The organism is Vibrio sp. SCP2, from assembly GCF_059295395.1.
This window is the reverse complement of the sequence record NZ_JCAFVV010000001.1, coordinates 1-115343: the sequence shown is the minus strand read 5'-3', so window position 1 is coordinate 115343 and position 115343 is coordinate 1. Positions and strand designations below refer to the sequence as shown.

The 115343-nt window shown below is 42.9% G+C and carries 122 protein-coding genes, 1 other RNA gene and 1 pseudogene (1 of these 124 running past the window's edge); 40 read left to right on the top strand and 84 right to left on the bottom strand.

Going from position 1 to position 115343, the window contains the following annotated elements:
* Both AC5O63_RS00620 and dcuC read left to right on the top strand, forming a co-directional pair.
* Positions 1–624, top strand: partial view of an EAL domain-containing protein gene (locus AC5O63_RS00620; protein ID WP_494503515.1) — the 3' portion only. It extends 222 nt beyond the left edge of the window; only the last 624 of its 846 coding nucleotides appear in the window; the start codon falls outside the window, past its left edge; the stop codon is at positions 622–624.
* Positions 625–879: 255 nt separating this feature from the next.
* Positions 880–2247 (top strand): anaerobic C4-dicarboxylate transporter DcuC, encoded by a 1368-nt coding sequence (gene dcuC, locus AC5O63_RS00615; protein ID WP_004748089.1) that lies wholly within the window; start codon positions 880–882, stop codon positions 2245–2247.
* 64 nt (positions 2248–2311) lie between these two features.
* Here the strand turns inward: dcuC and AC5O63_RS00610 are convergent, their stop codons facing one another.
* Entirely contained in the window at positions 2312–2944 is a 633-nt protein-coding gene (locus AC5O63_RS00610; RefSeq protein WP_239854625.1) for a response regulator, read from the bottom strand.
* Complete coding sequence (gene narQ, locus AC5O63_RS00605) at positions 2931–4664, bottom strand: nitrate/nitrite two-component system sensor histidine kinase NarQ (RefSeq protein ID WP_494503514.1); 1734 nt, start codon at positions 4662–4664, stop codon at positions 2931–2933. Before narQ ends, AC5O63_RS00610 begins: the two co-directional genes overlap by 14 nt.
* Before the next feature lie 242 nt (positions 4665–4906).
* Between narQ and napF the strand changes: the two genes are divergently transcribed.
* The 6 genes from napF to AC5O63_RS00575 all read left to right on the top strand — a co-directional run bounded on the left by napF (position 4907) and on the right by AC5O63_RS00575 (position 9484).
* Positions 4907–5389 carry a ferredoxin-type protein NapF gene (napF, locus tag AC5O63_RS00600; RefSeq protein ID WP_171323483.1) on the top strand — a complete coding sequence of 161 codons (483 nt, stop codon included), beginning with the start codon at positions 4907–4909 and terminating at the stop codon, positions 5387–5389.
* Positions 5390–5403: 14 nt separating this feature from the next.
* A complete protein-coding gene (locus AC5O63_RS00595) occupies positions 5404–5715 on the top strand; it encodes a chaperone NapD (protein WP_239854627.1) in 312 nt (103 codons plus the stop codon).
* Positions 5712–8201 carry a periplasmic nitrate reductase subunit alpha gene (gene napA, locus AC5O63_RS00590; RefSeq protein WP_004748080.1) on the top strand — a complete coding sequence of 830 codons (2490 nt, stop codon included), beginning with the start codon at positions 5712–5714 and terminating at the stop codon, positions 8199–8201. Before AC5O63_RS00595 ends, napA begins: the two co-directional genes overlap by 4 nt.
* A 72-nt stretch (positions 8202–8273) precedes the next feature.
* Positions 8274–8729: a nitrate reductase cytochrome c-type subunit gene (locus AC5O63_RS00585; protein ID WP_004748078.1), complete on the top strand. Its 456-nt coding sequence runs from the start codon at positions 8274–8276 to the stop codon at positions 8727–8729.
* 26 nt (positions 8730–8755) lie between these two features.
* Positions 8756–9334: a NapC/NirT family cytochrome c gene (locus AC5O63_RS00580; RefSeq protein WP_004748077.1), complete on the top strand. Its 579-nt coding sequence runs from the start codon at positions 8756–8758 to the stop codon at positions 9332–9334.
* A gap of 12 nt (positions 9335–9346) precedes the next feature.
* Positions 9347–9484, top strand: coding sequence for a TIGR02808 family protein (locus tag AC5O63_RS00575; RefSeq protein WP_004748074.1), 138 nt, complete (start codon positions 9347–9349; stop codon positions 9482–9484).
* A 122-nt stretch (positions 9485–9606) separates the two neighbouring features.
* Here the strand turns inward: AC5O63_RS00575 and galE are convergent, their stop codons facing one another.
* Together galE and AC5O63_RS00565 are read right to left on the bottom strand one after the other, a co-directional pair.
* Positions 9607–10620 carry a UDP-glucose 4-epimerase GalE gene (gene galE / locus AC5O63_RS00570; protein WP_171323468.1) on the bottom strand — a complete coding sequence of 338 codons (1014 nt, stop codon included), beginning with the start codon at positions 10618–10620 and terminating at the stop codon, positions 9607–9609.
* A gap of 61 nt (positions 10621–10681) precedes the next feature.
* Positions 10682–12577 (bottom strand): diguanylate cyclase domain-containing protein, encoded by a 1896-nt coding sequence (locus AC5O63_RS00565; RefSeq protein WP_494503513.1) that lies wholly within the window; start codon positions 12575–12577, stop codon positions 10682–10684.
* Between the two features lie 318 nt (positions 12578–12895).
* Between AC5O63_RS00565 and AC5O63_RS00560 the strand changes: the two genes are divergently transcribed.
* The 3 genes from AC5O63_RS00560 to AC5O63_RS00550 are packed head-to-tail and all read left to right on the top strand — an operon-like array spanning position 12896 to position 15284.
* Positions 12896–13651, top strand: coding sequence for a 5-oxoprolinase subunit PxpA (locus tag AC5O63_RS00560; RefSeq protein ID WP_486796617.1), 756 nt, complete (start codon positions 12896–12898; stop codon positions 13649–13651).
* Positions 13648–14355 carry a 5-oxoprolinase subunit B family protein gene (locus AC5O63_RS00555; RefSeq protein WP_494503512.1) on the top strand — a complete coding sequence of 236 codons (708 nt, stop codon included), beginning with the start codon at positions 13648–13650 and terminating at the stop codon, positions 14353–14355. Before AC5O63_RS00560 ends, AC5O63_RS00555 begins: the two co-directional genes overlap by 4 nt.
* Positions 14352–15284, top strand: coding sequence for a 5-oxoprolinase subunit C family protein (locus AC5O63_RS00550; RefSeq protein ID WP_494503511.1), 933 nt, complete (start codon positions 14352–14354; stop codon positions 15282–15284). Before AC5O63_RS00555 ends, AC5O63_RS00550 begins: the two co-directional genes overlap by 4 nt.
* Before the next feature lie 20 nt (positions 15285–15304).
* On the opposite strand, the gene AC5O63_RS00545 is transcribed toward AC5O63_RS00550, so the two are convergent.
* From AC5O63_RS00545 to AC5O63_RS00535, 3 genes are all read right to left on the bottom strand, one after another.
* On the bottom strand, positions 15305–16750 hold the full coding sequence (locus AC5O63_RS00545) for an FAD-dependent oxidoreductase (protein ID WP_494503510.1): 1446 nt from the start codon (positions 16748–16750) through the stop codon (positions 15305–15307).
* A gap of 288 nt (positions 16751–17038) precedes the next feature.
* Positions 17039–19480, bottom strand: coding sequence for an ABC transporter permease (locus AC5O63_RS00540; RefSeq protein WP_494503509.1), 2442 nt, complete (start codon positions 19478–19480; stop codon positions 17039–17041).
* 2 nt (positions 19481–19482) lie between these two features.
* Positions 19483–20154, bottom strand: coding sequence for an ABC transporter ATP-binding protein (locus tag AC5O63_RS00535; protein ID WP_494503508.1), 672 nt, complete (start codon positions 20152–20154; stop codon positions 19483–19485).
* Here AC5O63_RS00535 and tesA point away from each other — a divergent pair.
* From tesA to AC5O63_RS00495, 8 genes are all read left to right on the top strand, one after another.
* On the top strand, positions 20153–20752 hold the full coding sequence (gene tesA, locus AC5O63_RS00530; protein ID WP_004749657.1) for a multifunctional acyl-CoA thioesterase I/protease I/lysophospholipase L1: 600 nt from the start codon (positions 20153–20155) through the stop codon (positions 20750–20752). The two genes, AC5O63_RS00535 and tesA, sit on opposite strands and share 2 nt — an antisense overlap.
* 77 nt (positions 20753–20829) lie before the next feature.
* Entirely contained in the window at positions 20830–22020 is a 1191-nt protein-coding gene (gene fabV, locus AC5O63_RS00525; RefSeq protein WP_494503507.1) for an enoyl-ACP reductase FabV, read from the top strand.
* Positions 22021–22236: 216 nt separating this feature from the next.
* Positions 22237–24159, top strand: a complete 1923-nt coding sequence (locus AC5O63_RS00520) for a bifunctional diguanylate cyclase/phosphodiesterase (protein WP_494503506.1) — start codon at positions 22237–22239, stop codon at positions 24157–24159.
* Positions 24160–24237: 78 nt separating this feature from the next.
* On the top strand, positions 24238–25893 hold the full coding sequence (locus tag AC5O63_RS00515) for a P-loop domain-containing protein (RefSeq protein WP_494503505.1): 1656 nt from the start codon (positions 24238–24240) through the stop codon (positions 25891–25893).
* A gap of 64 nt (positions 25894–25957) precedes the next feature.
* Positions 25958–26479: a GNAT family N-acetyltransferase gene (locus tag AC5O63_RS00510; RefSeq protein ID WP_494503504.1), complete on the top strand. Its 522-nt coding sequence runs from the start codon at positions 25958–25960 to the stop codon at positions 26477–26479.
* A gap of 152 nt (positions 26480–26631) precedes the next feature.
* Positions 26632–27393: an ABC transporter permease gene (locus tag AC5O63_RS00505; protein WP_494503503.1), complete on the top strand. Its 762-nt coding sequence runs from the start codon at positions 26632–26634 to the stop codon at positions 27391–27393.
* Positions 27377–28078, top strand: a complete 702-nt coding sequence (locus tag AC5O63_RS00500) for an ABC transporter ATP-binding protein (protein WP_494503502.1) — start codon at positions 27377–27379, stop codon at positions 28076–28078. Before AC5O63_RS00505 ends, AC5O63_RS00500 begins: the two co-directional genes overlap by 17 nt.
* Before the next feature lie 9 nt (positions 28079–28087).
* A complete protein-coding gene (locus AC5O63_RS00495; RefSeq protein ID WP_494503501.1) occupies positions 28088–29035 on the top strand; it encodes an ABC transporter substrate-binding protein in 948 nt (315 codons plus the stop codon).
* Positions 29036–29093: 58 nt separating this feature from the next.
* Here AC5O63_RS00495 and AC5O63_RS00490 read toward each other — a convergent pair whose 3' ends face one another.
* Together AC5O63_RS00490 and AC5O63_RS00485 are read right to left on the bottom strand one after the other, a co-directional pair.
* Positions 29094–29711 (bottom strand): DNA-J related domain-containing protein, encoded by a 618-nt coding sequence (locus AC5O63_RS00490; protein ID WP_004743709.1) that lies wholly within the window; start codon positions 29709–29711, stop codon positions 29094–29096.
* A gap of 131 nt (positions 29712–29842) precedes the next feature.
* Complete coding sequence (locus AC5O63_RS00485) at positions 29843–30682, bottom strand: isopenicillin N synthase family dioxygenase (protein WP_004743710.1); 840 nt, start codon at positions 30680–30682, stop codon at positions 29843–29845.
* A gap of 231 nt (positions 30683–30913) precedes the next feature.
* On the opposite strand from AC5O63_RS00485, the gene AC5O63_RS00480 reads away from it, so the two are divergent.
* Positions 30914–31525: a DUF2238 domain-containing protein gene (locus AC5O63_RS00480; RefSeq protein ID WP_494503500.1), complete on the top strand. Its 612-nt coding sequence runs from the start codon at positions 30914–30916 to the stop codon at positions 31523–31525.
* On the opposite strand, the gene cutA is transcribed toward AC5O63_RS00480, so the two are convergent.
* Positions 31489–31809 carry a divalent-cation tolerance protein CutA gene (cutA, locus tag AC5O63_RS00475; protein WP_004743712.1) on the bottom strand — a complete coding sequence of 107 codons (321 nt, stop codon included), beginning with the start codon at positions 31807–31809 and terminating at the stop codon, positions 31489–31491. The genes AC5O63_RS00480 and cutA overlap by 37 nt on opposite strands.
* Before the next feature lie 9 nt (positions 31810–31818).
* On the bottom strand, positions 31819–33879 hold the full coding sequence (gene helD, locus AC5O63_RS00470) for a DNA helicase IV (RefSeq protein ID WP_494503499.1): 2061 nt from the start codon (positions 33877–33879) through the stop codon (positions 31819–31821).
* A 244-nt stretch (positions 33880–34123) separates the two neighbouring features.
* Between helD and yccS the strand changes: the two genes are divergently transcribed.
* From yccS to AC5O63_RS00455, 3 genes are all read left to right on the top strand, one after another.
* Positions 34124–36292 (top strand): YccS family putative transporter, encoded by a 2169-nt coding sequence (yccS, locus tag AC5O63_RS00465; protein WP_494503498.1) that lies wholly within the window; start codon positions 34124–34126, stop codon positions 36290–36292.
* Between the two features lie 417 nt (positions 36293–36709).
* Positions 36710–36991 (top strand): hypothetical protein, encoded by a 282-nt coding sequence (locus tag AC5O63_RS00460; protein WP_004743717.1) that lies wholly within the window; start codon positions 36710–36712, stop codon positions 36989–36991.
* An 88-nt stretch (positions 36992–37079) separates the two neighbouring features.
* Positions 37080–38339 carry a hydroxymethylglutaryl-CoA reductase gene (locus AC5O63_RS00455; protein WP_004743718.1) on the top strand — a complete coding sequence of 420 codons (1260 nt, stop codon included), beginning with the start codon at positions 37080–37082 and terminating at the stop codon, positions 38337–38339.
* Positions 38340–38386: 47 nt separating this feature from the next.
* Here the strand turns inward: AC5O63_RS00455 and luxQ are convergent, their stop codons facing one another.
* From luxQ to AC5O63_RS00425, 6 genes are all read right to left on the bottom strand, one after another.
* Complete coding sequence (gene luxQ / locus AC5O63_RS00450) at positions 38387–40933, bottom strand: quorum-sensing autoinducer 2 sensor kinase/phosphatase LuxQ (RefSeq protein WP_494503497.1); 2547 nt, start codon at positions 40931–40933, stop codon at positions 38387–38389.
* Positions 40933–42030 carry an autoinducer 2-binding periplasmic protein LuxP gene (locus tag AC5O63_RS00445; protein WP_494503496.1) on the bottom strand — a complete coding sequence of 366 codons (1098 nt, stop codon included), beginning with the start codon at positions 42028–42030 and terminating at the stop codon, positions 40933–40935. The genes luxQ and AC5O63_RS00445 overlap by 1 nt, the downstream gene beginning before the upstream one ends.
* Before the next feature lie 147 nt (positions 42031–42177).
* Entirely contained in the window at positions 42178–43335 is a 1158-nt protein-coding gene (locus AC5O63_RS00440; RefSeq protein WP_494503495.1) for a conjugal transfer protein TraF, read from the bottom strand.
* A gap of 85 nt (positions 43336–43420) precedes the next feature.
* Complete coding sequence (locus AC5O63_RS00435) at positions 43421–43723, bottom strand: GIY-YIG nuclease family protein (protein WP_494503494.1); 303 nt, start codon at positions 43721–43723, stop codon at positions 43421–43423.
* On the bottom strand, positions 43723–44376 hold the full coding sequence (locus tag AC5O63_RS00430) for a YceH family protein (protein WP_494503493.1): 654 nt from the start codon (positions 44374–44376) through the stop codon (positions 43723–43725). Before AC5O63_RS00430 ends, AC5O63_RS00435 begins: the two co-directional genes overlap by 1 nt.
* 34 nt (positions 44377–44410) lie before the next feature.
* A complete protein-coding gene (locus AC5O63_RS00425) occupies positions 44411–44605 on the bottom strand; it encodes a hypothetical protein (RefSeq protein WP_004743725.1) in 195 nt (64 codons plus the stop codon).
* 184 nt (positions 44606–44789) lie between these two features.
* On the opposite strand from AC5O63_RS00425, the gene AC5O63_RS00420 reads away from it, so the two are divergent.
* Both AC5O63_RS00420 and AC5O63_RS00415 read left to right on the top strand, forming a co-directional pair.
* Positions 44790–45107 (top strand): DUF496 family protein, encoded by a 318-nt coding sequence (locus AC5O63_RS00420; protein ID WP_004743727.1) that lies wholly within the window; start codon positions 44790–44792, stop codon positions 45105–45107.
* Between the two features lie 301 nt (positions 45108–45408).
* On the top strand, positions 45409–45654 hold the full coding sequence (locus tag AC5O63_RS00415) for a YgjV family protein (RefSeq protein ID WP_004749658.1): 246 nt from the start codon (positions 45409–45411) through the stop codon (positions 45652–45654).
* A gap of 67 nt (positions 45655–45721) precedes the next feature.
* Here AC5O63_RS00415 and AC5O63_RS00410 read toward each other — a convergent pair whose 3' ends face one another.
* Together AC5O63_RS00410 and AC5O63_RS00405 are read right to left on the bottom strand one after the other, a co-directional pair.
* Complete coding sequence (locus AC5O63_RS00410) at positions 45722–46873, bottom strand: HD-GYP domain-containing protein (protein WP_494503492.1); 1152 nt, start codon at positions 46871–46873, stop codon at positions 45722–45724.
* A 266-nt stretch (positions 46874–47139) separates the two neighbouring features.
* Positions 47140–47757, bottom strand: coding sequence for an OmpA family protein (locus tag AC5O63_RS00405; RefSeq protein ID WP_004743731.1), 618 nt, complete (start codon positions 47755–47757; stop codon positions 47140–47142).
* A 278-nt stretch (positions 47758–48035) separates the two neighbouring features.
* Between AC5O63_RS00405 and AC5O63_RS00400 the strand changes: the two genes are divergently transcribed.
* On the top strand, positions 48036–48656 hold the full coding sequence (locus tag AC5O63_RS00400; RefSeq protein WP_494503491.1) for a thiol:disulfide interchange protein DsbA/DsbL: 621 nt from the start codon (positions 48036–48038) through the stop codon (positions 48654–48656).
* Between the two features lie 17 nt (positions 48657–48673).
* Positions 48674–49147 (top strand): BamJ family beta-barrel-assembly machinery protein, encoded by a 474-nt coding sequence (bamJ, locus tag AC5O63_RS00395; RefSeq protein ID WP_494503490.1) that lies wholly within the window; start codon positions 48674–48676, stop codon positions 49145–49147.
* An 85-nt stretch (positions 49148–49232) separates the two neighbouring features.
* On the opposite strand, the gene AC5O63_RS00390 is transcribed toward bamJ, so the two are convergent.
* The 5 genes from AC5O63_RS00390 to nrdD form a co-directional block, all read right to left on the bottom strand.
* Complete coding sequence (locus AC5O63_RS00390) at positions 49233–49625, bottom strand: NUDIX hydrolase (protein ID WP_494503489.1); 393 nt, start codon at positions 49623–49625, stop codon at positions 49233–49235.
* Positions 49626–49837: 212 nt separating this feature from the next.
* Positions 49838–50494, bottom strand: coding sequence for an ATP-dependent zinc protease family protein (locus AC5O63_RS00385; RefSeq protein WP_494503488.1), 657 nt, complete (start codon positions 50492–50494; stop codon positions 49838–49840).
* Positions 50495–50556: 62 nt separating this feature from the next.
* On the bottom strand, positions 50557–51738 hold the full coding sequence (locus tag AC5O63_RS00380; protein WP_239855670.1) for an amino acid aminotransferase: 1182 nt from the start codon (positions 51736–51738) through the stop codon (positions 50557–50559).
* Positions 51739–51911: 173 nt separating this feature from the next.
* Complete coding sequence (gene nrdG / locus AC5O63_RS00375) at positions 51912–52379, bottom strand: anaerobic ribonucleoside-triphosphate reductase-activating protein (protein WP_494503487.1); 468 nt, start codon at positions 52377–52379, stop codon at positions 51912–51914.
* A 66-nt stretch (positions 52380–52445) separates the two neighbouring features.
* A complete protein-coding gene (gene nrdD / locus AC5O63_RS00370) occupies positions 52446–54566 on the bottom strand; it encodes an anaerobic ribonucleoside-triphosphate reductase (RefSeq protein WP_494503486.1) in 2121 nt (706 codons plus the stop codon).
* A gap of 293 nt (positions 54567–54859) precedes the next feature.
* Between nrdD and AC5O63_RS00365 the strand changes: the two genes are divergently transcribed.
* Positions 54860–55747, top strand: a complete 888-nt coding sequence (locus AC5O63_RS00365) for an endonuclease/exonuclease/phosphatase family protein (RefSeq protein WP_494503485.1) — start codon at positions 54860–54862, stop codon at positions 55745–55747.
* A 20-nt stretch (positions 55748–55767) separates the two neighbouring features.
* Here AC5O63_RS00365 and AC5O63_RS00360 read toward each other — a convergent pair whose 3' ends face one another.
* The 5 genes from AC5O63_RS00360 to AC5O63_RS00340 are packed head-to-tail and all read right to left on the bottom strand — an operon-like array spanning position 55768 to position 61379.
* On the bottom strand, positions 55768–56814 hold the full coding sequence (locus AC5O63_RS00360) for an efflux RND transporter periplasmic adaptor subunit (protein WP_494503484.1): 1047 nt from the start codon (positions 56812–56814) through the stop codon (positions 55768–55770).
* Positions 56807–60148 (bottom strand): efflux RND transporter permease subunit, encoded by a 3342-nt coding sequence (locus AC5O63_RS00355; protein ID WP_494503483.1) that lies wholly within the window; start codon positions 60146–60148, stop codon positions 56807–56809. The genes AC5O63_RS00360 and AC5O63_RS00355 overlap by 8 nt, the downstream gene beginning before the upstream one ends.
* A gap of 17 nt (positions 60149–60165) precedes the next feature.
* On the bottom strand, positions 60166–60624 hold the full coding sequence (locus tag AC5O63_RS00350) for a DUF6691 family protein (protein WP_494503482.1): 459 nt from the start codon (positions 60622–60624) through the stop codon (positions 60166–60168).
* 7 nt (positions 60625–60631) lie between these two features.
* Positions 60632–61048 carry a YeeE/YedE family protein gene (locus AC5O63_RS00345; protein ID WP_494503481.1) on the bottom strand — a complete coding sequence of 139 codons (417 nt, stop codon included), beginning with the start codon at positions 61046–61048 and terminating at the stop codon, positions 60632–60634.
* Positions 61049–61067: 19 nt separating this feature from the next.
* Positions 61068–61379, bottom strand: a complete 312-nt coding sequence (locus tag AC5O63_RS00340) for an ArsR/SmtB family transcription factor (protein WP_171323384.1) — start codon at positions 61377–61379, stop codon at positions 61068–61070.
* A 164-nt stretch (positions 61380–61543) separates the two neighbouring features.
* Between AC5O63_RS00340 and AC5O63_RS00335 the strand changes: the two genes are divergently transcribed.
* From AC5O63_RS00335 to AC5O63_RS00325, 3 genes are all read left to right on the top strand, one after another.
* On the top strand, positions 61544–61729 hold the full coding sequence (locus AC5O63_RS00335; RefSeq protein ID WP_004743759.1) for a YgaP family membrane protein: 186 nt from the start codon (positions 61544–61546) through the stop codon (positions 61727–61729).
* 11 nt (positions 61730–61740) lie between these two features.
* The gene (locus AC5O63_RS00330; protein WP_494503480.1) at positions 61741–63444 is read left to right on the top strand and encodes an FAD-dependent oxidoreductase; all 1704 of its coding nucleotides are present in this window, start codon (positions 61741–61743) and stop codon (positions 63442–63444) included.
* 187 nt (positions 63445–63631) lie between these two features.
* Positions 63632–63814, top strand: a complete 183-nt coding sequence (locus AC5O63_RS00325) for a hypothetical protein (protein ID WP_004743762.1) — start codon at positions 63632–63634, stop codon at positions 63812–63814.
* A gap of 120 nt (positions 63815–63934) precedes the next feature.
* Here the strand turns inward: AC5O63_RS00325 and AC5O63_RS00320 are convergent, their stop codons facing one another.
* Complete coding sequence (locus AC5O63_RS00320) at positions 63935–64414, bottom strand: aminoacyl-tRNA deacylase (protein WP_004743765.1); 480 nt, start codon at positions 64412–64414, stop codon at positions 63935–63937.
* A gap of 458 nt (positions 64415–64872) precedes the next feature.
* On the opposite strand from AC5O63_RS00320, the gene AC5O63_RS00315 reads away from it, so the two are divergent.
* Both AC5O63_RS00315 and AC5O63_RS00310 read left to right on the top strand, forming a co-directional pair.
* Positions 64873–65118 (top strand): hypothetical protein, encoded by a 246-nt coding sequence (locus AC5O63_RS00315; RefSeq protein WP_171323375.1) that lies wholly within the window; start codon positions 64873–64875, stop codon positions 65116–65118.
* Positions 65119–65239: 121 nt separating this feature from the next.
* Entirely contained in the window at positions 65240–67996 is a 2757-nt protein-coding gene (locus AC5O63_RS00310; protein ID WP_494503479.1) for an immune inhibitor A domain-containing protein, read from the top strand.
* Positions 67997–68071: 75 nt separating this feature from the next.
* Here the strand turns inward: AC5O63_RS00310 and AC5O63_RS00305 are convergent, their stop codons facing one another.
* Positions 68072–69511, bottom strand: coding sequence for an aerolysin family beta-barrel pore-forming toxin (locus AC5O63_RS00305; RefSeq protein WP_494503478.1), 1440 nt, complete (start codon positions 69509–69511; stop codon positions 68072–68074).
* 421 nt (positions 69512–69932) lie between these two features.
* On the opposite strand from AC5O63_RS00305, the gene AC5O63_RS00300 reads away from it, so the two are divergent.
* The gene (locus AC5O63_RS00300; RefSeq protein ID WP_494503477.1) at positions 69933–71174 is read left to right on the top strand and encodes an SGNH/GDSL hydrolase family protein; all 1242 of its coding nucleotides are present in this window, start codon (positions 69933–69935) and stop codon (positions 71172–71174) included.
* 49 nt (positions 71175–71223) lie between these two features.
* Here AC5O63_RS00300 and AC5O63_RS00295 read toward each other — a convergent pair whose 3' ends face one another.
* The 9 genes from AC5O63_RS00295 to AC5O63_RS00255 form a co-directional block, all read right to left on the bottom strand.
* Positions 71224–72393 (bottom strand): MFS transporter, encoded by a 1170-nt coding sequence (locus AC5O63_RS00295; RefSeq protein WP_494503476.1) that lies wholly within the window; start codon positions 72391–72393, stop codon positions 71224–71226.
* Complete coding sequence (locus tag AC5O63_RS00290; RefSeq protein WP_494503475.1) at positions 72390–73082, bottom strand: aspartate/glutamate racemase family protein; 693 nt, start codon at positions 73080–73082, stop codon at positions 72390–72392. Before AC5O63_RS00290 ends, AC5O63_RS00295 begins: the two co-directional genes overlap by 4 nt.
* Before the next feature lie 175 nt (positions 73083–73257).
* Positions 73258–75036 carry a class I poly(R)-hydroxyalkanoic acid synthase gene (gene phaC / locus AC5O63_RS00285; protein ID WP_494503474.1) on the bottom strand — a complete coding sequence of 593 codons (1779 nt, stop codon included), beginning with the start codon at positions 75034–75036 and terminating at the stop codon, positions 73258–73260.
* A 55-nt stretch (positions 75037–75091) separates the two neighbouring features.
* The gene (locus tag AC5O63_RS00280; protein ID WP_004743779.1) at positions 75092–75439 is read right to left on the bottom strand and encodes a phasin family protein; all 348 of its coding nucleotides are present in this window, start codon (positions 75437–75439) and stop codon (positions 75092–75094) included.
* Positions 75440–75474: 35 nt separating this feature from the next.
* The gene (locus tag AC5O63_RS00275; protein WP_171323362.1) at positions 75475–76683 is read right to left on the bottom strand and encodes an acetyl-CoA C-acetyltransferase; all 1209 of its coding nucleotides are present in this window, start codon (positions 76681–76683) and stop codon (positions 75475–75477) included.
* 12 nt (positions 76684–76695) lie between these two features.
* Complete coding sequence (locus tag AC5O63_RS00270; protein WP_004743782.1) at positions 76696–77436, bottom strand: SDR family oxidoreductase; 741 nt, start codon at positions 77434–77436, stop codon at positions 76696–76698.
* A 659-nt stretch (positions 77437–78095) separates the two neighbouring features.
* On the bottom strand, positions 78096–81158 hold the full coding sequence (locus AC5O63_RS00265) for an efflux RND transporter permease subunit (RefSeq protein WP_494503473.1): 3063 nt from the start codon (positions 81156–81158) through the stop codon (positions 78096–78098).
* Positions 81155–82210 (bottom strand): efflux RND transporter periplasmic adaptor subunit, encoded by a 1056-nt coding sequence (locus AC5O63_RS00260; protein ID WP_494503472.1) that lies wholly within the window; start codon positions 82208–82210, stop codon positions 81155–81157. Before AC5O63_RS00260 ends, AC5O63_RS00265 begins: the two co-directional genes overlap by 4 nt.
* 1 nt (position 82211) lies before the next feature.
* Positions 82212–83288, bottom strand: a complete 1077-nt coding sequence (locus AC5O63_RS00255) for an efflux RND transporter periplasmic adaptor subunit (protein WP_494503471.1) — start codon at positions 83286–83288, stop codon at positions 82212–82214.
* Between the two features lie 181 nt (positions 83289–83469).
* On the opposite strand from AC5O63_RS00255, the gene AC5O63_RS00250 reads away from it, so the two are divergent.
* Positions 83470–84201: a TetR/AcrR family transcriptional regulator gene (locus tag AC5O63_RS00250; protein WP_171382901.1), complete on the top strand. Its 732-nt coding sequence runs from the start codon at positions 83470–83472 to the stop codon at positions 84199–84201.
* 190 nt (positions 84202–84391) lie between these two features.
* A complete protein-coding gene (locus tag AC5O63_RS00245; RefSeq protein ID WP_239824556.1) occupies positions 84392–84646 on the top strand; it encodes a hypothetical protein in 255 nt (84 codons plus the stop codon).
* Between the two features lie 50 nt (positions 84647–84696).
* Here the strand turns inward: AC5O63_RS00245 and AC5O63_RS00240 are convergent, their stop codons facing one another.
* From AC5O63_RS00240 to AC5O63_RS00170, 15 genes are all read right to left on the bottom strand, one after another.
* Positions 84697–85032: a nucleotide pyrophosphohydrolase gene (locus tag AC5O63_RS00240; protein ID WP_494503470.1), complete on the bottom strand. Its 336-nt coding sequence runs from the start codon at positions 85030–85032 to the stop codon at positions 84697–84699.
* Positions 85033–85103: 71 nt separating this feature from the next.
* Positions 85104–85583 (bottom strand): GNAT family N-acetyltransferase, encoded by a 480-nt coding sequence (locus AC5O63_RS00235; protein ID WP_494503469.1) that lies wholly within the window; start codon positions 85581–85583, stop codon positions 85104–85106.
* A gap of 156 nt (positions 85584–85739) precedes the next feature.
* Positions 85740–85889: a hypothetical protein gene (locus AC5O63_RS00230; protein WP_367939038.1), complete on the bottom strand. Its 150-nt coding sequence runs from the start codon at positions 85887–85889 to the stop codon at positions 85740–85742.
* A 120-nt stretch (positions 85890–86009) separates the two neighbouring features.
* Positions 86010–86231 (bottom strand): VF530 family protein, encoded by a 222-nt coding sequence (locus AC5O63_RS00225; RefSeq protein ID WP_004743799.1) that lies wholly within the window; start codon positions 86229–86231, stop codon positions 86010–86012.
* 120 nt (positions 86232–86351) lie between these two features.
* A complete protein-coding gene (locus AC5O63_RS00220; RefSeq protein WP_494503468.1) occupies positions 86352–86699 on the bottom strand; it encodes an SH3 domain-containing protein in 348 nt (115 codons plus the stop codon).
* Positions 86700–86765: 66 nt separating this feature from the next.
* The gene (locus tag AC5O63_RS00215; protein WP_494503467.1) at positions 86766–87176 is read right to left on the bottom strand and encodes a GNAT family N-acetyltransferase; all 411 of its coding nucleotides are present in this window, start codon (positions 87174–87176) and stop codon (positions 86766–86768) included.
* An 87-nt stretch (positions 87177–87263) separates the two neighbouring features.
* A complete protein-coding gene (locus tag AC5O63_RS00210; RefSeq protein WP_494503466.1) occupies positions 87264–87731 on the bottom strand; it encodes a GNAT family N-acetyltransferase in 468 nt (155 codons plus the stop codon).
* Positions 87732–87743: 12 nt separating this feature from the next.
* Positions 87744–88082 (bottom strand): hypothetical protein, encoded by a 339-nt coding sequence (locus AC5O63_RS00205; RefSeq protein ID WP_494503465.1) that lies wholly within the window; start codon positions 88080–88082, stop codon positions 87744–87746.
* Positions 88083–88096: 14 nt separating this feature from the next.
* Entirely contained in the window at positions 88097–88741 is a 645-nt protein-coding gene (locus tag AC5O63_RS00200; RefSeq protein ID WP_494503464.1) for a glutathione S-transferase family protein, read from the bottom strand.
* Positions 88742–88931: 190 nt separating this feature from the next.
* Positions 88932–89528: a DJ-1/PfpI family protein gene (locus tag AC5O63_RS00195; protein ID WP_494503463.1), complete on the bottom strand. Its 597-nt coding sequence runs from the start codon at positions 89526–89528 to the stop codon at positions 88932–88934.
* Between the two features lie 24 nt (positions 89529–89552).
* On the bottom strand, positions 89553–89960 hold the full coding sequence (locus tag AC5O63_RS00190) for a GFA family protein (protein ID WP_272278959.1): 408 nt from the start codon (positions 89958–89960) through the stop codon (positions 89553–89555).
* Positions 89961–90162: 202 nt separating this feature from the next.
* Positions 90163–90672, bottom strand: a complete 510-nt coding sequence (locus tag AC5O63_RS00185) for an RDD family protein (protein WP_004743814.1) — start codon at positions 90670–90672, stop codon at positions 90163–90165.
* A gap of 253 nt (positions 90673–90925) precedes the next feature.
* Entirely contained in the window at positions 90926–91372 is a 447-nt protein-coding gene (locus tag AC5O63_RS00180; RefSeq protein ID WP_494503462.1) for a GNAT family N-acetyltransferase, read from the bottom strand.
* Positions 91373–91450: 78 nt separating this feature from the next.
* Positions 91451–91876, bottom strand: a complete 426-nt coding sequence (locus tag AC5O63_RS00175) for a hypothetical protein (protein WP_494503461.1) — start codon at positions 91874–91876, stop codon at positions 91451–91453.
* A 64-nt stretch (positions 91877–91940) separates the two neighbouring features.
* Entirely contained in the window at positions 91941–92414 is a 474-nt protein-coding gene (locus AC5O63_RS00170; RefSeq protein ID WP_494503460.1) for a hypothetical protein, read from the bottom strand.
* Positions 92415–92602: 188 nt separating this feature from the next.
* On the opposite strand from AC5O63_RS00170, the gene AC5O63_RS00165 reads away from it, so the two are divergent.
* Positions 92603–93013, top strand: coding sequence for a hypothetical protein (locus AC5O63_RS00165; protein WP_494503459.1), 411 nt, complete (start codon positions 92603–92605; stop codon positions 93011–93013).
* 80 nt (positions 93014–93093) lie between these two features.
* Here the strand turns inward: AC5O63_RS00165 and AC5O63_RS00160 are convergent, their stop codons facing one another.
* The 22 genes from AC5O63_RS00160 to AC5O63_RS00055 all read right to left on the bottom strand — a co-directional run bounded on the left by AC5O63_RS00160 (position 93094) and on the right by AC5O63_RS00055 (position 107359).
* Positions 93094–93381, bottom strand: coding sequence for a hypothetical protein (locus AC5O63_RS00160; protein ID WP_494503458.1), 288 nt, complete (start codon positions 93379–93381; stop codon positions 93094–93096).
* Positions 93382–93605: 224 nt separating this feature from the next.
* On the bottom strand, positions 93606–94136 hold the full coding sequence (locus tag AC5O63_RS00155; RefSeq protein WP_494503457.1) for a GNAT family N-acetyltransferase: 531 nt from the start codon (positions 94134–94136) through the stop codon (positions 93606–93608).
* A 161-nt stretch (positions 94137–94297) separates the two neighbouring features.
* Positions 94298–94702 carry a DUF1801 domain-containing protein gene (locus tag AC5O63_RS00150; protein ID WP_494503456.1) on the bottom strand — a complete coding sequence of 135 codons (405 nt, stop codon included), beginning with the start codon at positions 94700–94702 and terminating at the stop codon, positions 94298–94300.
* A 148-nt stretch (positions 94703–94850) separates the two neighbouring features.
* Entirely contained in the window at positions 94851–95390 is a 540-nt protein-coding gene (locus tag AC5O63_RS00145) for an isochorismatase family protein (RefSeq protein ID WP_494503455.1), read from the bottom strand.
* A gap of 142 nt (positions 95391–95532) precedes the next feature.
* Entirely contained in the window at positions 95533–96048 is a 516-nt protein-coding gene (locus tag AC5O63_RS00140) for a GNAT family N-acetyltransferase (RefSeq protein ID WP_494503454.1), read from the bottom strand.
* A 143-nt stretch (positions 96049–96191) separates the two neighbouring features.
* Positions 96192–96608 carry a GNAT family N-acetyltransferase gene (locus tag AC5O63_RS00135; RefSeq protein ID WP_494503453.1) on the bottom strand — a complete coding sequence of 139 codons (417 nt, stop codon included), beginning with the start codon at positions 96606–96608 and terminating at the stop codon, positions 96192–96194.
* 131 nt (positions 96609–96739) lie between these two features.
* Entirely contained in the window at positions 96740–97213 is a 474-nt protein-coding gene (locus AC5O63_RS00130; RefSeq protein ID WP_486796681.1) for a GrpB family protein, read from the bottom strand.
* 134 nt (positions 97214–97347) lie between these two features.
* Positions 97348–97707: a DUF805 domain-containing protein gene (locus AC5O63_RS00125; RefSeq protein ID WP_239824577.1), complete on the bottom strand. Its 360-nt coding sequence runs from the start codon at positions 97705–97707 to the stop codon at positions 97348–97350.
* Positions 97708–97747: 40 nt separating this feature from the next.
* Positions 97748–98068, bottom strand: coding sequence for a hypothetical protein (locus AC5O63_RS00120; RefSeq protein ID WP_494503435.1), 321 nt, complete (start codon positions 98066–98068; stop codon positions 97748–97750).
* 142 nt (positions 98069–98210) lie between these two features.
* Entirely contained in the window at positions 98211–98927 is a 717-nt protein-coding gene (locus tag AC5O63_RS00115; protein ID WP_494503452.1) for a hypothetical protein, read from the bottom strand.
* A gap of 139 nt (positions 98928–99066) precedes the next feature.
* Positions 99067–99459, bottom strand: coding sequence for a hypothetical protein (locus AC5O63_RS00110; RefSeq protein WP_494503451.1), 393 nt, complete (start codon positions 99457–99459; stop codon positions 99067–99069).
* 140 nt (positions 99460–99599) lie between these two features.
* The gene (locus AC5O63_RS00105) at positions 99600–100649 is read right to left on the bottom strand and encodes a hypothetical protein (RefSeq protein ID WP_494503450.1); all 1050 of its coding nucleotides are present in this window, start codon (positions 100647–100649) and stop codon (positions 99600–99602) included.
* A gap of 222 nt (positions 100650–100871) precedes the next feature.
* Positions 100872–101348, bottom strand: coding sequence for a hypothetical protein (locus tag AC5O63_RS00100; RefSeq protein WP_494503449.1), 477 nt, complete (start codon positions 101346–101348; stop codon positions 100872–100874).
* Positions 101349–101493: 145 nt separating this feature from the next.
* Complete coding sequence (locus AC5O63_RS00095) at positions 101494–101988, bottom strand: hypothetical protein (RefSeq protein WP_171748338.1); 495 nt, start codon at positions 101986–101988, stop codon at positions 101494–101496.
* A 140-nt stretch (positions 101989–102128) separates the two neighbouring features.
* On the bottom strand, positions 102129–102557 hold the full coding sequence (locus AC5O63_RS00090) for an ester cyclase (RefSeq protein WP_494503448.1): 429 nt from the start codon (positions 102555–102557) through the stop codon (positions 102129–102131).
* 12 nt (positions 102558–102569) lie between these two features.
* Positions 102570–102788, bottom strand: a complete 219-nt coding sequence (locus AC5O63_RS00085; RefSeq protein ID WP_494503447.1) for a hypothetical protein — start codon at positions 102786–102788, stop codon at positions 102570–102572.
* A 395-nt stretch (positions 102789–103183) separates the two neighbouring features.
* Entirely contained in the window at positions 103184–103798 is a 615-nt protein-coding gene (locus tag AC5O63_RS00080) for a hypothetical protein (RefSeq protein ID WP_494503446.1), read from the bottom strand.
* A 169-nt stretch (positions 103799–103967) separates the two neighbouring features.
* The gene (locus tag AC5O63_RS00075) at positions 103968–104849 is read right to left on the bottom strand and encodes a hypothetical protein (protein ID WP_494503445.1); all 882 of its coding nucleotides are present in this window, start codon (positions 104847–104849) and stop codon (positions 103968–103970) included.
* Positions 104850–104869: 20 nt separating this feature from the next.
* Positions 104870–105031 carry a hypothetical protein gene (locus AC5O63_RS00070; protein ID WP_494503444.1) on the bottom strand — a complete coding sequence of 54 codons (162 nt, stop codon included), beginning with the start codon at positions 105029–105031 and terminating at the stop codon, positions 104870–104872.
* A gap of 957 nt (positions 105032–105988) precedes the next feature.
* Positions 105989–106342: a hypothetical protein gene (locus AC5O63_RS00065; RefSeq protein ID WP_494503443.1), complete on the bottom strand. Its 354-nt coding sequence runs from the start codon at positions 106340–106342 to the stop codon at positions 105989–105991.
* 417 nt (positions 106343–106759) lie between these two features.
* Positions 106760–106820: hammerhead ribozyme type II (locus AC5O63_RS00060), an RNA gene on the bottom strand.
* Between the two features lie 173 nt (positions 106821–106993).
* Entirely contained in the window at positions 106994–107359 is a 366-nt protein-coding gene (locus AC5O63_RS00055) for a 4-fold beta flower protein (protein WP_494503442.1), read from the bottom strand.
* Positions 107360–107642: 283 nt separating this feature from the next.
* Between AC5O63_RS00055 and AC5O63_RS00050 the strand changes: the two genes are divergently transcribed.
* Positions 107643–108245 (top strand): hypothetical protein, encoded by a 603-nt coding sequence (locus AC5O63_RS00050; RefSeq protein ID WP_494503441.1) that lies wholly within the window; start codon positions 107643–107645, stop codon positions 108243–108245.
* 698 nt (positions 108246–108943) lie between these two features.
* Here AC5O63_RS00050 and AC5O63_RS00045 read toward each other — a convergent pair.
* The 3 genes from AC5O63_RS00045 to AC5O63_RS00035 all read right to left on the bottom strand — a co-directional run bounded on the left by AC5O63_RS00045 (position 108944) and on the right by AC5O63_RS00035 (position 111696).
* On the bottom strand, positions 108944–109438 hold the full coding sequence (locus AC5O63_RS00045; RefSeq protein ID WP_494503440.1) for a GNAT family N-acetyltransferase: 495 nt from the start codon (positions 109436–109438) through the stop codon (positions 108944–108946).
* A gap of 1308 nt (positions 109439–110746) precedes the next feature.
* Positions 110747–111082, bottom strand: coding sequence for a hypothetical protein (locus AC5O63_RS00040; protein WP_494503439.1), 336 nt, complete (start codon positions 111080–111082; stop codon positions 110747–110749).
* A gap of 143 nt (positions 111083–111225) precedes the next feature.
* Positions 111226–111696: a hypothetical protein gene (locus AC5O63_RS00035; protein WP_494503438.1), complete on the bottom strand. Its 471-nt coding sequence runs from the start codon at positions 111694–111696 to the stop codon at positions 111226–111228.
* Positions 111697–111932: 236 nt separating this feature from the next.
* On the opposite strand from AC5O63_RS00035, the pseudogene AC5O63_RS00030 reads away from it, so the two are divergent.
* Positions 111933–112172: pseudogene (locus tag AC5O63_RS00030) on the top strand (DUF1289 domain-containing protein); the annotation flags it as partial.
* Positions 112173–112370: 198 nt separating this feature from the next.
* Entirely contained in the window at positions 112371–112688 is a 318-nt protein-coding gene (locus AC5O63_RS00025; protein WP_494504549.1) for an SH3 domain-containing protein, read from the top strand.
* Between the two features lie 136 nt (positions 112689–112824).
* Here the strand turns inward: AC5O63_RS00025 and AC5O63_RS00020 are convergent, their stop codons facing one another.
* The 4 genes from AC5O63_RS00020 to AC5O63_RS00005 all read right to left on the bottom strand — a co-directional run bounded on the left by AC5O63_RS00020 (position 112825) and on the right by AC5O63_RS00005 (position 115208).
* Entirely contained in the window at positions 112825–113190 is a 366-nt protein-coding gene (locus AC5O63_RS00020) for a hypothetical protein (protein ID WP_494503437.1), read from the bottom strand.
* 147 nt (positions 113191–113337) lie between these two features.
* Positions 113338–113757: a hypothetical protein gene (locus AC5O63_RS00015; RefSeq protein ID WP_494503436.1), complete on the bottom strand. Its 420-nt coding sequence runs from the start codon at positions 113755–113757 to the stop codon at positions 113338–113340.
* A 730-nt stretch (positions 113758–114487) separates the two neighbouring features.
* Positions 114488–114847 (bottom strand): DUF805 domain-containing protein, encoded by a 360-nt coding sequence (locus tag AC5O63_RS00010; protein WP_239824577.1) that lies wholly within the window; start codon positions 114845–114847, stop codon positions 114488–114490.
* Positions 114848–114887: 40 nt separating this feature from the next.
* Positions 114888–115208, bottom strand: coding sequence for a hypothetical protein (locus AC5O63_RS00005; protein ID WP_494503435.1), 321 nt, complete (start codon positions 115206–115208; stop codon positions 114888–114890).
* Positions 115209–115343 lie beyond the last annotated feature (135 nt).

The window sequence follows — 115343 nt, the reverse complement described above, 5'->3', positions numbered from 1 at the left end:
GATGACAAGATTAATGTTGAGCGCCTGAGTAGAGTGATACATATCCGAAACTTTGCGCGATCCCAGTATCGCCACCTCAACTTGTTCCTAAACGTTTTGCCGTCTGCTGGTGAGTATTTCGCCTTAGAAAATATCGATTCAAGTTTACTTTCTCAACGTTTAAAAGCCTTAAATCTCGAGAACTCACAGCTAATTATGGAAGTCGTTGAGCTTGATGCTTCAAACGAAGATAACCTAAAGTTGGCAATGAAAAAGTTATCCGAGTGTGATTTCAATATTGCCGTCGATGACTTTGGCGTTAATGCGTCAAACCGCCAGCGTGTCGAGCGGTTAAAACCAGACATCGTTAAGCTAGATCGTTCTATGCTTATTTCGTACATGACAGGCGATCAATTCCCGTTATTGTCTGCTGTTAAGCTTGCCAAGAATCTTGGTGCGAAAGTCGTCGTTGAAGGCATTGAAACTCAGCAACACCTTGATGCTATGCGAAGCTTAGAAATCGATCTATATCAAGGATATTTTCTCGCTCTTCCAGAGCCACTACCCGCTGTATATGACGATGAGACTAACAATTTTAGTTCACTTGGTGACCCAAGCATCGTCTACCGCCAATCTTATCAATAAATCACCCACAAAAGCATTCCCCTTACCTATATATGATCTAGTTAATAGTTCCAAACGCTCACCCACCATAGATATTTACATCTTAAAAACGAATTAACTACACGATCTTGTACGACTATTAATACTATTATTGATTTTTTGTTCTAGATCATCAGATGCTTAACTATCGCTCGTGCCACAGCATAGAATTCTGTACATTCCTTTACATAGTTTGAAACAGTTTGTTTATATTTTTAATATCTTAAGGAGATTTCTATGCTGGAGCTCTTAATTGGCTTAGTCGTCACTGTTGCAGTGGGCTATTTCATTGTTAAAGGCTACAAACCCGCTGGCGTACTTTTGACCGCAGGTGTGTTACTACTCATCCTTACTGGCTTAATCGGACACACTGTGCTTCCTGCGAAGGTCGCTTCAACAGGTAACATGTTCACTGATGCGCTAGAGTACGTTAAATACATGCTTCAGTACCGCGGTGGCGGCCTAGGTATGCAAATCATGCTACTTTGTGGCTTTGCTTCTTACATGACACATATTGGCGCTAACAATGTTGTAGTAAAACAGTTTTCTAAGCCACTATCCTTCATCAAATCTCCTTACGTTTTGCTCGTAGCTGCCTACATCGTAGCTTGCTTGATGTCTCTTGCAGTAAGTTCAGCAACAGGTCTGGGCGTTCTTTTGATGGCAACGCTATTCCCTATGATGACGGCAATGGGTATTTCGCGCCCTGCTGCTGTTGCCGTCTGTGCTTCACCAGCTGCCATTATCCTTTCACCTACATCTGGTGATGTGGTTATCGCCGCTGAGAAATCAGGCCTAGCGCTAGACGTATTTGCTGTTCAAACCGTACTTCCTGTATCGATCTGCGCAATTATTGTTATGTCGGCAGCTGCTTTCTTTTGGAACAAATATCTTGATAAGAAAGACAACTCTCCGATGGAACGCGTAGACGTTTCAGAGATTGAAGTGAATGCGCCAGCGTTCTATGCGGTACTGCCGTTTCTACCAATCATCGGTGTTTTCTTGTTTAACGGTCGCACCATCCCTGGTCTATCTTTAGACATCTACACCATCGTTGTTCTTTCAATCTTTATTGGCGCCTTGGTTAACTTTGTAGTTAAGCGTTTTGACGGACAAAAAACCCTCGAAGATCTAGAATCTTGCTACCAAGGTATGGCGGATGCTTTCAAAGGCGTTGTAATGCTCTTGGTTGCGGCAGGCGTATTTGCGCAGGGTTTGATGTCTATTGGTGCTATCGATAACCTACTTCACCTTGCTGAGACAGCAGGCGCAGGCGGTATTGCACTAATGCTTATCCTTACAGGCTTAACTGTTGCAGCAGCTATCGCGACAGGTTCAGGTAATGCACCTTTCTATGCATTCGTTGAGCTAGCGCCTTCTCTTGCGGCTAAAATGGGTCTGAATCCAGCATTCTTGATTATCCCAATGCTGCAAGCGTCTAACCTAGGCCGTACAATTTCACCAGTATCAGGTGTTATTGTTGCGACGTCCGGTATGGCGAAAATCAGCCCATTTGAAGTAGTAAAACGTACCTCTGTTCCAGTGCTTTGCGGTTTAGCAACCGTTATTATTGGCACGCTAGTACTAGTACCAATGTCAGCATAAATTCCGAAATCTATATACGACAAGGGCGCTCATCTGAGCGCCCTTTTTTGTAATGTGTATGATGCTATTTAATTTCACCGTATCGCTCAAGGTAGAGCACGGTTGCCGCTGTACGTGAAGGAACCTGTAGCTTTTTGAGTAGACTCTTCATATGTACCTTAACGGTAGATTCAGAGATAAACAGTGTGTCAGCAATTTGCTTGTTTCTAAGCCCTTTCGCGACTTCTTTGAGGATCTGCATCTCACGGTCAGTGAGTTCGTCAAACACGGTTGTACTGTTTTCTCGGTCTGCTAAGTATTTGGCCACTTCTTTGCTGTAAGATTTGTTACCTTGTAACGAAGATTTTAATAACTCAATTAGCTCATCCGGCTCAGTATCTTTCAATAAATAACCGTCTGCACCCGCCTGAACAATCGCTTCGATATCCGCTGGGCTATCTGAGACGGTCAAAATAACAATCGTCGCATCACAGTCATCGGCACGCAGTGCGTTTAAAGTATCTAAACCTGACATCCCTTTCATGTTTAAATCGAGTAAGATCAAGTCTGGCTTGTGCTCATGATTTTGAGCCACTGCCTCGGCCCCATTACTGGCTTCAGCGACTACGTTAAATTCATCCTCAAAACTCAATAATTGGTTGATACCGCGGCGCATCAATGGATGGTCGTCGACCAATAAAACTCTAAACTCTGTCAATGTTTGAATCCTTTATCTTTGGATACTCTAAATATACTTCACACCCTTGTTGAGGGTTAGTGGAGATACTCAACTCACCATTCAGCCGAGAGGCGCGCTCTTGCATGATGCTTAAACCGTAATGATTGGCTTTTTCTGTGGTTGAGTCAAAGCCAACGCCGTCATCACGAACCGCGACTTTGATATGGGTATCACTTTCGTTGCACTCTATTGTTATTGTCTTGGCATCTGCATGCTTGATCGCATTGGTTGTTGCCTCACGGATCAATTGCAGCAAATGTACTTGCTGATTCGTATCGAGCTCGATTGAAGAAAGCTCATTTGTTAATTTAATTTCAGCGTCTGTTTGATCAGATAGCTGTTCTGTCATTGTATGTAGCGCCGAGCCAAAACTGCCTTCTTTTATAGACAGTCTAAATGTTGTCAGTAGCTCTCTTAGCTGTGTGTATGCAGCAGACAAACCTGTATCAAGCTCGGCAAGAACAGGTGTCGTTTTGGCTAGCTCTGGCGTTTCAGGAAGCTTTTTCATACCTCGTTTTAAGATAGAAACTTGTATTTTCAAATACGAAAGAGCCTGAGCGAGAGAATCATGCAGCTCACGAGCGATTGTGGCACGTTCTTCCATCACTAATAATTGCTCAGCTTGCCTTTGCGCCTGATTGTAATATACCGCACGGGATAATATCTGTACAAAGTTGTCAATCAATGCTTGATCTGGGCACGGTAATGAGACTTTCCAATACAAAGTACCGAGCTCTATGCCATCCAAAGAAAGAGTCTGACTCTGACATTGCTTGGTGCATTTCTTACATCCATTACCTTCAGTCAATAAGATCGGCCTTTCACCGGGCTCATTGATTTCCAAGCGTACTGATTTGATCCCTTCTAGGCTAACAATATGCTTAAGAATTGCTGAGAAATTATCTTGTGTGATTCGTGAAACCGTAAGTTCTTGGGAAGATTGATAAAGAACGCGCAACGAATCATTAGCGTGTTGTAGCTTTTGGGTTTTCTCGTTAACGGCCTGCTCTAGGCCTCGATAAAGACTTCCGAGATCTCTTGCCATTTTGTTAAAGGCTTTGGACAAGATACCCATTTCATTTTCACTGTCTATATTCAACTCGATATTGAAAGATCGCGATTGAATCTGTTCGCTTGCAATGACCAGCGAGTTTAGCGGCTTAACGATATGCTTACGCGTGTAGTGGACAATGAAGATACTGATCAACAGCACTCCGCCCAGTCCTAAACCGCCGACCCAAGCTAAAGAAATAAGTTTCTTCTCGGAATAGTCTTGGAGCTTAAAAACAAAGGAATCGATCTGATTTACAAAGCCAGCTACTAGGACCAAGTATCGGTCTCTTTCATTGCCTTTCAGTACATGCTTTAGCTCGTGCCAACGTACGATCAACCGATAATAGTCGTGGGTAATGTCTTCGGGTACCGCCCAGTTTTGAAGAGCTTTCATCGAATCGGAGTAAATCGAGCGTTCAAACTGAATAATATGTGTCGAATAGTCGACCGATTCCGACTGGATATCATGCGCAAGTCGGTAACTTTGCATCCGCATTGAACCCGCTACGTTCACTGCTTCCGCATCGTTCAAACTTGAAGCTAGAGTAAAAATTGCGAACCCAGTCGTAGTTACAGACAAAAGCAAAATTAGCACCATTGCTTTAGCAACCGTGGTGGTTACAGAGCTTTTCACATTTTTTAACACTCGAACATTCAAACCTTAAATAGAAAACCTGCGATTAAATACTAAGCTTATTAGTAATTGTCGCGACAATATGTGATCACTTACGCGTAAGTTTGTTGATCTAAAACAATTTTAGTCGGCATTACCCCCAAGGGGGTATTTATACAAATATGTCAAAACCTACAATCCATGTAAGGATAAATTACAACTTATGAACAGTTATTTAGCCATAAAAACAACATCTAACAAACTTGGGTAAGATAGTGGTAGACCTTACTAAAAGACGGCTATTTTCAAAACGTCTCGTTGACGATAACACTATTCGTCTACCTTGGCTTGTGAACAGTGCCGAATTTACTGACTTGTGCACACGTTGTGGTAAGTGCAGTGAAGTCTGTGAAACGAACATCATTATTAAAGGTGACGGTGGTTATCCTCAAATCGATTTTTCTCGTGGCGAGTGCACATTTTGTTATCAGTGCGCGGATGTATGCCCAGAACCATTATTTGCTGATGAACAATCTTTACCTTGGAATGCTAAAGCCTTAATCAATGAGGCATGTTTAGCGAAGCAAAATGTCGAATGCCGAAGCTGTGGCGATATGTGTGACACCATGGCAATTAAGTTCAAACTAGAAATAGGCAAAGTCGCACAACCCAATTTAGAACTTGATGAATGTACAGGATGTGGTGCTTGCGTAGCAGTTTGCCCTACTTCATCCATCAATGTGAGCAATTTAGTTTAATACGGAAGAAGTTTATGTCACTGAACGAAGTGCATATTTCGAGCTTAGTCGTGCATTGTTCGCCAGAACATCTCGGTGAAGTGAAATCTCAAATTGAGCAGTATGACAATGCTGAGATCTACGGAGACAGCCCTGAGGGCAAAATCGTAGTGGTATTGGAAACTGAGAACCAAGGTTTTATAACCGACACGATCGAAACCATTAATAATCTCCCAAATGTGTTGAGTACGGCTTTGGTTTACCACCAAATCGAAACCGATCTCGACGACGAATCACAAAATAACAACACTGGAACTCAATATTCCCAAACCGAGGGTGAAGTATGAAGATGACAAGACGAGCGTTTGTTAAGGCAAACGCAGCAGCATCAGCGGCAGCAGTTGCGGGCATCACCTTGCCAGCATCTGCTACGAATCTGATCGCTAGCTCAGACCAAACTAAAATCACATGGGACAAAGCACCTTGTCGTTTCTGTGGTACTGGCTGTTCAGTTCTTGTAGGTACGCAAAACGGCAAAGTTGTTGCGACACAAGGTGACCCTGAAGCACCTGTAAACAAAGGACTAAACTGTATCAAGGGCTACTTCCTGTCTAAAATCATGTACGGTCAAGACCGCTTGACTCAGCCACTACTTCGTATGAAAGATGGCAAGTACGATAAAGACGGTGACTTCACTCCAGTTTCTTGGGATGTTGCTTTTGACACTATGGCAGATAAGTGGAAAGAAGCACTTAAGAAGCAAGGTCCTTCTGGTGTTGGTATGTTTGGTTCAGGCCAATGGACGGTAATGGAAGGTTATGCTGCTGCTAAAATGATGAAAGCGGGCTTCCGTTCAAACAACATCGACCCTAACGCACGTCACTGTATGGCATCTGCGGTAGGTGCTTTCATGCGTACATTTGGTATCGATGAACCTATGGGTTGTTATGATGACTTCGAAAATGCGGATTCGTTCGTACTTTGGGGTTCTAACATGGCAGAAATGCACCCGGTACTTTGGACTCGTATTACCGACCGCCGTTTAAGCCACCCTCACGTTAAGGTAAATGTACTTTCTACGTACTACCACCGCTCTTTTGAATTGGCAGACGAAGGCTACATCTTTGAACCACAAACTGACCTCGTGATTGCTAACTATATTGCAAATTACATTATCGAAAATGATGCGGTTAACTGGGACTTCGTTAACAAGCACACTAACTTCAAACAAACAGCAACCGACATCGGTTATGGCCTACGTGACGATGACCCACTACAAAAAGCAGCGGCGAACCCGAACTCAGGTAAGATGTCTTCTATCTCGTTTGAGGAGTACAAGAAATCAGTTGCTCCTTACACGCTAGAGAAGTCTGCAGAGATGTCTGGTGTTTCTCAAGAAAAGCTACTAAGTCTTGCGAAGCAGTACGCTGATCCAGATACCAAAGTAATGTCTCTTTGGACTATGGGCACTAACCAACACACCCGTGGGGTTTGGGTTAACAGCTTAATCTACAACCTGCACCTACTAACAGGTAAGATTTCAACTCCAGGTAACAGCCCATTCTCGTTAACTGGTCAGCCTTCGGCTTGTGGTACTGCTCGTGAAGTAGGTACGTTTGCACACCGCCTTCCTGCTGATATGGTGGTGGCTAACCCTAAACACCGTAAAGTAGCAGAGAAGATTTGGAACATCCCTGATGGTGTTATTCCACCTAAACCTGGCTACCACGCAGTTCTGCAAGACCGTATGTTAAAAGACGGCAAGCTTAATGCTTACTGGGTAATGTGTAACAACAACATGCAAGCGGGTCCAAATATCAATGGTGAACGTTTGCCGGGTTACCGTAACCCAGAAAACTTTATCGTTTGTTCTGACCCATACCCAACAGCGACAGCACAAGCTGCTGACTTAGTCCTTCCAACCGCAATGTGGATTGAAAAAGAAGGTGCTTATGGTAACGCTGAGCGTCGTACTCAAGCTTGGTATCAACAAGTAGGTACTGTCGGCGAGGCGAAGTCAGACTTATGGCAGGTAATGGAGTTCTCTAAACGCTTCAAGATGGAAGAAGTTTGGACTGAAGAACAACTTGCAAACGCGCCTCAGTACCGCGGTAAAACTATGTACGATATGCTGTTCGCGAATGGTGTTATCAATAAGTACCCAGTAGAAGAAGCTCGTGAACTCAACGATGACGCTCACCATTTCGGTTATTACGTACAGAAAGGCCTATTCGAAGAGTACGCAACCTTCGGTCGCGGTAAAGCGCACGACCTAGCACCATATGATGTTTACCACCAAGTACGCGGTCTACGTTGGCCTGTAGTCGATGGTAAAGAAACCCTATGGCGCTACAAAGAAGGTTCAGATCCGTATGCGAAAGCGGGTTCTGGTTGGGACTTCTACGGCAAGCCAGATGGCAAAGCGTGGATCATTTCAGCACCGTATGAAGCGCCACCTGAGGTTCCAGATTCTGAATATGATATGTGGCTATGTACTGGCCGTGTACTTGAACACTGGCATACAGGTACAATGACTCGCCGCGTACCAGAGCTATACAAAGCGGTACCAGATGCTGTGGTTTACATGCACCCTGCAGATGCGAAAGCTCGCGGCGTTCGTCGTGGAGAAGAAGTTCTCATAGAAAACAAACGTGGTGAAGTTCGTGTTCGAGTAGAAACTCGCGGCCGTAACCGTCCACCTGAAGGCTTGGTATTCGTACCATTCTTTGACGCACGTATTCTGATTAACAAGCTGATTCTTGATGCGACTGACCCTCTGTCTAAGCAGACAGACTTTAAGAAGTGTCCAGTTAAGATCACTAAGATCGCTTAATTATGAATGCTCTGGCTGCCCTATTTAGGGCGGTCAGAATCAAGAATTTAGCCATTAGGCGGAGAATGAATAATGAAGAAATTTCTAATTGCACTGTTATCGGTAGGTGCTCTAGTAAGTGGCGCTGCAGTAGCTGAACTTGAAAACCCAGGTGGTATTGGCGGTCTAGAATCACTACGTGGAGCAAGTGAACTTGAAGCAACACGCTCAGCTGATGACTTTAAAAAGTACCCTCGTGAGCAGGTTTTAGAGAGTAGTTTTGTTTACCAACCACCTCTAATTCCACACAATATTCGTAGCTACGAAGTGTCGTTAAACGCGAACAAATGTCTATCGTGTCACAGTTGGAAAAACGCGAAAGAGATGGGTGCGACGAAAATCAGTGTAACCCACTACGTTAACCGTGAAGACGCAGTTCTCGCTGATATGTCTCCTCGTCGTTACTTCTGTCTGCAGTGTCACGTTCCTCAAGCAAACGCGAAACCTTTAATCGAGAACGATTTCAAGAGTGTGGACGCACTTAAGTAATCACGTGAGTAAATAAGAGGTTATCTATGAAATTATTGAAAGCGTTTTGGAAGCGGTTAGCAAGCCCGAGTAAAGCAGCAGTAGGTGTGGTTTTATTCATGGGTTTCGCTGGCGGTCTTCTATTCTGGGGCGCGTTTAACACCGGTATGGAAGCGACCAACTCTGAAGAATTTTGTTCAGGATGTCACGCTCCTATCGTTGCGGAAATTCAAGAGACGGTGCACTACTCTAACCGTTCGGGCGTACGTGCTATTTGTTCAGACTGTCACGTACCGCATGAATGGACAGATAAAATCGTTCGTAAAGTTCAAGCATCTAAAGAGCTGTTTGCACACTTTGTTACTAAGACGATTGATACGCCAGAGAAATTCCAAGAACGTCGAGCTCACCTTGCAGAACGCGAGTGGGCGCGCTTGAAGAAAAATGACTCTCTAGAATGTCGAAACTGTCACCAGTTCGAATACATGGACTTCTCCGAGCAAGGCTCTAGAAGTGCTAAGCAGCACTCTACTGCGTTGGCTTCTGGTGAGAAAACCTGTGTTGACTGTCACAAAGGTATCGCCCATAAACTTCCTGATATGCATGGCATTGAAGGCTGGCAATAGGAGCACTGAATAATGAGTACTTTAGAATCTGTTATTTGGCATGTTCTTGGCTATAGCGCTATGCCTGTCATCATCTTGTCTGGCTTTGCCGTCGTTGCAGGCGTTTCGGTGTGGTTACTGTCGCTAGGAAAAGATAAAGAGGCTGAGTAGCCTGACAATTTAGGGGGAGTGACCTCCCCTTATAAGTTTCGGTTCAATTTTGCCTATTTTGTATCGAACATAAAAAAAGCCACCTTAGTTTCGCTAAGGTGGCTTTCTTCTTTTAGTTGAGATTACTCTGGGTAACCATTCGGGTTATTTGATTGCCAACGCCAAGTATCTTCTGTCATTTGCTCTAAACTGCGTACTGCTTGCCAGTTTAGGTCTTGTTTCGCTTTGGCAGGATCTGCCCAACATTCCGCAATGTCGCCCGGTCTGCGTTCAACCACTTTATAAGCAACGGTTTTGCCTGAAGCTTTTTCAAATGCTTTAACCATATCCAGAACACTAGATCCGTTGCCTGTTCCGAGGTTATAGATGTGCAGACCTGATTTATGCCCTACTTTGTTTAACGCGGCAATATGCCCATCCGATAGATCCATAACATGGATGTAATCACGTACGCCAGTGCCGTCAGGTGTCGGATAGTCATCTCCAAAGACAGATAAACACTCTCTACGTCCTACCGCTACTTGAGAAACAAATGGCATTAAGTTGTTTGGAATACCCTGAGGATCTTCACCCAACTCGCCAGATGGGTGCGAACCAACAGGATTAAAGTAGCGCAGTAAGGTGATGCTCCAATCTGGATTAGCCTTTTGGAAATCGGTCAAGCATTCTTCCACCATAAGCTTACTGCGACCATAAGGATTGGTTGCGCTTGTCGGGAAGTCTTCACGAATAGGGACTGAAGCAGGGTCGCCGTATACCGTTGCAGAAGACGAAAAGACCAATGTTTTGACATTTGCTTCACGCATTGCGCTAACAAGCACTAGGGTTCCGTTGACATTGTTGTCGTAATACTCAAGAGGCAACTCAACGGATTCACCTACTGCTTTTAAACCGGCGAAATGGATGACAGCACCTATACCATGATCTTGCAATACATCGACAAGGGGTTGCTTGTTGCGAATATCGCCTTCGATAAACTCAGGTCTAATTCCTGTGACTTTCTCGATTCGGTCTAATACCGATTGCTTACTATTGTAGAGATTGTCGAAAATAACAGGAGTCATTCCCGCTGCAATCATCTGAATACAAGTGTGGCTGCCTATGTAACCCATTCCACCAGTTACTAAAACTTTCATGTCGCTAACCTTTTAAAAACATGCTCTTATGCTAATTCAAAACAAGTCTCAACCATAGAGGCTAAGTGACTTTTGTTTCGTTTTTCTCAAGATGGATAACATATTGACCCTTTCCACTTGTTTTTGCATGATACATAGCGGTGTCTGCCGCTTTCAATAATTTATCGGTATCAACATCTTGGTACTCGGTGTATTGAACGCCGACGCTCGCGCCTACCTTTAATACTTCGCCTTTGTAATCAATTGGCTTCTCTAAGCACTCAATGATCATACATGCTATCGAGTCTATCGATTTGGGATTGATGCAATTTGTTACTACAACGAACTCATCACCAGAAAGTCGAGCCACGACATCATTATCATCATTCATCGAAACAAGTCGTTTAGCGACCTGCTTCAACACTTCATCACCAGCATCGTGGCCGTAAGTGTCATTTACTGATTTGAATCCATCGAGATCAATATAGAACAGCGCCAATCCACAGCAGCTTCGCCGCTCAGATCTAAGCATGGTTTCAAGTACTCGATAGAGCTCCGTTCTATTCGCCAAGCCAGTGAGAGAGTCATGATGTGCCAGGTAATCGAGCCTTTCCATTTCTTTATCGCTTGAAAGATCGCTCAGCAAATAAACATAATCATACTCATCTTGATTCTCACTGCTCGCAATTCGCGAGACTTTGACAAATAGGGGGACTTTTTTATGCCCTAGCTTATGACTCTCCCAAACTTCACCTTGCCATTGACCATGTTCATTGACCGATTGCTTAATCGTAGGCATCAGAGATTTAAACTGTTGCCAATCGAATATCTCATCCGGCCGTTTTCCTAATAGAGCCTGTTGAGAGTGACCGAGAAGCCTCGATACCGCAGGGTTTACCATAGTAATCGTATCGCATGGATTAGTGACGATGAGTCCGTCCTGGCTGTTCTCAAATACCCCCGCAGCGAGTCTCTGCCTCCGCTGTGCGGCTTCCACCTCCGTCACATCTTGAATGGCGAACAGCACTTGTCCTTCCTTGCTCAGTCGAGTGGCTGTAATACTTAGCAGTTGGTGATTACCAAACACATCTTTGACCCACAACTGCCGTTCAATTATCTCAGCATCCTTGGTCATGGCTTCCGCTATGATGAACTGACCACTGACCCCGAGTACCTCAACAAGTAATGTACCTTTCAAATACCCTGGCGTTCGTCGAAAGATAGCACAGGTTGCCGCATTAAAATGGACCACTTCACCGTTGGAATTCAGCACCACCAACGCGTGCTTAACGGTCTCTACCACTTCATTGGCGAATGCCTTTTCTTGTTCTAGTTTCGTCAGTGTATTTGTGACTTGCTTATCTCGCTCTTTCAGCCTTTCTAGCATGGTGTTGAACGCTTGTATCAACCCGCCTATCTCATCATCTGCCGCATGTTTAATGTTAAGTGTTTCGCGCTTATTCTCTATGTATGACCATATTCCAGAGCTCAGCCGATAAACAGGTTTGATAATGTACATCTCTACCATCAGGTAAAGTACAAGTGCTGACACAGCGAGTAACAATAGATAATTGATACTATTGGACATTGCATCCACATAAATAGCGTTAAGTGATTGTTTAGAGAGCGTAATACGCAAATGAGCAATCACATCTGAATCACTTTTAATGGGAACCAATAAGAAGATGTGCTCGTCACTTATGGCATAGCGACTGTGGCGGATCTCCTCACGCTGCTTTTCTGTTGGAACAGGTGCGATTGCACCCTGCTTTTCATACATCGCGAACAGTTGGCCATTGGTCATGTAGAGCTTCACACGGACGACGTCTTCATCGGCTGAAAATGCAACCAGTATTCTTTCAGCCGTCTTTTTATCACCAGCAAGAATGACGGTCTGAAGGCTGTGCGCGACACCCGTTGCTAAAACATCAGCTCGATTTAGCAGGTTGTCTTTTTGAGTGAGATAGGACTGAAGCAAGGAGTAACCTTGAGAAAAAACAAAAACAATCCCAGTAAAAACAACTATTGGTACAAATAGCTTACTCTTTAGAGATAAATGACTAAATGGTATCAATCTCACTCCTGTACTCACTGACGATTAGAAAACGGCTTGGCTCCATTGCTATATGTATCTAGTAGCAACACTCTCTACAAACGATAGACACTTAGTTCATGGATAGCGCCCCGAATTGAACTGTTTTTATTAATTATTCACCAAATAATGAGTTTGATCACTGTTTAGCTAAAGTAATTGAAACATCTTAGTAAATGATTTAATTAAGGAAATTTTTCTTCAATGGAAAAACGTTCGATCTGTCTTAATTGTGATATGGGTGAAAGCTTCGGTGCATGGAAAATGGGCAACGATGAGTCTGTGATGCCTCATATCCACATGGCGAATATCGCTTGCGGGTTTCACGCCTCCGATCCGCAAGTAATGAATGAAACGATAAAACTAGCGATCAAACACGATGTTCAAATTGGCGCGCATCCTAGCTACCCTGATCTACAAGGCTTTGGTCGGCGCAGTATGGTTTTGTCTCCTGATGAAATCACCAACATGTTGATTTATCAGATCGGCGCCATCAAAGGGCTCGCGGATAGCCACAACAAAGACCTTAGCTATGTTAAACCTCATGGCGCTCTCTACAATGATATGCTGAAAGACCTTTCTATTTTTGAATCAGTGGTAGACGCCGTTTCAAGCTTTGGTTTACCGCTAATGACACTGGCCGTTGCTGATACCCAACCCTACCTTGATATCGCCGATCGCTACGACGTCCCCCTACTTTTCGAAGCGTTTGCAGACCGCAGCTATCTAGCCAATGGATTCTTAGCTCCGCGTGGACAAGACAAAGCGGTATTAACCAACCATGAAGATATTTTGAATCAGGTATTACAAATAGCACGATATGGCAAAGTCCGAACTATTGATGGATTTTCAATTGCGCTTGAGGCCGATACCATATGCGTTCACGGTGATAATCAAGAAGGCGTCGCCATGATCAAACAGATTCGTTCGCTGCTTGATAAGGAGAGTCAAAGTACATGATTATAGATACCTCTATCGACCCTGTTGCCGAGTGCTCGATTTTGATTCGCTTTCACAGCGCCCCCAATGATCACCTTTCTTGGGTGATTGGCGAGATTAGTCATTATCTCACCAATCAGCTCGGAACCTGGGTAATGAATGTTACCCCTTCGTTTGATTCGATACTTGTTGATTACCTTCCACACCGTATATCTATTTTCGAGTTTGTCCCCTACTTAGAAAAATTAGTTACTCAAGCCCTACTTAACATGCCAGAAGCGCACGTTTCTGAAGTCATTGAATTACCAGTTTATTACGATCTTTCCGTCGGCCCTGACCTAGAATATTACGTAGAATTAGGTCAATCCATAGAGTCCGTCATCAAAACGCACTCACAAACCGAATACACCGTTGGCGCAATTGGATTTACTGCGGGATTTGCCTTTCTTTCTGAAGTTGATGAAGCTATAAGGCGACCAAGAAAGCCAACGCCAAGGGTAAAAGTCCCTAAAGGCAGCGTTGCCATCGCCAACAATCAAACTGCAGTGTATCCAAGTGAAACTCCGGGCGGCTGGAATATCATAGGCAATTGCCCTATTGAGCTTTATCACCCAACAAGCTCAAAAATTCTTCCCTTCACTATTGGCACCAAAATTAAGTTCACAGCGATAAGTAAGAAAGAGTTTTTGGCGCTTGGCGGTCAAATCAATGAGGGTTGGCAATGACAATTGAAAACTACATAGAAGTCGTGAAACCTGGTCAGCAAACTCTTATTCAAGATTTTGGCCGCTTTGGTTTAGCCCATTTTGGTATTGCGCAAGGTGGACCTGTTGATGATTACGCCTATAGCTGGGCAAACCACCTTTTGGGTAATACCATTAACATGCCCACGCTTGAGATCACCTTGGGCCAAGCTGAGTTTTTGATACACCACTCTTGCGAACTCGCCATCGCCGGTGGTGACCTAAATGCCAAGTTAGACGGCATAAGTGTCGATAATTGGTCGACATTTCGCGCTTTAAAAGGACAAACTTTAACCTTCGCTCTTCCTCGTAACGGATTGCGTGCCTACCTAGCAATTAAAGGCGGATTTAATATACCAAGGCAGCTAGGCAGTGCTTCGACCGTAGAACGAGACCAATTGGGCGGCTTAACACATGGGACGCCGTTACAAAGTGGCGACGTTTTACCGTTCGACCAACATGCCATATCATCTAGCAGTGTACAGATGACATTCAGATACAAGCCTGACTATAACTTGCCATTGGAGCTACGCGTTATTGAGGGCTACCAAGTCAATGACTTCTCGCGTGACGCCGTCAATTCGCTCTATACACAAGAGTTTGAAGTGAGTCAGCTCGTCAATCGGATGGGATATCGACTTTCCGGTTCAAAGGTCAACGCTCCCAATAAGGAATATTTGAGTGAAGGGATTGCACTTGGCTCAATACAAGTAACACCAAGTGGTGAGCCTATCGTTTTGTTAAATGACAGGCAAACCATTGGTGGCTATCCGAAAATAGGCTGTGTTGCTCGAATAGATTTGCCAAGGTTAGCACAAGCAAAACCAGGACAAAAAGTGAGATTCGTTCGTGGGGATTTGTTGGGTTTACAAGACGTTTGGGGCCAATGGGCTCGATTTTTTGGCTATTAGGGCGACAAAGTCGCCCATCTTTAACTTAAACAACCGTAGTATTTAGCAAGTTGCTCAGGGTAAGCTCTCTCTATTGCGAGTTGTCGTGCTTTTGCTTCTATATTCTCAGCCGATAGGCTCATCGTCACCGGATGAAGCGATTCAATATTGTTATCTTGGTAATCGTGTAATCGCCACTCCTTCACCAGTTTAATTGCCGCTTCATAGGCAGACGATCCTTTTACCACTTCAACCCTAGCATAATGCTCACCTTCAAATGTAACATCAGCAGCTCTTAACGTATCGTCTCTACCCGGTATCTGCTGCGCACCAAACAGTGGTGTGCCGTACTCATTGGCTTGCTGGTAATCGGGAATATAGCGAGCCATATGATCAATCGCCTTTCGACTTCTTTCCACAATCACATCTTCATCCCAGCCTATTTGTATTTTACGCTTCAATCGCAAAGGCAAGTGGGGCTGTGATGTCGATTGATTAGACGCCACCAAGCCATCATCGAATAAAGTGATATCTTTAGTCATGCCATGTAACTGAAACACCCCATCAGGATAAGGCGTTAGCTGCGCCATTCCATTTGGCGTTCCTCGCGGTCCGTGGAATATGACTTCAGGCCAAAGTTCATTGCACTCATTCCACTTGGTCACATAGGCCGCTTTAAACTCTACTAGCCTTTCACGCGGTTTATTTGCTAAGTCGTCGATTGAGCCAGTCTCATAGCCGCAGGCATTGACAAGAAAATCGAATTCTAAAATCTGCGGTTCATTGTCCTGACTGACACACTCAATCATCCAGCTATCGGCACGCTCTTCTACCCCAATGACCTGCGTATTGGTCATTAAGGTGCAGTTAGGAATCGCTTCTAATGCCAACGTCGCAGATGCAGCAATACGGAACACACTCCACCCATGCTCCTCAACTGCAACAACTGGGAACTTAAGTGCGTCTAAATCAGTATGCTTGGAGAAAGGAATCATCCACTCATCGATAGATTTGGGTTGAGTTGGCTGTTGCTGCTCTATCAATTCTTCTAAATCTTCTCGACTGTAGAATTTGTAATAGTCACAAGGCTCACCCAACACTTTGTTCGCTGAGTCTTCTGCGACTAGCTCAGCATAACAAGATTGAATGGTAATCAGCCTTTCATACAACTCTTCAGGACTACCACCATCAGAATAAGGCACAGCAATGACAGTTGGCCTACGGTTAATCGTCTGTGGATAAAGGCGTGCGGTATCTATAGATTGCTTAAGTAACTCTATACACTGCTCAGTAGAGATCTCTCTGTACAAATTTCCACCAGCATGAAGATGACATATTGGCGGACCACTGATCAGCCCATTACCTTTTTCTATAAGGTGGACATCTAAACCTAATTCGGCCATGTGAACTGCAGCAGTAGCTCCAGCGATACCACCGCCAATAATTGCGATTTTTGGTGAACTCTTCGTTTGGGTTTTAGATAGCATTTATATGGCTAATTCATTCATTCTCAGTGCATTTTACTGGTAATACTAAATGAATAAAATCACAAATTTTTCATGGAGAAATTATGACGTTTTTTCGAAAAAAAAATGAAAAAAACTGCTTGACTCAAAAATGCAGAAGGAACAAATAATCACTTTTGTGAATAACAAATCTTTGCCGAGCTACGCCTACTCGGGGCTGCGAGAAATCTGAAGTTATCTACAGGCCAAGTTATCCCAAACTTTATCCACTGTTTTTGTGGATAACTGAATAACTTGACCTGTGTATTATCAGCTAAACGCTTTATTGATAGGGGTTAAGAGGCGTTTAATCAAACTGTTCACAACTAGAGCAAGTGTGAAAAAAGTACCAATAGGTAGCAGTATCCATAGCATCCAATGTATCTGTGGTTGCAGTTCAAACCCAAATATCATAATCGCGCCTACAACGATTTCTGAACCAATAATCGCTATTACACCTGCGACAAGTGCCATTAACCCATATTCGGCCCAGATGGTTTGTTCAACCCTCTTTTTACTGGCTCCCAAAGTACGATAGAGTTGAATCTCTTCTTGGCGTTGACCCAAACTCAAACGCAACAGAGTAAATATAAGTAGAAGACCAGATAGAACGCCTATCCCTGCTAGCAGAGTAATTGACCAGACGATCTGCCCTAACAGTTCTTGAATCTTCGCTCCCATCACTCTTATATCCATCAGGCTCACTGTTGGATGTTGGCGAGATAATTGATTTAAAAGCGCGTCATGCTCGTCTTCAACCTTAAAGCTCACCAAATAAGTCGCTGGAATATTCTCTAGAACATCAGGTGTAAAGATGAAATAAAAGTTTGGCTTCATATCGCGCCACTCTACGTGCCTGATAGAGTTAACTTTTGCCTTAATTTGAATACTATTGATAACAAATTCGAGTTCATCACCAATCTTTAAGCCTAAATCGTTAGCTACATCGGCTTCCACCGAGACACCATTGCTTGGCGTCCATTCTCCTGACAACAGCTCATTGTGCTCTGGAATACCCGTTGCAAACGTAAAGTTAATTTCACGTCTTAACGCATCGCTGCCCTCTTCTCCCTTGGCTTTGCTTTTCGCATCGACCCCGTTGATGTTCACAACACGACCGCGAATAATTGGGTAGTCTTCTGAGCGTAAAATACCCGCATCATCAAGAACCTTTAGATAGGCATCTTTCTCATAAGGGGCGATATTCAAAGCAAAGGCATTGGGAGCATCTTTCGGTAGCGTACGTTGCCAATCTGTCAGTAAGTCTGTTCTAACAAGCCACATAGTAGACAGCAACATTAAAGAGAGCGCTAATGCTCCAAACTGAATGCCTGTCGCGATTGTTGAGCGGTTGATCCTACTTAACGCCAGTTTGAGCGCTGCGCTAAGCGGAACTTTACCTAGAGCGCGAGTTGCCAATACACTCACAAACGCCAGTATTGCGAACAACGAGACAATACCGCCTAGAACGATCCATACGAGTAGGTTGTCATAATAGGCTAACAGCATCGGAATTATGGGTACTAAAACCAGCCAGTATCTGCTCTTTGAGCCATTAGTTTCGGCTTGTGGCTGCATCACATTTACAGCACTCACATTGGTTAGCCCGACCAGTGGAATTCCAAGTGCTGGAACTGCAATAAGAATACTGGTCATGACAGAAATAACGATGGGTTTTAAGCCATAGCTAGGTAATGGATTGGGCAATAATTCGACCAATGGGATGCGCAGTAGGTATTCAAGTACTACGCCCAACGAAACACCCAGTACGACTGCGGCGACAAGTAGAATTGAAACTTGAGTCAACAACCAACGCACGATCCATTTTTTACTCGCACCTAAGCTCTTGAGCATTGCGATCGTTTTGCGTCGGGTCGTGACATAGTGCTGACAGGTTAACACTAAGGTTGTCGCCGCCATGATCACCACAATGGCTACAGTCAGTGAAAGATATTGCTCGGTACGTTGGAAGACCTCGTTGGTCCGACTTGCGCTATTTTGATCTCGCCAACGATCACTTGGCGTTAACTCGATATTTGACTTTAAGCGTTCAATATTCGCTTCGTCGCCATTAATGAACTTACTGTAGCGAACGCGACTACCTAACTGAACAGCTCCAGTTCGGTCAATATCATCACTGTGAATAAAAGCGGAAGGCATTTGTTGAAACGGATTGAAACTCAGTCCCGGCTCTTCAATTATACGTCCGGTTACAATGAAATCGGCATCACCTAACGTGACCGCGTCACCTACAGAGACATTGAGCTGCGAAAATAGACGTTCATCAAGCCAAAGTTCGCCTTGCTTAACGTGACTGTAGTTTTGCTTGTCATCGGACAGTACCATCTCACCTTGTAGCGGATAAAGACTATCGACCGCTTTAACCGTGATGAGTTTCATGCCGTTATCACTAAACGCCATGGTTCCAAATCGCGTTTGAGACGATGTCGTCAGCTCGTTTTCCGCAGCTAACGTCTCAAATGATTCACTAATTGGGTTCGATGATATGAACACCGTATCCGCGGTTAACGCCTGTTTCCCTTGCTTAACAACCACCTGCTCCATACGCTCTGCAAGGGCTGTTAAAGCAAAAATACAAGCAATTATTAGGATTAAAGCGATAGTGACAGGCCAAAGTTGCCCTTGTCTGATCTCACTTGTACTCCATTTTACCAACCGCCTGTTCAAAGAAGCCGAAGCTGAATTAGACATGGTTAATCCTCCAACTTACCGGCTTTCATTTTGAAGGTTCGGTCACAGCGCTCAGCCAATTTTGAGTCATGCGTAACCAAAACGAGTGTCGTGCCATGCTCTTTGTTCAATGAAAATAACAGCTCCACCACGGTTGATGCGGTTTGTTGATCTAAGTTACCCGTCGGCTCATCAGCAAAGAGAATTTTTGGTTGAATCATAAAGGCACGAGCTAAAGCGACACGTTGCTGCTCACCACCCGATAGTTGGGAGGGCGAATGGTGAATACGACTCCCTAGCCCAACCGACTCCAACAAACTAATGGCTCGAGTCTTGTCTTCAGGCTCTCCTTTTAATAGACAAGGTAAAGTAACATTATCTAATGCAGACAGACTTGGGATGAGAAGAAAGCTTTGAAAAACAAAACCAACAGATTCACTGCGGATAGCCGCACGCTCTTCATCAGTCAGACTGTGAAGAGGTTTACCTAGCAAGTCGACTTCCCCTTGAGTCGGTGTATCTAATCCCGCCAGTAGAGTCATCAATGTCGATTTCCCAGCGCCAGATGTCCCGACGATAGCCACACTCTCACCTTCTTTGATGTCTAGATTTACATCATCAAGGATTGTTAATTGTTCTTGTTTGGTAGAGACTACTTTAGACAATGATTGTGCTTTGATTACGGATGTTTGCATGTTTCGACTACTTTCCCTTGTTCTTCTACTTTTGTCTGTAAATCCTGCTTACAGCAAAACCCTTATGATTTTAGGTGATAGCTTAAGCGCTGGTTATCAAATGCCTATCGAACAGGCTTGGCCTTCTCTTCTTACGGATGATCTCGCTAAAAGCGGTCAACAAGTCTCGGTCATCAACGCCAGCATCTCTGGTGATACGACAGGCAATGGTCTGGCACGACTTCCTCAGTTACTCCAACAACATAACCCAGAATACGTCCTCATTGAGCTAGGTGCTAACGATGGGTTACGAGGTTTTCCAACAGGAATAGTGCAAAAGAACCTGTCAGACATGATTACTATGATTCGAGATTCAGACGCAACGCCACTACTTATGCAGATTCACATTCTGCCAAACTATGGAAAACGCTACACTGAAGCATTCGCCTCTGTCTACCCGAAAGTGTCACAAAACCTTGATGTCCCTCTGCTGCCCTTTTTCCTTGAAGGCGTCATCATAAAACCAGAATGGATGATGTCCGACGGTTTGCATCCAAAGCCTGAAGCTCAACCTTGGATTTCTAATTTTGTTGCAGATGAGTTAATAAATCACTTCTAATTGCTTTAGCTCAATAAACTTTACAAAGCTTTACGCTAGCTTGGATAAGTTGCCAATTGTTGGCTAAAGGAGACTGTATGATCATTGAGCCCATCATCGATGGTGTTGTCGCACGAAGTGCCCATCCACTCGGCTGCGAACAATCTGTATCTAATCAAATTGCGTATGTAAAGTCTGCCAATCCCATTAAGCAAGGACCTAAGAGAGTGCTCATTATCGGCGGATCTTCAGGTCTAGGTCTGTCGGCAAGAATCGCTCTGACTTTCGGTGGGGCTAACGCGGACACCATTAGCGTCTCATTGGAAAAATCACCGACTGAACAAAGAACAGGATCTGCCGGGTTCTATAACAACTACTACTTTAAAAAGGCTGCTGAGCAAGAAAATAGAATCGCCATCAACATTCACGGCGATGCTTTCTCGAAGCAGCTCAAAGAAGAGGTAATTGAAGCGATAGAGACCTATTTCGAAGGTGAAGTTGACCTCGTTATTTACAGTCTAGCCAGTGGTGTCAGGCCAAATCCAAACACCGGCGAACTATGGCGTTCTGCCATAAAACCAATTGGAGAGCCTGTCACCGGAGCCACTCTAATGTTAGAGACTGATGAATGGCATCAAACCACATTACCGCCAGCAACAATACAGGAAGAAGAATCAACACTTAAGGTGATGGGGGGGGAAGATTGGGAAGATTGGATCAACGCCTTAATCAACTCAGAGTCAATCGCTCATGGTTGTAAAACCATTGCTTTTTCATATGTCGGGCCAGAGTGCACTCACCCTATCTATCTCGATGGCACGCTTGGAAGAGCTAAAATCGATTTGCACCAAACTAGCCATTCGTTGAACCTCAAACTAGCGAACTATGGCGGTGGCGCTTACGCCACAGTATGTAAAGCTTTAGTGACCAAAGCGAGCGTATTTATTCCTGCACTTAGCCCTTATATCATTGCTCTTTACAAAGTTATGAAAGAGCAAGGAACGCATGAAGGCTGCATTGAGCAAATGCAACGTCTGTTTGCGACCAAACTTTATCAACCTCAGCACCCCCCAGTGGATTGTGAACGCCTGATCCGGATGGATGACTGGGAACTCAATCGAACGACTCAACAACGCGTCAGTGAAATTCTTGAACAACTCAATGAATCTAACTTTAAACAGCTTGGTGACTATGCAGGGTTTAAGCAAGAGTTTCTCAATCTGAACGGATTTGGTTACGAAAACATTAACTATTTAACTGATATTGCTATTGATAATTACATCAAATAAACCTATTGTTTAAAAACGTCATCTCATTTTTGAGACATGCATATAGACAGAGCCTTAAACCATCGTTTAGGGCTTTTATTTACCGGATCCATGATGCATGCTAACTCTCAAGTTTGCGTCAATTACTTAATCTTTGTTTCAATGACTGTTTCTACGACTATTATTAAAGAGAGCACGGAATGCTCGGATTGGTACATTAGCCCACAGGGATCAAATATGTCTAAGTTGAATACAGGGACGATTACTATTCCTGAAGACATGAGTGACAATTGGCAAACAATCGTCAATCTACTCGCAGAGATAGTTAACGTTCCTGCAGCATTGATAATGAGAATACATAAAGAGCATATTGAAGTATTCTCTGCCAACAATAACCGTACGCACCCTTACCATATCAGTGATAGTGAAACTCTCGGACAGGGTTTGTACTGTGAAACTGTCGTGAATGAAAATAGACAGCTTGTTGTGCCAAACGCTAGTGCGGATGAGAAATGGTGCAATAACCCAGATATGAAATTTGGACTGCTGGCTTATTGCGGCTTACCTGTACGTTGGCCAAATGGCGATATGTTTGGCACAATTTGCGTACTCGACGATCGAGAGAATCCGTTTGGTGATACCTACCAGCAACTGCTTATTTCATTTAGAGACTCTGTAGAGGCTCAGCTTAAAACCCTTTATCAAAATCACTATTTGCAGCAACTTAACCTAGAGCTTGAATCAAGAGTCAGTACTCGTACTCAAGATCTGGTTGATCTCAATTATTCTCTCAACTTAGAAATCGATAAACGCCGCGCTGCTGAGCGTAAAATCCGTTATCAACAACTGCATGATCTCGGGACAGGTTTTTTAAACCGAAACGCTTTGGAATCAGAAACACAGCAACTTCTCGATATCTTGCCTTTAGAAGCCCATCTAGACGACCATTTTAAAATTGGCCTTTTACACATAGGCTTTACAAATGGAAGAAGAATTCAAGCCAAGTACGGTTATGGCGCTTGGGAAGATGTCCTTAAGGAATTCCGTCAACGTCTCACTCAACACACGCAGTTAAACGTCGTCACAGCCCGACCATCATCAACAGATTTAGCATTTGTTTTCAAAACGCACCAATACGAAAATGATATCAACACCTTATGCCGCGAACTTGTTGACGTTAGCCAGACTGAATTTGTAGTCGAAGGCGAACATCTGCACCTCCATAGCTATATTGGTGTCGCGAGTTCAGATGATACCCAGTCAGCAAAATCGTTACTTAAGTATGCAGCAGAAGCGATGCAGTCATGTAAAGACTCCGGGCATAAGTTCAGCTTCTATTCTCAAGACATTTCAGACACGCAAAAAAACATCAGCCAACTAGAGAGCTACTTACTTCAAGCTGTGCGTAATGAAGACTTATTGCTCTACTTCCAACCCAAAGTATCTCCACTTACCCATCGTTGGATTGGTGCAGAAGCCCTACTCCGTTGGCGTCATCCGATACTTGGCGATATTTCTAATGAAACACTGATCCACCTAGCTGAACAGAACGGATTAATTTTCGAGGTCGGAAGCTTCGTCCTTCGATCGGCAATACAGAAAGCGGCTGAATGGGCAACACATGTCAGCGATTTTGTTATCAGTGTTAATGTCTCGGCAGTACAACTTCAGAGCCCCCAGTTCGTCAATCAGGTAAAAGATTTGTTGGTTGCCTATCAACTGCCAGCCCAATACTTAGAATTAGAAGTGACCGAAAGCGGATTAATTGCCAATGAGGTGGTTGCGCGTAATACACTGATTTCTCTCAGTGAACTTGGCGTGACATTGTCACTAGACGACTTTGGTACAGGTTATGCTTCGTTTAACTATTTGAAAAAGTTTCCATTTGATGCCATCAAGGTAGACAAAAGTTTCGTTCATCAGTTATCTCACAGTGATGAAGACAAGGAAATTGTCCGCTCTATTATTTCAATTGCCAAAAAGCTTAACCTTAAAGTTACCGTTGAAGGTATCGAAAACAACGAGCATGAGTCCTTTATACTGGCTGAAGGCTGTGACATTGGTCAGGGCTTCCTCTACGGTAAACCCATGCCATATGATGAGTTTGAATTGCATCTGTTAAACCAGAACAACTTATCTCCTAAGTACTCATATTCTTAGTTAATCCACAATTGCTTTACTCCGAGACGAGCGATTTCTATAATCCTCGTCTTTCTTGTTCCCACAATAGAGATCAATATGGATCAACTCTCCGCTACACTCAAAAAAATAGAAAAGCAAAACTACCACGCCTACCAACAACTTAAAGGCGAGTACGATTTTGGCGACTATACATTCCATATTGATTATGTTCAGGGTGACCCATGCGCCTCTGCTTCACGCGTTCGTGCCATTCGTCCTTGGTCAGTTACAGGATTAGCTTGGCTGCGCGAAACTTCCCCTTCTTATCAAATTGCAGCTCGTGATTTTATTGCGCGAAGCTTTGCTCAGTTTGCCAAGCAAGAAGCGAGCGTCAGCATTGCACTGACAGGCCAAACTGTGTTGGATAACACTGCTGTGCTATTCACCGAACAAGGAATAGAGTTACGATTTAGAATCAATTTACCTGCTGAAGGTCGTTCAGTTCTTGGTAAGAAAGCAGACAACATACTTACCTTCCATCTGCCTAAATTTATTCGCAAAGCGACACTGGAGCGCGAACTCGATCAGCAAGCGCTGATCAAGCACTGCCAAGTGATTGAAGATCAGACGGCGCTACGTAGCCAACTAGAAAGCAAAGGGCTACTTGCGTTTGTCGGTAACGGTTCTGTCTTACCTCGAATTTCAGGAAACTGCGACTTGCCGATGAAAGAGGCCGTTGAGTTTGTCGCTCCTCAAGCGCTTGAAGTGACTTTAACCACCCCGAATAGTGGAGAAGTTAAAGGTTTAGGTATTCCTAAAGGAATCACGTTAATCGTCGGTGGTGGCTTTCACGGCAAATCAACCTTGCTCAACGCCATTGAGCGTTCAATTTACGATCACATCCCGGGCGATGGTCGTGAGCGTATCGTCACAAATACGCTTGCTATGAAGATAAAAGCGGAAGATGGCCGTTGCGTACATTCGCTTAACCTATCGAATTACATCAACCATCTACCAATGGGTAAGGATACTTCAGATTTTTCTACTCAAGACGCTTCGGGTTCTACATCACAAGCCGCTTGGCTACAGGAGTCCATTGAGTCCGGCGCAAAGGCCATTTTGATTGATGAAGATACTTCAGCAACGAACTTTATGATTCGAGATGAACGCATGCAGGCACTAGTGAGTAAGGGTGATGAGCCAATCACGCCTTTGGTAGATCGAATTGCACAGCTTAATGAACAACTCGATGTTTCAACTATCGTCGTTATGGGCGGCTCTGGTGACTACTTAGATGTTGCTGACACTGTCATTCAAATGCATGACTACCAAGCAATCGATGTGACGGAAAAAGCCAAACAAGTTGTCCAATTACACCCTACGCAAAGACAGAATGAAAGTGAGTCTAGCCTAGAGTCATTCCGCCCGCGAGGGTTTAACTGTGCGGCGCTACAGAAAATTTTGAGCGAAGGTAAATTTAGAATCGCCGCCAAAGGGCGTGATTCATTAAGGTTTGGTAAAGAGTACACCGACCTAAGTGCCTTGGAGCAATTAGAAACCACTAATGAGCTTAATGCGCTTGGTTGGGTTTGGTTCCAGTTTGCTCAGCAACCAGGTTGGTCTAAACTTCCAGCCAAGGATATTGAGCGCTATTTAAGTGATGATTGGTACACTACCATGCCAAATCAAGGCGACTTAGCCAAACCGCGTGTACTTGATGTTCTAGCAGCCCTCAATCGCATGCGTAAGTCTCAGTTTCGACCTTCCAAATGAGGTTAAAACGGTAAACTGATGTATAAAGCGCCTATTGATTGGGCGCTTTTCTTCTCTACCGACTATGAACTTCACTATTACTACTTCAAATCTCATTCTTCGCGACTTTACTCCATCAGACGTCGAACATTATGTTGACCAATGCCAAGATCCTAAATACCAACGCTATTACAACGAAGAAGATTGCTCGATTGAAAAAAGTACCCTGCTTGCCAATATGTTTATTGAACAAGCTTTAGAGTCACCACGAACTCAGTACCACCTAGCAATTCAGTGTAAGTTCTCAGGCCACTACTTAGGTCTTGCAGCGTTACGCCTAGAGCCAAAGAATCAAGCCTCAATCGGCTGCGGCTTGGCGAGAAACAGGCAAGGAAAAGGCGTTGCTGAAGAAGCGATGCTCGCCTTGGTTGACTATGGGTTTAATCAACTCGATGTAAAACGAGTCTATGCGGAGACACTCTCTAGCAATAAAGCGGCGATAAGACTCTGTAAACGCGTTGGTATGTCGATTGATTGTGAACGCACTAATGACCGATTCTTCAAAGGTAAATGGTGGACCACGACCGTTTTACATATGACGCGTTAACCTTTGTTTCCCTCTTTGCTTAGATTCATCTTTGGTCTCATACGGCTCCCCAAACAACTCCAACACCCAACTTACGCTCACTCATGGTTTGACATAAAACTTAAGTTTCATTATTGTGCGTAGTACCTAAGAATAGTTATCATTTTTAATCAATGAACTTAAGTTCTCAATCTTCTCGGACTTATTGGTTAAAGTCTCTAGTTGTCCCTACCCTTATCGTAGCTGGATGGCACTTAGCCACTACCTATGGTGATATCAGTAGTTACATCTTGCCTTCACCTATTACGGTCGTAACCGCATTCACAGATATGTTGATGAGCAGTGAACTAGCCGAACACATACGTGCCAGTCTTCAGCGAGTTGGGATTGGGTTTGCTACAACGGCTGTATTAGCGATTGCATTCGCCATGCTATTTGTTCGCTTTCAAGGTCTATACGATTACTTCGAATTTCTATTTGAATGTCTGCGCGCAATCCCTGCTTTAGCGTTTAGTCCTTTATTTATCGTCTGGATGGGAATCGGTGAAGCGCCAAAGTTGATGATCATCTTGTTTGCCTCTTTTTTCCCTGTGTTTCTCAACGCGTATGGCGGCTTACAAAATGTCGATAAAAAATACCTTGAGCTAGGCAGAAGCCTTGAGTTAAGCCAGAGTGAAATCATTAGACACATTCGCTTTCCTGCGGCACTGCCGCAAATCATTACCGGGCTTAGATTAGGGTTTGGATACAGTTGGCGTGCCTTGATGGGCGCGGAACTCATTGCCGCGGCGTCAGGTTTGGGGTTTCTCATTGTTGATGCCGAAGAACTGGCGCGGACCGATAAAGCGATGGCAGGAATCATCGTTATTGGCGTCCTTGGCTTTTGCTTAGATTTCATCTTTAAGAAGGTTACCGCACATGCTATCCGTCACTAATCTATCCAAGTCATTTGATGATCCGCAACAAGGGAAATCTTATGTCCTTAAAGGCGTCAATCTAAGCGTCGAAGCGGGAGAATTTGTCGCCGTCTTAGGTAAAAGTGGTTGTGGTAAAAGTACGCTGATTAAATGCTTATCAGGTATGCATGATGCCTGTAGTGGGCAAATTCAAGCTGCAGAAAACTTGGTTTCAGGTTACGTATTCCAAGAACCTCGCTTGTTACCTTGGTATACCGTAAAACAAAACCTGCAATTAGCGTTTAACAAGCAGCTACGAAACTCTGACGAGGCACTCAAGGCTATTGAAAGCGCGTTAACGTTAACAGGCATACTCGACAAAATTGACGCCTTCCCGAATCAACTTAGCGGTGGGATGGCTCAACGCGTCGCCATTGCCCGTTCTTTGTGTCGGAAACCTAACCTTCTGTATATGGACGAACCCTTCAGCGCATTGGATGCTTTGACCCGTCAGAACATGCAAACCGAATTAAAACGTATCCATCAGAAAACACAATGTAGCGTTGTATTTATAACTCACGATGTTCGAGAAGCAGTCACACTCGCTGATCGTATTCTGGTGATTGAAAATGGCGTATTTAAATTTGAATACGACATAAAACAATCAAGTTTAACTCGTGAGCAGCTAACACAAACCATTATCCAGCAATCATTCAACCATTAGGAGAATTCAGTGAAAAAACTTATTGCAGTTTGTGCTGCAGCAATGTCATTAGTATGTAGTAGCGCTTTCGCAGAAACAAAAAAAGTCGTTAATGTAACTTACGTACCTACCCCGTTTAACTTGCAGCTTATGGTTATGCGCGACCAAGGGATCTTAGACCAAGAGTTAGCAAAACATGGTGCAACTGTTGAGTGGCACAAAATCAGTTCAGGGGTTCATCAAGCGAAAGCCATGGCTTCGGGCTCTGTCGACATCGCATCCGTGATGAATACAAACTCGTTCCTGATGGCAAACCGTGAAGGAAACAGTTTGAAAGTGATTGGTACTGTTGCAAGACCAAGCAAAATCTTTTCTCTGGTAGTCTCGCCTAAGTTTGAAGGGGATATCAAAGATCTAGTCGGTAAAAAAGTGGCTGGTGTTAAAGGAACAGTAGTACAACAGATGCTAATCGCACAGCTTGCTGCCAATGACATGACTCAGTCGGACGTAAAATTCATCAATATGGCAACGCCGAAAGCATTTAACGCTTTAATGGCTGGTAGCATCGATGCTGGTCTTCTTACTTCAAGCTATATTCTTAAAGCTCAAGATGGTGGTGCTCGTGTGCTCGCCACAGCGGATGGTTACATCAACCCAATTCTAATCAGTGCTACAACGGATAAGTTCGCCTCTGAAAACCCTCAGCTAGTTGAAGCCTACCTTGAAGCTCAACGCAAAGCGATGAATTACATTAAAACTAATCATCAGCAAGCAATCGCAATTGGGGCGACAGAGCACGGCGTATCTAACGAACAGGCAGAAAAACTGACGGATTGGTCTGCTCTTGCCATTCACTTTGGTCAGGATGATATGCAAGCCCTGAAAAATGATACCCAGTTTTTAGTAGAGAACGGCCTAATGCGTGATGGGCTAGATGTGGAAAGCTTAGTAGCGCCAACGTCGGCAACCTACCTATAATTTGTTTATAAAACTAAAAAGGTCGTGTTAATCACGACCTTTTCTATATGAATTCTATCTAGTGACGCAATATATGCCAAGCCTCACACAAAACTCTAAATCTATCGCTATCACCATTGTCTCGATCAGGGTGCCATTTTAATGCGAGTTTACGCCAAGTTTTGCGTATCTCAGTTTGGCTGGCATCTTGCGGCAGTTCAAACAAGCTAAGCGCCTTGGCGCGGTCCATCTCTTTGCCATTGGTACTTCCGACAAACTCGCGGTAACGAGTCCAGAACTCATTGAGAAGACGTTTTACTTCCCCCTCTTCTGCTTCATAGTTCTTCCAATGGATGTAGTAGTCCCTTAGAGGATCGTGGTGATCAACTTCATGTCCAGGCACTTGATGAGATGGCATTAAAATAATGTCCATCGCCTCTACCTGTAGCCATTTATCGGGGTAGAGTGTTTCTTGTAGCTGGTACAAAGCGTTCATGATGAGAAAGTTGCGCTTGAATAGATCTTTTTCTGGTGAGTCGTCAAGCAGTGGGATAAAACCGAGTTCTCCGAGATGAGAAGCTAGTGTATGTACTTTCCATCCGCTCGGCTTTTTCCGAAGTACTTCAAGAATTGGCCAAAGCAAAGGGTTTTCCATGTATTGCTGAAACTGCGCAGTGAGCTCTTGTCGTTCTTGCATAAACTACCTTATCTCCTTCACTTTCAATAAAAGACATAAAGCCTTCTTTGTCGAGTTTCTAGCTTGATAAATGTCGCCTGCGCCATAAAAAAAGAGCCGCATTCGCGACTCTTTCATTATTGAGCTTTTTATTAAATAACACCAAGCTCACGCAGGCGTTCCATCAGGTAACTGTCTGCAGTGTGACGCTCTGAAAGCACCACTTCAGGTTTTGGGTGCAAGAACAATGGCAACGAGATACGAGACTGTTCTTGACGCGCGCCAGTTGGGTTAATCACTCGGTGCGTCGTTGACGGGAAGTAACCGCCCGAGGCTTCTTGCAACATATCACCGATATTAATGATTAGGTTACCAAAGTCACATGGTACATCTAACCAATCGCCTTCTTTACTTAGAACTTGCAGGCCAGGTTCGTTTGCAGCTGGTAGAACAGTAAGTAAGTTAATATCTTCGTGCGCTGCGGCGCGGATAGCACCAGGTTCTTCATCACCTGTCATTGGTGGGTAGTGAAGAATACGTAGTAAGGTTTTGTTGCTGCCATTGATCATTTCTGACAATGCAACAGAGAACTTCTCTTGTACTTCTACAGGCGCATGCGCCTCTACCCAACCTAATAGCTCTTCAGCAAATGCGTTAGCACGGTTGTAGTAATCCATGATTTGCTCTTTAAGCTCTTCAGGCATTTGCCCCCAAGGGTAAACGTGGAAGTACTCTTTGATATCTTTTACTGTGTGGCCCTTCGCCACTTCAGAAACACTCGGTGGGAAGTAGCCGTCTTGCGTTTCAACATTAAAATGAAATTCATTTTTACGCTCAGACATAAAGAACTGGTACCAATTCTCGTAAATTGACTCAACGAGCTCTTTTGGAATTGGGTGGTTCTTTAACACACCGAAGCCTGTTTCACGTAGAGACGTAACAAACAGTTCGGCAGCATTTTCCGCTTGATAATCGACAGTTTCCAGTTTCATGACTTTTACTTTCTAATAGTTATGTATGGGAGCAAACGATTGTAGTTGTGACAATTTAGTAAAGCAAACGATAAGCTATGAGTGACATTCATTTGAGTATAGAGTGTGCAAAAAGACTAAGTTTCAACATATTTTGTGACTACGAGCAGATTTTAGTCGCCAAATAAAAACAATTGAACAGTGTTTTATTAAGTGTCATTATAGGTCTATTCTAGCCAAAGGAGAGATTCTATGAATCGAGGTTATTCAAAGACACTGATTGGACTTTCAATTGCCTATTGCTGCGTCTTTATATTTTCAGCTATAGAGCCAATGTCACGTGCGGTTTGGTTAGCGGAGATCATTCCAGCAACGTTAATTTTCGTCACCATATGGGTAGTGTCGCGCCGTTATACATTTTCAAACACCGCTTATGTATTGATGTTTGTTTGGCTATGCCTACACACCGTTGGTGCAAAATATACTTTTGCCGAGGTCCCTTTCGACTGGTTTAATCAACTTATTGGTTCTGAGCGCAACAACTTCGATCGCGTAGCGCACTTCTCGATAGGGCTTTATGCCTACCCGATTGCAGAATACCTTGTTAGAAGCAAAAAGCTTGGATTTGGCATAGCAACAAGCTACGCGCTATTTGCCATTATGGCCTTAGCAGCAGGATATGAGATCATCGAATGGTGGTATGCGGCCCTTGCCGGTGGTGACGAGGGCATCGCATTCTTAGGCTCACAAGGTGATATTTGGGATGCTCAAAAAGACATGTTGATGGATACGCTTGGCGCAATCAGTTCTCTAATATTACTGACTGCTCAGCATCGAGTATTTTCTTCTATCCATGCTAAATAAGGATTAAACCCTTCAACGAACGGAACTTGAACAATTTGAGGTACTTCGTAATCATGCGCAGATACGATAACTTGCTCAAGTTCCGCATAACACGCTTTTTTCGTTTTCATGATCAGCAAGGTTTCTTTGTCACTACATAGAGAGCCATTCCAAACATAATGACTTTCAATTGGCATAGTTTGGATACACGCTGCAAGTTGTTTGCCAAGCACCGCACTAATAATACCCTGACTGTTTTCCTGACGGTTTGTTGTCGTCAAAACTATACAAAACTGGCCACTCATTGCCTTCCCTTACTTTTGGTTGATGACTGGGTAGTCGTCGTTGATTAGCTCTTTTACAAAGCTTGACCCACTTCCTGTATAAGTGATCCATACCTTTCGCTTGGCTCGCGTCATAGCCACATAGAAAAGACGCCTTTCTTCAGCATATGGGAACTGATCGTCAGCTTGAGTTAATGCCCCATCAATATGCAGAGCTTTCACTCTGGCCGGAAACTGACCTTCATCTACATTGAGTACAATTACGAAGTCCGCTTCTTTGCCTTTACTGGCATGACAAGTCATAAATTGAATGTTAAGCAAGCCGAAACGTTTTTGCCAATCGGCTAATAGTTCAGGCTTGTGGTAGTGATTTCGACCTAGCAAAAGTACACTCTGGGTCGCTTTGGCGTTTCGATTGAGCTGATCAAGCACCTTTTCAACGTTGGCGATAGGCATCAGTGTCACTGCTTTCGATTTTTGCTCTTTATGACTGTTCAACTGCTTTTCTAATTGAGCAGGGTTTTGCTGCACAAATCGATTAGCTACTTCACCAATCTGGTTATTGAATCGGTAAGTCGTATCTAAGTGATGAACTGTCGAGTGAGGGAATCGCTCTGCAAACCCTGTCGTAAGATCAACGTCTGATCCTGCAAACTGGTAGATCGATTGCCAATCATCACCTACCGCAAATAAAACGCAGCCTTGTTCTTGTTGACAGAGCGCTTCAATCAAGGCGAGACGTTGTGGTGAGATGTCCTGATATTCGTCGACCATAATGTAACGCCAAGGTGCCTTAAACTTACCTTTTGTAACGTATTGCGTCGCTCGGGTAATCATCAGATTAAAGTCGATGTGACCTTGCTCTTTAAGCTGTTGCTGCCAAGCTTGGAAACAAGGCCAAACTAAGGCGAGCTCACTGTTCAGGCGCGTATATTCAGGATGCTCAACCAGCCTCTGCTGAATTTCTTTTTTGCTTGCACCTGTGGCTGATAGCTGCATTAGCTGCTTTTCCAACCATGCAATCAGTTTTGGGTTTTCAACATGGCTGCCTAACTCATCGTCACCTGCCAAATAAGCGATAGGCCATTTAGATAGGTGTTTTTGCCAACGCTTAAAGTTAGTTGGGGTCATCCAATGCTTTTTCAGCCAGTCAATACACCAGTTTTGTCGCTGATTATCATCCAGTGCTAAAGGCGAAATAGTCACGCCCTGCGACTCAACTTGGTTAAGTATCTGTAAGCCCAATTGATGGAATGTATTAACTTTTATTCCTTCTGCACTCAAACCGATTTTGTCACTCAAGCGTTGATTCATTTCTTCAGCGGCATCTCGACCAAAGGCCAACATCAGAATCTCTTCCGAACGGGCTAAGTGACTTTGAAGAAGATAGGCAACTCGCGCAGTCAGCACACTTGTCTTGCCAGAACCCGCCCCAGCCAAAACAAGATTGTTATCGTCATTGAGTAAGACGGCTCTTTTCTGCGAGTAATTTAATGGGGACGATTCTATCTGAGAGAAAAGTACCTGCCAGTTCCCAAGCTCTGTTTCCATCCACTGCTCGTTCCGTGTGCTTAACTCAGCATCAGAGCGAGTAATCCAAGGTTCAATACATGCCATTCGGCTCGGCATGCGCAGCATCGCGTCGTCTAACGTAATCTCCATTTTCTGGAGATCATTTGTTAATTGGTCTTGCCAATTTTCAACCGTTGAGTGGGTCAAAAATGAAGGTTGGATCTGAAAGCGTTGTACGCTCTCCTCCCACTGAGGTAAGTATTTGATCAGCTGCTGACATTGATTCTTATGCCAGTGTTGATAGGCAGCAACCGCGTATCTGGCAAACTCACGACATTTACTTAAAGGAAGCCCTTGCACTAACCAAGCTCTCTGCTGCCCGTCATGCTGATGAGCAAAAAACATCAAACCACCCCAAATGAGACCATTCTTAACTTGTACTCGCCCACTCCAAACATTGAACGGGATATGCTCTTCGCTTGATTCCGAACTGAGTATGAGTGAATCTGAGGTAATCTCGATGTGGTGGTATTCGTGTTGAACAAAAAACTGTGCAGTCTTGTTAGCGGTTAGCTGCATTCTTTTTAGCCTATAATCTGTCTTATCAGCATCATAACTTAATTACCTATCCTTTTTTATAAGTTTCCGGCAAATTTTCTCGTTAAGGTCTTTGTTTTAAACAGTAATTTGATCATTTTAATAGGGTCAACCCGTTTGTTGTTCAAAAGATCTGCAAACTCTCTGGTATCTTTATTTAGATCAGGTCGTTACCATATAAGCCATGCTAATTTAGCTCCACTTGCGAATACAAAGTTATCTGATAGTGAATTTATATAGTCAGCTCCGCCACTACTGGGCAAACAAAACGTTTAACTATAGCCTTCTTATTCTCGTCACCCTATTAGGCGTGGTGATACCGACATGGTACTTACAACTCAATACGCTTATCGTTCCTTTAATTCTGGGGATTATTGCTGCTGCACTTGCAGAGAGTGACGACAGTTTCACGGGAAGACTAAAGTCCCAGTCGTTAACATTGATCTGTTTTGCCATTGCTGCTCTTTCTATCGAGATGCTGTTTGCCACACCTTGGCTATTCGCAATCGGATTGTTTGTTTCGACGTTCGGTTTCATCATGTTGGGTGCTATCGGCCCGAGATATGCCAGTATCGCTTTTGGTTCTCTTCTCATCGCTATCTATACCATGCTAGGCGCACATGAAAGTACCAATGTCTGGTTTCAACCTCTTATGCTTCTTACCGGTGCAGCTTGGTACTATTTCGTTTCGATGGTATGGCATGCACTGTGGCCTATGCAGCCTGTTCAGCAGAGTTTGGCAAACGTGTTTTTGCAGCTAGCCAACTATCTCGATTCAAAGAGTCAGCTGTTCTATCCCGTCTCAAACCTTAAGCCCCAACCGCATCGAATTGAAGAAGCAAGACTCAATGCCGCGACGGTTAATGCTCTTAACTCTTGCAAAGCGACGTTTTTGACTCGCTCCAAGCGAGGACATGTAGACGGTGCCAGCGACCGATTTTTGAATACTTATTTTCTTGCTCAAGATATTCATGAGCGAATCAGTTCGACTCACTATCGCTATCAAGAGCTTGCAGAGCATTTTGAGCGTTTTGATGTTCTGTTTCGGTTTAAACACTTACTACAAAACCAAGCAACGTCGTGCCGCGAGATTGCTGAGGCGATAAGACTCGGTAAAGAGTATCAGCATAACGATGACTCTGTTTTTGCGCTCGATGAGCTGCAAAACTCACTGACCTATCTTCAAGATCAACATAACCCGAAGTGGCGTTCACTACTTGCGCAACTCGGTTACCTGTTTAACAACTTAGCGACCGTTGAAAAGCAGCTAAGTAATGTCAATAACCCAGATACCAACAAACTTGAAGAAGACGTTTTAGACGATACAGAGGCGCACACCTTAAAGGTGATGTGGCAGCGAGTAAAATCTAACTTCACTAAAGACTCTATGCTGTTTAGGCATGCAGTGAGAATGTCAATTGCACTAACCCTTGGATATGGCATTATCCAGTTGTTTGGTATTGAGCGCGGTTACTGGATTCTGCTAACAACACTGTTTGTTTGTCAGCCGAACTACAGTGCCACAAGGCAAAAACTGGTTGCGCGGGTACTCGGGACGTTCGCAGGTATTGTTATCGGTGTACCGCTCTTAACCCTCTTCCCCTCGCAAGAAAGCCAATTACTACTTGTCGTCGTGTCGGGGGTTGCCTTCTTCGCATTTAGGCTGGCAAACTATGGCTATGCAACTGGCTTTATTACCGTATTAGTGCTGTTCTGTTTTAACCAGTTGGGGCAAGGCTTTGATGTTATTCTTCCGCGTATTGCTGATACCTTAGTTGGTTGTATTCTCGCGGTTGCGGCAGTGACCTTTATTCTCCCTGATTGGCAGTCAAAACGCCTACACAAAGTGATGGCTGACGCTATCGGGGCTAATCAACACTACCTTGGCCAGATAATTGGCCAATATCGAGTAGGCAAAAAAGACAGTTTGAGTTACCGAGTGTCGAGACGGAACGCTCATAACCAAGATGCCAACTTAACAACAGCAATTAGTAATATGCTTGCCGAGCCTGGTCGTTATGTTTCCGCCATTGATGAAAGCTACCGTTTCTTGACATTAAACCACGCCCTGCTGAGCTATATCTCTGCCCTAGGTGCACACAGAACACGTATCGCTGACGAGGAGACTCATAAGTTGATCCTTGATGCTCATAGAGTGATCCACCAGCACTTAAACGTTTTGTTTACTCAATTAAACGAGCACTGTGATACCTGTGATACCGCAGACATTGACGATCCAGTGCTAGAGCAGCGCCTCGCTGAGTGGCGTGAAGAGGATGACAGTTCTGTACGTATGGTTTTGCAACAATTGCATCTGGTTTATCGGATGCTGCCGGAACTGCACTCGCTAGCCAGCAAGTTTGCAGTGCGTGTTGCGCATAAGTCGGCTGAATAATAGCCAAACTTGATATTTTAATTACACAAGTTTCCGTAGCTGCTTACTTACTCTTAACATGCCCTGACATTGTTCGGACAAAAAACCGACAGTGTCAAAATAAACTTATCTGTAAGGTTATTCGTACGAGAGTAAGGCGATGAAAGGAGACATCTCTTACCTGTATAAATCTGATACATCAACGATTAGCAGGTGCAACAACATGACTCCACAACAGTTTGAAGCAATGAGAGCTCAGCTCAAATCACTCACCCCTCAGCAACTGAGAATGCTAAGAGGTGAAATCAACAATAAACTCGATTCTGACAATAGAGTTGTCGTGAATGATGAAGAGTTAAAAATGATATCGAGCCTATTTTCGTAGCACAACTTGCTCAAAATGCAATCACGCCTTAAGCTTAAATTAAGGAGGTGCTTATGCCTGTTTCTTCTGTTCAATCTGGTTATCAAATCATTGATATGTCATCTAAGATGGCCGAAGACGCTGCGCATGAAATACAACGTAATCAGCAACTCCAACCTATGCCTAAAGACAATACCTATGACTTCAATCAGGTAGAGTTTAAAGTTACCCCTCCACCATCAAATATTGATTCTCTGACCAAACTGAACAGTGCTGAGCAGTACAGCAAAATTGGTACGAATGTCATTCAAAGAGATCAGGAAATGATTGGGACGCTGCTAGATATTCATGTTTAGCAACGAAATTGTACCAATCCGTTAAGCAACCATTGTGTTCCCTACTCCATACGCTAGAATGCACGCAAATTTATCGCTTTAAGTCGCAATGCCGAAACTAAATCTTTCTCGCCAAGATAAAACGCTTTTCACTCAACCCGAATCTGACGGACCTACATTAGAACAAAAACTCAGTCCGCACTTTGAACGCTCTTCGTTAAGGCTAACACCAAGTCCTTATATATCTGAGAAGGCTATTGCCAAACGCTGGTCTAAACTAGACCATTTAACGCAACAAGAGCTGCTACTCGACGAGCAGACCCTAGCTCATGCCGAGTTATACAATAAGAACATAGAACACTTTATTGGCACTGTGAAGCTGCCAGTCGGTGTCGCGGGGCCTTTGCGAGTTAATGGCCTTCACGCTAATGATGATTACCTTGTTCCACTTGCGACAACCGAAGCAGCGCTAGTGGCTTCATACAATCGAGGTGCCCAATTGATTACTCAGGCGGGTGGTGCAAGCGCGATGTTAATCAATGAAGGAGTAACACGCACTCCCGTATTTGTGTTTGACTCGTTAGTCGATGCAGGCCAATTTGTGGCTTGGGTTGTAACTCAATACGAGCATTTTAAGCATCTTGCTGAGTCGACGACATCTCATGGAAAATTACACGATATAAACGTCAATATCGAAGGTAACCATGTCTACCTGGTGTTTGAGTATCATACCGGAGACGCTTCGGGTCAAAATATGGTGACGATCGCAACCAATGAAGTTTACCACTATATATTGGACCACTCGCCGATTGAACCAAGAGAAGCGTTCCTAGATGGCAACTTGTCTGGTGATAAAAAGCCAAACTCTCATACCTTGCGCCATGTTCGCGGGAAGAAGGTGACGGCAGAGATTCACCTCGACAAAGCTCTGGTTGAGAAATACCTCCATACCACCCCAGAAAAAATGACACGTTTTGGCCAAGTCACCACAACAGGCTCAGCCCTTAGTGGCGGCATTGGTGTCAATGCACACTACGCAAATGCCTTGGCGGCTTTCTACATTGCCTGCGGTCAAGACGCAGCGTGTGTCGCAGAGTCCGCAGTGGGTATCACTCGTATGGAAGTAAATCAGGATGGCGGTTTGTACGCTTCCGTTACCTTACCTAACTTAATGGTTGGCACAGTTGGTGGAGGGACAGGATTACCAACACAGAAAGCTTGTTTAGATATTATGGGGTTACACGGTAACGGAAAGGCAAAAGCGTTAGCAGAAGTCGCTGCAGTTTTATGCTTGGCTGGTGAACTCTCTATCGTAGGCGCATTTTGCGCAGATCACTTCTCTCGTGCTCATCAGAAACTTGCCCGTTAGACACTAACATTTTTGGGCGCTCCTTTGTAAGCAGCGCCCTGTGAATGTTATTCCACCAAGGAGTAATGATGCTCCTTAAAGTAGATGAAGGCTTTGTTCAATGCTGCTTCTTTGATTGGTTTTACAATCACATAGTTTGCCCCAGCCCGTAAAAACTCTTTTCTCGTTTCTTGCATACCATCTGCGGTACAAGCATAAATTGGCACGCTAAGACCCAAGTCATTACGAATAATTTCAGTCGCTTCAATACCGCCTAAATTAGGCAGTTGGTTATCCATTAATACCAAAGCGATAGATGTATCTGTCTTAAGCAGATCAATAGCATTGATGCCATCTTCTACCCAAGTCACTTTCATCCCATACTTTTCGCAGAAAGCTTTAGCAATAAAGGCATTGGTGTGATTGTCTTCAACCAAAAGTACGTGGAGAGTGTCACTAAACAAAGTAGCGGGATCAGCCTCAAGCCCTCCTCCACTCACCACTTTTTCAGTACCAATTTGCAGAGGCACACTGACAGTGAATCGGGTCCCTTTGCCAACGACACTATCGACGCTTACTTCACCTTCCATCAGATTAACAAGGCTATGGACGATCGCCAAACCTAAACCGCTCCCTCCATATTCACGTGTGGTAGTTGCTTCAGCTTGTACAAAAGGTTCAAAAATATCCTTTAGGCGTTTTTGTTCAATGCCAATACCGGAATCCTGAATATCAATCGTGAATATGCAGCCGCCATTTTTACGTTCCCTATTCAGAACGATTCTTACGCTGCCCTCATGGGTAAACTTAACGGCATTGCTGACAAGGTTGAAGATAATCTGATTCAAGCGCACTTGATCACTGTAGACCCATAAATCATCTTCGATATTGCTCTCAACAACAAAATCCACTTCTTTGCTATCACAGAGTGGCTTAAATATCTTGTCTACGGTACTGGTTAGCTCAATGAGCCTGAAGGCACTCTTCTCAATGTGAAACTTACCTTGCTCTATTTTGGAGAAATCAAGAATATCATTGAGCACCGCTAATAAATGTTCGCCGCTGTTACACAGAATATCCATATGTTCGACATCTTGTTCACTCTCCATTTTGCCTTTTAGCAACTGAGATACGCCGAGTATCCCATTAAGCGGCGTTCTTAATTCATGACTCATGCGGGCAAGAAAGTCCGCACGTGCTCGTGCCGACTCTTCAGCCTGCTCTCGGGCCGCTTCACTTTGACGTTCCGCTTCAATAAAGCTAGTGATGTCTTGCCCCTGCGCCATGATATGAGTAATGCGATTGTCGCTAGAGATAGGCGATAAGTTCCAACGAAATGTCTTATTCGCTATGGTGGTGTTAATGCCTGTTAGTGTCGCCCCTTGTGCACACATTCGGATATGTGGTTTTAAGCTGTCAATGAGTTGTTGCTGCGCTTGTCCGCGACGAAATGACCTCTCAGCTGCAGGATTAAATCGATTAAGCTCTCCATTCGCATCCCATAAGGTAATCGGTGACAAGGAAAAATTAAACAGCTCGGTAAATTGTTTCTCTTGTTCATGCAGTCGCTTAAATGAGCGTTCAAACGAGTTTCCGATTTGATCAAATTCTTCAATACTCGAACCGACAAACTTACTGACTTTCTGCTCCTGAATCGTCGCATCGGTATAATGCATCAAACTTTGTAGTTCATTCGATACTCTTTTACCTAACCAAACTCGCGTATAGACCGCAATGCAAATGACCAGCATTGCGGTAATCGTGATCCAAATATAATGACTGCGAACAAACGTCATCACATGTTCATTGCTTTGTACCGTATAAACGGAAAGAAAAGTCGGAACATTGTTAACCGTTAAATCCGTTCTAGACACCATATAACGGCCCGCATTGAGTGATTTAGAAGCCTGTTCTAACCACTCAATGTGTTTAGTGCTCTGTTTTTTTGTATTTGTCGCGATGACCTCAGAACCCACAGCCAACAATATCTCGTCGGCATTGCCACTTTTGGCAATTGCGTTTACCAGCGAAAAGTTATTATTTAGCACGATTCCGATGTAAAGATGACCAACAACCTCACCAGAGTTGATATCAACTATCGCCGTACGACGCATCCCGAGGTAACGTACACCGAGAGATGATGGCGTCTGTGAAATATGCCAATCGGGTCCAGTCATCATCTCCTTACTTAAATGACTAATCTGACTCATAGATATGCCATAAAACTGATAGTTACCGTCATCCCAAATCAACTCATTTCCGCTTATTATGTAGCGAAAATCTGGCGCGACATCAGGTGAGAGCTGGTCAATGCTGTTGAAAAAACGATCTAGAGAATGGATGTCTTCTTCTTGAGTGCCCTCTACCAGTAGTTTGTTGCGACTGTAACTATCTTGCGTAATCTCTAACGATTTGATTCTAAGGTTAAAGATCTCTTGAACAAGGCTTTGCGTCTGTTGCTTAGTTCGAGCAACTTCTTGCTCAACAACATCACGATTGACCTGATAGTTCTGAAGGACTATCACCACGATCAACACACCAATACAAAGGAAAATTGAATTGGTTAGTATGGTCGCGAGTTGGCGCTTTCTGCCTTGTTCTTTATTTAATCGCATTACTGATCAGAATACCTAAATGCACGTTGCTTAAGCTTCTCGATACGCGCGGTGCTGTCTTTGTTGGTCACTAGTTCAAAATCGCCTGAGTACACGTGAGGTACACTACGACCCTCTAGATCCCATTTGATTGCTTCGGCCATCGCAATACCCGTATCATCATTCATACGCATAGCGGTGACATTTAGAGCGCCTTCACCTATCGCTTTGAGTTCGGCAGTACCACCTCCCCAACCATTCAGTAGGATATCTTTCCTTCCCAGTTCCGCTAATGCATCGGCGGCACCAAGTGCAACATCCGTAGAACAAGCGTAAATGAACTGGATATCAGGATCTCGGTTAAGTGCAATCTTGGCCGTTTCATAACCTGAAGCTCGTGTCGCCTTAGTGTAGAAAGAGGAAGAAAGTTTATAGGAGTCATGATGGCTCATTTCTTCTATAAAGGTATCGCCTCGCGCATCACTCACATACCCTTCAGAGAAATAGAGAACAGAATAGCGGCTATCTTTTGGGACACTGTTTTTGTAGTACCCTTCTATCACTCGAGTACCTTTAATGTGATCAAATCCGACATACATAAAAGGTTGCTGTTCATCCCAAGCCCTCACCGGCGTCGTGATGTTTTGCAAAATCAACTTGGTGTCTGTCGAACTCAATACATGCTCGATGAACTTACGATGTCGCGTGGTATCGAGAGTGAAAATAAGGTAATCCGCCTTGTTTTGAACGGCCTCTAATAGCGACAAACTTTGCTGCCTTACATCGACACTAGGGCGTGTAAATACCTGATTAATTTCATAGTTCACCCCAAGCTTCTCTAAACGCATCTCGAACGCCTTGATATTGCGACTCCAATAGTCAGAGACTTGCTGTCCGGGATAGACGACCGATATAGAGATAGGCGAAGATTGCTGTGCTGTAAGGGGGGTTGGGTATTTTCTAACCGTCTGACTCAGTTGTTCAGTCAGTTCTTTTTGTTTTGGATGTGCTTCTAGATATTCGTCATACTGCCAATATCCATTCAAAACCTGAGTGGTGTGAGCCGAAGCTGAAAATGAGCACAATACGAGTATTGGCAATATTGCTTTTTTAGACATGTAGTTCTCTCTTTATCTAGCCAAACAGAACATATATTTATTATATTAGCTTTTTATATAACCTAGCTTAATTAGTAAGCCGAGATTGCTTTTATAATATGCAACTTATTAATTTTTCTCGGCTTTTCTAATTATGCCTAATCCTAATTAGAACGTAAAAGATAAATTCCCAGATAAACCAAATTCGTTGTCTCCCGCATAACTACCTGCTAGATCAACGCTGACCAAATCTCCCGGGCTTATCCCTACCCCTAAGGTAAATGAGTTGTCTAAGGTATCTTCGATATCCATTTCATACCCCGCCCTTAACTGCGCCCAGCCAAACGCATTACCTTCAACACCTAATCGAAGGAATTGTGTATCGTCGGCAAGTTCGGTGAAACGCTTTTGCTTAGTTAAGTCCCAGTCGATAGTCGTCGTAAAATACTCCATGGTGTACGCACCAGATACTGTGACTTGCGGGTTTAACTTATAGGTGCTAACACCTGCAATATCCAAAGTATCGATTTCTTTGGAAAACAGATCTTTAACCGCAAAGCCTAGGCGGTAATCATCAACGAACCAAATAGCCCCTAGGTCGAGGTTAAAAGTATTCTTTTTAGTTTCACTTTTATCATAGTCACTGACATCAAAGTCCTCGACCGAGATATTCTGCTTGTAAGTTTTCAACTGTTGATACTTGGGGCTGACGCCAATGGACACATCTTGACCTTGAATAGTAAAACGTTTCGCAAACGCAATTCCAAACTCAGTATAACCGAAGGCAATCATATCCACATTCGACGCTTCATAGCGCGTTTTAACGCTGGCTGGGGCGTCACCACCATTCGGAGCGATTTTCGGTGCTGCAATGACTTCAGCATAGCCTCGTGAGAAGACGTTGGCAGATACCACGTTAATTGGGAAGGCAACAGCAAGTGCAGCACCGCCCGTCACGGCTAAAGGTTTGTTATCAGAGAGTTGAGTGAGATAACCGTTAAGCTGCGCAGCTTGCGCCGGGTCCGTGCTACCACCACTTTCAAACGCTTTGATGGTATCTTGTAGATTATCGATAGTATCGATGTTTTCGTCAGTGTCTCTTAAGTTTGCTCCTATTGCAGGAACAAGAAGCCCAAAATCATCTTCATCTCGGTGTACAGAAACTAGCGCGGGGTTATAAAAAGGAGCAAGAACGTAGTCCGCACTTGTTACACCTGTATTACCCATCCCGTTACCGCGGCCATCTGGCACCACGGTTGCTGCATGGGCCCCGCCCGTTACAACTAAGGAACTAACCACTACTGATATTTTAATTAATTGATTCATATCCGTATCAACCTTTTTTATTACTCATAATCAAGGTTAATACAAATTCAGAAGTTTGTAGGCTTAGTAATCAGTTAGTTTCATATTAATCAAGAACAAAGTCTTGCTGATGAGTAATAAGTTGCTCTTTTTTGTGTTTAGGTAGGCGTTTGATCTGATATTCAAGTTTTGAGGCACTGCTGCGATCGGCTCCTGCGGGCTTGAACCATTCTAGCTTAAGCGGGCCTTTACCTTTAAGCGCTTTGGCCCCCGTTCCTTGTTGGTGCTGCTTAAAGCGGCGTTGAACGTCCGTCGTTATGCCGCAATAGAGCGCATTGTTGCGCATTCGAATCAAGTATACGTACCAATTCGAACACGCATCGAGCTCATTTGGCTCTTGTTCTGGCATTATTCAGTGAGCTGTTCAACAAGTGAGCGCAGCTCAGACAATTCAGTCTTAAGACTTGCTACTTCCTGTTCCAGTTCATCAAGTCGACTGCTGCTATTGCCCGCTGGTACTGGTGCTGCGCTCGCTAACGCTTCAATATCAACTTCACCGCTAAACAGATGCATGTAGCGAGATTCACGCTTACCCGCCTCACGAGGCAACTTAACCACTAGCGCCCCTTCTTCTCTCGACGCCATCTTCTCTAGCACAGACTCTAGCTCTTTGACATCAGAGAACTCTGCTAATCGGTTTGTTCGTGTTCGAAGCTCGCCTGGTGTTTGTGCTCCGCGCAGAAGTAGGCAGCACACGATGCCTTTTTCTTGCTTGCTTAGCTTAAGATCACCAAACTCTGTGTTGCAGAAACGGTGCTGGAACCTGTTCGCTCGACTGTTAAAGCCACTTTCATCACTAACAAGTCTACGAGCAATTAACGCATCGACAGCATCTTGCACTTCCGCGTCACTGAGCGACATTACCGGCTCGCGGTTGCTTTTTTGATTACATGCCGTCGTTAAGCTATTAAGTGTCAGGGGATAGTAGTCAGGCGTAGTGACTTCTTTCTCTATAAGACAGCCAATGACACGTGCCTCTACTGGGGATAGCTCGATATTCATGTTATTTCCTTATTCTTTCTTTTCAAACACTGCATTAGTGCTCAGCGAGGATGGGAACCTTTTTAATATTTCCGTTCTCATCGATCATCACTATTTTGCTTCGATTCAGCTCTACTTCGGTCACTTCTTGTCGAGTACGCTCTTTTTTATAAGCATTAACCAGCTTGCTTGCTCGTGGAGTCTGCTCTTCAGACTCACACTTAGGGATAACGATCTGCGACATTCGCATATTGGATTACATATAAGCTTCTAATGCTTGAATCATATCTCGAAGTTTCATTACTCTCAATTAGATGCAAACAGATTGGCGATAAAACCGTCAACGTACTGTAATGATTGATCTTAGGACTGTTCTCATGCGGTTTGTTGTGATTTAATCCTTGTTAGTTATTCGAAAATTAGGAAAGGGACCTATGAGTGGTGTATTTGAAATCGTGTCTCAAGCACGTCGTAAGAATAAGCTAAAGCGTGAGCTTATTGATAATGAAAAGAAAGTACGTGACAACCGTAAGCGTGTTGACCTACTAGAAAACCTGCTTGATTACATTAAAGCGGACATGAGCAACGAAGAAATCGTTGGCATCATTAAAAACATGAAAGCCGATTACGAAGATCGTGTCGATGACCACATCATCAAGAGCGCCGAAATTTCTAAAGAACGTCGCGACATTAGCCGCCGTATTCGCGAGCTAACTGAAGAAGACAAAGTGATTCAAGGTAAGAAGAAGTAAATTCTATTACTGCTCATAATCAAAGCCTACACTACTGTGTGGGCTTTATTTTTTCCGAATAATAGTTCGGCTGTTAACCAACATAATTGGTTATTATATTTCTGTAGGTAACGTAAAACGTTTGCGTAATCGCTAACCTTCTCCGTTCCTATTTTTGGGGCTTTCATCACACATTTAGCCCTGTTATATTTCACACCAGTTAATCATTTAGACCATTCGAGGCACGGAGCTTCCTCACTTATCTCAAGAAGAGAAGAATTGGTACCGACCGACGTCGGCAAAAATTATAGAGGGTCAAATTATGGATATGGTTGAAATTTTAGGTTACGCAGCGTCAATCATGGTTGCGATTTCACTAACAATGAAAGACATCGTTAGACTACGAGTATTGAACTTCATTGGTTGTGCACTATTCACTGCGTACGGTCTGATGATTGATGCGTGGCCTGTGGTTGTCACTAACGGCTTCATTGCATGCGTTAACGTTTACTTTCTTGCAAAAATGCAAAGCGAAAAAAAAAGCGAGCAAGTTAAAAGCGCCGCTTAATTAGCCACCGCAATTTTAAAACGCCCCAAATTAGCGTGCTAGTTTGGGGCGTTTTTATTATGTCGATTTATGAAAGTAGAGACCGAGTCGTTTCTGCCTCATCCAAGTATCTCAATCTTATCTGTGTAAAATCTTCAATGTTGTCTGTCAGCGCATCGACAAGGACAGGATCAAACAGCCTACCCTTGTTAGCTTGAATGTAGATCAGTACATCATCCAGTTCCCAAGCTGGTTTGTATGCTCGACGACTGAGCAGCGCATCGAAGACATCCGCAAGAGTGACGATTCGCGCTTCCAAAGGGATAGCATCGCTTTCAAGTGCATCCGGTAGACCCGCCCCGTTATAGTGCTCATGGTGGTGTCTAACGATATTCTTGATAAAACGAATCTCAGCATTAGAAATAGTTTCTTGCTCACAATGAGCCACAACGTCATCGATTATCTCTTCACCAAATAGAGTGTGACTATTCATGATCGCTCTTTCTTCGGCAGTATAGATCTTGTCACTGTATAAGATCTCATCTGGAATCATGTATTTACCAATATCGTGAAACGGTGCGTATAGCCGAATGCGATGGATAAATTGATGCGTTATCTCCTCCATGGTCTTGGAGAGAATTCGTGCCAGTAATTCGCTATACATGCCCATCCTAATTAGATGCTCTTTCGTTTCAGGATCACGCGCATGGCCAATTTTTAAAGCAAGTTTTAGGCTCGACTGAAAGTGTCGTTGACTCTCAAAAAGCTGAACAAAGAGGCTCGAAGTCACTTGAGATAGGAATGTAAAATCACGTGCAATATCTTGGCGTGAGAAAAAAGCATCTTCACTAGCATTAATGAAGATGAATCCGATCGTTTTGCCCTTAAACGATATTGGAAATGTATAACTGCTGCGATGGCCCAATCGAATCAGCTCTTGAATGCGCTCAGTTTGAAGCATCGAAGAGAGTTGATCGATAACCCGAACCGTAGCTTTTAAAGCCACACTGGTTAACGAAGAGCCTTCGGTCAGTCTATGCTCGGTAAAGTCGTAGCTTCCACTGTCTGAAAAACGATCTTTGACGTAGTAATTGGACACTTTGCTCTCTCCAATTAGAGCGATAGAGAACCGAGATAGCGAAGAATAAGCCTCTGAAGCGTGTATATAGATCGAGTCTAGCTTTGATGTAATCGTTGTGTTTTCACTGGCAATTTGGCTGATTAAAGAGAAATTAACCATGTAATTTCACATCCTTAGTATTCTAATTTTTTTGGAAACAACATCTCATAGTTGAGATAAACGTTATCAAATAGTTAACATTACGATAACCAGTAAAATCAGAAACTTAGAATTTCATCATAAAATTTGTGGTTTTTATATACTCTCTTTCATTTTACATTCGCCGCTTTGACCAGCTTTGCCTTATCAACATCGCATTGCCCTTTAAAAACGAAAACGCCACGATGATTAAGTCGTGGCGTTTGCGGCATTTAAATGGGCTCGGTTTAGTTATTCGCGACAATAAACAGCACTTCTACTCGGCGATTACAGGCTTTACCTGTTTTGGTTTTATTGGTGCACGCAGGGACATATTCACCATATCCGCGTGTAAAGATTGAGTCCATCGCGACATTGTTGCTCACCAGTTGCTGTTTAACGGCTGTTGCTCGCTTAATCGAGAGTTTGTCGTTGAACGTTGGCGCTCCAGTACTATCTGCGTGACCATCGATAACGATATCTATTCCTGGCTGTGTCGATAGATAACTACCCATCATATTCAACCAGTATTTAGAGTCAGGAGAAACATGCGAAGAGCCAGTGTTGAACTTAATGGTATCTTTCAGTTTGACCATCACATGGTTACCAGGAAGCAATTCATAATCAACACCGTTGCTAACAAGGAAGTTCTGTAGATCGCTATAGCTTTGTGTACGTTGCTGCCCCATCGGTCCTTTGACACCTGATGAAGCCAATACTGGTGCAGCTCCCCACTCTGGATAACGCACTTCAAAGTCTGACGTTGGCGCTGTATCCAGAAGGTCTCCTCCTAGCATAGTCATATCGTCTGGCAAACTGCCACACCCTGAGAGAGCTAGAATTAAAGGAAAGATTAAGTACTTCATTGATTCACCGTGAGTTCCATGCCGATACATAATCTATATCGGCAATCTCGCCGTTACTTTAGCCACTGCGATAACTTTTTTTCCTTTTATGGTCATTATAGTGAAATTCGTACACGCAATAATCAAAGTTCACGATTAGAAATAGTTTTACCCCTCAAAGCACTGTCACTTATGTTTCTCTTCTGGATAGGAACAAGTAGAATCAACAAACAAATCATTCAAGAGTCAACGCATTGAAGCACCAATCACGTTGTCTCGCGACTATTAGAGAAAATTATATGAAAAAAATTGCGTCGCTTTTAATGATCGCCGCTTCAGCATTGATCCTTGGTTGCTCTGAAAACTCTCAACCTGTCGAAGGAAAACAGTACGAGCAGCTGCCTGCCAATCTCTCTACTTTCCGACTTCCTCAAGTCACTGAAGTTTTCTCTCTAAATTGTGGCCACTGCCGTCATATGGAAAACGAAATACCTGAGATTGAAAAGCTCACTGGGCAAAGCATTGGCAAAGTTCACGTGACTTTCAATGAGAGCGCTCAAATTGGCGCGATGATTTACTACGCTGCCGAAATGCAACTAGGTAAAAAGCCAGACCACGACATGATGACAGAGATGTTTGCTGCCACTCAAATGGGCGATGGTGCAACACTTTCAGAAAAGAAAACGGCGCTAGACCTCGTTTTCCACAGTCGTGATCTAGTTAGCCCTTATGACTTCAACGAAGAGCAACAAAAGCAACTGTTCGCAGCGATGCAAATCGCGGATGATATTACAACCAAAGGTCAGATCAATGCGGTACCAACCTTTATCGTCAACGGTAAATATCAGATTATTACCAGTGGTCATCAAGATGCTGCGGGCATTGCTGAAACGATCAACTTCTTACTTACTCAACCTTAATTCAACGGATAGGATTTATGTCTAAATTTGTCTTCCCGATTATCATTTTCGTACTTGCGGGATTCTTCATTTATCGTACATACACAAACCACAAAGCTGGCGAGACAAACTTTGCTGCAGGCCAAGCTTTCTTGCTTGAAAATGAAAAGAAAGAAGGCGTGGTCATGACTGAAAGCGGCCTTCAGTATGAAGTGCTACATAAAGGCGAAGGCAGCGAGCGCCCTACCGCATCGAGCACAGTGAAAGTTCACTACCATGGTACATTATTGGACGGAACCGTATTTGATAGCTCAGTAGAGCGTGGTGAACCTATTAGCTTTAAGCTAAGCCAAGTGATCAAAGGCTGGCAAGAAGGTCTCACTTATATGTCTGTAGGTGATAAGTTCCGACTTTACATCCCTAGCACACTGGCTTATGGCAAGAACGGTACTGGGCCAATCCCACCAGCGGCTACCCTTATCTTTGATGTTGAGCTATTGGAAATCAAATAACTCAAATCTCAAAGTCTTAAGCCTGTAAAACAAAAAAAGCCAATCAAGGTTCGACTTGATTGGCTTTGTTCTTTTTAGTCAAATACTAAACCCGTTGTTCTTCTAGCAAGTGGCGCTTAATAAAATCAACATCTGCCTTATAAAAATCTTCCAGCGGAATCTCATCTGGTGACATCCAATGGAATTTTTGTTGTCGCTCTGTATCTAACGCCAGAGGCTCTTGTTGTTCATTGGCATTGAATATCGCGTAATAGATGCGACCACCAAAATCGTTAATCGCACTAAACGTAGCAGAGTGCTTCACGCTTTTCATTTGGGTCTCTTCGTATAGCTCTCGTACGGCTGCATCGGTACCTGATTCATTGTCATTAACCGCTCCACCAGGAAACTCGAAAACCATACCTTTTGTTGCTCGATAGCGCTCTTGAACCAGTACCTTGCCATTTTTACGTACGATAGCCATCGACAGGTGTTTCATATCTGACTCCTTTCTAATTATATTCTCGTAACATCCTCAACGAGTGATTAGTAGGGGGAATCGCTGTGGATGTTTAATGTCCGACTACTTTCGCGAAAATAGTAACTCAATAGCATAGAATTCACAGACGCAAACGATAAAAACATGATCTAGCAATAAAAAAACCAGCACATTATTCGTGTGCTGGCTTCATAAGTGGTGATTTAGCTAGGCTATTTATATTTGTCTTGAATGTATTTCTGGCTAACATCGACAACGGCAACATCTTTGAAAAAGCTGCGCCCAAGTAGTAATGGGAAGGTAAGATGCGTTCTATCCGCTAAAGTAAAATCGGTCTTGTCTTTCAGATCACCTAGTTGAACCCAAGCTTCTACAACAGCACGCTTATGTGAATCTTCGGAACTAGACTGTCGGACCTTAACCCAGCGTTTAACAGGGAGTGCAACTTCTTTGCTCTTAACGCCATCGTGTTCAATTTTAAACTTAACCCAGTCTTTACCATCACGTTCAAATGGAACAATATCTACAGCGCTAATAGAAGATGTGGTTGCGCCTGTATCTACACGCGCTTTGAAGCTTTCTTCTAAGCCAGGGACATAAACCCACTCTTCAGCACCTAACAAAAGCTTTCCGTCTTGGGTTTTCTTAGGTTGCTCTTTGACGACAGGAGGTTTTGGTTTCTCTTCAGGCTTAGCTGGTTTTTCAACCTCTTGTTTTGGCTCTTCAACCTTAGGTTTTTCGACCTCTTCCTTAGGTTGCTCAACTTGAGGTTTCTGTTCTGGCTCGACGGGCTGTTGTCCTGTGGTTGAACACGCCATCAAACCGCCACTTAAAAGAAATGGAATCAGTGTTTTCCACGTTTTATTCATTTGTTCACCTAACTCGACAAAACAGAAGTGCTCAAAATGGGGCTTAACGAGCCCCATTACACTTAAGAAACTTTAATTATCGCTTCGGCTACGTAAGGAATGTCCTTTTCAGTCAGGCCAGCGATATTGATTCGACCATCGCCTACCCCATAAATGCCATATTCTTCACGGAGTTGCGTCATCTGGTCTTGGCTAAAGCCTAGCACAGTAAACATACCTTTGTGACTTTCTATAAAGTCGAATTGTGAAGTATTGTGGTTATTTCTCAACTCATTACATAAAGTCTGGCGCAAGTTGACTAAACGTTGCTGCATTTCGCTTAATTCTTGTTTCCACACACCTGTCAGTTGGTCACTTTGCAAAATGGTCTTAACCAACGCTGCACCGTGGTCAGGTGGCATAGTGTAAGTTGCGCGTGCGAGCGTCAATAACTTACCTTTTGCGTTGTTCACATCACCTTGTGATTTGCCTACCACGATGGCAGCACCAGTTCGCTCACGGTATAAACCGAAGTTTTTAGAACAAGACGTGGTGATTAGCATTTCTTCTACGTTGTCCGCCATAAAACGCAGACCTTTAGCGTCTTCTTCTAATCCATCACCAAAGCCTTGATACGCGATATCAACAAACGGGATAAAACCATTTTTCTGAGAGAGCTCAGTGATCGCTTGCCACGCAGCAAAATCGATATCAGCGCCTGTCGGGTTGTGACAACAACCGTGGAGCAAGACAACATCTTCTGGCCCTGCTTGAGCAAGATCTGACATCATTTTGTCGACATCAACCTGCTTAGTTTCAGGGCTAAAGTAGCTGTAATGTTTTACTTTTAAGCCAGCGGCTTCCATAACCGGACGGTGGTTGACATAACTTGGATTAGAGATCCAGACCGTGGTATTAGGCTGAGCCACTTTCATCAAGTCACCAAGCATGCGCAGCGCGCCACTCGCTCCCGGTGTTTGAATTGCAGCCACACGAGCCATGGCTGAAGTGCCGTCAAGCAGCAGATTAACCATCGATTGGTTAAACTCTTCACAGCCTGCTAGGCCAACGTAAGATTTTGTTTTTTGCTCAGCGACAACGATATCTTGAGCTTGAGAAATTGCTCTCATCACTGGTGTTTCGCCAGCGCTGTTTTTGTATACCCCAATGCCAAGATCCACTTTTTCAGCTCGTGGGTCATTGCGGTATGCAACAGATAAAGAAAGAATAGGATCCAATGTAGGAGTCGGTAAATGAGAGAACATGAAAGTCACAACCCTTTGAAATTCAAGTAACGAACTTCAACTTACCATCTAATCGATAGATCTAGAAATAAAATTTCATCCTGTCAGAGCAAAACAGGATAAAAAACCAAACCAATTAACAATTATTTAACTTTTACATTTACAACAGAGAAATCTACTGGATGATTTTAACACTACAGCTTAAAGCTATGGATGATTTGGTTCGAGCTCCCACGCCACTCTAAGTTTAAGTCTCGTTTGTCTTGCTCATATTTGCCATCAATCAACGTATCAATGTACTGAGTAATTTCCCTTTGTTCGTCACTTAGCTCTGCAAGTGTATATCCCGTCCAAACCCAAATGTCTTTATCCGGGCATTCTTGTCGAACGCGTTTAACCAATTTTAGAATATGTGGCACATTTTCAGGATGAAGCGGATCGCCGCCTGATAGGGACAAGCCTCTACGCTTTATTCTTGTATCGTTGAGATCCGCAATGATTTGGTCTTCCGCCTCTTGGGTAAACAACACACCAGAATCTAATCGTTGCGTCGATTGGTTGTAACACCCTCGGCACTGGTGAATACAACCCGACACAAACAGCGTACATCGTGTTCCCGGTCCGTTAACGACGTCGATTGGATAATACTGGTGGTAGTTCATGATATCGCTCTTTAAATAAAATGAGCCCTAGCTAGGGCTCGATTAGCAGTCGCTACTTGCGAAAGATTACAGGTGCTTCACGCGTCGTTTGACTTCTTCTTGCTTGCCGAAGTTGAACGGTCTTGCATCTGGACTACCTAGGTAGCCACAAACACGTCGAGTAACCGAAACTTTGGTCGAATCGTGATTACCACAGCTTGGGCAGGTGAATCCTTTGCTCGTACAATCAAACTCGCCGTTGTAACCACACTCATAACACTCGTCGATCGGTGTATTGGTACCGTAGTAAGGAACGCGGCTGTAGCTGTAATCCCAAACGTTTTCTAGCGCTTCAATGTTACGCTGCATATTTGGAAACTCGCCGTAACAAATAAAGCCACCACTTGAGATGTACGGATACGGCATTTCAAAATCGATCTTATCGTATGGGTTAACCTTCTTCTCAACGTCAAGGTGGAAACTGTTTGTGTAATAACCCTTGTCTGTTACCCCTTTGATAACACCAAACTCTTTAGTATCAATTCGGCAGAATCGGCTACACAAGTTTTCACTTGGCGTTCCGTATAGGCTATAGCCGTAACCTGATTCCTCCGCCCATTGATTCACTTTGTCTTTAAGATACTTAACCACATCGATCGCTTTCTGACGCAATGCGGAATCATCGTAAACGTGCGTCTCATCGCCAAACAGAGCATTAATGGTTTCATGGATACCAATGTAACCGAGTGAGATTGAAGCACGACCATTCTTAAAGATATTCGCAATTGGCTCATCCGCTTTTAGGCGAACGCCACAAGCGCCTTCCATATAAAGAATTGGAGCTACACGTGCTTTAACATTTTCAAGACGAGAAATTCGCGTCTCTAGCGCGCGGCGAGCAAGGTCTAAACGCTCATCAAGCAACTTGTAAAACTGTTTTTCGTCGCGGTTTGCTGCAATTGCAATCCTAGGTAAGTTCAAACTCACAACACCCAGGTTGTTACGACCTTCGTGGATAAGCTCACCATTTTCTTCGTATGTGCCCAAGAAACTACGACAACCCATAGGCGTTTTAAATGACCCGGTGATTTCAACCACTTTGTCGTAATTAAGAATATCTGGGTACATGCGCTTAGAAGCACATTCAAGCGCAAGCTGCTTAATGTCGTAATTCGGATCTTCTGACTTGTGGTTCAAGCCATCCTTGATGCCAAATACCAGTTTTGGGAACACCGCTGTTTTGCGGTTTTTACCTAGACCGGCAATACGATTCTTCAGAATCGATTGTTGAATAAGTCGCGAAGCCCAGCTTGTACCAAGACCAAAACCAAAAGTGACAAATGGGGTTTGACCGTTTGCTGTGTGAAGTGTGTTTACTTCGTATTCTAGAGACTGAAATGCGTCATAACACTCTTTCTCAGTGCGAGCCGTTGCAAAGGCTTCAGGGTTAGGAATATCCCACTCTTTAGCAATTTCTAAATGCTTGTGATAGCTCGTCATCACGTATGGCTCAAGAACTTCATCAATACGGTTGATCGTCGTACCACCGTAAATATGACTCGCGACTTGGGCAATAATCTGCGCAGTAACCGCTGTCGCTGTAGAGATTGATTTTGGCGTATCAATCTCGGCATTACCCATCTTAAAACCGTGAGTAAGCATGCCTTTAAGGTCAATCAGCATACAGTTAAACATTGGGAAGAACGGCGCGTAGTCTAAATCGTGGTAGTGAATATCACCCATTTCATGAGCTTGAACGATATCACGCGGTAAAATGTGGGTCTTCGCGTAGTGCTTCGCAACAATGCCTGCCAATAAATCGCGCTGAGTAGGAATAACCTTACCGTCTTTGTTGGCGTTTTCGTTAATTAAGTCAACATTGCTTTCTTCGATTAAGCCTTCAATCTCGCGAGTCAACGCACTTTGCTTTTCGCGCGCAATATCACGGTCATGTCGGTATTCAATATAAGCGCGAGCAAGAGACTTGTATGGTCCTTGCATTAACTCATTTTCTACTCGGGTTTGGATGTCATTGATGTGTACTTCATCGTGATCTTTTAGCTGAAGCTCCACCGCAAGTGCTACATTCAGTGCATAAATTGCGATTTCTTTATCAACGTGCTCTGCTGCTGATTCCACTGCAGCTTGAATACGATCCCTGCTAAACGGAGCTCTTGAGCCATCACGCTTGATTACGATAGGTTTCACCTTTTCTCCTTACCCCAGCATACCCACAGACTTATCCACAAACACACTATATAGGGCGATTTATTTTTCGACTGACACTATATGTTGTGGCGTATTTAACGAGATGACACAGGAGAAAGTATTGATTTTGATCAATAAAATTAGACCCTCGCTCAAGATCAAATCGATCTTAGTGGCACTGATCTCAGTTGCAAAGAAAATGATGAAAATTAGAAAAATGCAACAAATCCTACTTGCATTTTTGGGATGTCTTGTAGCATAAAGGCTGCAATATATTTCATTGAGTTAAGCCTATGCTACCCCCTAAAAAGTGGTCACTTTTTGTTTCTCTGTTATGTTTGCTCTCTTTCTACTCTAGTGCCAACGACACCATTTATACGACTTGGAATATCGAGTGGTTGAGCGACACACCTTCTGAGCAGTTTTCTTCATCACAGCGAAACGAAGATGACTACCTCGCTTTGAGCCGTCATTTTGATTCTATTGCCCCTAAAGTTCTTGCCTTTCAAGAGGTCAATGACCCTGTCGCGTTAGAGCGCGTTATTGGCTCAGACTATCAATTGTTTTTTTCGCAAAGAAGCTTACCGAGTAATAGAAAGCATCAGTTTGACGAGATTAATCAATACACAGGGTTTGCGGTAAAGAAAGGAATAAACGTTTCTAATCGCGAAGATATCCGTCTCGATAGCAATAGCAGCAGTAAACTAAGATTTGCGACTTATATTGTGCTAAACCCAAACAGTGCTCATTCAGTCCATGCTTTGTCTGTCCATTTGAAAGCACGTTGCTCTGGTGCCTACCGCAATAGCCGTGATTGTAAAACGCTAAAAGAACAAGGCAAAAACCTAAATCTTTGGATTAAAGAGCGAGAATCGAATGGTGAGTCTTACGTTATATTGGGCGATTTTAACCATAACCTCAGTTACCAAGGCGACTGGCTATGGAAAGAAATGACCCAAGGCACCTCTGCTCGCCTCGCATCAAAACAGACCAAGGCTGAGTGCAAAGTGAAATCGCGTAACAGCCCAAAAAGGACTCACCAATTCAGGTCATTGATTGATCATATCGTTGTTAGCGAAGCACTCACGACAACAAAACCTGAGCAAAACGTTTTTCCAGTGTCAGACGTCCTCGATTATACACTGAGCGATCACTGCCCATTGAGCATGCAAGTACATTAGGGGTCTTTTATCTTTCGTGGTTAAATATCACTCGGATTGAGTACCACGATATCGCCCGCCTTAAGGCCTTTGCGTACACGGAAATCTTCACCTAGTTGAACTAACCGTGTATGCACCTCACCACCTTGAACGACTTTGACATAATCCAGTTGCCCTACCTGATAGATGGCCTCTAACGGCACGCGTACGACTTGCTGCGTGCCTAGCTCGACTGACACTCGCGCAAAGTTACCCGGGTATACTTTTTTCTCGGTTTCAAACGCTAATTTAATGAGATAGCTACGAGAGCCAGCGTCTGCTGACGGTGTAATTTCACTCACAGTAGAATCTATGATGATGCCATTAGTGGGTAAATCTAGTGCCAGTGTTTTACCCAGCTCGACATGAGGTAAGACAGATTCTGCAATATCTGCCTCTACGACAAGAGATTGCGGGTTATACATAGATAACAAGGCGGAGCCCGGTGTCGCAGTGTCCCCTTGATGCGCCGTTTTCTGAGTAATGATGCCATCAAAAGGAGCAGTAATAACGCTATAGCCAAAAGTGGTTTCTGCTTCGGTGACAGCCGCTTTAGCTTGCATTAACGCTGCTTGAGAGGTTTGTAGATGATTCTCTGCTTGGTCATATTGAGACTGAGGCACAAGCTTTCTGCTTAGGAGTTCCTTAACGCGTTGATACTCTTTTCTCGCATTGTTTAACGTTGATTGGGCAGAGACAAGCGCTTGCTCTGTCTGTTCTACCTTAGCATCAAGATCCCCGCTCTCTAGGCGTATCAGAATATCCCCCTGCTTTACCTGATCACCTACACTCACAATAACTTCGGCGACGGTGGCGGTTAACCTTGAGGCAACCGTCGCTTTTTGCTTAGCAACCACACGCCCTGAAAACTCTCTTTTTATCGTTTCTTCACTTGCGACAAGCTTAGCGGTATCAAAGCTCGGAGCGCTCATCATACGAACTTGGCGCTCTACAGGCAGTTTTGGTGTAAACACTCCCGCCATATACAAAAACAGAACAGCTAAACCGCTAAACAGCAATCCACCAAGCAGCCATGTTTTCTTATTCATTGTCGTCTCTCCTGCTTTCTCGGTGTTTTGTTTCTTTGTTATGTATCGGCATACCATGTCCTTCAACTCGCTCATACGCGAGGTTATAAACGACTGGAATCACAATTAAAGTGAAGATGGTTGAGGCTGCGATCCCGAAAATGATCGCCCACGCTAAGCCGTTAAAGATTGGGTCTAGCGTGATAATGACATTCCCCAACAGCGTTGTTCCTGCAGTGAGCAGTATCGGCCTCATTCTTACGGCACCAGACTGGATTAGTGCCTTGTGTAGTGACTCCCCACTGGCAAGAGATTGCTGAATAAACTCAATCAAAACCAGTGAGTTGCGGACCACAATACCCGCGAGAGCAATCATACCAATCATGGCAGTCGCAGTGAACAACGCAGGGTTTGGATAACCGTTAATCTCTTGACTCATGCTGTTAAGCAGCCAAAAGCCGGGCATGATACCAATAACGGTTAAAGGTATTGCAAGCATGATGATCCCAGCAACCGCAGGTAGGCTTGTTTGAATCAGCATAACAATAAACACACCAAATAGCGCCGCGCCATAGGCAATCCCTAAGTCTCGAAACACATCAACGGTAATTTTCCACTCGCCTTCGCCGCTCCACACTACGTCGATATCTTCGTTAACCTGCCAAGGTTTACCAGAACCGTTGTTTAGGTAACTACGTTCGTTCCATTCAACCCAGTTGTTTTCATGCGCCCTATTTTGGTCAGCTATGACATCAGCAATGATTTCGCCGGGCACTCGACCCGCAGTTTCTGCGTACACATAAACAACAGGTTTTAGGTTCTTATGATAAATCGGCGTATGTACAATGCGTTTTTCAAACCGCCCTATCTCTCCTAACTGTACCAATGGTTGCGGCGCGTCAACCTGCGAGCCATTGTTGAGCGTCTTCACTACACCCGCTTGTCCCCTAACATAAAGGCGTAGCAGGCTATCAAGATCATCCCTTTGGTCCCGAGGCAAACGAATTTCTACCGCCAGTGGGTTTACTTCTCTATTAGAGCCCAACTGACCAATCACATAACCGTTATTTGCCGCCGCTATTGTCTCGTTGACTTCTTGTATCGACACACCAGACAAGGCGGCTTTTTCTTGGTCGACGATAAATTGCCAAGCTTCTAGATGCTCATCAATGCTAGTATCAACTTCTGTGACAAAAGGCACTATAGAAAGGCGCTCAGCAACACGCTGTGCCTCCACAATTAGCTCTTGGTAAGAGGTATGATCTTCACCATAAACTTCCGCGGTAATTGTTGCTATAACTGGCGGCCCAGGGGGAACTTCGACAAGCTGAATTGATGCATCAAAACGATGAGCAATCTGTTCTAAATCACTGCGAAGTCGAGTCACTATTTCATGTGACTGCATGGAACGTTGGTCTTTTTCGGCCAGAACAATACGTAGATCGCCCTGATACGGTTGGTTACGCATAAAGTAATGCCTCACCATACCGTTGAAGTCCATTGGCGAAGCGATACCCGCAAAGCCAGATACCGACTCCACTTCAGGTACAGTCACTAAATAGTCAGAAAAAACACGCAGCGTATTAGAGGTATCAACAAAGCTAGAGGATTCAGGCATGTTTAACACCAACTGAAATTCGTTTTTGTTGTCGTAGGGTAAAAGCTTAAGTGGTACAAGTCGCATTGCCGGTAAAAGTGCCGCAGCAATAAACAAGCCCGCGACAATCGTCAGAAAAAGCCACGCTTTTTTACGGCTTTTAAGCAGTGGTGTCAGCAAACGTGCATAACCCTGATAGAGCGTTGATGACTCGAAATCATACTGACCTGACGAAGCGGCTCCTTTGAGGATCTTCTTAGCAAGCCAAGGTGTGACAAAAAACGCCACTAACGTACTCACTACAACGCTCACAGGTACATTAAAAGCTAATGGTGCCATATAAGGCCCCATCATCCCTGTAATAAAGAACATTGGCGTAAATACAATGACGATAGCAACCGTCGACATTATCAGCGCGCTACGTATTTCTCCCATCGCAAGTACAATAGCCTTTGCGCGAGGCAGATTTTTGCGCTTCAAATATCGTTCGATATTGTCGATACTGGCTATGGGGTCATCCACAATCAAACCCAAAGCCAGAATCAGCGCAAACAAGGTAACTCGATTGATCGTGTAACCAAACAGTAAGTCGAGCCCTAATGCCGCGCCGTAACTCAATGGAATCGCAATACCGACGACTAGCGCACTTCGCCAGTTTAAAAACAGGCCGACAAACACAACGACCGTCAGCACTGAAATGGCTAAACTTGAAACTAGATTGGAAACCTTGTCATCCGATGTTTTACCGTAATTTCTGATGATGTCGACTTTGACCGAAGACGGAAACTGATTTTGTTGCAACGCATAAAGCTTCTCAACAGTTTGACTCGCTACATCTACCGCATTCGCCCCTTTTTGTTTAGCGACTGAAATGAACACCGCCGGATGTTCCACTTTGTGTTTTGCATCGATATACCAAGTGTCATTGGAAGGCTCCGCTGCGCGCTCAATTACCTTTGCGACATCACGAAAAAACACCGGTTTGTTATTGACGACGGCGACAACCAGATCTCCGACCTCCTGAGCACTTGAAAGCAGTCGACCCGACTCTATGAGATACCGATTCCCATCGACCTGAATCGAGCCCGCTTGCTGTTTATTGTGGCTAACGTCAAATGCAAAGTTTAAATCCCTTAAGGTGATTCCAAAGCTTTCCATCGCAACTGAGTCTAACTCGACACTAACGAGCTTAGATTCCCCACCGACTACTTGAACGCCATTTGTTGATGGTATTGACTTGATGCCAAGTGTTGCTTGATCAGCAATGCGCTTGAGATCGTGTCTATCTACCTGTTTAGGGTCGGTGGAATAAAGCGCCGCAACTACGATAGGCACATCATCTATTTCGACGGGCTTTACGAGCCAGCGAGTGACGGTAGGAGGAACATGATCTTGATTGGAGTAAAGTTTGTTATATAGCTTAACAAGCGCATCTTCACGCGGTTCGCCGACAAAGAATCGAACAATAACCTGTGCGGCGCCATCTGATGAAGAAGAGTAAACGTACTCAACGCCATCAATTTGGCTGAGCAATTTTTCGAGTGGCTCGGTCACCTGTCTTTCAACTTGTTGTGCACTTAAACCTGGCGCTTCAATCAGCACATCCGCCATTGGCACTACAATTTGAGGATCTTCTTCTTTAGGAGTCAGCCATAGAGACACCGCACCAACTGCTAATAAAAAAACAATGATAATGGGCGGAAAGAAGCTGTTCATTATCGAATGAACGACACCATCCTTGGTCGAACTTCTATTCATTCTGTTCTCCTAACGCACTAATTCGCTTTAATCGGTGAGACGGACTTTTGAGTTGATGAATCTAACGCCTTAATGAATAGCGAACCTAGAAGCATCGAGCTGAAAAATAACAATATATCACTATTACCAAGCGCCAAACTTGTCACCGCAGGTCCAGGGCATATACCGGCTATCCCCCAACCTAATCCGAATACGGCTGCGCCAATAACCAGTCTGACGTCAAGGTCAGTTTGAGTTGGGATTGAAAGAAGCGAACCATCCATCGCCTTTGAGGTTTTCTCGATGTGTAACCAGTAAAAAGGCATAAACACCAACAACGCCCCCCCCATGACAAAAGCAAGACTCGCGTCCCATTCACCCATTACATCAAGGAAGCCGACCACTTTCTGTGGTTGGATCATACCTGACACCGTCATTCCTACACCAAACAATAGTCCGCTAAATAACGGAGCTAAACGTAAAATAGTCGATTTCATCTGTCACTTACCCAAGTATATGAAGTCGCACGTAAACCGTGACAGCGGCTACACACATAAAAATTGAAGTGGCGATGACTGAGCGTTTCGATAATCGGCCCATGCCACATATCCCGTGTCCACTTGTACAACCATTGGCAAGGCGGGTTCCTGCTCCAACAAGCAGACCAGCTAATACAATCCCCATCATTGGGGTATTGCTTGTATCCGGCGCATCGCCCCCTGTGAGCAAAACAGTGATCACTCCACCAGTAATCAAGCCAATAGCGAAGAGCAATCTCCACCAATAATCGCCCTCTTTGGGGCTAACTAAGCCATTGATTACGCCACTAATCCCAGCGATTTTGCCGTTTATCAGCAGCAGTAATACAGCCGAAATACCAAGCAACATTCCCCCAACTAGGGAATCCCAAGGAATATTCATTTCTTCAATCACCTTAAAACTACTTACCACAAAATACGGAATGTAACGTTTGAATTAGGGTCTCGACTCGTGGATCAGACAATGAGTAGAAAACCTGCTGAGACTCTTTACGCGCTTTGATTAAATTGTGTTTTCTCAACACAGTTAGATGCTGGGAAAAAGCAGACTGACTAAGAGAAGAACTCGACTGTAGCTCCCCAACTCCCACCTCTCCCTGAGTCAATTGACACAACACCATCAATCTCTCTGGATGAGCCATCACTTTGAGTAATTCGGAGGCTTCTACTGCATTGCTCTGCATCTCTTTTAAATCAGAAAATTCAACGTTCATACAATCACTCCAAATACCTAAACTATATTAGATGATACTTATAAACATACTTTAGTCAATGCTAATTTAGATTTTTAATATTTAGATAAATTAACATTAGACAATGCTAATTTATAACTCTATAGTAAATCCCAACAATGCATGAATGAAACGGATACTTTGTTATGACACTAGAAAATGCTATTCGAGTTCTTGCCGGTGGAATGGTTATCTTATCAGTCGGCCTGACAATGACAGTCAGTTCAAACTTTGTTTGGTTGACACTTTTCGTCGGAGCAAATTTGATTCAGAGTGCGTTCACAGGATTCTGCCCTGCGGTTGTTGTACTAAAGAAGCTTGGGTTTAAGTAACAGAGGTTGATATGACTAAGATTTTAATTGTTGGTGGTGTAGCTGGTGGGGCTTCCGCTGCTGCTCGTGCACGCCGTTTAAGTGAAGATGCCGAAATTATCATGTTTGAACGAGGTCCATTCGTTTCGTTCGCAAATTGTGGCCTTCCTTACCATATTGGGGGTGACATCCAAGAGCGAAGCAAATTACTGCTGCAAACTCCCGAAAGCTTCTTAGCTCGCTTTAATGTCGACGTGCGTGTGATGAATGAAGTGGTCTCTATTGAGCGCAGCAGTAAAACAGTTACGGTACGAAATCTAATCGATAACAGCGAGTATACAGAAAGCTACGACTTTTTATTGCTTAGCCCGGGCGCAGGCCCTGTCGTTCCGCCAATTCCGGGGATCGATAACCCACTCACTCATTCGCTGCGTAACATTCCTGATATGGATCGCATCATTCATACCATCCAAATGAACAAGCCTGAGCATGCAACCGTGGTTGGCGGAGGCTTTATTGGCCTTGAAATGATGGAAGCTTTCCATCAGCTAGGGATCAAAACCACCTTAATCGAAATGGCCGACCAAGTGATGACGCCTGTCGATCGCGAAATGGCAGGCTTTGCCCATGCTGAAATTAGGCAAAAAGGCATTGACTTGAAACTAGGGGTTGCCCTTGAAGCGGTTGAGTACGTTGCTAACGAACATATCGCCTCACTGGAGTCTGGAGAAGATTCGGCACATCAGCACATCGAAGGCGAGCTAAACCTAACACTAAACAATGGTGAAACCTTAACCACAGATATTTTGATCATGGCAATTGGTGTACGTCCAGAAACCAAGCTAGCTCAAGAAGCAGGACTTCAAATTGGTGAGCTAGGTGGTATCTACACCAATGAGATGATGCAAACCAGCGATCCAAGTATTTACGCAGTTGGTGACGCCGTCGAAGAAAAAGACTTTGTCACTGGTTCACAAACATTAGTACCGCTTGCAGGCCCAGCCAACCGCCAAGGTCGTATGGCCGCAGACAATATGCTAGGACGCCAAGAAACCTATCAAGGTACCCAAGGCACTGCTATCTGTAAGATCTTTGATCTCGCAGTGGCGTCTACAGGTAAAAACGAGAAGCAACTTAAGCGTGAAGGCATTGACTACGAAAAAGTCTACGTTCACACAGCAAGCCATGCGAGCTATTACCCTGGCGCTGAAATTGTCTCATTCAAGATGTTGTTCGACCCTAAAACGGGCAAGATCTTTGGTGCGCAAGCGGTAGGTAAAGATGGCGTTGATAAACGTATTGATGTAATGGCGGTTGCACAGCGTGCAGGTATGACAGTAGAACAGCTTCAACACCTTGAACTGACTTATGCGCCACCTTACGGCAGTGCCAAAGATGTTATTAACCAAGCTGCATTTGTTGCCACAAATATCATCCAAGGTGACTCAACCCCGATACATTATGATCAAATAGATTCGCTTAGCGATAACCAAGTGCTACTTGATGTTCGCAATCCCGGTGAACTAGAGAATGTTGGATTTATCGAAGGAGCAATCAACATTCCTGTCGATCAACTACGTCAACGTATGGCTGAGTTACCAAAAGACAAAGAAATCGTCATTTATTGCCAAGTTGGGTTACGTGGTAACGTTGCTTACCGTCAATTGGTGAATAAAGGGTACAAAGCGCGAAACCTCATTGGCGGTTACCGCACCTACAGATTTGCTCAAGACTAGCCATCGCTTGCAAACATCTAATTGAATCAAATTTGGGGAGCTTCGCTCCCCTTTTATTTTTGCTGCAAGCGAGATCACTACTACCTTGGTCTAGTCATGGATTTAAATTGATCTAGATCATTTTACCCTAATTTTAGTAAGGTTATGTTGTTATTGTGTTAACGGAGAATTAACAAGGAAGTATCAAATGGAATTAAAAAAAGACCCTCGCTGCTACACTGACGTTTGCATTAATGGCAAATGGTTTCATCACGACCACTGCACAACAAGTGCTTACATGCTCAAAGGTGGCGCTTCATGTGCGGTTGAATTAGAAAGAATGCCAGAAACCGAAAACGAATTAATTGAACTTATTTCTGCGCAATTCTAACTCAATAAATTACGTATTGCTTCGCATACAATATTCAGTCAAAAATTTTTAGTCAGCTTAAAAGAAGCCACCTTTGAAAGGTGGCTTCGTCACAACTTAACCAATACAAAAGAATAACTTCTAATGAAAGATCTCACTACTAAACCTCATCATTCTACTTTCACCCATTAATCTTTGGAAAGACTCTTGGTCAAGCTTAATCAAGGTTTCGTGGTCTCCTGCCTCAAGGTAAACGTAGTTTTGGCGGGTTAACACTTCATCGAACGTCATCGACATATGATATGCGCTCCCAACTGGTGGCACCGCACCGTTCTCACAGTCTTCAAACATCTCGTACAGTTGCTTCTCTTTGACAAGATGAAAACTCGCGTTCAACTCCTCATTAAGCCTTGAAAGGCTAATCTTATTTTTGGCGGGCAACACTGCCATCATATGATGACCATCATGATCCTCTAATACGATGCCCTTAGCTAAAGAAACTAAAGGAATCCCGGCCGCCACACCACTTTGCAGTGAACTTTGACTGTGACTATGTTGGACAGTTTGGAATGGTATATTGTGTTCATTCAAGTAGTGGTCTAATCGGTTCGCTATGCTCATACTAGCCTCCGTACATCAGTTCCCTTTATCAGTATAGACGCTCAGACTTTGGCTCTCCACGAAGGTAGTTTTCGCCTTAACATCCATATATATGACAAATATAAATCAATGCGTTGAGTTACAGTACGAATGCAACTTCAAACTTTTAAATATTTGTGTTTCAAAATTTAGACAAAATAACTAAGTAAAGTCTAATTCACTAATTTAATGCACACTAATACTCACGCCCTAGATATATGGCCCGAATCTGTTCTGTAAATATGTAACTTACATATTTGCCAGTTATTTATTCCTTATAATAGAATATATATACGATTGATTTGTTAATAGAGCCTTTGTTTTATATTCACTTTTTATGTTGATAAGAAGACATAGACCCACCAATGAGATCCCACACAGTTACATTTGGGTTAAATTAATTATATTTTGTTACAAAACACAGCGTTATAAATAATAATATGAAATCAGTCAGTGGGTTATTAATTCTAGTTTGTTCATCTGCAATCTCAGGCGGCATTGATGACGAGCGACTGCTAGAATCACTTATCAAACAAGGTATTATTTGTGAAGACCAAAGCGAAATTGAAAAGCAAGAGTCATTACAAATATATCTCTCTCAGAAATTTTCTAAAACCTCAAAGCAATCCCATAAAGAAGATCCTTCTGACAAAAAAAGTACCGACTGTATTTCAGCAAAAGAATAACGATACTCCCGTTAGCTAATATCTCACACCAAACTTTAGGTGCTCGATTATTGGTGCTAACAGCGTCGTTGTGTCTGCTATTTGGCAGATTGTTGGCAATAAAAATTAATAAGGAAATATAATGAAAATGATGAGGAAATCACTGTTGGCATCAGCAGTGTTCACTCTATTTAGCACAAGTGGTCACGCTCAGACTCCGATCGATCTGGGTGTCATTAATGAAGACAAAGTCATTGAAATGCTTGTTGCCCAAGGGAAACTTAATCCCGATGCTTCTATAGAAGAGCGTCAAATAGCGCTAGATAAGTTTATCGATGGAAAACTAAACCGAGGATTTAAGGGCGACGCGCAATTTGGCAAGAAAGCGTTGGAACAACGTGCCAAAATCCTTAAGTCAATTGAGTTTGATAAAGGCTTGCGAAGAGCTCACGTCTTTTCGTTCGATGCTAACAACAAAAGAACGGACAAAGTTTTAGCCGTATTGGTGGACTTTCCAGATTTACCTTGGGATGAAAATAGGCTCACGAAAGAGCATACTGAAATGCTCTATGACCGATACGAGCCAAGCCACTATCAAGAACTTCTGTTCTCTGATAGCGGCTATACTGGGCCAAATGGTGAGAATTTCATTTCGATGCGCCAGTATTACGAACAAGAATCTGGTGATAGCTACAGTGTTTATGGTCAAGCCGCTGGTTGGTATCGAGCCAAAAATAATGCCTCGTTTTATGGAGGTAACTCCCCTACTACAGACAATGACCAAAATGCGCAGGAGTTGGTTCGTGAAGCACTTAACCAACTTGCGAATGACCCAACCATTAATCTAGCCGACTATGACATTGAAGATCGCTATGACTACGACGGTGATGGCAACTTCCGCGAACCCGATGGTGTAATCGATCATTTGATGGTTTTCCATGCGTCAGTGGGCGAAGAAGCTGGTGGTGGTGTACTCGGAGCCAATGCAATATGGTCTCACCGATACAATCTAGGTAAGTATCACGTCTTGTCTGGTACTTCTAGCACCGTACCTGGTCGATTCAACGGACAATACGCTGCATTTGACTATACGATTCAGCCTATCGACGCTGCTGCTGGTGTTTGTGCACATGAGTACGGTCACGACTTGGGATTACCAGATGAGTACGACACTCAATACACTGGTAAAGGAGAGCCTGTATCGTACTGGTCTATCATGTCTTCAGGCAGCTGGGCAGGTAAAATTGGCGGCACACAACCAACCGCATTCAGCTCTTGGGCTAAACAGTTCCTTCAGGCTTCTATTGGCGGTCGTTGGGTGGCCAATGATGTGGTAACTCTAAGTGATCTCGATAATAAGCCACTTGAAATCAAACTGCATCAAACAATTGACAACGACAAACCCAACATGGTTCGCGTTGACCTGCCTCTTAAACGTACTGCAGGACTTGCCCCTTTTGAAGGTAAATTCGGCTTCCATAGCGGTAAAGGTGACGATCTGAAAAACAGCATGGAACGAAAAGTAACGTTGCCGGCTGCCTCCAAAATCACGCTGACTTTTAAAGCTTGGTATCAGATTGAAAAAGACTACGACTTTGCCCGTGTACTTATCAACGGCCAACCGATTGCAGGCAATATTACAACAAATGAAGATCCTAACAGCACAGGTTTAGTTCCTGCTATCGCAGGCGACTCGAAAGGCTGGGTTGACGCTGAATTCGACCTCACACAATGGGCCGGACAACAAGTTAACCTTGGTTTCGACTACGTGACGGATGGCGGCCTGGCGATGGAAGGTCTTCATGTAGACAACATTGCTTTAGATGTTGATGATACAATTTCTTCTCTCGACAACGCAGAATCACAATCTACTTTCGCTCTTAATGGATACCGTTTAAATGATGGCTTCAATGAAGCCCCGCACTACTATCTACTCCAGTGGCGTAGCCATGCAGACGTGGATGAAGGGCTAAAGAACATCAAACGTTTCGGCCAGATGATGTCTTTCGAACCAGGTCTGATCGTTTGGTACGTTGATGAGTCGATGACAGACAATGCGGTTGGTAAACATCCGGGTGAAGGCTGGCTTGGCGTTGTCGATGCTGACCAAAATGCGATGGTTTGGGATAAGTCAGGTACAGCGGCACAAACTCGTTACCAAGTTCGCGACGCAGCATTCTCACTTCAAGACCAAGCCACTATGCGACTTGTAAATGCTGATGGGGATGTACTGGAAGATGTCAGCCTCATTGCCAATAGTTCATTTTCGGATGACCAAGATTATTCCAATCCAGGGGCACCTGATTCAGGTCGTTTGCTAACTGAATTTGGTGTAACCATTGAAGTTATAGAGCAAGATCCTTCAAACAAATACGGTGTGATTAAACTTTCAAAAGTTCAGCAACCCAATCTACCGCCTGTTTCTAGCTTCGAGCTTTCAGTAAACGGTCTTGATATTGCTGCAATGAACTCTAGTGTTGACTCGGATGGTGAGATATCTGCTTACCTATGGGAGTTTGGTAACGGCGAAACCAGCACGGACGCTTCCCCTAAATGGAAATATTCAGACTCTGGCTCTTACACTGTATCGCTTACTGTTACTGACAACCAAGGTGCCAGCCACACAAGTAGTCAAACAGTAGAAGTTGTTGCTCCAAATATGTTACCTGTTGCCAACGCGAAGTACGTTCACCTTGGACGTTGGGTAACTATGTGGTCAACAAGCCACGACCCTGATGGCCGTATCGTTGACACTGAGTGGGTTCTTCCAAACGGTAAAGTCAAACGTGGACGTATTTTTACTAAGATTTTCCCGAGCTATGGAAAACATGAAGTGAAAATGACCGTTATGGATGACAGCGGAAGCAAAACCACAAAAACCATTGTCGTCGATCTTTAATAACCGACCTGTTTCTCCCTATTCCCATACTTCCATGTGAAGTTTTGCGCGGCTCTCAAGAGCCGCGCTTTTTTCTTAGAGTTTCGGTACTGGCACAACTTCTACACTGAAGTTTTTAATACCATATTGCTCCAACTCTTCATCTGTTAACGAATACTCTGCAGAACGCTTAACTCGACTTCCTAAAGGAATCGTCTTGCCAAATCTCACATCAGAACCAAAAGATGCATCAGCAAAAAACTCACCGGTAATTTTCGTCTGTATTGGTCTGAGAACCTGGCCTAGTAAACTTTTCACATTGTCAGCACCATATTCTCTTAGCAGCCAAGGCCAATCCCATTCGTTCGAAGTTGACGGAATATTGCGATGTTCATATTGGTACTTTAGGCTTTTGTCGTTACCTCCATTGCGCCCAATAACCCAATTTGCAGTATAGGTAGGTCGATCATCAGGATGGTGACTCAGAGCATTTCCAGACCAACGCATAAAACCCGTTAATGCCAGTTCATAGCTTAACTCAGCGTTAAACGTGTACGGGTAACTGATTGAAGAGCGGAAAACCTCCATAAAGACTTCTTGCTTAGTATTTGGCGCAACGTTAACAACAATCGTATTGGAGATCCCTTTAGACTCTGAGTCTCCGTTGGTCGTTGCCCAGCTTTGGTTGGCTCCAATCTCTATCGACAACTCAGTTTCACCCACAAGAGGCCACTTAAACTTGTTCTTGGTTGAGACTTTTTGACTTAAGCCATAAGTGTCTGTTTTGGACCAATTTGTCGATTTCTCGTACTTAAAGGTCACTCGATATTGTTGTTCGAGGTCAGATTCATTGGTCACAACCTCTGAGCGACGACCGATCAGTTCTTTATCTGATTGAGTTATTTGGCCAGCATTGAACGTTTCCGGATCAATGTGATATTCAAAACCAGATATATCCATTTTTAAACGTTCGTTACATCGGTAGCCTTCACAAGAGCCAGAATTGTCCGCATCAATATCATAGTTTCCTAACCCATCGGTAGACGTGATCATATCGTCGCCGACATATTTGCTGCCTGTACCACCAGCCCAGCCAAAGCCAAGATAATGAGCCAGCAATGCTAGCGGTTGATAAAACTCTTTCTTATTGACTAGATACCATTCAGTATGAGCTTCATCATTTTCAGGCACTACAAGCGCTGCGTAGTCCGGGATACTGTGGTCTGGTGGCGTGTTGTAGGTACACCATGTTGTACCCGCTAACCTGTCTTGCTTGATAGTTCCATTGTACCCTGACCCCATCAAGACATAGCCATCGGCAATATTTGTGATTTGCCATGGTCCCATTTGACCTACTAAATCAGATTTAATTGGCATGATTTCTTCAGAGGTAATTGGTCTAAAGCCAACCTCACAGCTTTGACCTTGAAGTTTAATATCTAAAATATCTACCGCTGCATATACATTAGATTGCACCATGCTAAAGACAATTGAACTAGCGACTAACGATGTTTTAAAAACCTTATTCTTATTCACGTTATTCTTCCTGTTAATAAATAGAATACAATGCGAAATGTTCTTGTTTTCGCACATGTTTTTTACTTCCTTTAACAGTTATCAATAAAGCTACAATTATTATTAACGGACAAAACCTCACATTGACATATTAAATTTATTGAGAGCTATTGTTGTTTAATTTTCAATCTGTTAATTTTAAACTAGCGAATAATTACATTAGCTTTTGTTAAATTAATCACACCTTAAATTGCATTTTCTAAATTAGTAGAATAAATAATCGAAAAATCAAATTTAGTAATTTCTTAATAAGAAAATAATTTGATCTTAGTTCACCTTTATAAACATTCATAAAACCAATTCTTTGACTAAACACATTCTCATGTGAGATACAGGTCAGAGGAGTTAATACTCTATTAACCAACAATTACGAGAACGTTTTATGAAGAATGCACTTTTATTGGCTAGTTCGTTAATTGCAGTTCCAGCCATCTCCGCTGAACAACCAACCACGCCTGAGGCCGTAACAGCGGCATACGCAGCGTCTGTTCAAAACGATGAAACATACACCTACGTTAGATGCTGGTATCGCCCTGCTCAAACTCATGACGACCCAGCAACATCATGGGAATGGGCTCTAGATGAAAATGGAGACTACCTAAAAGTAAACGGGTATTGGTGGTCGTCAGTGTCATTTAAGAATATGTTCTACACCAACACACCTCAGTCAGAAATCAAGCAACGCTGTCAAGAAACACTTAATGTTAGCCATGATACGGCAGACATGCTCTATTACGCTTCGGATAATCGCTTTTCTTACAACCATTCTATATGGACAAATGACACAACACCGAACAGTAAGATAAATCGCTTAGTCGCATTTGGTGATAGCCTTTCTGACACTGGAAATCTATTTAATGGTTCGCAGTGGGTATTCCCTAACGCTAACTCTTGGTTCTTAGGTCACTTCTCAAATGGATTTGTATGGACAGAGTATTTAGCTGAGGCCAAAGATGTTCCACTCTACAATTGGTCTGTCGGTGGCGCTGCGGGTACAAATCAATACGTTGCATTAACAGGGATTTATGATCAGGTCACTTCCTATCTTACATATATGAAGATAGCCAAAAACTATGATCCTAAAAACACTTTATTTACCCTTGAGTTTGGCTTAAATGACTTCATGAACTACGACCGCGAAGTCTCTGACGTCAAAGCGGATCTAAGTAGTGCCCTAATCAGACTGCGCGATGCAGGGGCGCAACACCTGATCTTACTGACACTACCAGATGCGACCAAGGCTCCTCAGTTCAAGTACTCAACTCAACAAGAGATAGAAAAAGTTCGTGCAAAAATTGTGGCGTTTAATGCTTTTATCAAAGAACAAGCAGATTTATACAAAAATAAAGGTATGAATGTAGTGCTCTACGATGCAAATACCTTGTTCAACGCAATGACCAGTAAACCTGAAGAGCATGGATTTGCCAATGCCAAGGATGCTTGTTTAAACATCAATAGAAGTTCGGCACTTGATTATTTATACAGCCATAGCTTCACTAGCGATTGTGCTCATCACGGTTCAGATAAATACGTGTTTTGGGGCGTAACTCACCCAACAACCGCGGCGCACAAATACATCGCTGACCAAATAATTAAAGAAGAACTAAACAAGTTCCCATTCTAATATAAAGGCAGAGGTTTTATCCTCTGCCTTTGTTTTTAACCTTATTTTCTTATGCAACTGCCTTATTAGCCCTATAGGTGTTAAAACCAAAGATAGCTATCACGGCGAGAACGAAAGGTAGTACATAAACGTTCATCGTTTGCCACCCAACCGTTGACTCTAACCAACCAGACATTAAAGCGGTTACGGTTACACAGCTAAATACAAAGAACTCGTTGAAGGCTTGCGCTTTTGATTTGTTTTGGGGCTTGTATGACTGACTGAACAGCCCAGTTGCAGCAATGAACATAAAGTTCCACCCCACCCCCAAAAGAATCAGGGCCAAGCTAAAGTGCCAAATGGATTGCCCATGTATATTGATGGCAATACATAATACAAACAGTAAGCCTCCCGCAAGAATCATTGCTCTTGCGCCAAATCGTTCTATCAGGTTTCCGGTGAAAAAGGCGGGAACAAACATACCAAGCACATGCCACTCAATCACCCCAGCCGCTTTGTTAAAATCAAAACCACAACCTATCATGGCAAGAGGTGTCGCCGTCATCAAAATATTCATCACCGCATAAGCAACCATCGCTGCAAACACTGAGATCATGAAGTTTGGCGCTTTCATAATCTCGCTAAGCGGTTCAGAAACAGCCTGCTCATGCTGCTCAATCGGCGCGGGAAAACGAATGGTTTGCAGTAAACACAGCGCAATAATATTAAGGACGATTAAGGACATGAACGCGCCAACGTAGAGTCCATCAGAAGACCACTGCTGCGAATAGACTGCTAGGTTCGGCCCTAGCATCGCGGCTAACACGCCACCAGCCATCGAGATTGAAATCGCCCTATGTCTTGCGCTCTCATCACAGACTTCGATTGCCGCGAAACGATATAAGGTCCCGAAACCGATACCAATCCCCAATAAAAATGTTCCGACACAAAACATTGAAAAGTTTTGTTGCGCCAATGCATAAGTCGCTATCGAAGCCCCAGTAATGCCGACCAGATTACCTATGCTAAATCCTTTCTTCCTACCCAGTTTGCCCATGATGAGAGAGGCGGGAATGGTCGCACTCATTAGACCTAGAAACTGTAATGCAACGGGTAAGGTAATTAGGCTAGAACTAGGCGCTAACGTTTTGCCAACTAGCCCAATAACCGATATCAGCAGAATGTTTCCGGTCATCAGCAGAGCTTGACATAATGACAACAGCCAAACGTTCCGGTTCATTTCAGCGCCTCTTCGACTGCTGCATTAACGTGAATTGCAACAGTATCAAACAAAGGAACCTGAGTATCACTTTGCTCTACAAGCAATCCAATCTCAGTGCAGCCTAAGATCACCCCTTCTGCTCCTGATGCGGCTAGGTCATCAATTATAGTGAGATAATCATCTTTAGATCGCCTGTTGATCTCTCCTAAGCAAAGCTCGTTATAAATGATGTCGTGAACGAGCTTCCTCTGTACGCCATTAGGAACAACGACCTCGATGCCAAACTTATCAGTCAGTCTTTGCTTGTAAAAAGTCTGCTCCATGGTAAATGCCGTGCCAAGGAGACCTATCTTCGTGATGCCGCGCTGCTGTAACTCAACGCCTGTCGCATCGGCGATATGCAGCAAAGGGATTGAAACAGACTCTTCAACTTGCTCTGCCACTTTATGCATGGTGTTAGTCGCGATGAGAATGAAGTCAGCCCCCGCCTTTTCAATAGATTGCGCGGCTTGGCAAAGAATGCTTGCGTTGGCTTGCCAATCTCCACTTCGTTGTAACGCCTCTACCTCGGCAAAATCGACACTGTTTAAAATCATCTTCGCTGAATGCAGCCCACCTTTAGCACGCTTAACACCTTCATTTAATTGCTGGTAGTAAGTCGCGGTTGACTCCCAACTCATGCCGCCAATTATGCCAATTGTTTTCATTCCTTTCCCCTCGACTGACTTAATACCAATCACACTAATTATCTGCTCATTCTTGCCGAACATCTAAGTAATGCGATTGGTATGATTGATTTAATTAAACAGATAACGAAAAGTATTACAAATAAAAAAGCCCCTAGCGTTGAGAAGCTAGAGGCTTTTGTTTATAAGAGACAATCTAGTTTGTTTCTTTGATTGGCAAGACCTGCTTGACGTAATTGCCAGGCGCAGGACCCAATACAGGGAACTGTTCACTACCTACTTTGAACGGTTCAACTTGCTCATCGGGATTAAAGCCAAGTAGCCACTGATCCCAATGTGTCCACCAAGAGCCTTCAGTATGATCTGCGTTTGCTAACCATTCATCAGCACTGTCATCCAAAGAATCATTGGTCCAAAAACCGTACTTGCCTTTTGCCGGATGATTGACGATACCTGCAATGTGTCCAGACTCACCAAGCACGAATGTCTTGTTGCCACCGACATTTAGCGCGCCACGATAGGTTCCTTGCCACAATGCAATATGGTCTTCCTTTGTTGAGATAAAGTAGCTCGGCACTTTGATCTTATTTAGGTCGATCCAAACTCCACCTATTTTCACGCCCTTGTCTTCTACCAACTTATTGTTTAAGTAGAGTTCACGTAACATGAAGTTGTGAGTGTCTGCAGCTACGTTGGTACTGTCACTGTTCCAATACAGCAGATCGAAATCGACTGGACTGTTCCCTTTTAGATAGTTATCAACGTAGTAGTTCCAATAGAGGCTATTTTCACGCAGAAGACTGAAGGTCACACTTAGAGAGCGGCCATCCATGTAACCTTTGGCACTATTCTGAGCTTCAATTGCATTAATGATTGTGTCGTTGATATACGCGCCAACTTCTCCAGGCTGAGAGAAATCTAATAGCGTAGTGAAGAAGGAGGCACTCTTAATGCGCTTTTTCATTCTCTTCGCCGCGTAGTAGGCAATCGTAGACGCCAGCACTGTACCACCAATGCAGTAACCCGCCGCGTTGATTTGATCTTGCCCTGTGATGTCTTCAATCGCCGATACGGCTTTTGCGACGCCATCAGTGACATAGTCACCAAATTCAACGTTACGCTGCTCTTTGCCAGGGTTACGCCACGACATCATAAATACGGCATGTCCTTGCTCAAGGAGCCAGCGAACCATTGAGTTTTTCTCACGTAAATCAAGAATATAGTATTTGTTGATAAACGGAGGCACGATCAATAGAGGTGTTGCGTTAACTTTTTCCGTCATTGGGCGGTATTGAATCAACTCAAACAGCTCATTTTGGAAGACAACGTCACCTTGCGTGTTGGCAATATCCTCTCCGATTCGAAAGGCGTTGTTGTTGGTCATTCGAATCTTAAGGATATCGGCACTCGACTCTACGTCTTCTTTCAGCTGCTCTAAACCAGCGAGTAGGTTTTCGCCATTTTGCTCTAACGTTAGCTTAAGCAGCTCTGGGTTAGTGGCGATATAGTTACTAGGAGACATTGCGTTGATCGCCTGTCGTGAGAAAAAGCTAATACGTTCTTTGCTTTTCTCATCCAGACCTTCGATGCTTTCTATCGTCTCTAGGTAAGTTTTACTAAATAGAAGATAAGACTGCTTGATGAAGTTGAAGAAGATGTCGTTTTGCCACTCTTCGTGTGCAAAGCGTTTATCACCTTTTTCTGCTTTAACAATTTCTTCTGTATTGGCAGTTAGTGCAACGTTTTGCCAAATTTGTAACTGCTGCTGCCACCAGTCTGCTTGAATTTTTAGCAATGCAGCGGGTTGATTTGCGGCACTTTCGAAGAGCTTGGTTGTATCTTCTAAGTTAACCTCTTGCATTGCTTTATTGAGGGGAGAGTTCGCGGCTGCCCTGCTGAGTTCTAGATCTTCCCACCATTTTTGATTGGTTTCTTGGAGCTTAACAAGGTAGTCCGAAAAGAAGTGTTGTAACATATTGCTACTCCTAAGATCGGAAAAATGCCGCCTTTCGGCGGCAGAGAAGTCAGTGTTATGCTGGAGTCACTGTCTTAAGGTTTTCCGATGTCATTTGCTCAACATCATCTTTGAACTCTTTGGCGATAGATTGCAGCTTGTTGCTGTCGTCCATCATCTGTTGAGATAGCTTAGTCAGCACATTAAGTTGCTGGCTATTGAATGCAGTGAGTGACGTGACGTCTTTCACTTCACTTGCCGCTTTCATTTGCGTTAGACCCATTTCGCTGTAAGTGCGGATAGCATTTAGTTGAAGCTCAGTAAGCACTTCGACGTTCTTCGTCACAAGCTTGTTGAACTTCACGTATGGTTCTAGGCCTTTTTCAGTTTGATCTGTAAATGTTTTGAAGAAATCTGTGTACATGAGTATCACTCCTAAGTTAAGTCCATTTAAATGGTTTAGTTAATTGATTTGATTACTACTGCAGTGCCCATACCGCCACCTACACACAGTGAAGCGACACCATATTGACCTTGCCCGCGATTAAGTTCATGGATTAATGAAACAAGAATGCGGTTACCCGATGCGCCTAGTGGATGCCCTAAGGCAATCGCTCCACCATTTGGGTTGGCTTTATCGAGGATGGATGAAACAGATACCTGATGTTTGTCTGCTAACTGATGAATTACACCTAGCGCTTGGGCGGCAAACGCCTCATTCAACTCATAGACATCAATATCGTCGGTTTTAAGTTCAGCTTTTGCCAATGCTTTAGTGACTGCTTCGACAGGACCAAGCCCCATAACTTCAGGCGCTAAACCAGACTGAGCGTAGCTGACGATTTCAGCAATTGGCGTTAATCCATACTGTTTAACCGCTGACTCACTCGCAACGATAATTGCACTCGCGCCGTCGTTGATACCAGAGGCATTACCCGCTGTAACCGTACCTTCACGGTCAAAAGCTGGTCGAAGTTTTGCTAATCCGCTTAATGTTGCTTCTGGTTTTGGATATTCGTCAGTATCAAAAACAATCGTTTCACGACGCTTTTTCACATCAACTGAAACAATCTCATCTTTGAACTTACCTGCTTCAATTGCAGAAACTGCTTTCAACTGACTCGCTAGGGCATATTCATCTTGCTGTTCCCGAGAGAGGCCGACTTCTTTCGCGACATTTTCTGCCGTCACACCCATATGGTATTGGTTGTAAACGTCAGTTAAGCCGTCATTAATCAGTAAGTCTGTCAGGTTCAGATTGCCCATTTTATGGCCATCACGAATACCAGAAGGAACAGTGAAAGGAATCTGAGACATCACTTCGACACCTGCAGCAACGACGACTTGAGCATCACCAGAGCGGATATGGCTTACTGCATCCATAACGGTTTTCATTCCGCTACCACACACCATATTCAGTGAATAAGCAGGTACTTCGTTTGGTATACCAGCGTAAATTGCCGCTTGACGGCCAACACCCATACCTTGACCAGCCCCAACCACATTGCCCACAATAACTTCATCGATAGAGTCAACATTCACGCCACTTTCTGTGACAGCAGCTTTGATAGCAATTGAAGCCAAGTTACCTGCTGAAATATCTTTCAGTGAACCGCCAAAAGCGCCGATCGGGGTACGCTTAGCACCAACAATAAATACTTTTTCCATGATCCATTCTCCTTAATGCATGTGTAAGCCGCCATTTACAGAGAGTGTTTCCCCTGTAATGTAGGCGCCAGCTTCACTTGCTAAGAAAGAAACGGATTTAGCCACTTCCTCTGGAGTCGCTAAGCGACGCATTGGAATCTGAGCTTTAATTGATTCAAGGACTTCTGGTTTCATCTCTTCTACCATTGGCGTACCTGTGTAGCCAGGAGCAACGACATTGACTGTCACACCTGAACGAGCACCTTCCGCTGCTAGTGCTTTGGAAAAGCCGATCATGCCCGCTTTGGCAGCCGAGTAGTTTGTTTGGCCGAACTGACCTTTGATACCGTTAACCGAAGAGATATTGATAACTCGACCATTACCCTTCTCACACATTGCAGAGAACAGCGGCTGAGTAACGTTGAACACGCTGTTCAAGTTCGTTTCGATAACGTCTTTCCATGCGGTAGCCGTCATCTTTTTAAACGTGCCATCTCGCGTGATTCCAGCATTGTTGATGACAACATCAACGGTACCTTCTTCCACAAGCAGACTCGCTAAACGCTCTGCACATTGCTCGGTATCAGTAACATCAAGTTCAAACAGACGCACTTGGTCTTCATTGAAACCTTTTTCGTTAAACCATTCTTGAGCACATTGCTTTTTACCCGTGAAATGAGTAGCGATGACACGGTAGCCATCATTTACCAATTGAGTAGTAATAGCAGAACCAATTCCGCCTTTAGATCCTGTGATCAAAGCGATTTTTTTCATTAAGAGACTCCATTCTTAACAGCAATAAATAACCAAACGGTTTTCTTTTATTGGTGCTTGCCATTAAGCACCAACCAACGTCATTAATAAATTCTTGTAAGACTTTTCTTGCGTCTTTTAATTATCAAAACTAATGCCTATTTATTACAGTTCAAATACTTTTCGAAATTATGTGCATAAAGTTGAACAATGTCTCATATAGAATGTAATGTTATTTAATTGTTAACTCCACTTAAGTTTATGTTTTCAAAGGATTTGTTGTTATAAACATGTAAATCATTAAACTCTATCATATTGTTTAATAAAGATTTTATTTGAATTACACTCATTTCATTAGTCTTCATCACTCATTGAACAACTGCTATTCGCACTCATTATCAATCCGGATTTTATGACTATTTTGTTACTAACGGACATTGACTTTAGGCTGATTAAAACGCAATTTAATTTAATAGAACTATCAGCCAATCTATTTAAATCTCTGAATAAAATGACATTAAACACATATTTTCTAATTATACTTTAGTATGAATAAAACAAGTTTTTAATAATAACCATTATTGATAGATGAAATAATAAAGACATCCAAAACTAACGCACAAAAAAGCCCGGATAAAAATCCGGGCTGGCTTAAAGCGAATCGTTATTCAGTCCATGAATTACCCGGCAGTGGATGGTTTGATTCGATAAAAGATGGCGAACAGAACAGGTACAACGATCAGTGTTAATACTGTTGCAAAGCCTAAACCGGCCATGATAGTTATCGCCATGGAGCCAAAAAATGCATCAAACACTAGAGGTACCATCCCTAGAATGGTCGTTAATGCCGCCATACTTACGGGACGTACACGTGATATCGCACTATCAAACACGGCTTGATATGGATCTTTACCAGAGCGTAGTTCAATGTTGATTTGGTCAAGCAGCACGATGCCATTTTTCAGGATCATGCCACTTAGGCTCAGTAGACCTAAGAAGGCAGTGAAGCTAAACGGCATATCTGTCGCAAGTAAACCAATAGACACACCTATGATTGACAGCGGAACGGTAAACCAAATAACCAACGGCTTTCTAAACGAGTTAAATAGCAGCATGGTAATAATGAACATCAATAGGTAGCCCATCGGCAAGGAACCGAACAGCGCCTCTTGAGCGTCTTTTGACGACTCATATTCACCACCCCAACTAATTGAGTAGCCTTCTGGCAGCGCCAACGCTTCTACTTGTGGTCTAACTCGACTAAATAAGCTCGCTGGTGTTTCATGCCCCAATACGTCGTGGTCAGCTAGCACTGTCAGCGTACGTTTTCTGTCTCTGCGCTGAATAAGTGGCTCTTGCCAATCAAGCGCAACGCCATCGATAACTTGCTCTACTGGAATATAGCTTTGTAGACTCGGGCTCCATATCTTAACGTTAGCCAATGACTCAAAATCAACACGCTCTTGCTCAGGCAATCGAGCAATGATTGGGAGCATGTGTGTGCCATCACGAAGTAAACCAATCGGTGTGCCGCCAAAAGCCATTTGCAGCGTATTGGATAACTCCTCTTTAGAGATACCTAAACGACGTGCTTTTGATTCATTAAACTGAGGAACCAGTTCTTTGGTACGTTCACGCCAGTCGTGTCGAACATTTCGCGCACCAGGGTCTTGCAAAAGTACATCTTCGACTTGTAGCGCGATATCTCGTAGAACTTGAGGATCTGGACCTGTAATCCTAGCTTCAATTTTAGAAGCCGGTGAAGGGCCGAACTCCATTAATTTAAACTGAAAAGTCGGTTGATTGAATGTCACTGAAAGGTTTTTGTCTAACTCTTCCAGTAGCTCAAACATAGTTTCACGATCTTGGGTGCGAACCTGTAGCTGCGTATACGCCTCGTAACTCTTTTCAGGTTGGTAAGTCAACGCAAAACGCTGTAAACCTTGGCCTGTTGTTGTGGATACAAACTCAACATTGTCTTGATCGCGAATGTACTTCTCAACTTTTTTGGTTTCTTCAATCGTCTCGCGAATATCCGTCCCTTCTGGCATCCACATGTCGACATAGAACATCGGCGTGTTTGATGGTGGGAAGAACTGTTGCTTGACCATACCGAAGCCTGCCACCGCGACCACTAGCAAACCCACCATACTTACAACGGTTAACCAACGGAAACGAAGTGCGAATTTCAAGCTGGCACCAAAAACGGTAAACAAGATGCCTTTGTAAGGATCGACCTCTTCTGCTGAGCCACCCTTCTCCTCTTCTTTAAGCAGTAGATCGGCTAAGAATGGTGTCAAAGTAAGTGCCGTAATCCAGCTTAAAAACAGTGAATAGCATAGTACCCAGAATAGTGAGCCCATGAACTCGCCCGTCGCATCTTCTGAAAGGCCAATAGGTGCGAACGCGGTGATAGCAATGACGGTTGCACCAAGCAATGGCCACTGCGTTTGTTTAACAATATCTACCGCAGCCTGAACTTTCGTTTTGCCGCGTTTCAGACCAACTAAGATACCCTCTACAACAACAATCGCATTATCAACTAGCATACCTAATGCTATGATGAGTGCACCCAATGAAATACGATGAAGCTCGACATCATTTTGTTTCATTAGGATAAATGTGCCCATAACAGTGAGCAGTAGAACCGCACCAATGATGATGCCGCTACGTAACCCCATCGCAAATAACAAGACAATGATAACGATCGCAACCGCTTGACCTAAGCTAACAATGAAGTCATCAACTGACTTTTCCACTTCAGCAGACTGATTGTAAAAGTAGTTAATCTCAACACCCGCAGGACGGATATTTTCTAATGCTTCTAGCTCTGTTTCTAAGGCTTTACCTACCTCGACTACGTTGACGCCCGCACCAAAGGAGATCGCAAGGTTAATGGCAGGCTTACCGTTAAATGTCACAACGTTTGAAGGCTTTTCTTGAATCCCACGACTAATCGTTGCAACGTCTTTAAGGCGAATCAAATTGCCGGTATCACGACCGTGAATGATGAGCTCTTCTAGCTCCTGCTCTGAACTCATTGTTCCGTTTGGTCTAATCGTTAATGTTTGGCCATTAACCATCACTTCACCCGCTGATTGAACACTGTTCTGCTGGCTCAGGAGGCCGACAACGGTATTCATATCCAGATTAAGCGCTGCCAAACGTTCCAGTGAGACTTCAACAAATAGCTGCTCTTGTTGATCTCCGGCTATGGCGACTTTACCAACCCCATCGACAAGTTCTAGCTCTCGGCTTAGATAGTCAGCGTAACGCTTAAGCTCAATGTAATCATAGCCATCGCCCGTCAGCATGATCATGATGCCGTACACATCGCCAAAATCATCAATGATCTGTACCGAATTTACGCCACTAGGAAGATTCGGCCTTAGATCGTTGATTTTACGGCGCATTTCATCCCATATCTGCGGTAGCTCGTCCGGGCCGTATTCCATCTCCATACTTACCATGATTTGAGACATGCCGTTAGAAGATGTAGATGTAATCTTATCGATGTAAGGTAGCTTGCGGATCTCTTTCTCTAATGGATAGGTTAGCTCTTCCTCCACTTCCTGTGACGTTGCCCCGGGGTAAGTCGAAATAATCATCGCATCTTTGATCGTGAATGCAGGGTCTTCTAGTCTCCCTAGATCCATGAAAGATGTATAACCGCCAATTGCCAGTATGATTAGGAACAACCAGCTAATAACTTTATTTTTTATCGAGTACTCAGCAATGCTCACAGCTCAGCTCCCTTGATTTTCATACCGTCGCGTAATTTTCTTAAGTTCGATTTAATCAGTACGTCGCCTGTTTCGATGCCAGTGCCAACCAAGGCACCACTACCTGTAATTTGGTCAACAGTCACTGGATAACGATGTGCTTCACCTTGTTCAAGCTTCCAAACATAGAACTCTTGGCTTTGTTTACCCGCGTCAATTGCGGTCATTGGCACTTGAAATGCTCTGTATGTATTCAGGCCAGCTTTAACTAAATCAACCGAAACCTTTGCACTAGTACCAGGCAGAATCGGTTGCTCAGTTTGTGCCATTCTTAACCACAATTCATAGGTCTGGCTTTGCGGGTGAAGCTCACTGGTATGCTCATAATACGCAATAGGATAGCTACCATTATGACCAGCAAAAGTCGCCATTGGCTTATATTCCTGCGCGTTAGTTTCCGGGTTTAACATTGCTAGAACCGAATCAGACACTTCTATCTTGACGTAAACTTTGTTGTCTTGATAAATGGCAAAAACCTGCTCACCAGGCGAGACATTCTCAAACTTTTTCTTATCGACAGAAGAGACAACGCCGTCAAAAGGAGCACGCAAGCGCATGTATTTCATTGTTGCCTTTGCTGACCCGAGATTCGCTTCTGCTAGCTGGAAGTTCGCAGTTAGCTCATCAAGTTCAGCGCGCGAGATCATCTTATTTGCACGCAGATCCTGACCACGTTTAACCTGCTTCAGCGCAAGCTCATACTTTGCTTGAGCGTCATTTAGTTTTTGCTTCGTTTTCGCATCATCAAGCATTGCTATCGTCTGGCCTTTAGTGACATTGTCACCTTCTTTAACCAAAATAGACGCAATTTCCCCATCTAAGCGAAACGCAAGCGGGGTTAACTCAGCAGGCATCACTTGCCCGTTGAAATTGCGATATTGGCTTTCTGATGCGGCGGCAACATTAAATGTGTCGACCATTAAGGGATTTGCTTCACGGTGTGTCGAGTCGGGTGTACAAGCCGATAGAAAACCGACCGAGATTGCCGCTAGCGCAAAAGTTTTGATACGCATGTTAAATACCACCTTCTTTCGTCCATGCTTTCACTTGCTGACCCGGTGAAAGGTTTTCGACACCAGCTTGAACGATCAGATCACCACTGGTTACGCCGCCAATAATGTTTCCATTGCTATCTAGTTCAACATCAACCAAAGATAGCGTTTGAGTGCTTGTATCGAAACGATATAGCTGCCCTTGTTCTTGCTGCTTCGACACCCAAGCAGCTTGTGCAATCTTGAATGCGTCCGACGCTTCGTTGTTAAGAAGTTTGACCTGCCCTGTCATTCCCGGCAGAAGATTGAGCTGCTCAGGGCGCTTAAACGTCAAACTCGCTTTATAGCTATTGGTATCAGGGTCAGGTTGAGTCGAAATCTCTTTGAATTGGGCTGGCATCGAAATTTGCTTGTGACTATCCATCACAACTTGAAATTTCGAATCGGCGATATGGTCCAAGCCATATGTCTCTGCATAGCTCACTGGCACCGTCAGCACAACATCTAGAACGCTGTTGTCGATAAGGTTTAGAACGGGCTGATTTGCACCGACAACTTGGTGCTCTTTACTAAAGGTAATGGAAACAACACCATCAAAAGGCGCAACAATTTGTGTGTATTCGAGATCCGTTTTTGCTTGCTCTAGTGCTGCCTGTGCTGCCTTAAATTGAGTTTCATTTTGGTCAAACGTATCAACACTAATCAGCTTTTTGTCATGCAACTGAGCTGCGCGCTCAAAGGCAGTTTTGGCTAAGTTGTATTCCGCAAGGCGGGCGTCAAAAGCCAGTTGGTAGTCCGTAGGGTCTAGTTTTGCTAACACTTGTCCCTTTTTCACTACCGTTCCCATACGTACTTCTACGCTTTCTATCTCACCAGCTACTTGAAAAGACAAGGCTGCGCGGTCTGTCGCGTCTATGGTCGCGATAAACGAGTCGTAGTGATTAGACGATAGATCAGGCACTTCTATTAGTTTCACTGGCTTCACAACTGGCTCACTAACTTCAGAGTTCGCTTTGTTACAGCCAGCAACCGCTATTGCGATGGCTCCGACAACTAAGAGTTTTATTGCGGGTTTTATTTTTTCTGATGATGTGTTCATGATTGAGCATCTTTGTTTATTACACACCTGTGCAGTATATAAAGATTATGCCCAAGATCAATATTTATTTTCCACGCGTGCAATATAATAATTAAACGATCTATACTGTTTATGTGTTCTTTGATGAAATGAAGCGAAATTTCTGGTAGAAAGAAAGCGTTCCACGAGATTGACGAGAATTATGACTGAAAGAAAACAAGGCCGTAGAAGTGCTCAGGATGCAGAAAAAACCAAATGCGAGATTATGCGTGTCGCTACCGAGCTGTTCTGTGAGTTAGGTTATGAGCGGGTATCACTGAGAAACATCAGCGAGAAAGCAGGTGTCTCCCATAGTTTGATCCGCCACCACTTCGGCAGCAAAGAGCAAATTTGGTACGCGATCAGTGATGGCTTACACCTATACATGGAAAAGTACATCAGAACGATCATTCAACATATGCCTGCTGATGTCAGTTCGAACGTCAAGCTATACAACTTTTCTGTTCGACTATTGGCACATATGCTCGAATTCAAACAGCCAATGCAGCTTATCGCCGATGCAGTCAGACAAGAAGACGCGCTCTTCGACTACTTCATTGATAATTCTGGCGAAATTGAACAGCTTGTTTTTCAGTTGGCAGAACAATACAACGAGCAGCATCCAGAAGCTCAAATCAAGATATGGGAAATTAAGTGGCAAATGATCATGTATGCACATGGTGCCGCCAGCTTAACGCCATTTATGAAAGAAACTTGGGCAGATGAAACTGACTCTTTAGAGGTTTGCTTATTAAAACATTGGGAGATGTACAACACCATGATGGCTTGTCGCTTCCAAGTACCTGATGAATATATCTTGCGCCCGACCAAGGTATCTGAACTGGTGTATGAAATCGAATGTGACTTGAAAGGCATGTCTGAAGAACTTTCGTAGCTTTTTGTCATACAAACTAGCGCACATCAGCACCAAACCAATGGCTCAGCAACTAACAATATTTGTGTTTAATCAATCTGTTTTATATTGAATTGTTTGATTGGAAATTGATCCTAATCAATTCCAATCGAACTCGCTTGTCGTATGTTCTGTACAAAAATTCACTTAAGTGAAACTAATAATGATGAGCATGCAAAACAATACTTCAATTACATTGGACATGATCCACACGGCGATAAATAAAGTTGAAATCGCTAGCAAAATCGATCTAAACACTTTAAAAGATTTTATCAGCGAAAATACCACGAGTGCGGTGACTTCTTTCACCGAAATGAGCCAATGCGATAGCTTGGATGATAAGTTCAAATTGGTGACGACTAGCTTCCCTCAGTTTATCGATCATTCCCAGCATCTTATCGAAACTTCAATTCTTCTTAGTTCATAAGTTAATAGGAACTCGATAGCCTGGCGTCAAACCTTGACAGCCAATCCTCTCTACTTAAGCTCTTGAAGCATCATTTCCGGAGTGAGGATTTTGGTGAGTAGATGAGATACATCGGGATCAGATATCGGCTCTAGTGCATACACAGGCTTTCCTAGCCCTAAGGCGTAGCCAATATCTAGAGCCACGCTTTTTCCTACATAGCCTTCAAAGTTAAGGATATAGGTCATATCTGACTGCTTAATACGCTCTAAGCATCCATTAATGCCACCAGATTGCTGGGGCTCTGATATCAATACTTCAACGCCCTCTCCCATTAACTGAGAACGAATGGCCTGCATTCGGGCCAAATTTTTGAAGCTTCCCGCGACGTAAACTGTTTTACTCATTCTAATTCCTGAATGTAAGTGGATATGCTCTAACTAGACACTTCACAAAGAATCGTTACACACTGGCTTGGTTATAGCAGTTTCTCCATACCGAGAAGTGTCCAGGGTTTACCTTCAAAGAGTCTCACATCAGACTGTTCCGAAGTAACATGAAACCCTAACGATACGTAACTATTTCTAGCGGCATGGTTTTGCTCAAACACAACTAAACTTAACTTAGATGCATTATATTTTTCTTGAGCTAACTCAATAAGTTGAGTCAACATAGCCTTAGATATACCTTGCCCTCTAAAGCCGAAGCAAATATAGACTCGACATATTCTAAAATGAGATTCTGAAACTCGAAATAGCTCCACATAACCCGCATTTACCCCATTAACCTCGAAGACAAAAGGAAGCACTTCAGAAGACAGGCAATGCTCGGAGATTTGTTCAAGAGTTAAAGGGAACTCAAACTTGGGTCCACCCCACAAGTAATTCAGCTCACTTGAGTCTATCCACTCAATCAATAACGGATAATCTTGCTGTGTAAAAGGCCTTAACTTCCCCATATTGCAACGTGCTCCCAAGATTCAATAGAAAATACCAAATATAACGCGTCAATCATTGAGTATTTATATCGATATCATCGAATCAGCGCAAAGGTTTTGCTTCTTGGCTAAATCAAGGGCTTTACTAGTTGGCACTTCCGTTTCATAGGTTGTTTCTCACCCAATTTGCCAAAAGATAACTGAGACCAGAATTCCGACAACAAAGCTTGGCGTGTGAAAACGTTGATCTCTTGTTTGGTAATACGCTTTGGCTAAGTCTTCTTGATAAGATTTAATGGCGAGTTGTTTAATGTAATTGTTCTGCATGTTCGCTCTCCTTGTTGATACAGCATTAGAGAGCTTAAAACCTCAAGCTTAGTTGAGGTCAAGATGAGATTTCAAAATTTAGTGAAAAGACAAGCGCATATTAATACGCTTGTCTTGTCGCTACTTACAAAATGTTTCGATATACAGGGCTTCTACTTTGTCTCTCGCCCATTGCGTTCGGCGTAAGAACTTCAGAGAAGATTTGATAGACGGATTACTGTAGAAACAGTTAATTTGAATTCGCTCGTCCAAACCTTCCCATCCGTAGTGTTCTTGCAATCGTACAAGGATCTTTTCTAAGGTTAATCCATGCAGTGGGTTGTTTGGTTGTTCTTGGCTCATCTTGGGTTTTCCTAAGACATTAAGTCAGTGCGCAAGTTTAGCAGATCAAATCCCGAAAGTTTTTGTTTTGTTGGATGAGCCTTTCGAGTCCTCTCGAATAGAGAGAGTTTTGCAAATGCGCTAAATCGATACGAGATGATTCAGTGGAGCCCAAGCTTCTTGTTCACTAGCATCTAACTTTCGACACCATATCCAACCATTGAGCTCATAAATCTTCACCACTCGCTCGCCAAGCTTTAGGCTGTGCTCAACGGCAGTATAGTCCTCTAAGACTGTCACTGCTCCCGCGTCAATGTCCAATATCTGCTTCGGGACCCAACCTTGTTTGTTATTACCTCGACAAAGTACCCAATTTGCCCAATCTCCCTTAGGGTCAGACTCTTCAACTAAGTCTAATATTTCCCCTATTACTACCTGAATGGGAGAATCCGGCGCATCTTGATATTCTTTAACAACCTTGTATTCCATGACGTTTCCTTTTGTCCGTTAAGGGGAGTAAACCCCACAACCCACGCAAAGCACTTGCATCGCGCTTTAGTTATGCGGCTTAAATTTTTTCGTCATTCCTTGGCAAGACGGTGCCACGAGCCTATATCCAAGTTTTTCATAAAACGCAGGCTCATCTGCGATCATTGAGACGTATGAGCCCTCTAGCGCTACTGAAGAGAGATACTTATCAATATATTCCATCACTCGTTTTCCTAAGCCCATCCCTTGATAGTTAGGATCAACTGCGACATCGACTACCTCGAAATTACATGCGCCATCACCGACGACTCGGCCCATCGCAATTAAAGAACCCTCTTTTCGAATTGATATCGCATATAGACTGTTTGGCAATGCTATTTGCGCGGCTTTTAGCGATTTAGCAGACAAGCCTGCGGCCACGCGCAGTTCGCAAAATTCTGCTGCACTAGGTGTTACTTCTTCGTACTTAAATGTCATTAGGAACCTCTCTTTCACTACTGATCTATATTACACAAAACAACTGTATATATAAACAGTAAAGATTATTAAGAGAGACTAAAATGACTAAAGAGCCCAGCGGAAGAATGGACGTTTACCTTCCATTCGCTCTATTTCTGCACCAAGCCTTGCGTAGAATTTATGTGCTTTGGTGTTGTATGGGCTCGCATTCCATGAGATGTGAGACGCCAAGGCCTTTTCACCCTCGATTTTAAGAGAATGCATCAGAGCAGCGCCATATCCCTTTGAGCGAGAACTTCCGACGATGAGCAAGTCATCAAGCCAAATTGACGGTTCACCGCTAAAAGACGAATAACGATAGTGAAATAGTGCAAAGCCCAACACTTCTTCATCAACTTCTAATAGCAAAGCATAAGCAAAGGGATGCTCACCAAATAACGTACGCTGAATCTTCTCAATGGTCGTTGAGATTTGCCCGTCAAATCCTTTCATGCTGCGGTCAAACTCAGCCTTAAGCGCAATGAGCTCAAGCAGTTTACATGCATCTTGTTTTAATGCTTTCCTTACTTTCACATTACTCTCCCGCTACAACACAATGCACATCAACAAACTGAATGCACCAGATAGAAACAGCAACATGCTAATGCCAACATCAAAATTTGACTGACTGTCATTAGCTTTAGGTTCATCGGCTATTGACGCTGCCATTCTAGTCGCTGGATTAGGGCTATGTCTTAAATAAGGCTCTTTACCCGGCTTCGCAATGAGAAAGAGGCCACTCAGGCTCCATTGGATCAGCAAAGCATAGAAAAAATAATCGCTGATAAAGTTCAGCTCGGGTGCCGAAAACAGCAGCTCACTGACATGAAGAGCAAAAGAGGCTAGCCCATTAACCACAAGCACAAAGATTAAGATTCTTAGCACGTTCTCTCCTTCTATCAGTATGATTCAAATGGCGTAAGGTCTATACCTTCAATAGTGCAAACTTCCCTAATGGTGGGGTTTGAGCACAAGCGCTTTAAATATGCGGCTAGATGGTCAAAACTAAGTGGAGACTTTTCAATTGGTAATGACCACTCCGCTAACATGAATAAGAAATAGTCACACGCAGTTAGCGTATCGCCCAACAAGTACTCATTCTTTGCGAGCTGATCATTGATAATTGAAAGCGCATCGGCAATTCTTTCATCTTGAGCGATAACAAGGTTTGGAATAGTCGATTCATCATTAGTATGACGATGCGGGTAATAACGAACCATAAGTTCAGCTTGCAGCGTATTGTTAAGAAATGCGAGCCATTGGAAAAACAACGATCGACTAGGATCGCCAATTGATGGCATGAGGGTTGATTCCGGGTGAAGCTCACAGATATGAATACAGATAGCAGGACTTTCGAATATCGCTTGATCATTCACAACCAATGTCGGGATTCGCCCTGCAGGATTGAGTCGAAGATAGTCCGCTGATTTTTGAGAGTTTGACTTTTTATCGACTAACAATAGCTCATAGTCTGCATTTAAGTGATGAAGCAAAAAATGAGGCGCTAAACTCGCATTGTTTGGATAGTAGTAGAGCTTGAACAAAATAGACTCCTTGTCTCAGAATTAGCGCATTAACTCGCATTAATCTTTTGGTTACACAGTTTGTTATACAACATTTCTTCGCTTGATTGCGTCTCATACTGACACTCTCGATACAACCAAACACCCCTGGTGACAAAATACATGCACATACTTTGCGACGAAACCAATCATCTACTCGCTCTATGTATTTCTAAAGATACTCTTCAATTACAGACATACAGTGCTGCACGGTAATTTCTTTTTCACCTACTGGTGCAACGTAATGGATCGCTGATTCGACGTTTTCCCTACCCGATAGCTTGCCAATAACCCACGCAGCTAAGTATTTAGAAGACAAACATCCACCAGCTGTAGCAATATTGCCATGTGCATAAAAAGGTTGCTCTAAAACCGTCACGCCTGATTCAATAACCCAAGGCTTTGTTGTGAGGTCCGTACAAGCGGGGACTTGATGCAACAAGCCAAGGGCAGACATCAGTAAAGTTCCTGAGCATTGACCACCAATTAACTGCGTTCTTGGGTCAAGTTTTAGCCTTGGTAAAATATCCTGATCCTGCGCAATGTTACGAGTTTGAGTTCCACTCCCGAACAACACGACATCTGCACTATTTGCAAACTCTAGAGATTGCTGTGACTGAACTGTCACTCCATTCATTGAGGTGACAGATTTTGAGGGGCTAGTAATCTGTACATTCCAACCAGCGTCCTTCATTCGATTCAAAATGCTCGAAGCGATAAAGGAATCTAACTCATTAAATCCTTCAAATGTTAATACCGCAATATCCATATGCCCTCTGTTCTTTGGTGGTGTCTATTTTGGGAAACCTAACATTTGATCTGCTTGTAAACCGGCTTTATGCCAATTTGTCTGCTCGGAACAGAATATCTGTGCATCTAACTCTTTTGATGGTTCTTCATTTAATGATCCAGCAGGAACAATTAAAAACTTCCCACTTTGACTAAGATACGGCAAACCGGAACCACACTCGATGCAAAACGCTTTCGAAAACGATCGAGTAGGATGGTCAAAACGTTTTATTTTGTCTTCCCCTTTCGTCCACTGAATATTCGAAGGAGAGGTAAACAAGTTCGAAGCATGAGCCGAACCGGTAAGCTTTCTACACTGTTCACAATGACAGAAATAAAACTTACCAAAGTCGTCCTTCACTTTAAATGCAACACTTTCACAGCAGCAACCGCCGGTAATTTCTTTGTGCATACCACACCTCCATGTTTGGCTTTCACTCAATCGCTTATGTCGTCAGATTCTTTTAATTACCATGTTATTCACTAAGTTGATAAGAAACAACCACTACTGACGCGAAGCCAAATTTCAATAGGTTGGTCATTGGTTAAAGCAATTGCAACGCCGTTACTTGATTGATCTACATTTTAATCTCACATAATTGGTAATCTACTTGTTAGGTTAACCGGACAACAACAGAACCTGCTATGTAATCATGTATAGCTCGTCTTTTCTCGTTAAATAGCATAGAAATAGTCTCTAAAAGAACCCAACCCAACATCACGAGACCTATAAACATAAACAATAGGCCTTGTTCCAAACTCTCATAAGTCTGCCCATAAAAAGCGATTTGAGCGTAAGCGTATATCGTAACTGGAAACAAGATAATTGGGACAATATCACGTAGGCACGATTGCTTAATGGTTAAGTTACGGCTTTCAGATACATCTAGCACTTTAACCTTGGCCACCATCTTACCAATGGTTTGACCATATTTAGCATGCATAAGGACATAGTATGTAATGCCTAAAATCGAACTACCAACTCCCCATACGAAAATGCCTCCTGAGCCAACTACTCCAGAGAGCACATAGTCATCAATCCATTGCAATGGTAAGAAAACTAGCCCATCAATAAAAATAGCGAATAAGCGTCGCCAAAAATTTGAATATTTACTGGTATACACAATTACTCCTTAAAGATCAGCCTGTTGTTGGAGGCTAAATGTACACCAGTTAAAAAAGACCTAAGTATGGTAAAGAGTGATTTGCGAAGCAGAATATAAATACAAATGCATACTAGTGTAAACTCATTGAGAGCGAGACAATCAAACTCCGCGTTTAGGCGCGCAGCAGTATCAATCTAATTTAAATGCTTCACCGCTGATTTTAATGCAAAGTAGAAGTACTACTGATAGGAACCGAGTCTTGAACAGTTTACTATGTGCGAATTAGCGACATAGGGACAAAGCGAATTCCATTCACCTCAGCTTCATCTCCATTAACTGTAAAACCATTATGACGGTAAAAGCCCATCGCATTAATGGAAGAGCGCAGCGATACCTCTTTAGATTCGGTTGAAGCCAGCAAATGATTGAGCATATCTCGACCCAAACCTGAGCCTTGAGCTTGCTTAGATACAAAAAGGTGGGTCACGTAGTTTTCGTCTCGCAAAGCAGCAAACCCAAGCAACTGGTCACCGTATACAGCTTTAATCGCTATGAAGTTTTCACCACCAAACACGGTATGTAAATCTGGAATGACTCGTTCGATAAACTGTTTTTTACCTTGCTCACTGAACAAAGGAAGAATGTCTACAGTCGACACTTCTGAAACAAGGCTTAACACCCTATCTAAATCATCAATTGAAGCTTTCTGAATATCCATATTCCATCCTAACAAATAACGCCGTTTTAAGCTTTGAGCCGCGCACCCATGAAAGTAAAAAGTGCCATGCGTTTGAAGTCACGCTTTAATTGTTTCTATGGCTAAATTCCCGCACAAAACCACAGTTATCAATACAACAACTAACCCGATAAAAACGGAGTATAAAGCTATCGAAGCCAAAGGCATCTTGGCATGTTCAAAAGCCCCTTCTGCGTACTTCCAATTAACTAATCTATCATATAGATTATTAGACACCTTATAAACGCGGTAACTGGCATAACTAAATAGCACCCAATTTAGCCAAATAAACACGATTGATGCTACTTTCAGATATGGCTGTGTTTCAATAAACGAGCGTGCGGAACTGGAAGTGAGTAGCCAACCTAATCCAACAAGCCAAAAACCCATTGTTGAGTATGCGCTGGTATTATAATTCGCTTGATAACGTTCTAGAGCAGCGATTAGTATTTTTAACCGTTCTTCATCGCTAAACCTTTCAATCATATTAAAGTCCTTTCGTTGTATGCTTGTAATCTTTTTGCTTCGCGCGTGCTACGTTAAACGTTTGTTAGATTTGATCCAATAGTCCAATAAGAATTATCACATAGCCATTGTGAAAAGCATGGATTAAGAAGGCGACCTTTGCGCCTTCAAATGTCGAGATCCTTTGCCACACTTGAAAGCCAATACAAAAGACTACAAACGGCGCGAATATAAATAGCCCCCAAAGTGGATGAATCATAGAGTGCAGAGCTGAAAGAACCAATGCCGCTAAGCAAGCTACTAGCACAGTGTTTTTGGAAAACTTTAGGCCTAATAATAAGACTGGGACTAACAGTATAGTTTCTACAAATGGAGCGAAAACAATTAAGCCAAATGCATCGGCAAGCGAGAACGATAAGTTTTCATTGGGTGATTCATCTGGAAGCCCGATTAATAGATGAAAACTGAGGACAAATGCAAAGGTGGTAAGAGCGGTTAACAGCGATGCTTTGAAACTATAGGAGACTATTTTCGCCCCCTCTCCTCGAAGTAGAAACATGTGCAATCCTTTAAAATTAACGCCCAATTAAATAACAAACAACGCGTCGTCATAGTTAAGCCAATGCACCTTAAATACTAAAACCGCTTCATCGCAAAAATACTGAATAGTATGAATCTGCTCTAAACGCTTTGCGATGCTGGTGCGCTATAGGTACAATCACAAACCAGACAAGAAGGACAACAACGATGCTATTTAATAACGATATCGAAGAAATGATCAGCTATTTAGAACGTTTCTGCAAAGAACCGCATATTAAAGCACTTGATGACGTGTCTGATGAGCAGATTAACTTGCTGCTCGACTTCTTGGCACTGGCCCACAAATTGAAATGTGATATCTACGCGACGAGAAACCTAAGCTGTTCACACTTTATCGGTCTTGGCACATTCGCTTTAACACAAGATCGAGCACCTCAAGGAAACCTGTTTCTGAAAGTTGAGCAAAACCAGATCTACCTGACATTCGAACTCGATAAGTGCAATGAAGATAACCTGTTAACACCGATTCGAGTGATTGACGCCCTAACCTATCTTGCTGAAAACACGGGCCACGCACTGCTACCTGAAGATTATTGCTATTCTAGCTCTGCTAAGTAACTGGCAACGTGTGCTACGAAAATAGCCCTAGCCAAATTGGACAATGTACTCGACTAAAACCAACATCACCGAGCGTTTAGTCATGTACGTTCTGATTTTCTTAACTCACGTGCGTACCAAGATTCAGAGATATGCCAAGAAACGAAACCAATAACCGCACTTAAAGCTAGCAACACAATGGCCGATAAGCTGAACTCGTACCAAAACTCAGCCCAAGTTTGCACTCTATCAAACAGAATGAAACCTATAGTTTTTCCGAGTAAGACAGAACCCGCCGACATGAGAATCATATTTAAGATGTAACGCCTGCGCCCTGCCTGACGCACTTTCGCCCAAGTTTTTAACTTTCTCTTATTCCAGTTGCCCATAACCTAAGCGCTCCATAAATACTGTTGGAAACTCTACGGGACCATAAAGGCACATAGTAAACGGCAAAGGGTAACACGCGATCCACTTCTAATAATCACCTGAATAGTTAGCGCCCTACTAAACGGCTAGCTGCGCTTATCTCGACACGGGAATACCACCATAAACACTGTACGAGTCTACAGCAATAAGTGCCGAGCCTTAGGAGTCCGCTTATTGCTGAGCGTTATAAACCTATTTTCGAATATACGGCTGTGCTACTTAACTGGCCTGACGGCAGCTTTCGATCATTGCGCAATATGCCTTCGAAAAGATACCCACATCGCTCTGCAACTGCTCGACTCTTTACATTTTCCTCGGCTGCCTTAATTTCTAATCTATTGGCTTTGAGTTCTAAAAATGCATAATTTTCTAGTGCTTTAACCGCTTCCGCGATGAAACCATGCCCCACACACGAGCTACGTAACCAATACCCAATTTCAAAATAAGGTACGTCTTTATCTCGAATGATTAGAACAATTGCGCCTACGAAGTGGTTGGTATTTTTATCTAAGAGTGAATAACGCAGTTCACCTTCAAAGTTTTCAAAGTTACTAATCGCTTGCTTTGTATTCTCTACTGATTCAGATTCAGTCAAAGCATATTTAACCCAAGGTAAATACTCTCCGAGTTCATTTTGACTTTCTACTATTGCTTCTAGCATTAAAGGCTGTAGCTCCATTGAAGGGGGAACTAACCTTAATCTCTCTGTTTCCATATACCTACATCCGATAAAAGCTTAAACATCGTATTAAGGTGCACAACACCTATCACGTAATATGACCATACAAACACCGCCTTAAACACAAAACTCAACGATGGAACGAGAAACGCCGTGCGTTCCCAATTACTCTTAAACAGTTTGTTGTGTGAATTTTTCTACGCGCCTAAAAGCGGCAAATGTTTTCGCTGCTGATAAGTTAAAGCTAACTCTAAACAGGACTTGATTGCTGTTTCTGGTATCGGCTTCGACAAGGATAGAGTTATCGCTCTGTTTCCCTGAAACACCAGTTCTTCACCGTACAATTCCCTGAATGTATCGACGAGCTTAGTCTGACAATTAAAGAACAGGTAATAATTGTTAGGAGACTTGAGTTTCCAGTCCATTCTTAGCGGACTGCCTGTTTTTACACTGTAGCTTGGTTCACCCCACTTAAGAGTTTCATCGACTTCACCAAGTTCCAACTCAGAAGCAATTTTAAAGATTAGATTTCGTAGCTCCGTTAACCTAACACGAGCATTCTCAGGGTATTCATCAAAGCGCAATTTGACTGCATTGTTCATTGGAACCTCCTAATCGCATATAGCTAAATGAAGTAGCGAGCAATGCTACCACTTACCCAAAGAATAGTGCCTTAAACACTAAAGCCGATTCAAACCAAAAGTGCCAGCGTTATAAATCACTCTTAAATGCTTTGCTAGAAGGCGAATTCTAACGAACTAGGCTTAACACCTGCTTAAATTCAGCACTCCTACAGTCTTTGACAAGCTCGTAGAGACACATTTCTAACCCCGAGATTTCTACGCCATTTTCCTTTAGACGCTTAGTACCAAGTTGAGCATTTGATAACGTTCGAGAGGAAACACAATCATTAACCAGTTCCACATTGAAACCTAATTCAACCAATCCTTTTGCCGTCTGGTACACACATATATGTGCCTCAATACCACACACTAACCAAGTATCTACGTCCATTTCTTTGATCGTGGCCAGAAAGTCGGGGGACTCACAAGCATTGAAGGTAAACTTTGTAATTGGGCTAACGTCACCAAGGTGAACTCTTAGTTCCTCTACTGTCTTACCCAACTTCTCAGGGTTCTGCTCAAGCAAAACTATCGGCAAACCCAGAGCCCTAACCCCGACAATCAGTTTCGAGCAATTAGAAATGAGCGTTTCACTATCATAGACCAAGCGTGCGAGCTTACCCTGCACATCAACGACGATAAGCCCTGTTTTATCTCGTGACAACATTTTACCATCCTTAGTTTAATGGAGCCTTATACCGCAGCGTTAAGGAGTGATTAACGCAATACCACCGCCGCCATGTACCACCTTAAACAATAAATACAACGCATAGTGAAAATGCCACGCGTTGTGACTCCATCTTTAAAGGTTATGGTTGCGACTGGGGAATCGTATATTCATAGAAAGCCACACCACTGTCATTAGCTGGTTGCTCTATGAAACCTAGCTTCTTGAGTAACTTCGCTGAAGCAACATTAGATTGGTCAACACCGCCTATAAGTTTCAACCAAGACTCGGATTTCTCAACTTCATGGATGAAGGCCTGAAGTAATTCACTAGCTAATCCTCGTCCCCAATATTCTTCAGCAAGCAAATAACCGATATGAGCATACTCGTCCTTTTCCACATAAGCGAACAAGAAGCCTATTAGTTCGTGCTCCTCTGTTTCTACTTGAAGTAAGCGGCTCTCCAACAACATTCGCTCAAACCAGGTTCTAGCCCGTTCATAAGAACCGATTCCGTGGAAATATGGGGGAAGATTTTCTACAACTACTGGTGTTAAGATTTGAGGAATTCGCTCTAGCAAATATGAGTGCTTAGACAAATCAAGCTCTCCAGTAATTTCAATTACTTTCAGCCTCTGGCTTTCAAATGACATTGCCATACAACCTCCCCATTTCGTTAAAAATCATAACGCCTTATTAAGATATGAGGCACACAATACCTAAGCCGCCACATACCATCTTAACCGCGATATTCAATGCATAGTGAAAATGTCACACATTGCGAGTCCCTCTGAACAGTTTACTATGTGATTATCTCACTACCGCGCTCCAGTACCCAACAACGCTCGTTTTTGGTGTAGCCAATTTTGCCATAATAGTCATTGGCTGCCGGTGCGGCGATTAAAAACAGTTTACATGTAGGTTCTATTTGAGCTTGAGTTTGAACTTGCAACTGCTTGCCTATTCCCGATCTTTGGTATGCTTGGTCAACCGCTAGGTCGGACAGATAGCAACAATAATGGAAATCCGTAATAGAGCGAGAAATACCAACAAGTTTGGTGCCATCCCAAGCAGTGATTATGAGATTGCTATTGTTCAACATACCGTTGATACATTCGATATTTTCTATCGGCCTACGCTCACCTAACGTCGAGCGCTTAAGCAAGTCAATAAACTCGTCAGTCGAGATCTGCTGATTAACTTTGTATTCGATATTCAATGTGGCCTCCTTATCACATAACGCCTTGCTAAGGTGCGGTTAAACCACGAAATCTAAGCAAAGCCAACATAATCACTAAACTTTGCCAAACCCAAAATGCCAATGGTTAGCCGTCACGCTCAAGTCGTTTGTTATGCCTTTACTAAAACGTGCTCAATAAAGGCTGATTTCTTTCGACGATACTCTTCGTGAGGCCGACCGGTACAAGACACTTTTAGTTCATTGTATTGTTTAACCAACTCAGGGCTTTCACGGAGCTTGTCCCTAAACTTCACAAAGAAGTCAAATTTCGAGCCATTAGCTACGACTTGGAAAGCAACATCTTCACCTAAGCTATTTTCCAGCATGCAGAGCTCTTGTGTTCTTAACGTATTGGATTTTTCGTTGAAGCCTAAACTAGAAAGTAACTTCACTGCTTTTTCTAGCTCGTTACCGTTAACAGCAACAAGTATGTCTAGGTCTCCCTTAGACACAGCATTTGGGATAGAAGAAGCTCCTATATGCTCAATTGTTGCGCCTGGAAGTAAAGCGGCTATCTGAAGCTCGTACTTGCGATAGAGATTTTCGCAAGTTGACTGATACTCATCTGCTTTGTAAAACTGCACATTTTCTCTCAAAGGCATAACGCCCAATTAAGTAGTGAGCAACGCTACCACCTTACCTAAACCATTGTGCCGTAAACACCTATACTGATTCAAACCGAGAGTACCAAGCGTTGCGAATCTACTTGAATTTATTGTTAGGCAAATGTTTCGCCCGGTTCCTTGGGATTGGAACCGTATTCATTACTTCCTTCGTTTCCGTCAGTTGCTGCGAATATGATAAGCACTATCAATCCAATTAATGGGATCAGCCCAATTAAAACCCACCAGCCTGTGCGACCAATATCGTGCAGCCTACGAACAGTAACAGCTATGCCTGGAATTAAAACTGCCAACCCGTAAATAGTACCGATAAATGCAGTACCTAAGAAGCCATCAGCAAGACCCAAGATGAAAGAAAAAATGAGGTTAAACAAAAAGAACATCCAGTATTCCTTTCGTCTAGCCCTTCCACTAAAAACTGCATACTTCTTTAAAACAGCCAAATACCAATCCATTTTATTTCCTCTGTTAGTTATAAACACCGTTGTTAGAAACTTATTCACCACCTAAGCTAATTGCAACACTTATTGCATACGATTCGTCACCATAAACGGTTTTGATCATTGATTTTACTTCACTTTCTAGTTTGCTTACTGTCACGTTATTTAACGAGCTATCTTGGTAAACAACCGTAATACCAGTTAATTCACCATTATGGATATTCCAACTTGTTTCCGCCTTAGCACCGAGCCTCTTGACGCTTAACTCATTAAACTGCTTTTCTTTATTGTCCATATCTTGAAACGCTTCAAAAGGCGAACATGCTGCAATACTAATAAACAAAAGCGAACTTAAAGTTATTTTCAAAATTGTCATTGAAGATCCTAAGGAAATTTTGCCTAACGCCCTGCTAAGTGGCTAGCAACGCATAACACGATACTTAAACTAACCGCCGTAAACACTGTACCTGACTAGAACTAAAGTCGCCGAGCGTTGATAGTCCGTCTTGAGCAGCTTGTTATATTGAGGTCGAACTTTCATAAAGCTTTCCTTTAATAATATAAGGACTGTATTTATGCTGCTCTTCGGGTGGGAGTTGAATCTGTTTAAACTTAGTTGAAAAAGGGCTAGCCCAAACCTCCAGTAAGTTTATACCTTCCTTTAGATTTACAGTTCCTTCCCCGTCAAAGTCCCACACATCTACATGACGAATATAGATTGAGCTTGTCTTAATAGGCACTACCACCGACATATGAGATTTTTTTGGAAGTTTAACAAACTCGTAGCCATCAAATGAAATATATACATATCCAGTCCCATCGGAATAGAGCGAGTCGCTACTGCTATTGAAGATAGTCACGGCTACTTCGCCTTTTTGTAGGTTTAGTGGTTCACCGTCGGCTACAACACGTACGTTTTGAGGTAGGCTTTTACATTCAATTAGCGAAGCCTCTATTAACCTTGGATATCCACTAGTGTTACCATCAATGATCACATTAGTTTTATCAAACGATGTGTAAGTACCGATATACTCAAAATCTCCGTCGTGACAAAGCCTAGATGCATAACTATAAACAGTTTCATAGGGTTTATCGTCATCTGCATGCCTTAAAGGTTCAGTCAACACTACAAAACGATCTTTATCCTTTATTACAAACTGGTTAAAACTATTGTCGACTTGGCTTGCGCATGCAGTCATTAGTAGCCCAGCTAAAGCAATAAATACCTGCCTCATTTTCTCACTCCCGTTCAATACAACGCCGCGTTAAGTGGTGAGCAACGCAGACCACCACAACTAAACCATTGTGCCGCTCACACTAAAGCTAAATCAAACCGAAAATGCCGAGCGTTGGGAATCCGTCTTAAACGCATTGTTATGTGTAAGCAATAACTAGAAAAGGCACGAATATTAAAATAATACACATTAATAATGTGAAATAGAAAAAGAACAAGAATACGAACTCTAAAAGTTTGCCCCCTAACTTACCAAGTTGGTCTCCCATTTCAGAAGCTGATACCTTAACGGCTAAGGGATCTGCTAATATAACAAACTTTCTAGCGTAATACTTTGATGAAATTACCCCTATCGTATACAGCGAAAATGCACCAAACAGTGGCATTATTAGATACCCGCTTAAAGATGCGATAAATGGCATCGAGAGTGCCAATAAAATCATTGGACCAAAGATTACTCCCCAAATTTGGAAGATTGACAATTTAGCAAAAAAATTAAACTTCCTTGCTAGCAAATAAGGTAGGTAATGCATATTTTATCCTTTACACATAACGCCCTGTTAAGGTGTGAGCAACGCTATACCGATGCTTCCGCATACTACCTTAAACACTAAACGCAACGCATAGCGAAAATGCCAAGCGTTGCGAATCACTCTTAAACAGTTTGTTATGTTTATGGCGCTGAGGAAAAATGTTCTTGTTTAGATGCACTTTCAGCGAGTTGGTCATAAATTACTTTCTGATACAACCCCTCTGAGAAAGGAATTCGATTTGAAGAAATGACTACACCATTAAGATCTTGCACAAATAAAATACTGTGTACGCTTTGCCCCCAATATGTTCCTACCAAGTTTTGGTCATTTTCAGGGAGCTTGGAGATTTTGTTTGAGTTAAACGTGACTATTTGTGTGCCATTTTGCGCGACTTCAGCACTAGTACTGTACTTCTCCAACTCTAACTCGACATCAATGTAAGTCCCTGTCCCAACATAAATTCTTAAAAGCGCAGGTTTTTTAATAGAAATACTTCTCTTACCTGAGTTAATAAGTACGGCGCTAACCGTGAAAAAAGACTCTTTGTTAGTGACTTCATTTAGCAGCTCTAACGCCTTTGATTCCGCGCTAGCTTGATTCAACTGAATATCACGTAATCGATCTTCCCACCCTTTTTGATCAGATTGATACCTGTGTACAAGCTTAGTCTTTAACGCTTTTAAAGTTCCCTTCGTTGGTGTCCCTGTTTCGAGTCGCTTATAAGTGTCTGTTTCTGATTGAGTAAATAGATATTTGGAGATATCTTGATAATTATCGATCGTTATAGCGTTGATAGCAGCAATCGTAAACTTTGCATCTTTAATTCGCTCAGGCAAAGTAGCTCGTAGTTGATTCAGCCTCTCGGACAACTTCTCAAGTTCTTTAAGGTTAATAAAACCGTCTTCCCTTGCCACTTCTTGATCTGAAAAAAGATACCGAAGATTATAGTCAATAGAGGACGTTTCATTTTCACGCTGCAGTAAAGCTAGATCTGAATGCGAGTTTAGACTGATTCCGACTTCTGGAGAAATATCTCTGCTGATTCCGTTGAGTTCAACACTCAAGTCAGATGTATCAACGTAATATTCTTTCCAAGCAGGAACACCAAACCCTACGCCCAAACTAACTAAAAGTGTTAGGGTTCCGAAAAGATTCCACCCACTAAAGATTCCAGATAAATTAATTCTCATAAGTAAGCCTAATATTTTTTAACCGAATTATGCAGTTAAATACATACTAAGTCCATAGAAGTTAAACTTACTAAAGTGTCTACTAAACGTGGGATACTCGGAAACATAACGCCCTGCTAAGTGGCTGACAACATACCACAAAACGTAAACAAGACACCGTAAACACAGAGCAAACTTTGAAGTAAATTCGCCGAGCGTTGGCAGTCCGTCTTAAGCAGATTGTTATGAGTACTTAGTTTGAATCTCCTTCAAAAGGCTCAATACAGACTGTTCTATAAGTGGTTCAAGGTCTGTAAACCCGAATTCTGGTTTAATATGAATGATTGAGTTCAAACGTAGGAGACCTCTAATATATCCGCTCCAACAAAGCTTGTTTGTTGAACGCAATGTTTCAATTGTCTCACCGCTAGCCAAAGAAATAACATCAAGCTCGATTGTTACTAGAGGACGCCAACCTAAGATTGCTCCGAAGCCAAACAATAACGTCCCTCTTCGATGAAATGGCACACGAACAGCTAGAGCGATATCGTTTTCTGCGAAACTATCTTCAGGTACCGAACCCAATGGCAATATTTCTACAAGCTTGAAGCGAATATCATCAGTTAAACTGACACTATCTGATGACATTGAATATTCATCTATGACTTTTAGAAGATCTCTTCTAGGTGCAACTTTTATTGAATCTAAATATACAGCCACTTAAACTCCTGTGTACTCATAACGCCCAATTAAGGGGTGAACAACGCCTCCACCCAAACCTAACGCATTGTACCATAAGCACTAAATTTGAAGTAGAAGCAAAAGTGCCAAGCGTTGTGAATCCCTCTTAAATTGATTGTTATAGCTATTCTAACGACCGCAGATATTCAATTAGCCGCGATAATAAAAAGAGCACTAATAGTACTCCCATGATAGAGGAGATATTACTTTTCCAATCAGACGGCGGTGAGTAATGTCTGTCGTAAATCAAGTCTCCCTGATGCATTATTTTTGTAACAGTATACTTATCGTCGAACAACTCTGATTCAATGTAATAAACCTCAACATCCCGAAAAGCCAACTTAGCACCTTGGTAAGGGTTAAATAAGTGTTCAACATCTTTATAATATCGACCAGCTATGTACCTTTTACTGCCATCAGTACCCACCATCAACTCATAATAAGGATCTACATGTCTTGAACCTGGGTGAAATTTCAGTTGCAATATGCTGCCTGTTATTGTCTGCTCATTCTCTACTGTATCCCCTTGATCCAATAAAAGAACAGAAGTCAGAACTAGTAATACAAGTAAGACTACAAGAACGGTAACAGCGATATATTCTTTAATCTTTTTTACCAATGAGCCTCTCCTTGAGATAGCTATAACGCCAAATTAAGGTGTGAACAACGCTACCACCTTACCTAACGCATTGTGCCATAAACACTAAACTGGCTTGGAGTGAAAGCGCCGAGCGTTGTGAATCACTCTTAAATTTATTGTTAGCTGAATTTCTTAAGGTTAGCTTCTAACTGCTCTCGTAAGCCTTGATTCTCTTGCTGAATCCAATATTCCACTATTTGGCTTTCACTGACTCGGTACACTGCACTTCCTACTGTAGAAAGTTTTAAACCTGTCGGTTCATAACCATAAATGACTCCCTCATGACGACCGTCTTGACGCCAACGTACGTAGACCTTTTGACCTTGAACTAAAAACTCTTCTATTGTGAGGTCAAAAGCACCGTAAGCTTCTAGAAATTCTTCAACGTGTTCACGATAGTTTTCAGGAGTTCTCTCAATTGCTTCCGAGACTCCGGAAACAACCTGATGCGCTACAACTACTGGGGCTAGATACTTGTTAACTAAGTCTGGATTTTTTCCAGACCTTACTTGTTCAATAAAACCTCTAACCACTTCTTCCACTGACATCAATTATTCCTTCTATTCTGCTAACGCCGCGTTAAGTGGTGAGCAACGCACCACCAAACTCAATAAAACCACCTTAAACACCGCACCACAATTTGCAACTAAAACCGCCCAGCGTTGCGAGTCCGTCTTGAACGCTTTGTTAATAAAGTAGTTTCCGCAAGCGCGAGACTCAAACAAGCCACTAAACTCACCACAACGAATCAGCCTTGTATTTACTGGCTGCTGACGCACCTTACTTTCCTGAAACCCAAACTCAGCGAATACTGAACCAAAGGTTACAAAGAACGAGCCACCCACCGAAGTTACGGACAGTTAATTGCCACTACGATGAGCTTTTGAGAGCGAAGGTGGTTGTTGGCATATTAGCGCTTTCAACGATTTAAAATGGCATTTACAGCAAAGAAATTGCCAGACCAAAAGCGCATTACTCATTGGATTAAGGCAACTAACCCAACTGCAAATGAGCAACTACTTACCATAAAAGCCATTCGTTAACAGCAGCTTATTAACGCCGCGTTAAGTAGTGAGCAACGCCAGCCACCCAGCCTAAACCATTGCACCTTAAACACTTACCCCAACTTAGAATGCAAAATGCCAAGCGTTGGGAATCTGCCTTAAACGCCTTGTTATGTGGTGGTGACCGCTACCGAATTAATATTATGATTTACGTTCTCTTGTACAGAAACAAGATATTTCTTTGTTATCGAGGATAACAAGTAACTTTGATCATGTTTTTCAAAAAGTGATAAAACTTCAATGATTAGATTAATACACTCACCCGGTGTGAAAAATGACTCTGGATTTGAGTACTTTCCGATCTGTGTACTTTTATGATGAACCCAATGCCTACGAAGTAGATTTAGAGCTTGCAATTTAGAGTACAAATCGCTTTTTTCAACATCCGATTGGTTCAAGTATGATTCAGCCAAATAGACAAAACGAGCTAAAGGTTGCTTATGCTCATTCTCTGACTTGTTCTTTGACTCTTTTTCTACATAGTAATCGTAGTAAAATGCTTCAAGAGTCATTGCAGTAAATGTTTGAGCGATTAAATACCTATTATTCCAGCTTGGACATTCTCTCTCGAGTAGCTCTTGATTAAGAGGTTGACCACCATATTTCCTGTATAAAAACTTGAAATCTTCGACTTTCTCAAGCTCCTGAGTTACAACGACTTTAAGGAGTCTATCAAGGTTTGATGCTCGTATTTGTTTGAGCTCTCCATCTATTTCTTTAAGCATAAAAAACATCCTTTACTTATGATGTTAACGCTGACAGTTGAGTAACCACATAACGCCTTGCTAACAAGCGACAACGCGATGCTACTTAACTTAAATATTGTGCCATAAACACGGAGTTGAAGTTGCGACTGAAGTCGCCAAGCGTTAGGAGTCTTTGTTAAGCAATTTGTTATGTATGATTTTCCAAAATACGAATATGATTCTCGAGATTTATTTTTTCAAACCCTGGGAGTTCAAGTTGAGTACCAAAACTTTCTCCCGAATTGCCAATGATAGACACTGAGATAACAATTGGTGAAGATTTTCTAGTGTACTTAAGCCAACGGCGTATAGTTTTATCAACAGAACGCGAGTAATCTAGCTCCCTACCTGACAATACACGCTCAACAAAATGAGTACCAAATGGTAAACCAACAGTATTCAGTGAAAACTGTATGTCTCTGTTCTGTTTTAGAAAATTGGCATCTATAACTGCCGCATGAACATCTTCTCTATACGGAGTGAAGCTATTACCATCCCAAAAAGGCCAATCATCGCGTCCAACCGAACAACCTTCCTTGCTATAAATTAAATAGTTTAACTTTGGTGTATGAGTAACCAATCTTCTTAGTTGGTGGGTGCAAAATGAAGGGAATCTTTTTACACTGCGTCTGTCATTACTTGAAGCTTTTGCTTCATAGAAAGCTACTCCAGAAATTGGGGCAGAATAACTTGAGAACCTTCTGGTGATTATGAAAGCTATGTCTCCATGAAATTTTTCCGCATTACCTGTCAGTTTGTAAGCTTCGAAGTCGAATGCGCAGTCAGTCAACTCACCCATGAGCTCCGGAACTTTATAGGTTGACAAAATATGCCTAATACTTTCAATAATTTTGAAGCTTATCAGGTTTTCATTCCAGTCTACATCTGGGCACCTTTTAATCAAATTATCAGCAGATTCTTGAACTCGTTTCGCTATGCTGTATGGAGTGCTACCTAGATCAAAATCTTCCCTATCATCGACCTCTTTCTCTAGTTCGATATCAAACTCAGAATAATCGATCTTTGCCATGAAGTTGCCTCATTGCTGATTTATATTGATACATAACGCCCTGCTAAGTGGCTGACAACGTGACCACCGCACTCAACTAAACCACCGTAAACACTACACCTGACTTGGACTAAAATCGCCCCGCGTTGGCAGTCCGTCTTGAGCAGATTGTTAGCTGCTACGAAGAAGGTTGAGTTTTTCACCCAAATGCCTAATTTGAAATACATTATTAGTTTCGAATGACAATGTAAATTAGGCAGCTCAAAAACCAAAAGACTATTGATGAAATAGGCTTGGCAGAGAATGCGTTCGAAGAAGCCAACTACCAAGTACGCAAAACTGATTTAACCACGGCAGTATTTCAACACCCAAGAAGCCGCACCAAAGAACTAGACAGACACACCACTTCAGTAAGCTGACTTTGGTTGATTCAAGCACTGGTCGAACAGTGCCACTGGCGAGATAGTTTGCACCCAAGGACCATCAAGTGTGAAGCCAGAGCCCCGCATTCATGAGCACTTAAGCCCTTAGTTTCTTTAAACACTAGCTAACGCCCTGCTAAGTGGCTAGCAACGCAAACCACGATACTAAACCTTACCACCGTAAACACTATACCTGACTAGAACCAAAATCGCCGAGCGTTGATAGTCCGCCTTGAGCAGTTTGTTAGCTGCTACGCAGAAAGTTGCGATTTTCACCCAAGTTCCTAATTTGAAGTACATTATTGGTTTTGAATGACAATGTACATAGGACAGCTCTCAAACCAAAACACAATTGATGAAGCATGCTTGGCAGAGAATGCTTTCGAAGAAGTTACAAGCCCAGTGCGATAAGCAGATTCTGTCACACCGATCTTTCAACACCCAAGAGGCCACACCAAAGAACTAAACAGACGCACCACTTCAGTATGCTGACTTTGGTTGATTCAACCACTTAACGAACAGTGCCACTGGCGAGATAGTTTGTACCTGAGGACTATCAAGTGTGAAGCTAGAGCCCCGTATTCATAAGCACTTAAGCCCTTAGTTTCTTCAAATACTAGCTAACGCCCTGCTAAGTGGCTAGCAACGCTTACCACGATACTAAAAATCACCACCGTAAACACCATACCCGATTAGAACTAAAAGTGCCCGCGTTGGTAGTCCGCCTTAAGCAGCTTGTTAGTTTTCCGGTTCAGTAAACTTCAAGATACCCTTGTAATTATTTACAACAATATCGATAGAATTATCGTCGTGATAAACTCGATATAGCTTCCCATTTTCACCATCATTCACATTGATAAAGTATGGATCACCAGAGCCACACAAACAGCAAGCGACAGCTATGTACCCAGATTTAACGACGTCAATACCCGGATAATAATTGCTAGTTTCATCGTCAATCTCCGAGCGAGCAAAGACCTTAAAATCAGCACCTAACCCAGACAAATCAAAATCATCTGGGATCTCAAATGACTTATTGCTCAAATTGTTCTTGGATATAAAATCTAACCAATAATCAGGAATATTTATCACTGCAAACTCCAAAAGAAAACTAACGCCAAATTAAGGTGTGAACAACGCTAACACCTTACCTAAAGCATTGTGCCATAAACACGAAACTTGCTTGAAGTGAAAGCGCCGAGCGTTGTGAATCACTCTTAAATTTATTGTTATATTTCAGTGCGCTATAGGTAATTTGGGCTTGCGCACCTACTAATTTGCTCTTTTCACCGGAGTTTCACCAGATCATCAGTAAGTTAAACTTAAAAGAGCGGTGGTTCTCCCAAAACATGGCAACACATTTTGAAAGTTGCTTAAATTGACTACTAATTTTTTTGATAATTTTCATACCCATAAGCTCTCCCTCCTTAGTCTGACTAGTTAAAAACCCCACAATTTCCGCTAAGAGAAACTGCACCACAAAAACAGGTGGATTTGACGCAAAGTAAATCGAGGCTGCCATCATCAGTCTCAGGAGACCACCACTGAGAGACGTATTCACGTTTCGGCTTTCGACTTGAGTTTTAACATTATAACGTACTGAACTAAAAAGAAATATAACGCCCTGTTAAGGTGTGAGCAACGCAATACCGATGCTTCCGCATACCACCTTAAACACTAAACGCAACGCATAGCAAAAATGCCACGCGTTGCGAATCACTCTTAAACAGATTGTTATGTATGTTATTGCGCTGCCCAAGCTTCCCAAGACAGTTCTGACCAACCTCCCATTGGACGCATTGGACGCATAGGTCTCATCGGGCGCATAGGCCTCATTGGGCGCATCGGTCTCATAGATCTCATTGCTCGCATAGGTCGCATAGGACGAGCCATTCCTTCGATAGGTAAATCAGGGTTCCAAGCAAGTGGTCGCCCTGCTTGATCCAAGCACGTAGATCCAACAACTGGGCCTAACCAATTACCTGTTTGTGCAGACCAAGCATGTTCATTAGATATGTAAGCCACCCAATTCATGTCTACATCAAAAATATGTTGATCGGGATTCATCCAACCTACCAAGTTGGAGTTTTGGTCAAATAAAGCAATCATGATTTAAACCTCTAAAATAATAACCACTTAATAGATGGGGGCTAATACTAATAAATCAACATATTGCATATGCTATATCGACATACATAACGCCCTGTTAAGGTGTGAGCAACGCAATACCGATGCCACCGCATACCACCTTAAACACTAAACGCAACGCATAGTAATTATGCCACGCGTTGCGAATCACTCTTAAACAGTTTGTTAAGCAACAACAAGACGCTTGACCGCGCAAAATATATGGCACACAATACCATTAAATTAAATTCTAGGGCTATACAACATGAGTTTTTTCGCTTCTTTGGCAGCAGATCTTGTCACAAACGTTTTATCAGATGAGAAAACACGGAATGAACTGATTCAAGGTGGAAAGAATATATTCTCTTCAATTTTTGATGAAGACGAAAATGGCGAGCTTAGTGAGAATGAACTAGATAATTATATTTACGCAGAAATGTGTGATGTAGCAATGTTAGGTCATGTAGCTATTATTTCAGAAGAAGCTAGCCAGTTTGTTGAAGACTACGCAATGGGGCTAATCGATGGTAAATTTGATGAAGATGGTACTTTCACATGTGAGTTCATCGCAAACAATGAACTATCCGCTCGCAAGCTAAAGAAAATGCTTAGTGAGGCTTTCGACGAGCCCGATTCCATCGCAGACATTAGTGAATTTTCTGAGCACTTCGAATTAGAAGAGCACTACTACCGCATGGCAGCTCGATTAGTAATGTTTAACGCCGTCGAGCGAGACGAACCTAATCAACAAGAGTTATCATTTCTTTCGAATACAGCAAAAACTTTTGGCCTATCAAGACTAGAAGTAAGCTCGATTAATCGTGAATTGCTAGTAGAAGCAGAGGAATGGAAAAAAGAAAACGACTAAATTAGCTACATGAAATGGCTAGTTTACGAGCTAGCCGTTTTGCTTAACGCCGCGTTAAGTGGTGAACAACGCAAACCACTAAACCTAAGCCATTGTACCTTAAACACTTAAGCTAAATTGAACTGAAATCGCCAAGCGTTGTGAATCCGTCTTAAACGCCTTGTTAGGCGAAGTTTTCTAGCAATGTGTAAGTTGTTTTGAAAGCAGATTACCTGAAACAAAATGAGCAACCAAACACCCACTGACTTTTTGTGATTCAAGAACCATAAAAGCCACTATGTTTCAGCCGAAATTTCAACAACCACGAAATAAAGACTTTCAGCGATCAAGTCGATTTTGAGGAAGCGAGACGTAAAGCTGCAAACTTAAAGCGAGAACAAAAGCCTCAATTGACTTGTCCTTTCCACACTTTAAGCCCGCGAGATTCACAACCAACCGACTGTGAAAACCAATGAGGCAACTCGCGAACCTTGGTATGTTTTACGGCCAGAGAGATTCCAGAATTTGAGTAGACAATCCTGAATTGCCGACTTAGAAAAACGAATTGTCAAAGGAAACTAAGAAGATGAGAACAAAGAACTTTCCTGCCCGTCGCCTAACGCCTGCTTAAGCGGCTGCCAATGCACAACACTCAAACAGACCACCGTAATCACTAAAGCCAATTCGAACCAAAAATGCCATAGGTTGGCAGTCCGACTTTAAGCACTTGTTAGCATTCGGTATCGAGCGACGTCAAAACCATACATATCTTGCCTATCAACAAACTCAAAACCAAACTGTTCATAAAAATTACGCAGACGCTCTCTATCACCATGACAGTCACACCGTAGCCATTCACAGTTTAGTCTTTCTGCGAGTGACCGGATTTCAGATAGAGCTAATGAACCCAACCCCTTAGAACTAAAAGAATTGGTAATAGCTAGCTTGTGGAAAAACATGCTATTTGACGGTGCTGGCAAATCTTTCCAAAAGTCATCAAGCCCAAAGGATATAAACACACACCCTACAAACTCACCACCATGTTGAAGTAAATACAAACTATCTAAAGAGTAGGACTTTTTGAGTGAGGATATCTGTACTTGATCGTTAGTCCACAGTGGCACATTACGAGCATTACACCGTTCAACAACTTCAAGTAAAATATTCGAGGCCAACTCCCAGTGTGCTTCTTCTGAAGCTTTGCACAATTCCATTTATCCTCCACGTAGAATGCTAACGCCCAGTTAAGTAGTGAGTAACACACTGACCAAGCCTCTGCAAACCGCCTAAAACACCAAACACACCGCATAGTAAACTCGCCGAGCGTTACGAATCTGCTTGAACTGTTTGTTATGTTTTACCACAAACACATGATTTACTTGAGAAAGAACTGATATTTCTAACTGGTTTTCTGAACCAAGCCACAACGTAAGAACTGACTTGACCACCAAAGGCGACCAACCTAAAACCAGTAAGTCCACTTCCCTACCCAATGAGGCAACCCGACCAAGAAACAACAAGCACCCTGTCTTTCCAACCAAAGCGCAAAACAATGTTGAATTGCCGAGGCAACTGCCAAGCTGAAATGCTAATTGGCTAAGAACCTAAAAGCGACTTTGAGCCAGTAAAATGAAAAGCCGACCGCCAAGACCTGACAATGAAGCAACCCGCGAACATTGACATGTTTTACGGGCTGAGTGATTCAAGAACTTAGGCCGACAATGCGGATTTGCTGAGTCTACTAGGGACGAATTGCCAGAGGGACAAAGAACTTCAGCCTAAGACCTTTAAGCCCTTGAAATACACGTAAACATAACGCCAAATTAAGGTGTGAACAACGCTAACCACCCTACCTAAAGCATTGTGCCATAAACACTAAACTGGCTTGAAGTGAAAGCGCCGAGCGTTGTGAATCACTCTTAAATTTATTGTTATGTTTTACCACAAACACATGATTTGCTTGAGAAAGAACTGCTATTTCTAACTAGTTTTCTGAAGCAAACCACAAGGTAAGAACCAACTTGGCTACCAAAGGCGATTAGCCAAAAACGTGTAATTCCACTTCCCTGCCCAATGAGGCAACCCAACGAACTTTCAACAAGCGCCCTTTCCTTCCAACCAAAGCGAAAGACAATGGCAAATTGCCGAGGCAACTGCCAAGCCAAAATGCTAATTGACTAATAACCTAAAAGCGACTTTGAGCCAGTTAAACAAGAGGCCAACCGCCACGACCTGACAATGAAGCAACCCACGAACATTGGCATGTTTTACGGGGTGAGAGATTCAAGAACTTAGACCGACAATGCGGATTTGCTGAGTCTACCAGGGACGAATTGCCAGAGGGACCAATGAACTAAAGCCCAAGACCTTTAAGCCTTTGAATTTCAAGTAAACATAACGCCAAATTAAGTAGTGAGTAACGCTACCACCCACCTAAACCATTGTGCCGTAATCACTTCAGCCGATTCAAACTAAAAATGCCAAGCGTTACGAATCTGCTTAAATTTATTGTTATGTAAATATTATCGGCTACCGAGATAGTAGCCCAGTAACAAAGATGCAATTGTAAACAAAGCGGTCAATACGCTGAAGTTTTCAGACTTTGAGTTTATATAGAGAGTTAAGCAACCAAAAAATAGTGCAAAGAACATCGCTGAAATATCTGCGACACTTCCAACATCTTCAGCTCCCTTAAAGTCCAAAACAACGACTCCAAGTAACCCCAATAGAGACATAAAGAAGAATGCTTTCAAGAAAAACCTTCTTAAAAGCTCATCTGGGTCTATAAGCTTACTTTTTTTACCTTTTTGACCTTTAAGGATCTCCACGATCTCTTTATCTGATTCCGTAAACGCCATAATTCTCCCATTTACATAACGCCCTGCTAAGTGGCTAGCAACGCATACCATCATACTAAACCTAACCGTCGTAAACGCTGAACCAGACTAGAACCAAAATTGCCGAGCGTTGATAGTCCGCCTTAAGCAGATTGTTATACAAATCACTTATAAATCTGTCCAGACTCAACGACTCTTTCAATACTTTTGAGCTCTATATTGATTTCATTTAGCGCCTCTAGACGTTTTGGAGTGAGCCAGTTTGGTTCTTCGGTTACAAACTTGGGATCATCTGAAATAGGCATCCAAGTTGGATCTGTGAAAGAAGGGGCTATGATTGGAGCTACATTATTAACAGAAGGCAAGAGTTTATCTATATTCTTTGCTCTTTCGGCTACATAAGATAGTTCATTCCGTTTTTGAGTAACTTGAGCTTGTAACGATTCCAACTCACCTTGTGTAGCTTGTTTGGTAAAGTAATACGTCGTCATGGCACCGAAAGCCACTCCAGTCAAAGAGCCCATCACCGACCAAAGTTTGATTGCTTGTTCTATATTGTGTTTATAAATCGTGAGAGCCATTAGCATGAAAACACCAGCTAATATTGCTAGGGAAATAATCGTAGTTTCTGTCATACATCCTCCATGATGTGCTGTATTTGTATAACGCCGCGTTAAGTGGTGAGCAACGACAATCACCAAACCTAAACCGTTGTACCTTAAACACTTAAGCAAACTTGAACTGAAATCGCCAAGCGTTGTGAATCCGTCTTAAACGCTTTGTTAACTGTATTGCACCTCCATCACAAAAAGGGTGCATATTGAATAGGCAACGGTATGATTAGCACTATTAAAAACTAAAAAGTGCTCATATGGAACAGCTATCTTTTTTCGCAGTCCCAAGCCCTTGCGTAGGTATTTGCACAGTAGATGAAAAAGGCTACTGCAAAGGTTGTATGAGGAAAAGAGAAGAAAGGTTTAACTGGCTCAACTTAACTAACGAAAGGAAGCTTCAAGTTATCGAGCAATGCCGCCAAAGGTATTTGCGGAAAATTAGGAGTGGGAAACACTATAAAGATAATGATGAACAAACATTTGAAGCTCAAAATGATGATTTATTCAGCCAGCTAAAAGACATTGTAGATCAAGGCAAGGTTGAGATTGATTCTGATGTTAGGGAAGAGCTGGATAAAACAATCTTTCAAGGTAAAAGTGCAGCTAGCCTGTCAGACAAAGCTCTTGATACGATATTGTGGCTACTGAAAAACTTTTTCTTACCTTTTTTCGTTTCGTGTATTGCTACGGTTTATATGGAGCAGTCAGACTTTGTCCGAGAACTTTTTTTAAAGGCATCTACTAGCAGAGAAATTAAAAGTGAGGTTAGGAAACAAACATTCGACAACACGCAGAAAAACTTACGAGTCATTATCGGAGACAACCTTAATTTTCGTGAAGGGCCAGCCAAAAAGCACAACACATTGGGGCTCCTAAATATTGGCGATGTAGTAGAAGTAATAGATAGCACGCACAACAGCTGGCTTTACGTGCGAGTTGTAATAGATGATGAAGTTTTAACCGGTTGGATATATCGGCGATATACCAAAAAGCTTAATTATATGGTTAATTAAAATACAGTTAACGCCGCGTTAAGTGGTGAGCAACGCAGACCACCAAACCTAAACCATTGTGCCGTAAACACTAAAGCCGAATCAAACCAAAACTGCCGAGCGTTGGGAATCCGTCTTAAACGCTTTGTTATACGCATTACTCGAACTCGTATGCAACGGTCCCATCAGATCTGATGAACACAGTTACAACTTCTGGTGTATTACCGTCCTTAGCGTTTAATTTCATTAACTCATGCGCTGCATTAGGTGGACCAAAAACATTGTTTGTTTGGAATTTAATCCATTCGTTGTCAGTGAGCTTGGCTTCGTACAATGACTGTTTTTGAGTACGTCCATCATTCGTTGTCACTGAGTATTTTGCGATTATATGTTGCCAACCTTCCGGTGCGTCAACAGTTACATTTTCGTATATGAAGACTAACAAGTCTTGAGAATTGTAATTATTAGACATAACAAAATTACTCCAGAGTAAAAGAAGTAAAACTAATGTATTTTTGAGCACAATTTTCTCCTATGCGTATAACGCCCTGTTAAGGGGTGAGCAACGCAATACCGAAGTCGCCGCATACCGCCTTAAACACTAAAACCAACGCATGATGAAAATGCCACGCGTTGCGAATCCCTCTTGAACAGTTTGTTAGGCAAATTTTTACCATTTCCAGTTTCTTCGTTTATCTCGTGTTCTCAGCCATAAGAAAATGTCCAAAACAACAACTAAAACTACACATGTAAAAGCCAGCATATTATGACTTTGGTGTGTTAAGCCAGGAACTGAAACCAAAGAATGCGTTGAACCAAACTCGCCTGAATCTGAGAAAAATATTGGGAACAGTATTAATAAAGCATTCGAAAGCCCCCCAATACACGAATTTAGTTCCCTTTCTTGGTAGTCAACCCAGTAATGCGTGACAAGGTGAAATATTGCAAGAGCTATCCAAATTGGGAAAAGCCGATAGAAGATAAACACCGTCCCCCAACCGTTGCTGGTCATTTTTAGCGCTATCGCCACGACTAAAGCTGCGAAGGCAACGTTCAGACCATTTTCTTTGAGTAATTTTTGGTTATCCATTTACATGAACCTAAGCTCAATAACTTTAAGCTTAGCATGAGAAATGAGTGTGAATTTGCCTAACGCCAAATTAAGGTGTGAACAACGCAAACACCTTACCTAAAGCATTGTGCCATAAACACTCAACTGACATGAAGTGAGAGCACCAAGCGTTGTGAATCACTCTTAAATTTATTGTTATATGCACGCCTTAAACATCACACTTCCATACCTGTAATGGAACAACGCTAGATTTCAATTAAACAAAAGCTTACATTGAGCACAATTATTGCTCGATTAAGGATTTCAAACTAATGCTAATGAAGATGCTGACGTTACTTAAACAATCTATTGTTCTATTTTGGGTCATGTTGATAATAAGTTTTGTAGTCAACTATTCAGGCGTTCACAATGAAATGGCATTTATAATTTTAGGCGTATCTTTTTTCATATCTGCAGTCATTACTTGGTTATTGCCGCTAATAATCGTACTAGCTCACAGTGAAGTAGAGAGAAAAGGAACGATACTATTCCTCTCACTAGGCTTCCCCGTCTTCGGTGGAATAATTAGCTATTTGATTTTAATTAAGCAGGTTAGAACGACGATAATGTAAGTACGAACCTCTTGTGCATATAACGCCCAATTAAGTAGTGAGCAACGCTACCACCTTACCTAAACCATTGTGCCGTAAACACCTATACTGATTCAAACCGAGAGTACCAAGCGTTGCGAATCTACTTGAATTTATTGTTAGGCAAATGTTTCGCCCGGTTCCTTGGGATTGGAACCGTATTCATTACTTCCTTCGTTTCCGTCAGTTGCTGCGAATATGATAAGCACTATCAATCCAATTAATGGGATCAGCCCAATTAAAACCCACCAGCCTGTGCGACCAATATCGTGCAGCCTACGAACAGTAACAGCTATGCCTGGAATTAAAACTGCCAACCCGTAAATAGTACCGATAAATGCAGTACCTAAGAAGCCATCAGCAAGACCCAAGATGAAAGAAAAAATGAGGTTAAACAAAAAGAACATCCAGTATTCCTTTCGTCTAGCCCTTCCACTAAAAACTGCATACTTCTTTAAAACAGCCAAATACCAATCCATTTTATTTCCTCTGTTAGTTATAAACACCGTTGTTAGAAACTTATTCACCACCTAAGCTAATTGCAACACTTATTGCATACGATTCGTCACCATAAACGGTTTTGATCATTGATTTTACTTCACTTTCTAGTTTGCTTACTGTCACGTTATTTAACGAGCTATCTTGGTAAACAACCGTAATACCAGTTAATTCACCATTATGGATATTCCAACTTGTTTCCGCCTTAGCACCGAGCCTCTTGACGCTTAACTCATTAAACTGCTTTTCTTTATTGTCCATATCTTGAAACGCTTCAAAAGGCGAACATGCTGCAATACTAATAAACAAAAGCGAACTTAAAGTTATTTTCAAAATTGTCATTGAAGATCCTAAGGAAATTTTGCCTAACGCCCTGTTAAGGTGTGAGCAACGCAATACAGAAGCCGCTGCAAACCACCTTAATCACTAAAATCAACGCATAGTAAAAATGCCACGCGTTGCGAATCACTCTTAAAC

Excerpts from the sequence above, each read along its gene's own strand:
- dcuC (WP_004748089.1), top strand. The coding sequence starts at position 880 with ATGCTGGAGCTCTTAATTGGCTTAGTCGTCACTGTTGCAGTGGGCTAT.
- AC5O63_RS00595 (WP_239854627.1), top strand. The coding sequence starts at position 5,404 with ATGTCACTGAACGAAGTGCATATTTCGAGCTTAGTCGTGCATTGTTCG.
- napA (WP_004748080.1), top strand. The coding sequence starts at position 5,712 with ATGAAGATGACAAGACGAGCGTTTGTTAAGGCAAACGCAGCAGCATCA.
- AC5O63_RS00585 (WP_004748078.1), top strand. The coding sequence starts at position 8,274 with ATGAAGAAATTTCTAATTGCACTGTTATCGGTAGGTGCTCTAGTAAGT.
- AC5O63_RS00580 (WP_004748077.1), top strand. The coding sequence starts at position 8,756 with ATGAAATTATTGAAAGCGTTTTGGAAGCGGTTAGCAAGCCCGAGTAAA.
- AC5O63_RS00575 (WP_004748074.1), top strand. The coding sequence starts at position 9,347 with ATGAGTACTTTAGAATCTGTTATTTGGCATGTTCTTGGCTATAGCGCT.
- galE (WP_171323468.1), bottom strand. The coding sequence starts at position 10,620 with ATGAAAGTTTTAGTAACTGGTGGAATGGGTTACATAGGCAGCCACACT.
- AC5O63_RS00560 (WP_486796617.1), top strand. The coding sequence starts at position 12,896 with ATGGAAAAACGTTCGATCTGTCTTAATTGTGATATGGGTGAAAGCTTC.
- AC5O63_RS00555 (WP_494503512.1), top strand. The coding sequence starts at position 13,648 with ATGATTATAGATACCTCTATCGACCCTGTTGCCGAGTGCTCGATTTTG.
- AC5O63_RS00550 (WP_494503511.1), top strand. The coding sequence starts at position 14,352 with ATGACAATTGAAAACTACATAGAAGTCGTGAAACCTGGTCAGCAAACT.
- AC5O63_RS00545 (WP_494503510.1), bottom strand. The coding sequence starts at position 16,750 with ATGCTATCTAAAACCCAAACGAAGAGTTCACCAAAAATCGCAATTATT.
- AC5O63_RS00540 (WP_494503509.1), bottom strand. The coding sequence starts at position 19,480 with ATGTCTAATTCAGCTTCGGCTTCTTTGAACAGGCGGTTGGTAAAATGG.
- tesA (WP_004749657.1), top strand. The coding sequence starts at position 20,153 with ATGTTTCGACTACTTTCCCTTGTTCTTCTACTTTTGTCTGTAAATCCT.
- AC5O63_RS00535 (WP_494503508.1), bottom strand. The coding sequence starts at position 20,154 with ATGCAAACATCCGTAATCAAAGCACAATCATTGTCTAAAGTAGTCTCT.
- fabV (WP_494503507.1), top strand. The coding sequence starts at position 20,830 with ATGATCATTGAGCCCATCATCGATGGTGTTGTCGCACGAAGTGCCCAT.
- AC5O63_RS00520 (WP_494503506.1), top strand. The coding sequence starts at position 22,237 with ATGTCTAAGTTGAATACAGGGACGATTACTATTCCTGAAGACATGAGT.
- AC5O63_RS00515 (WP_494503505.1), top strand. The coding sequence starts at position 24,238 with ATGGATCAACTCTCCGCTACACTCAAAAAAATAGAAAAGCAAAACTAC.
- AC5O63_RS00510 (WP_494503504.1), top strand. The coding sequence starts at position 25,958 with ATGAACTTCACTATTACTACTTCAAATCTCATTCTTCGCGACTTTACT.
- AC5O63_RS00505 (WP_494503503.1), top strand. The coding sequence starts at position 26,632 with ATGAACTTAAGTTCTCAATCTTCTCGGACTTATTGGTTAAAGTCTCTA.
- AC5O63_RS00500 (WP_494503502.1), top strand. The coding sequence starts at position 27,377 with ATGCTATCCGTCACTAATCTATCCAAGTCATTTGATGATCCGCAACAA.
- AC5O63_RS00490 (WP_004743709.1), bottom strand. The coding sequence starts at position 29,711 with ATGCAAGAACGACAAGAGCTCACTGCGCAGTTTCAGCAATACATGGAA.
- AC5O63_RS00485 (WP_004743710.1), bottom strand. The coding sequence starts at position 30,682 with ATGAAACTGGAAACTGTCGATTATCAAGCGGAAAATGCTGCCGAACTG.
- AC5O63_RS00480 (WP_494503500.1), top strand. The coding sequence starts at position 30,914 with ATGAATCGAGGTTATTCAAAGACACTGATTGGACTTTCAATTGCCTAT.
- cutA (WP_004743712.1), bottom strand. The coding sequence starts at position 31,809 with ATGAGTGGCCAGTTTTGTATAGTTTTGACGACAACAAACCGTCAGGAA.
- helD (WP_494503499.1), bottom strand. The coding sequence starts at position 33,879 with ATGCAGCTAACCGCTAACAAGACTGCACAGTTTTTTGTTCAACACGAA.
- AC5O63_RS00460 (WP_004743717.1), top strand. The coding sequence starts at position 36,710 with ATGCCTGTTTCTTCTGTTCAATCTGGTTATCAAATCATTGATATGTCA.
- AC5O63_RS00455 (WP_004743718.1), top strand. The coding sequence starts at position 37,080 with ATGCCGAAACTAAATCTTTCTCGCCAAGATAAAACGCTTTTCACTCAA.
- luxQ (WP_494503497.1), bottom strand. The coding sequence starts at position 40,933 with ATGCGATTAAATAAAGAACAAGGCAGAAAGCGCCAACTCGCGACCATA.
- AC5O63_RS00445 (WP_494503496.1), bottom strand. The coding sequence starts at position 42,030 with ATGTCTAAAAAAGCAATATTGCCAATACTCGTATTGTGCTCATTTTCA.
- AC5O63_RS00440 (WP_494503495.1), bottom strand. The coding sequence starts at position 43,335 with ATGAATCAATTAATTAAAATATCAGTAGTGGTTAGTTCCTTAGTTGTA.
- AC5O63_RS00435 (WP_494503494.1), bottom strand. The coding sequence starts at position 43,723 with ATGCCAGAACAAGAGCCAAATGAGCTCGATGCGTGTTCGAATTGGTAC.
- AC5O63_RS00430 (WP_494503493.1), bottom strand. The coding sequence starts at position 44,376 with ATGAATATCGAGCTATCCCCAGTAGAGGCACGTGTCATTGGCTGTCTT.
- AC5O63_RS00425 (WP_004743725.1), bottom strand. The coding sequence starts at position 44,605 with ATGCGAATGTCGCAGATCGTTATCCCTAAGTGTGAGTCTGAAGAGCAG.
- AC5O63_RS00420 (WP_004743727.1), top strand. The coding sequence starts at position 44,790 with ATGAGTGGTGTATTTGAAATCGTGTCTCAAGCACGTCGTAAGAATAAG.
- AC5O63_RS00415 (WP_004749658.1), top strand. The coding sequence starts at position 45,409 with ATGGATATGGTTGAAATTTTAGGTTACGCAGCGTCAATCATGGTTGCG.
- AC5O63_RS00410 (WP_494503492.1), bottom strand. The coding sequence starts at position 46,873 with ATGGTTAATTTCTCTTTAATCAGCCAAATTGCCAGTGAAAACACAACG.
- AC5O63_RS00405 (WP_004743731.1), bottom strand. The coding sequence starts at position 47,757 with ATGAAGTACTTAATCTTTCCTTTAATTCTAGCTCTCTCAGGGTGTGGC.
- AC5O63_RS00400 (WP_494503491.1), top strand. The coding sequence starts at position 48,036 with ATGAAAAAAATTGCGTCGCTTTTAATGATCGCCGCTTCAGCATTGATC.
- bamJ (WP_494503490.1), top strand. The coding sequence starts at position 48,674 with ATGTCTAAATTTGTCTTCCCGATTATCATTTTCGTACTTGCGGGATTC.
- AC5O63_RS00390 (WP_494503489.1), bottom strand. The coding sequence starts at position 49,625 with ATGAAACACCTGTCGATGGCTATCGTACGTAAAAATGGCAAGGTACTG.
- AC5O63_RS00385 (WP_494503488.1), bottom strand. The coding sequence starts at position 50,494 with ATGAATAAAACGTGGAAAACACTGATTCCATTTCTTTTAAGTGGCGGT.
- AC5O63_RS00380 (WP_239855670.1), bottom strand. The coding sequence starts at position 51,738 with ATGTTCTCTCATTTACCGACTCCTACATTGGATCCTATTCTTTCTTTA.
- nrdG (WP_494503487.1), bottom strand. The coding sequence starts at position 52,379 with ATGAACTACCACCAGTATTATCCAATCGACGTCGTTAACGGACCGGGA.
- AC5O63_RS00365 (WP_494503485.1), top strand. The coding sequence starts at position 54,860 with ATGCTACCCCCTAAAAAGTGGTCACTTTTTGTTTCTCTGTTATGTTTG.
- AC5O63_RS00360 (WP_494503484.1), bottom strand. The coding sequence starts at position 56,814 with ATGAATAAGAAAACATGGCTGCTTGGTGGATTGCTGTTTAGCGGTTTA.
- AC5O63_RS00355 (WP_494503483.1), bottom strand. The coding sequence starts at position 60,148 with ATGAATAGAAGTTCGACCAAGGATGGTGTCGTTCATTCGATAATGAAC.
- AC5O63_RS00350 (WP_494503482.1), bottom strand. The coding sequence starts at position 60,624 with ATGAAATCGACTATTTTACGTTTAGCTCCGTTATTTAGCGGACTATTG.
- AC5O63_RS00345 (WP_494503481.1), bottom strand. The coding sequence starts at position 61,048 with ATGAATATTCCTTGGGATTCCCTAGTTGGGGGAATGTTGCTTGGTATT.
- AC5O63_RS00340 (WP_171323384.1), bottom strand. The coding sequence starts at position 61,379 with ATGAACGTTGAATTTTCTGATTTAAAAGAGATGCAGAGCAATGCAGTA.
- AC5O63_RS00335 (WP_004743759.1), top strand. The coding sequence starts at position 61,544 with ATGACACTAGAAAATGCTATTCGAGTTCTTGCCGGTGGAATGGTTATC.
- AC5O63_RS00330 (WP_494503480.1), top strand. The coding sequence starts at position 61,741 with ATGACTAAGATTTTAATTGTTGGTGGTGTAGCTGGTGGGGCTTCCGCT.
- AC5O63_RS00325 (WP_004743762.1), top strand. The coding sequence starts at position 63,632 with ATGGAATTAAAAAAAGACCCTCGCTGCTACACTGACGTTTGCATTAAT.
- AC5O63_RS00320 (WP_004743765.1), bottom strand. The coding sequence starts at position 64,414 with ATGAGCATAGCGAACCGATTAGACCACTACTTGAATGAACACAATATA.
- AC5O63_RS00315 (WP_171323375.1), top strand. The coding sequence starts at position 64,873 with ATGAAATCAGTCAGTGGGTTATTAATTCTAGTTTGTTCATCTGCAATC.
- AC5O63_RS00310 (WP_494503479.1), top strand. The coding sequence starts at position 65,240 with ATGAAAATGATGAGGAAATCACTGTTGGCATCAGCAGTGTTCACTCTA.
- AC5O63_RS00300 (WP_494503477.1), top strand. The coding sequence starts at position 69,933 with ATGAAGAATGCACTTTTATTGGCTAGTTCGTTAATTGCAGTTCCAGCC.
- AC5O63_RS00295 (WP_494503476.1), bottom strand. The coding sequence starts at position 72,393 with ATGAACCGGAACGTTTGGCTGTTGTCATTATGTCAAGCTCTGCTGATG.
- AC5O63_RS00290 (WP_494503475.1), bottom strand. The coding sequence starts at position 73,082 with ATGAAAACAATTGGCATAATTGGCGGCATGAGTTGGGAGTCAACCGCG.
- phaC (WP_494503474.1), bottom strand. The coding sequence starts at position 75,036 with ATGTTACAACACTTCTTTTCGGACTACCTTGTTAAGCTCCAAGAAACC.
- AC5O63_RS00280 (WP_004743779.1), bottom strand. The coding sequence starts at position 75,439 with ATGTACACAGATTTCTTCAAAACATTTACAGATCAAACTGAAAAAGGC.
- AC5O63_RS00275 (WP_171323362.1), bottom strand. The coding sequence starts at position 76,683 with ATGGAAAAAGTATTTATTGTTGGTGCTAAGCGTACCCCGATCGGCGCT.
- AC5O63_RS00270 (WP_004743782.1), bottom strand. The coding sequence starts at position 77,436 with ATGAAAAAAATCGCTTTGATCACAGGATCTAAAGGCGGAATTGGTTCT.
- AC5O63_RS00260 (WP_494503472.1), bottom strand. The coding sequence starts at position 82,210 with ATGCGTATCAAAACTTTTGCGCTAGCGGCAATCTCGGTCGGTTTTCTA.
- AC5O63_RS00255 (WP_494503471.1), bottom strand. The coding sequence starts at position 83,288 with ATGAACACATCATCAGAAAAAATAAAACCCGCAATAAAACTCTTAGTT.
- AC5O63_RS00250 (WP_171382901.1), top strand. The coding sequence starts at position 83,470 with ATGACTGAAAGAAAACAAGGCCGTAGAAGTGCTCAGGATGCAGAAAAA.
- AC5O63_RS00245 (WP_239824556.1), top strand. The coding sequence starts at position 84,392 with ATGCAAAACAATACTTCAATTACATTGGACATGATCCACACGGCGATA.
- AC5O63_RS00240 (WP_494503470.1), bottom strand. The coding sequence starts at position 85,032 with ATGAGTAAAACAGTTTACGTCGCGGGAAGCTTCAAAAATTTGGCCCGA.
- AC5O63_RS00235 (WP_494503469.1), bottom strand. The coding sequence starts at position 85,583 with ATGGGGAAGTTAAGGCCTTTTACACAGCAAGATTATCCGTTATTGATT.
- AC5O63_RS00230 (WP_367939038.1), bottom strand. The coding sequence starts at position 85,889 with ATGCAGAACAATTACATTAAACAACTCGCCATTAAATCTTATCAAGAA.
- AC5O63_RS00225 (WP_004743799.1), bottom strand. The coding sequence starts at position 86,231 with ATGAGCCAAGAACAACCAAACAACCCACTGCATGGATTAACCTTAGAA.
- AC5O63_RS00220 (WP_494503468.1), bottom strand. The coding sequence starts at position 86,699 with ATGGAATACAAGGTTGTTAAAGAATATCAAGATGCGCCGGATTCTCCC.
- AC5O63_RS00215 (WP_494503467.1), bottom strand. The coding sequence starts at position 87,176 with ATGACATTTAAGTACGAAGAAGTAACACCTAGTGCAGCAGAATTTTGC.
- AC5O63_RS00195 (WP_494503463.1), bottom strand. The coding sequence starts at position 89,528 with ATGGATATTGCGGTATTAACATTTGAAGGATTTAATGAGTTAGATTCC.
- AC5O63_RS00190 (WP_272278959.1), bottom strand. The coding sequence starts at position 89,960 with ATGCACAAAGAAATTACCGGCGGTTGCTGCTGTGAAAGTGTTGCATTT.
- AC5O63_RS00180 (WP_494503462.1), bottom strand. The coding sequence starts at position 91,372 with ATGGATATTCAGAAAGCTTCAATTGATGATTTAGATAGGGTGTTAAGC.
- AC5O63_RS00175 (WP_494503461.1), bottom strand. The coding sequence starts at position 91,876 with ATGATTGAAAGGTTTAGCGATGAAGAACGGTTAAAAATACTAATCGCT.
- AC5O63_RS00170 (WP_494503460.1), bottom strand. The coding sequence starts at position 92,414 with ATGTTTCTACTTCGAGGAGAGGGGGCGAAAATAGTCTCCTATAGTTTC.
- AC5O63_RS00165 (WP_494503459.1), top strand. The coding sequence starts at position 92,603 with ATGCTATTTAATAACGATATCGAAGAAATGATCAGCTATTTAGAACGT.
- AC5O63_RS00160 (WP_494503458.1), bottom strand. The coding sequence starts at position 93,381 with ATGGGCAACTGGAATAAGAGAAAGTTAAAAACTTGGGCGAAAGTGCGT.
- AC5O63_RS00155 (WP_494503457.1), bottom strand. The coding sequence starts at position 94,136 with ATGGAAACAGAGAGATTAAGGTTAGTTCCCCCTTCAATGGAGCTACAG.
- AC5O63_RS00150 (WP_494503456.1), bottom strand. The coding sequence starts at position 94,702 with ATGAACAATGCAGTCAAATTGCGCTTTGATGAATACCCTGAGAATGCT.
- AC5O63_RS00145 (WP_494503455.1), bottom strand. The coding sequence starts at position 95,390 with ATGTTGTCACGAGATAAAACAGGGCTTATCGTCGTTGATGTGCAGGGT.
- AC5O63_RS00140 (WP_494503454.1), bottom strand. The coding sequence starts at position 96,048 with ATGGCAATGTCATTTGAAAGCCAGAGGCTGAAAGTAATTGAAATTACT.
- AC5O63_RS00125 (WP_239824577.1), bottom strand. The coding sequence starts at position 97,707 with ATGGATTGGTATTTGGCTGTTTTAAAGAAGTATGCAGTTTTTAGTGGA.
- AC5O63_RS00120 (WP_494503435.1), bottom strand. The coding sequence starts at position 98,068 with ATGACAATTTTGAAAATAACTTTAAGTTCGCTTTTGTTTATTAGTATT.
- AC5O63_RS00115 (WP_494503452.1), bottom strand. The coding sequence starts at position 98,927 with ATGAGGCAGGTATTTATTGCTTTAGCTGGGCTACTAATGACTGCATGC.
- AC5O63_RS00110 (WP_494503451.1), bottom strand. The coding sequence starts at position 99,459 with ATGCATTACCTACCTTATTTGCTAGCAAGGAAGTTTAATTTTTTTGCT.
- AC5O63_RS00105 (WP_494503450.1), bottom strand. The coding sequence starts at position 100,649 with ATGAGAATTAATTTATCTGGAATCTTTAGTGGGTGGAATCTTTTCGGA.
- AC5O63_RS00090 (WP_494503448.1), bottom strand. The coding sequence starts at position 102,557 with ATGTCAGTGGAAGAAGTGGTTAGAGGTTTTATTGAACAAGTAAGGTCT.
- AC5O63_RS00080 (WP_494503446.1), bottom strand. The coding sequence starts at position 103,798 with ATGCTTAAAGAAATAGATGGAGAGCTCAAACAAATACGAGCATCAAAC.
- AC5O63_RS00075 (WP_494503445.1), bottom strand. The coding sequence starts at position 104,849 with ATGGCAAAGATCGATTATTCTGAGTTTGATATCGAACTAGAGAAAGAG.
- AC5O63_RS00055 (WP_494503442.1), bottom strand. The coding sequence starts at position 107,359 with ATGATTGCTTTATTTGACCAAAACTCCAACTTGGTAGGTTGGATGAAT.
- AC5O63_RS00050 (WP_494503441.1), top strand. The coding sequence starts at position 107,643 with ATGAGTTTTTTCGCTTCTTTGGCAGCAGATCTTGTCACAAACGTTTTA.
- AC5O63_RS00045 (WP_494503440.1), bottom strand. The coding sequence starts at position 109,438 with ATGGAATTGTGCAAAGCTTCAGAAGAAGCACACTGGGAGTTGGCCTCG.
- AC5O63_RS00040 (WP_494503439.1), bottom strand. The coding sequence starts at position 111,082 with ATGGCGTTTACGGAATCAGATAAAGAGATCGTGGAGATCCTTAAAGGT.
- AC5O63_RS00035 (WP_494503438.1), bottom strand. The coding sequence starts at position 111,696 with ATGACAGAAACTACGATTATTTCCCTAGCAATATTAGCTGGTGTTTTC.
- AC5O63_RS00025 (WP_494504549.1), top strand. The coding sequence starts at position 112,371 with ATGGAGCAGTCAGACTTTGTCCGAGAACTTTTTTTAAAGGCATCTACT.
- AC5O63_RS00015 (WP_494503436.1), bottom strand. The coding sequence starts at position 113,757 with ATGGATAACCAAAAATTACTCAAAGAAAATGGTCTGAACGTTGCCTTC.
- AC5O63_RS00010 (WP_239824577.1), bottom strand. The coding sequence starts at position 114,847 with ATGGATTGGTATTTGGCTGTTTTAAAGAAGTATGCAGTTTTTAGTGGA.
- AC5O63_RS00005 (WP_494503435.1), bottom strand. The coding sequence starts at position 115,208 with ATGACAATTTTGAAAATAACTTTAAGTTCGCTTTTGTTTATTAGTATT.